Raw genomic sequence first — 112,472 nt, forward strand, 5'->3', positions numbered from 1 at the left:
TTCTGGGAAACCCCGCTCGCGTTCCGACCCGACCGGTTCGAGGGGGACGACGATCGGCCGGCGTTCGCGTACTTTCCCTTCGGGGGCGGACCCCGCCGGTGTATCGGTCAGCAGTTCGCACTCGTCGAAGGGAAACTGATTCTCGCGACGCTCGTCCGAAACTATCATCTCGAACTCGTCTCGGATCCGGACGTCGATCTCTCCGTGAGCATCACGACCCGACCCCTCGATCCGATCGAGATGCGGCCCGAACCCAGATCGATCGAGTAGTGACGTCGGTTCTCGAGACCCGCACTTGACGCGGGTCCGCTCACAGTCCGTACACACTGCAGCGATGGAAATGCCGACTTATCCGGCTTCCGCACTTGTCAGGTCGGTCTCGATGCCACGATCGTGCTCGATCGGGGGAAACCGATCGTGGAATCCGCTCTCGACGTGGCATTCGGTCGACGGTTCCTCGGGCCGTAGATCGGACGATTTGACACCTTGGACGCGCCGTGAGGAAGTAAAGACGACTCGAGACGCCGGCCCGGTCGCTGAGACAAGATTAACTGAGTGCGGCACGAGTCCCAACGTACGCTGATCGCTCGTCGGCGTACCCTCATAATGCTCACGGCAACAGTCATCACAGCGTTCGACAGACAGGCACCGGACGAGACAGAGACGGCGACGTTCGGACTCGGCTGTTTCTGGGGTCCCGATGCGACGTTCGGCGCGTTGGACGGCGTCGTGCGGACGCGAGTCGGTACGCTGGTGGGACCGAACCCGATCCGTCGTACGAGGTTCTGGGAGACCACACAGAAGTCGTCCAGTTCGAATACGACCCTACGCAGCTCTCGTTCAGTGAGTTACTCGCTCGAGCGTTCGACGAACACCGTCCGTACGAGCAGCCCGGGAAGCGCCAGTACCAGAATATCGTCTTCACTGAGACGGCTGAGCAACGCGAACAGCTGCGAACGTATCTAGATAAGAGTCAGTTCAGCCGAGAGGGAATCGACACGCGTCTCGAACGGCTCGATCGATTTCACGTGGCAGAAGACTACCACCAGAAGTTCAACCTCCGTGGGAAGAGATGGATCACCGACGCGTTCGCCGAAGCGGGCTACACTGCTGACGAGATCAGAGAGTCGCCGGCAGCGGCGAAACTAAACGCACGCGCCGCAGGCCGCGACGTCAGTGTTCCCTTCATCGAAAAATCGCACGACCCCGCTTCAAATTACTAGCGTAATCAGCCCCTTCTCAGAAGACGTGAGGAGGCCGCTATTCTAACGATGCCTGATCCGAGTCTCCCGATCACATCTCCTTAGGGATTGTACTGTCGACGGCGTGTGTGCTGTGTCGGCGCGTCGTTCCCGATGAGAAATCACGATCGCAGGTCGGTCAGGACCATCACTCGTGGCCGACAGAGCGAGCAGAGAGTCCTGTCGCGGTCGCTTGCGTTTCGCTCTCAGCTTATCATCAGAACGTCTGATACACGCACATTCGGGCGGTATTGGACAGCAGGACGTTTGGTACTTCGCCGCGATGGTGCCCAGGAAACGGATCGGCGACCGTCTCTCTAGTCGAAGAACTGGTCGGGCTTCAGCCGGGAGAGACGCATCGCATTGCCGGTCACACCGAGACTCATCCCCATGTCGCCCACGACGACGGCCATCGCGACGCTGACGAACCCCAGCGGGACACCGAGCGCGAGCAGGAGCTTCACGCCGAGGCTCGCCCAGATGCTCTGCCGGATGACGCCGTTGGCCGTGTTCGAGAGTGCGTAGAGATACGGGAGTTTCGCGATATCGTCACCCATCAGCGCGATGTCGGCGGTTTCCAGCGCCGTATCCGTTCCTGCAGCACCCATCGCGATGCCGACCTCCGCGGTGGCGAGCGCGGGCGCGTCGTTGATTCCGTCGCCGACCATCGCGACGTTACCGTACTTCGCCTGTAACGACTCGACGGCGTCGACCTTGTCGTCCGGCAGGAGCTCGGCGCGGTACTCGTCGACGCCGACCTCGTCCGCGATCGCGCGGGCGGTCCCCTCGTTGTCGCCGGTGAGCATCACGACTCGGTCGACGCCGAGCTCCCGGAGGCGTGCGACGGCTCGCTTCGAGGCGGGACGGACCTCGTCGGCGATCGCGATGGCACCCAGTAGCTCCGACGCCGTGCCGACGAGGACGACTGTCTTCCCCTCCCGCTCGAGCGCGGCCAGCGTCTCCTCGCTGAACGCGCCGTCGTCGGCCTCGGGAGTCTCTGCAGCGACGACGCCGCCGTCGGTCGCCCGGTGCGCTCGCGACAGGTCGAACCCGAGCTCCTCGAAGAGCGCGGGCTTACCGGCGTAGTACGTCTCGCCGTCGATCTCGCCGCGGATCCCCTTCCCGGTGAGACTCTCGAAGGACGACGGCTCGGGCGAGTCGTCCAGTCCCGACGCCGCGGCACGGGAGCGGATCGCGTCGGCGATCGGGTGTTCGCTGCGCCGCTCCAGTCCGGCGCCGTAGCGGAGGAGGTCGGCCTCGCTCGCATCGCCGAGCGGAACGATGTCGGTGACGGCGAGTTCCCCCTTCGTGAGCGTGCCGGTCTTGTCGACGGCGACGGCGTCGACCTCGCCCATCGCCTCGAGGTAGTTGCCGCCTTTGATCAGGACGCCGTTCTTCGCGGCGCTGGTGATCCCCGACACCACCGAGACGGGCGTCGAGATGACGAAGGCACACGGACAGGCGATCACCAGGAGCGTGAGCCCGCGAATGAACCACGTCTGCCAGTCGCCGGCGAAGGTGATCTCGTACCCGGCCGCGGCCGTCGAGACGGGATCGCTGATGACCAGCGGCGGGAGGACGGCGGTCAGAATCGCCAGCGCGACCACGGCCGGCGTGTAGTAGCCTGCGAACCGGTCGACGAACTGCTCGGTTTCGGTCTGTTTCGACTGTGCACCTTGGACTAGCTCGACGATCTGCGAGAGCGTCGAATCGCCCGCCGTCGACGTGACGTCGACCTCGAGGTAACCCTCCTCGTTGATCGCGCCGGCGTAGACCTCGTCGCCGGGCGTCTTGTCGACGGGCACGCTCTCGCCGGTGATCGGCGACTCGTCGACTGCGCTCTCGCCCTCGACGACGGTGCCGTCGAGCGGCACCTTCTCGCCCGGACGGACGATCACCGTTTCGCCGATATTCACGTCCTCGACGGGGACGGTCACTTCCTCGCTGTCGACGGCATCCCCGGACGAGGACGTCGCCGACGATCCGGTGGTGCGTCGAACCGTCGCCTCGTCGGGCGAGAGTTCCATCAGTTCTCGCAGGGAGTCCCGCGCCCTGTCCATCGCGTACTCCTCCAGGAGCTCGGCGATGCTGAAGAGGACGGCCAGCGTCGCCGCCTCGGTGAAGTAGCCGATGCCGGTGGCGGCGATGATCGCAGTCCCCATCAGGAGATCGATATCGAGGCTTCGGTTGCGCGCCGAGTAGTAGCCGCTCCGGACGACCGGAATCCCGCTGACGGCGACCGCGCCGAGGAGCAGGACGTCCGCGATCGAGAGCGGATACTCAAGGACGCTCGCTACGGCGACGTTCTGCGCAGCGAAGACGAACTTCAAGAGGAGGCCGACGACGACGAACGCCGCACCGATCCAGGTCTTTTTCGCACGCGGGCTCGTCCAGACCTCCGACGGCGGCGCGACGTCGACGCCGTCGTCCGCGTCGGCGTCTCCGTCGGTATCGGTTCCACCAGTGACCTCGTACCCCGCGCCTTCGATCGCCGCGACGACGTCGCTCTCACTAGTGCGATCGGGGTCGTACGTGACGGAAGCCGTTCCGGTCGTCGGGTTGAGGTCGGCGTCGACGACCCCGTCGACGCGCCTGACGCTCTTGTCGACCTTCCCCGCACAGGACGGACAGTCCATCTCCGGGACTGCGAGGCGAGCCGTCAGCGTTCGCTGTCGACCACCCCCGCTTCCCTCTCCCGCGTTTACGTCGTCTGTCATCACCTCGAGGTAGGGCCCTCATCTCGATAAGCGTTTGTTGGAATATTCCAACTGAGCGGCGACGATCGTTAGAGCGCAGACGAGGGGCGCTCCGGTAGTCGTTCGTCGGCGACGTACCGCTTCGCCAACTGTTGTTCGGCGCGTCGCAGTCGGTAGGTGAGCGTCGAACGGGGCACGTCGAGGTGGTCAGCGAGTTCACCGACGTCGACCGCTCGCGGCGACTCGTAGTAGCCGTGCTCGACGGCGGCCCGGAGCGCGGCGTCCTGTTCGGGCGACAGTTCGCTCCCGCCGTCTGACGGCTCGCCCCCCGGCGATTCGGTTTCGGCGGTCCGCAACATTTCCATCCGGGCGCATTCGCCGACAGCCGTCTCGAGGTCGTCGAAGAACGCACCGACGTCGCCCTCGCCGGAGTGGATGAGACGCCAGGTGTAATGACGCCCCTCGTGGCGCGTCTCGAACAGTACGCCGTCGCCGAGATGCTCGAGCGCGATGTGGGGCACGGACGCGCAGTCGGATGTCCGCTCCCAGTACGAGTAGAGGATCAGCGTGTCGTTCGTGTGGTCGAGAACGCGGGTGGTCTGGGTGGCACCGCAGTCGTCGGCCGCGAGACAGTCCGCGTAGTAGTCCGCGGTGAGAAAGGTGTCCTCGATATCGGCGAGGGCGGTCGCATCGCCGACGGCGTGGTCGACGCGCCAGAGGCTCTCCGCGGTGGCGTGCAGCGAGAGCGACCGGATTCGAGCGTCGGGATGGTCTGCGAGCGTATCCGCCACTCTGTTGCACCCGGGTTCGTACTCGAGGGCGAAGACGAGTTCGCGCATACCTGACGTAGGGAGCGCTACCGTAAAACGATGGGGCGCACGCTGCCGTTGCGATCAACGGGCAACGACGGCGTGCTCAGATCTCGTCGTCGGGATCGTGAATTTCGGTCGTTCGTTGCGCTTCGGCGACGTACTGGTCCCGCTTGCCGGGGTCGTCAATCGGACCGAGAACACTGGGCGCGACGTCGCGGTGATGACGTTCGGTTCACGGCCGTGCGATAGGGTCGGTGGGTCGGCAGCCATACCGACGAAAACGTGGCCATGATCCGGGTCGCGATCACCCTTCCGATGGCCGTCTGGGTCATCAGTTACTTCCTGACGCGGGCACTGTCGCGATACCGCGAGGACGCCGTCGACCCTGATGCGGCCCCGTTCACGTCTCCGATACGGACGGCTGTCATCGCCCGGCTGGTTGTCTCCCGTTCACCGACGGAGAAACGGCTCGACCGACTCCGTGAACTCGAGCGAGAAGAAGGCTTATATCTAACTAACCGGTTAGTCAGTGCATGGCCCAGTCGGTATCGCGGAAGCGACCGTGGCTCGCGGCAGTGCTCGCAGCAGTCGTCACTGGCCTCGGGCATCTGTACCTCCGGCGGTGGCGTCGCGCACTCGGATGGCTCGCCGTCTCACTCGGCGTAACCGCGTTGTTTACCGATCCAGCGGCGCTCGAGGAGTTCAGAACCGGTAGCTGGACCCTCGATGCACTGTTGTCGATCGCACCGATGGTCATCGTTATCGGGTTCAGCATCGTCGACGCGTATCTCCTCGCACAGATCCAGAACGCGGACGCTCGTTCGACCGAGTCCCCCGATAGAGATCCGGTTTCGTGTCCCCACTGTGGAAACGACTTCGATCCAGACCTCGAGTTCTGTCACTGGTGTACGAAATCGGTCGACGGAACCGATCGCGATCGGCGGGAGATCTGAGAACGCCTGCGATGGCGTCGTTTTGCGTCAGTGCCACCCTCTCGACAGAAGATAGTAACGACTGAAGGTCAGTGCCCACCCGGTCGCACGAGGGCCGTGCGATCGGCGTGCAAATCGGTTCGATGTTACGTCGGCTCGCTCGAGACCGGTTCGAACCGAGTGTCGGTCGCTCACTCGTCGCCCAACAGGACCGCAGTCACGTATTCGTCGGCAGTCCGTCTGGCCGTTGCGAGTGCGTCCGGATCGTCGAGGACGACCTCTCGAGTGCGGGCGCCATCAACGATCGTCATAAGTGCCCGCGAGACGTGTTCCGCATTGATATCGGTAAATACGTCCTCCGTAATTCCGTGATCGATCACCGTCGTGAGCATGTAGCGAACGTACTCATCGTTCTGCTGGAACCGTTCGCTGAACGTGTCCTTGTACGGCGCCTGGCTCCGCATTTCCAGCATCGCGATCAACAGGTCTCGGTGATCCTCCGGTTCGACCAACAACTTGTCGAGTAGCAGTTCCAGTCGGTGCTCCGGATCGGTCGTTTCCACCTCGTGTACCGTTTCCCGAAATCGGTCGAGGAGATAGTCCAGAAACGCTGCGAGAAGCTCGTCTTTCGTATCGTAGTGGTAATGGATCGCGGCGGTCGACTTGCCATACTCCTCGGCGATCCGTTTCATCGTGAGATCGGCGTACCCGTGCTCGCGAAGCGCCCGGTAGGTGGCACGCATGATCTGCTCGTTCGGATCCGAGGGAGACGGTTCCGGTGAATCGGCCATTACGTGGTACGTGTATTGTGAATGTGATAATAGTTTTGACCCGCCCGGAGCCTTTCGGAGATCATTATCGGTCGGTCAGTCGAATAGTAGTGAAAAATAGCCCGAGAGACAGCGAAATTACCCTTCTCATTTCCCAAATCCTTCTGACTGTCTAGCTAGTAAGTGATCGTATCGGCTGACATGAAAGACGGGTCCACGACTGAGATTTCGAAAGCAACGTATCGGGCCCGCTGCGAGCACGGCTTCGCTGCCGAATCCGAGACGAGTAAAACATCGCTTCACGACCACTACGATAGCACGAACGAGTTGCTCGTTTCGTTTCTCGATTTGCTCTACGACCGGTAGACGACCGAGAGAGACGCGACCGACAGTGACTCTCCGCGGGACCGCCCCCACTCACTGCTTGAGACGTTGCTTCCCGACGGCTCTCGTCCGTTGTTGACGGAGACACCGTACGAACGTTCGTTGCAGAGACCGTCTCGGAGTGTCCGGCGGACAGCGTCGTCGACTGATCGCGGTGGTCCATACGGTTGTCCGCGACGATGTTGCGTGACTCAGAGAGCGGCTGTCCGTGATATTCGTCGACAGCGGACGACTCCGTCCGCGTGACACCGCCTCTCTGGCTATCTCGGAAGCGTTGCCGGCGAAACACGACTGTCCTCGTCTCTCCCAGCGATAACTAATCGGTTAGTAAGCCTTATCCATCTCCTGACTAATTATACAATTAGCGGCGGTGCTCGACGCGATTACAAACATAGCGCTGTAAATATATTGTGCCGGACAGCTTCCCGCACTCGAGGGCCGCGTCTGGAAAATCGCTGTGCGTCTCACAAACCCTGCGCCGTTATAGTACAAAACCGGATCCGACCCGTTCCATCGACGGGACAGTCGGTTCGTCGGGCGAACTCACCGCTGCTCAGGGGGCGCCATAACGGGGGCTCGGTTCGCAGTATCGACGTATTCGACGAACTGCTCGTAGCGAGCGCGAATCGTGGATTCACTGACGCCCGTGATGGTCGCCAACTCCGTCGCGCTCGTCCGTATCTCGGCAGCGTTTGCGACGTACAACCATGCACCGCCGAGGATTCCCAAACTCCGCTTGTTCCGTGCCCACTCGGTCGTCCGCGCCTCGGCGAGCAGGTCATCGACAAGCGACACTGCCTCGGGAGGCGCAGTCGGAAACTGGATCTCGAACAGTTTGCTTCCCGTCGCCTCGAGGAGGTCGTCTCGTCGTTCGCGGAGGGTGGCAGTCGAAACGTCGAAGTGAGCCGCAATATCGGCCTGTGAGAGATCAACGTCGGTCGGTGAGCAGACGACGTAGAGCACTGCGGCGGTATAGGTGTACGGTGAAACGCCGCTCGTCACGCCAGCGTCATCACCGAACCGGGCGAGACGTACGGCCCGTTTCCGAACGTGGTCCGGCAACGCGAGCTCGTCACAGCGCTTCTCGAGAAGTGTCTCCGGATCAGTGAGCGGAACTCCGACCCCGAGTTCTCGGGAGAGACGCTGCATTTCACCGAGAATCTGCTCCTTCGAAACGTCCGTCTGATCGGCGATGACGGTCACTCGTACCGGCTCCTCGCGAAGCCGACACGCGGCGAGCAAACACGCACCGGCAGTCCGTTTCGATGCCGTGACCTGACCGTCTCGGTCCCGCAACTCGTCGGCGAGTATCGCTGCGTACTGCCCGATCGAATCGTCAACCTCGAGTTCCGTTGCTATCGCCGTTATCTCCGCCGTAAGTGATTCGCGTGTCATTGTATACAGATATTTCGGTAGCGAGTACGTCGCGGTCGTTCGTCCCGGTGGCCGTCTCGATGGACTCGGCCGTGATCTCCGTACGGCTATCCCATTATCGTCAATCCATATGAACTTTCCCTCGATTCCGCTTCCGCTATCGACAGCTTCTCGGCGCCCGTCGAGCGGGTCGATCACGTAGCGGCCGCTACCAGTGATCTAGCTTCTCCTTGGGGAATGTGACAGAATGCCTTCCTTTTTGCGCCATGTACTTGCTAGTATAAGAAGATTCCGCGTCGATCGGATCGTCGCGATTCGACCGCGATGGGACCTCATCGACCCGTTCTCCCGATGGGCCTCGTGATGGTGGTTCCCACCGCTTGGTCCGGTAGTTCGCTCGTCTCGATTCGTCCAGAGAACAGTTCAATAGCGGAGCGAACGGCGCCGCCGAGTCAGTTACTGGAGACTCGGGTTCGAGCTGCCGGCGGAGCCGACGGTGTTCTGGTCGAACGTCGTCCCCGTGATCGACCTGAGCCGATCGATCAGCGAGTCCTTCTTTGGTTCGCCTATCAGGGCGACGTCTAGGACCTCGCTGATGTTCGAGCAGGGGATGATCTCGATCATCTCTTCGTACTCGTCTTCGATCATCACGTCCTGTTCGTTCGCTTCGGGGATGATGACCTTCGTACAGCCGGCCTTCGCGGCGGCTTCGATCTTGTGGGTGACCCCGCCGACCGGAAGCACGTCGCCCCGTACGGAGAGGGAGCCGGTCATCGCGACCGACTGATCGACCGGGATGTTTTCCAGTGCGCTGATGACAGCGGTCGCCACGGTGATGGAGGCGGAGTCGCCGTCGACGCCGCCTTCGCCGGCCTGAACGAACTGGATGTGGATGTCCTTCTCCGAGAGGTCGACGTCGGAGAAGTTCTTGATGATCGCGGAGACGTTCTGGACCGACTCCTCGGCCATCTCCTGAAGCTTCCCGGTGGCGATCACTCGCCCACCGCCCTGTGTGGGGGCGATTTCAGCCATGACGGGGAGCATGATCCCGGAGTCCTCGCCCATGACGGCGAGGCCGTTGACGCGGCCCTCGACGCCGCCGTCGTTGACCTGCAGTTCGTAGTCCTTGCGGCGCTCGATGTAGTCGTCGGCGAGCTGTTGCTCGATCGACCGCGAGCGATCCTTCGCTCGGAGGACGTCGTCGCGGGTAGTGTACTCACGATCCTCGGCGCGAGCGATGTCGCCCGCGACGCGGACCAGGCCACCGAGGGTCCGGAAGTGCAGCGTGAGGTGGTTCTTCCGGCCCGACCGGCGCTTGGCCTCGAGGAGGACTTCCTCGACGGCGTCGTCAGTGAAGTGTGGCAGGCGGCCGTCGCGTTCGACCTCTTGGGCGATGAAGCGGGCGTACTTGCGCCGCATTTCGGGGGTGTCATCGATGGTGTCGTCCATGTAGACCTCGTACCCGTAGCCCTTGATCCGATTGCGGAGCGCGGGGTGCATGTTCTCCATGGCGTCGAGGTTCCCAGCGGCGACCATGATGAAGTCACAGGGGACGGGTTCGGTCTGGACCATCGCGCCCGAGGAGCGCTCGGACTGGCCCGTGATGGAGAACTCGCCCTCCTGAATGGCCGTCATCAGCTTCTGCTGAGTCTGAATATCGAGCGTGTTGATCTCGTCGAGGAACAACACGCCCTTGTTGGACTGGTGGATGGAGCCGGGTTCGACTCGTTCGTGACTCGGGGTCCCCATGCCGCCGGACTGGAAGGGGTCGTGACGGACGTCGCCCAGCAGTGCGCCGGCGTGGGCACCGGTCGCGTCCTCGAAGGGCGCGACGCGCTGTTCGCCGTTGTTGACGAGCAAGTTGGGCACCATCGCATCTGCCCCCTGACCGATGTTTCGAAAGATCAGCCAGATGACCCCCGCCGCGAGGAGGCCGAGCAGGAGGGGGCCCGCGATAACGGCGTACCCGATGACGACCGCGATGATGACCCACATCAGGATCGAGCGCCGTCGGTTGCGCTTGTCGGCTTCCTCCTTGTGCGCATCGACGATCTGGTCGCCCTTTCCGGCGGGAACGGTCCGTACTTTCGGCTCGTTGTCGTCGTCCGGATTGTGGTAGACTAAAACGTCCTGGAGATCCTCCTGGGGAAGTAGCTGACTCATCGCCTTGGCCAGCATCGACTTACCGGTCCCCGGCGAGCCGATCATCATGACGTGCCGGCGCTGCTTGGCCGCCTTGATGATGATATCTCGGGCTTCGTCCTGGCCGATGACCTGGTCGACGAGTCGGTCCGGGACTTCGATTTCCTCGGTCGAATCGATCTTTAGACCGCCCAGCAGATCGTCCTCGGCGATCTCCTCGTCGATTTCGACGCCCGGATCCACCTCGACTGTGCTGCCGAGATCGTTGACCGTCTCGATATCGTCGTCCTCGTTGTCGGACGACGGTTCGAAGTCGTCGATCGGATCGTCGACGTCGTTGCGACGGTCACCGACCTCCTCGAGCGACTGATCTCCCTGCCGCTCGGACTGCTCGGCGCGGTCGTCCCCGTCGGGGGCAGCGTCCGAGGCGTCTTCGGGAGAGTAGTCACCGTCTGTATTGTTACTCATAGAACTCGATTCAGTACCGGATCAGAAGGGATTGCGACAGATATACTTTCTCCATATGGCGAATCGTCGCAGTCGCTGTTACCGGGAGAGACAACGGTTGCTGCCGGAAGAGAGACCAGCAACGGCTGCTATTTGATCTGTAGCTGTGAACGTGCGTTCGCCGGGCGAGGCCAGTCGAACTGGCAAGCGCACCGCAGCCCGATAACTGTGGCAGAGATACGCATGATTTCTGCAAGAGTACTGCGGAGTGACGGATTCCGGTGAAAGCACAGACCTTCTGGTAACCGAACCGTTATCCTTCGTACTCTCCGAGACCGGATATGGAACTCTCTGCCGTTGACCTCTCTCCGGTTCCCGACGACGGCACCGCGACCGATGCCTACGCGAACACCGTCGAGGCCGCACAGCAGGCCGAGCGACTCGGCTACTCGCGATTCTGGGTAGCCGAACACCACGGAATGGCGAGTACCATCGCGGGCACGACGCCCGAAGTATTGCTCGGGCACCTCGCCGCCGAGACCGACTCGATCCGCCTCGGATCGGGTGCAGTGTTGCTCAACCACTACAGTCCGTTCAAGGTCGCCGAACAGTTCGGCGCGCTGGACGCGCTCGCTCCGGGCCGCATCGACGCGGGTCTCGGGCGTGCGAACGGATCACCGGCCGCCGACCGCGCCCTCGGGACGGACCGACGCGTTCAGAATCCCGACGACGACCACGCCGAGAAGATCGAGGCCGTGATCAATCACCTCTACGACGACTATCCAGACGGACACGCTTACAGCGACCTCGAGATTCCGCACTCCGGCGAAGCCGAACCCGTACCGTGGGTGCTCGGTTCGAGCCCTTCGAGCGCGGCTATCGCGGGCGAGTTGGGCCTGCGATACTGTTTCGCGGCGTTCATTCGGCCGCAACTCGCTACGCGTGCGTTCGAGGCGTATCGCGAGCACTTCCAGTCGTCGCGGTTGGGCGACGGTATCGACGACCCGCAGGGGTTGATTGCGGTGAACGCGGTCTGCGCCGAGACCAACGAAGCGGCGGCACGGCTCCGAGCAGTGGCTGAGGCGTCGTTCAAGCGGATGCAACGCGGGGAGGTCGGCACGTCACTGTCAGTCGAGGAAGCCATCGACGAACTCGGTGGCGTCCCGCAGCCGACGCCCGCGACGCTCGAGGCAGACGAGTGGCCGCGTGCGATCTCCGGGAGTCCGGAAACGCTCGCAGGCCTGTTGACGCAACTCTCCGAGCGCGTCGGTGTCGACGAGGTGATGATCCAGCACGTCGTCGCTGACCACGACGACGCGCTCCGCTCTCACGAGTTGCTGGCTGACGGCGTCGGCCTCACGTCACACTGAAGGCGGATACGATCGCTCGAGGGTACCGATTCGTTGGAATTCGTTCGTCCGATAGCGGTCGCTACGAGGGGGTGACTTCCCGGAGCGATATTCGGATTGCGCGTTTCCTCGGGCCTCGAGGCTGCGTTCACACCAGATCTCAACGCGGTCATCCAGTTGGACTGGGACGTGTGTTTCAGCGCGTACACCCTGTCAAGTCACGGGTATCAGTGAGTGAGAGGACTGTGATTTCAGTCGTCTACAGCAGAAATCACACGTCTCAGTGATCGTAGCGACTGGATCGATTCGGGTAGGATGGAGCCAGAGCGGACACGCGCCGGGTGATGGACGTGGAAATCCGACTCCAGCTCGAACTAGTACCATTTTCAAAAACTATTCGAGGACTCGAGAGGTTTGATATCGAACGCAGTCGAAAAGCGGTCCGCGATTGGGTCCACACATCCGAGGCCCAGCCGACGGTTGTCGTACCCCGAATCACGGTTCGTTCGACGAGACGGGCGTTCGAAGTGACGAACACCGCTACCGGCTCTCCGCTGTTGTTGAGAGGGAAAGAAACACAATTCACCGTAACAAGCTGCATTCGACGACAGAAACAGTCTGACAGAACGGATCCTTCGGGAACTCATCGAGAGAGATAATCTCGACGATGCCGTGTTTCTCTCGAGAGGGCAAACCAGCCACAGACTGCACCGTTGACGCAGTCCGGTTTCGAGACGAGAAGCGGAGAGACCGGAACGTTACTTCAAATATAATCTATTGGGTGAAATGAGGTACCCCTCTGACTTCAAACTATTTCAGAGGGGTCTCGTGTTCGGAGGATCCGGCATCACTGCAAACGAGATCCGTCTCTCTCGGAGAGAGTAGCGGTGAAGCTTAAACCGATACGAGTGGTATATCGACTCATGGCATACCAGCTGCGATGCGACAGCTGCGACCTCGAGAGCGAGCACACCGACTGGGCTGACGCGAACAGGGACGCCAGCGATCACGAGGCCGAGTACGCCGACCACTGGGTGAGCATCGTCGATCTGCGGGAGGCCTGACCGACGGTTTCGGCGGCTGGAGAGAGCCGTCTCCGAGGCCGCTCGTCGAGAACGAGTCGCGTCGCTTCGTCGACCGGCGATCGCTTATCGATTCTCGAGCCCGGTTTCGCTCTCGAGGTAGGCCGACAGGATCGCGGTGTGGACCGTTCGACTGTCCGTCTCCCGAATCGTGGCGGCGGCCTGGAAGCGTTCGCGAGCGCGCGTCACCGTCTGTGGCTCGGCGGCGAGGTGGGCGAGCACGAACGCGTCGGCGTCGACCGCTCGAGCGGCCTCGAAGTCCGCCTCGTCGTACAGGGTCGCGAAATCCGCGACGACGTCCGAGACGAGCCGATCGGTCGCGTCAGCACCGGGATCGCCGACGGGGACGCCGGATTCGGACGGATCGAAATAGTCCTCGTAGTCGACGACGCCGGCTTCCTCGTACAGGTACGTTTCGAGCGCGTCGGCGACCGACGCCGAGACGTAGACGCCGAACAGTTTGTATCGATCGTCGCTGGTCATCACGTGGAGTACTGCACCGTGTTCCCGTAAGCGATGCTCTCGAGGACAATAAATCTGTGAGGGGTCGCAGCGATAATCGATCTGGCACTACGTGTTCGTGCTCGCCCCGGAAACGAACCGAACAGCCCGTTTAAACGCTGAACGCGTCACGTATCGGCCTGCTCGATCCAGCTCGCCGCTCGCTTCTCGGTGACCTCGGCCGCGTCGGCGACCGTCTCGCTGTCGGCTCGTGCGAGGTCGTCGAGCGAGTCGATCCCCGCGTCGACGAGCCGCTGGCGGTACATCGAATCGAGTCCGTCGACGAGTTCGAGTCGCCGGTGCGTGGCGTCGGGATCGGCCGCTAACTGCCGGTGCAGTTCCTCGAGCCGTTCGACGTGTCGCTCGAGGAGGGCCGCCGTCCGGTCCCGAGCGACTCGCTCGTCGGGCCGATCCGGTCCCGCATGCGATTCCTCGAGCCGGCCCCGAGACGGGCTCTTTCTCGAACCCATCATCGCGGCGGCGAGTTCGAAGGGGGCGCTGGCGACCGTCTCGGCGAGTCGCAACTGCTGGCGCTGCAGTGCCACCCCTTCAGAGACGGCGTTTCGAGCGAGTCGCTGCTGGAGTTCGACGGCCTGTCTGCCCGGCTCCAGTGCCGCTCGTTGGGCGGCGAGCATGGCCGACAGCGGAGTGGCGGATCGGCTCCGATCGTCATTTGCGGGCTCGTCTGACGCCGTTCCTTCGGATTCGCTCTCTTCGGGTTCGCTCTCGAGGTCCTCGAGTGGCGCACGATCCTGCTCACCGGCCGTCTCGGCCGGCCGGTGATCGATATCGGAGTCGTCCTCGGTGACGATTCGCCGGTCGGCCGTCTCGACGCTGGCCTCAGTTCGAGTCTGCTCCCCACTGATGGTCTCGGGATCGATATCGGGACCCGTCTCGCGGTCGACATCGGCGACCGGCTCGATGTCCGGTCCCCGATCCAATTCGTCGACCAGATCCGTCTCTTCGGACGGCTTCGAGTCCGCAGTCGCCTCGAGTCCGGCACTGTCGTCGCTCTCCGCGACCGACTCGAGATCGGATCCCTGGTCGAGTTCCTCGGCGAGATCCCTCTCTCCGGCGGTCGTTTCTGGGGCGTCCGCGGACCCCCCGGAGTCGGCGGCCGCCTCGGTCGACTCGATATCGATTCCGGTGTCCAGTTCGTCCGCGAGATCCATCTCCTCTGTCGGCCGCTCGTCGGCGTCGTCCAACCCGTCGCTGACGTCTTCGAAGGAGTCGCTCTCGACGCTTCGATCGATCTTGTTCGCGTTCGCGTCCGTGTCCGCGGACTCTGTCGCCGGTGCCGACCCGCTCTCGTCCGCCGCCTCTCCCGAAGCAGCGTCGCTTTCGGTCGACCGGGCCCCGTCGGTCGCGCCCCGTTCGGCCGCCATATCCACGGTCGACGCGGCCTCGTCGGGGACTCCGTCCGCACCGGCGCTGTCCGAAGATGCGGCTCCCGTTCGCTCCGCTCGGCCGGTTTCTGACGGTTCCGAGGAGTCGTCAGCGTCGTTCGATCCGCCGATGACGGTGCTCTCACCGGCCGCGCTCGTTCCCACGGGTTCGTCCGTTTCCGTCGCGTCCGACTCGTCAGTCGATGCCGTCTCGTCAGTCGATGCCGTCTCGTCAGTCGATGCCGTCTCGTCAGTCGATGCCGTCTCGTCGGCCGATGCCGTCTCGTCGATCGCTCTGGTCTCCTCGAGCCCGTCCCGCGCGTCGGTATCGACGATCTCGTCGGCCGCGCTCGGTGCGTCGAACTCGCTTCGCTCCTCGGCCTCGAGCGGGTCGTCCGCGACCGGCACGTCGGATTCAGTGGCGGCGTCAGCGTCGCCGGTACTCGCCGCCGGATGGACGTCCGCCGCTCCCTCCCGTTCGTCGGCATCGTCGCTCTCGTCGGCCGGATGCAGTTCGTCAGCGCCGCCCATCTCTTCGACGGGATCAGCCGGTGCGGTTCGATCGTCCTCCGTAACCGGCTCCGAGGGTTCGGTCCCGTCCGCCTCGTCGGGGTCCGGACCTCGCTCTACGATGACGTCGGGTTCGGCCGTCTCGGTATCGTCGGATTCGACTTCGGTCCCGGGCGTCGGTTCATCGGTTCCCGTCGCGTTCGGTTTCCCACCCTCGGAGCCTCGGCTGTCGTCGTCGATATCGGTATGCGTCGTCTCCGGCTCCTCGGGCTTCGACTCGAGCCGAATCACGTCGTCCGAAATCGTTTCGACTGCGTCTTCACGAATTACGACGGTATCCCCGGCGGCCCGTTTCCAGCCGAGGGCGACCCTGATCGAATCCACGACGCCGGAACGTGGCTCGACGTGAGCGGTGTCGCCTTCGATTTCCGCGACGGTGCCGATCACCTCACCGTTCGCGTTCTCGACCGTTTTGTCGATATCGTCCGGCGAAAACGTTGCACACATACTGGCTGGTGAGCGAGTCCGAGATAAGGCAGTGCTGCCTGCATCCGCGTGGGCGTCTCCGCCGACAACGGGCCGGCCGGTCCGCTCCCGCTCGCCCGACTCTCTCGAGGCGTATCCACCGCCAGACGACGCCGCTCGATCGGTCGAACTCGCCTCGGGACCGCTCGTGCTCGAGCGGACGCGGCCGCAGGGACACGCACTATCTGGCCTACCGGCGGGTTCCGTTTCAGTCGCCGGTACTGTCCTCCGCTCGTATTGAATCACATATATGAGTGAGCCATTCGGTGCCATATACTATCGAAGCGGCCCCATACCGCGTGATCGACCATGACGTATCGCTGAGGTATAAAGCGTTTTAGCGCTGAGACCCGAACGATCGAGCGTGGCTTCTCGAGTGCCGAATCCGCTCCGCTGGCTCCTGCTCTCGATCGGGTCCCTGCTCGCGCGGTCGGGGATGGTCGACCAGCGGCGCGTCGAGCGGACGACCGATCTCGCCTGGCCGCGGATCGTCACCGGCATCGCCCGGATGTCGAAGTCCGCGGCGGACGTAGCGATGGTCGGGATCGCGTTGGGACCCGCGGCGATCGCCGGCGTCGGCTTCGCGACCCCGTTCTGGTCGATCGCGTTCGCCGTCGGGGGCGGAATCGCCGGCGCGACGATCAGTCTCGTCTCGCAGCGCTACGGCGCACGGGCGACCGAGAAGCTGTCGCTGGCGGTGACGACCAGCGCGCTCGTCGTCGTCGCGATCACCGTTCCCCTCGCGGTCCTCTACTGGACCGTTCCCGAGCGACTGATCGGACTCGTCGGAAACGACGCGGCGTCGATCGCCTACGGGGCGGACTATCTCCGCGTCCTCGCCCTCGGCGTGCCCTTCGCCGCCGTGAACTTGATCGCCAGCCGGACGCTCGTCGGTGCCGACGACGCGTGGACGCCGATGACGCTCCGGGCCGGCGGCGCAGTCGTCAACGTCGCCGTCAACGCCGTCCTCCTGTTCGTCCTCGAGTGGGGCGTCGTCGGCGCGGCGATCGGGACGGTCCTGGCGAACGTCCTCGTCCTGGCGGCGTTCGTCACCGGGTTCACCGTCGGTCGGCTCCCCCTGATCGGGGAGTTCCCCGTGACGATCGACCTCTCGCAGCCGTATACGACCCTCCAGGACGTCCGAAACGTGATCGACATCGGGACGCCGCTGGTGTTTACGAACGTCGCCCGACGAGGCGCGCAGTTCCCGATGCTCGCCATCGTCGCGCTGTTCGGGCCGAACGTGGTGGCCGCTTACGTCGTCGCGCGCCGCGTCCGAGATCTGATGGACACGCCGGGCTGGGGCTTCTCGCTGGCCTCGAGCAGTCTCGTCGGGCAGGAACTCGGGACCGGCGACGAGGGTGACGCCGACACGTACGGCCGGGAAGTCCTCCGGTTCGGAACCGTCGTGTATCTCTTCAGCGCGGTCGTCGTCCTCCTCTTCGCCGAACGGGTCGGGCGGCTCTTCGTCGACGATCCGTCGATCCTGCCGCTGGTGACCACCTTCATCGTCGTCGCCTGCGTGAGCGTCGTCTTCCGCGGCATCAGCGGCGGTGCGACCGGTCCGCTCCGCGCGAGCGGCGACACCCGCTGGCCGTTCTACGGACAGGTGCTCGGACTCTACGTCTTCGCGCTTCCCGTGGCCGCTCTCGGGGCCGTCTCGATCCCCGTCGGTCCCCTCGAGGCCGTCACGCCGCTGGGAATCGGCGCGCTCTACGCGGCGCTGATCCTCGAGACGCTCGTTCCCGCCGTCGTCACGTACTACCGGTTCGCCGCCGGCCACTGGAAGGTCATCAGTCGCGGCTATCGGCCCGAGTCCACACCGGGTGATTGAGCCGCTGTCTCGGAACCGAGTTCGATCAGAGCAGGTCGCCGCTCCCGCGTGCGGACGGATTCTCTTCTAAGGTCGGAATCTCGCCGGTCTCGGCGAGGCTCTTGAACCGATTGAGTACCTTCTCGGCGATCGTTTCGGGAACGATCCCCAGTCGCTCGAGCAGCGCGGTACCGATGGTGCCACCCGGCGGGTCGAACCGCCACCGAAGCGTTACCTGCGTGCCTCGATCGCCCGGTGCCGGCCGGAACCGGACGCTGCCCTCGTTGGCGATCATCGCTCCCTCGAGCGTCTCCCAACGTAGATCCGGTTCGGACTCGCCGTCCGTAAGCTCCGTCTCCCAGGTCAAATTGGGTCCGCGGGGCGTCTGAACCTCCCAGTGGTGGCGATCCTCGCCGGCACCGGTCACCTCGGCGACGGGGCCCATGATCCGCGTTAGTCGCTCGGGGTCGCGCCAGTACGCCGCGAGCTCGTCCGCGGGCGCACCGACCGTGACGGATCGTTCGACCGTCACCGGCCCACCGGCGGCTCCGGTCGCGGATTCGTCCGGTTCACCCGTCATCTCCGTCGCCCGGTCTCGGAGCGGGCGGCGTCCGCTGACGCCGCGAACGACGAGCCACCCGCCGCCGATCGCCATCGCCGCACCGCCGAGCGATCGCCGTCTGAGACCGGCGACGACGAGCATCCCTCCGACGGCCGCGGTGGCCAGCCGTCTGCCGCGACCGCTCGAGCGTCCCGACTCGGAGCGAGGTCGAGCGCTCTCGCCGCCCCGTGATTCGATCGGTATCGTCTCCGACGACCGGTCGCTCATCGGTACCTCGACGGACCGCGTCGGTCGAACGAGCGAGCGATCGGTCGCCGGCGGTCCGCTGACTCGACAGTCCCGGGCCGTCCCGTCTCGAGCGGCCGCGGCCGTGGTATCGTGGAACAGTTCACACGGGAAACACGACAGCGGCGATATTGTAGCTTACAACTGCACATGCAACGGTACGCTCGTCGACGGTCGGTGATGACGCCGCCGGCGGCGACTCGACTCGAGTTCCGTCGTCGCCGTCCCGAGACGCGGGACGCGTCCCATCGTCGCGCGTGAGCGAGCGGGACCCCCGAACCGATCTCGCTCGGATAGAGACCATCTACCTTCCTGTTCCGTGACTATCTCATGGATGCGGTATATTCGAAATACAGACTTTACAGATATTCGTCTCGTCTCCGCAGCCATCGTTCGATCACGCCGCGGCTCTCGACCGGATACGCGATGTTTCGGGCAGTCTCCGTATCGTCTGTCGTCCTCGAATCCGTAACTCCTCCGTCGGACGAGCCCGCCTGCTCGAGACGTTCGTCGGAATTCGATTCGGTGTCTTGTACGTCGTCTACCGTGCCCGCCTTGTCGGTATTCGTGCTCTCTCTGAGCGGCAGAACGGTTGAGGAGAGTCTTCAGCACTGCATACATAGATATTTAGACTAGAGCTTCGACCTATCTGATAGACAGACAAAGACGGAACCCGGTCGATCTCCTATACGCGACCGACTCACCACCACTCACCGAGGATCGCGAAGAGAGACTGCATCGAAGCGGAACCCGGTGGACGCCGGCTTAAATCTCCTCGACGTACGTGTACGAGTCCGCCAGCGGCTCGGCGTCCTCGCGAAGCAGGGCGACGACGAGACAGTCGACGTACTCCTCGAAGTACTCCACGAGGTCGGCGATCCGGTTCGAATCGATCGCCTCGAGCGAGTCGAGCAGCATGAACGGGACGGTCTCGTGGACGTCGTGGACCAGATACCCCGCGAGGGCGAAGACCAGCCCCGTGACTTCGCGTTCGCTCTCCGAGAGGTGGTCGACGGTGTCCTCGTAGGTCCGGCCGTCCTCGGTCGTCCGGACGATGTGGAGATCGAACGCGGTCCGCGTGACCTTCCGTCGCCCCTCTCGGACCGTCGTCTCGCGGCGTTCGATCCAGATGCGATCGATGTTTCGATACTCCAGGATCGAGAGGATCGACTCCATGTGGTCGTTGAACGCGTCGACGGCGTTCGCTTCGATCCGATCGACGCGCGTTCTGAGATCGGTCAACTCCTCCTCGACCGTCTCGCGGCGCTCCTCGAGGGCGCTGCGCTCGTCGATCTTCGCCTCGATCTCCTCGATTCGGGCCTCGACCTCGTCGCGTTCGTCTTCGAGGTCCTCGAGTTCGAGTTCGAGCCGGTTCAGTTCGCGGTGGGTCTCGATGACCTCGCCGTACTCGGCGTTTTCGAACGTCTCGGCGTCATCTTCGAGGTCGTCGACCCGCGCCTGCTGGTCCTCGAGGTCGGCCTCGAGCTCCTCGATGCGCTGGGAGCGCCGCTCGAGTTCGTCTTCGATCGCCTCGAGCCGCGTTTCGACCTCCCCGCGTTTCCGACGTCGGTCCCGAAGTTCCTTCTGTCGGTCGGAGAGGTCGTCGATCTGCTCCTGGAGGTCGCTCCGTTCGGAGAGCTTTCGCTGGCGGAGCGAGCGCAACCGATCGAGCGTCGATTCGATCCGGTCGCGGTCGACCTGAGAGCCACAGGTCCAACAGACGACCTCGTCCGAGTCCGCAAGCAGCTGTTCGGTGATATCGCCGTCGTCCGCCTCGGACGTCCCCTCGGACTCGTCGAGGTCGAGATCGAGCTCGAGCCCGTCGTCGGCGAGTCGCTCCTCGTTGAATCGGATCACGCTCTGCAGTTCGCTGACCGTCGTGTCGAGCGATCGCTTCCGATTGCGAAGCTCCTGGATTCGCCCCTCGAGTCGGTCCGGCGACTCATCCTCCTCGTCGAACGCCTCGAGTTCGCCCTCGAGTTCGTCGCGCTCCCGTTCGAGTTCGGCGTGGCTCTCCCGCTCGGTCTCGAGGTCGTACTCGACGGACTCGAGTTCGGTTCGCGCTTCCTGCAGGTCGGCGAACGCCGACTCGATCTCTTCCTTTCGCTCGCGGCTCGCCTCGACGTCGAGATCGAACGCGTCGAGTTCGGCCTCGAGCTCCTCGATCCGTTCGGTCGTGGTCTCGATCTCGTCCTCGAGCGCGACGCGGTCCGATTCGAGCTCCGGGAGTTCGCTATCGAGCCGGGAGAGCTCCTCGAGTCGGTCGTCGAGGTCGCGCTTTTCGGTCTCGAGCTGGCTGATCTCCGCTTCGATCTCGTCGGTATCGATCGGCTGCATGATGAGCTCGCGGAGATCGTCGCCCCGTCTGACGGCGCGGCGAGCCTCGTTGGACTCGAGCAGGAAGGCGAACAGATCGGCGAGTTCCGGATCGTCGAGGTACGGGTCGCCGTCGAAGACGACCTCGCCGTTGCGCCGCTCGAGATATCGCGTGTACTGTTCATCGTCGAACGCCAGTTCGACGTGCCCGGTGTCCGCGTCGCCTTTCAGCGACGATCGTCGACTGCCCAGCGCCGCCATGATCGTCTGGAGGAACGACGTCCGGTTCGTCGCGTTCCGACCGGTCAGGACGTTCACGCCGGGCTCGAGCAGTACCTCGGTACTGTCGATGCCCCCGATGTTCTCCGCCGCGACGGTGATCGATGAGGCGACTGACTCTGGAGATGACATAATCTGTTCTTCTCGCCGCTGGACTAAATGCTATTTGGTTGCGGTTGATTTCCCGAGGGGCGGTTTACTCGGCGTCGGCAGTCTCGCAATCACAGCCGCCCTGATCGAGCAGTTCGGCGATCGGATAGTCAGCGCCGCAGTTCCCGCAAATCGTTCGAACGTCGACGAACACTTCGTACTCCCGATCCGTGATCTCGCCGGCGTTCCCGAGTTCCTCGAGCGTCGATTCCGTGATAACCTGTGTGCGGCCGGCGAGGCGCTGGACGGTCTCTTTCTTCCGTTCGATGCGATCCTCGGGGTCTTCCTCCGGGAGGGAGGCGTCGCGGACGTTCGTGAGATACGTATAGATCGTCTGGTGCGTGACGAAGTCGGAGCGGACGTCGTCGATATCGACGCCCGAGCGCTCGAGTTCGCGCCGTTTCCGAACCGCGTCGGATCGCGACACGTCGTCGTCCGTCAGCGTGCGATAGAGCGAGTCGATGTCCGTATCGAGGACGGACGAGCCCGCCTCGCGTACGGCCGCCCGGAGCACGGCCTGATTGAACTCGGTCGCGAGATCGCGGAGACTCGTCCGCTCCGTCCCGTCACCGACCCACTCGGCCTCCAGACGTTCTCCCCACTCCTCGAGGTCGTACCGGTCCATCACTCGCTCGACCTTCGTTCGTCGGCCGCCGCTCGAATCGTCTGTCATACCGGATGTCAGTGATTCCTATCGTACAAGTGTTGTGATTGCTCCCGGGACGCTCGAGCGAGACCAGTGTCGGTTCGAGTACTCCGATCGACCGGAATACCGACTCGATAGTGTAAGTATATCGCCAGAAGTCGAGAGCCATCGACTGTCAGATCGTCTCGATATCGGTCTCGGTCAGATCCCTGTCGGAGACGGAAGAGAGCCGTTCAATACGACCGAACTGGGAACACCTCCGGTCGAACTAGCGACTCGAATGGGGACTCTCCGTTTGTACTCTCGTCGGGTTAGTGACGGAACGGTGCGGAACGCGACGAAGAGAGATCGATCCCTACGGTCGACGAGACGACCGGTTACAGAGCTATGTCTGTAAATCGAGAGCAGTCGCGTTCCGGTCACGTTCACTATTACTGAACCATCTGTCGGTCTCGTTCGAAGCATACTCTCGATCAGCGAGTCGCCCGATTCCGCGGAGGATGGGTAGTGGAGCCGACACGGACGTCGTCCTCGGCTCGCAGTGTCCGTCGACACAATCGTCGATCGAACACGCGCCGTTTCTCATTAGGTAACGGGCAGGGTTCTCAGCCACTGACGGGAGCCGCGACTACGGGGGAAGGTTTAAGACCGATTCCGTTAAAGGGGTGACAATGACGGCTCGCCAGCAGCTAGTCGTACGACCGTATCGGTGTCCAAATTGCGAAGGCGATCTCACTTTCGACGGGCGATCGTGGCAGTGTCTCGACTGTGACCACGTTCCACGCCACTCCGCGGACTAATCGGCTTTCCGTCGGACGTCTGTTCCGGTTAGTGCAGATGACCGCGTACAGCCGTACACTTTTGTCGGTCCGCCGGAGACACACGACTACACCAATGGACGAAGACGCGCTCGAGTATCACAGGACCGACCCGCCGGGAAAGATCGAAATCGCGACCACGAAGCCGACGAACACGCAACGGGACCTCTCGCTCGCGTACTCGCCGGGCGTCGCCGCGCCGTGTCGAGAGATCGACGCGGACGCGGGCGAGGCCTACCAGTACACGACGAAGGGGAACCTCGTCGGCGTCGTTTCGAACGGCTCGGCCGTGCTCGGCCTCGGCGACATCGGTGCACAGGCCTCCAAACCCGTTATGGAGGGGAAAGGCGTCCTGTTCAAGCGCTTCGCGGATATCGACGTCTTCGATATCGAACTCGACCTCGACGATCCGGACGCGTTCGTCGAGTCGATCGCCGCGATGGAGCCGACCTTCGGCGGGATCAACTTAGAGGACATTGCGGCTCCGGACTGTTTCGAGATCGAAGAACGACTTCGCGAGCGCCTGTCGATCCCGGTGTTCCACGACGACCAGCACGGTACCGCCATCATCAGCGGTGCCGCCCTGCTCAACGCCGTCGAGATCTCCGGCAAAGACCTCGCGGATCTCCAAGTCACGTTTGCCGGCGCGGGCGCGGCTGCGGTCGCGACGGCCAAGTTCTACGTCTCGCTAGGCGTCCGCCGGGAGAACATCACGATGGTCGATATCGACGGTATCCTGACGACCGAGCGGGCCGAATCCGGCGACTTAGACGAGTACAGCCGCCAGTTCGCTCGAGACCATCCCGGGGACGACCTCGCGGACGCGATGGCGGGTGCAGACGTCTTCGTCGGCCTCTCGGCCGGCGGCATCGTCAGCCAGGAAATGGTACAGTCTATGGCCGACGATCCGATTATCTTCGCGATGGCGAACCCCGATCCGGAGATCGGGTACGAGGAAGCCAAACAAGCCCGCGACGACACGGTCATCATGGCCACCGGCCGATCGGATTACCCCAATCAGGTCAACAACGTCCTCGGATTCCCGTTCATTTTCCGCGGCGCGCTCGACGTGCGCGCGACCGAGATTAACGAGGAGATGAAGGTCGCCGCCGCCCACGCGTTGGCCGATCTCGCCAAACAGGACGTGCCCGATTCCGTGGTCAAAGCCTACGGCGATCAACCGCTGCAGTTCGGGCCCGACTACATCATTCCGAAGCCCCTCGACGCCCGCGTCCTCTTCGAACTCGCACCGGCAGTCGCGCGGGCGGCAATCGAGTCGGGCGCGGCCCGCGTCGAGCCCGATATCGACGAGTACGTCGAACGGCTCGAGGCGCGTCTGGGCAAGTCCCGGGAGATGATGCGGGTCGTCCTCAACAAGGCAAAATCCGATCCCAAGCGGATCGCACTTGCCGAGGGAACCGACGAGACGATCGTGCGAGCGGCGTCCCAGATGGTCGAACGAGGAATCGCGAAGCCGATCCTGATCGGCGACGAAGACGAGATCCGCAGTACTGTCGCGAACCTCGGCCTGGAACTCGATCCGGCCGTCGTCGATCCCGAGAGCGGCGACTACGAGGGGTACGCCGAGCACCTCTACGAGCGCCGAAAGCGAAACGGCGTCACCCGCCGCGAGGCCGAATCGATGATCCGCGACGACACCAACTACTTCGGCAGCGTCATGGTCGACCGCGGCGACGCCGATGCGATGCTCACCGGGTTGACGAACCACTATCCGTCGGCGCTCCGGCCGCCCCTGCAGGTGATCGGCACGGCGGACGACGCCGACTACGCGGCCGGTGTCTACATGCTGACGTTCAAGAACCGCGTTATCTTCGTCGCCGACGCGACGGTCAATCAGGCCCCCGGCGAGGACGTCCTCGAGGAAGTGACTCGTCACACCGCCGACCTGGCTCGCCGGTTCGACGTCGAGCCCCGCGCCGCCCTGCTCTCGTACTCGGACTTCGGCAGCGTCGACAACGAGGGGACCCGAAAGCCTCGCGAGGCGGCCCGCCGCCTCCGCGGGGACCCCGACGTCGAGTTCCCCGTCGACGGCGAGATGCAGGCCGACACCGCCGTCCTCGAGGAGATGCTGACCGGTACCTACGAGTTCAGCGATCTGGAGAAGCCGGCGAACGTGCTCGTGTTCCCGAACCTCGAGGCCGGGAACATCGGCTACAAGCTGCTCCAGCGGCTGGGCGGTGCGGACGCCATCGGTCCGATGCTGGTCGGGATGGACGAGCCGGTCCACGTCCTCCAGCGAGGTGACGAGGTCAAGGATATCGTGAACCTCGCGGCCGTGGCGACGGTGGACGCACAGGACGACGAGGACTGAGCGGGACCGCGAACCGCTAGAGGTCGAGCGGCTCGCCCCGCTCGGCGGACTCGTGGAGGGTCTCGATGATGCGCATGTCCTGCAGGCCGTGTCGGCCGTCGGGATAGATCTCCTCGTCACCGAGGAGGCGGTCGGCGAAGTAGTCGAACTCCTCTTCCATCTCGCGTTCGGCGTCGAAGCTATCGTGCTCGATCGTGATCGAGAGATCACCGCGCGAGAGGTGGAGCGAACACTCCCCGTGGAACGCCGGTCGCAGTTCGATCTGCCCCGCCGTCCCCGTGATCTTGAGGTGCGTATCCTCGTGAGCGTTCTGGCTCGAGGTCGAGATCATCTGGACGTCGTCCTCGAAGACCAGCAGCGACGAGGCGCGCTCGTCGGGCATCTCCGCGAAGGCTTCGTGGCTCGAGGCCATCTCGGAGTGGACGCTGACCGGGTCGCGCCCGAGCAGGAATCGCGTCGTGTTGATCGAGTAGATCCCCAGATCCATCACCGAGGTCCCGTAGCCGCTCAGATCAGGATCGAGTCGCCACTGGTCCGGATCGGGGATCATCTCGAGGAGCGGCTGACTGTTGTGGCCGTAGACCGAGACCGGCTCGCCGAGGAACCCGTCCGCGATCAGCTCGCGGGCTCGCCGGACCGCGGGATCGGTCTGCATGCGGTAGGCGATCATCAGCGGGACGTCCGCGGCTTCGCAGGCCTCGACCATCGCTTCGGCGCGCTCGACGGTCGCTTCCATCGGCTTCTCACAGAGGACGGCCTTGTCCAGGTCGGCCGCGGTCTCGACATACTCGAGGTGGTAGGCGTTCGGCGTTCCGACGTAGACAGCGTCGTACTCGTCGCTCGCTTCGCCGTCGTGGAACTCGTCGTAACTGATCCCGCGCGCCACGTCGTTCTCGTCGGCGAGCCGCGTCGCTTTCTCCGTCGAACTGCTGACGAGCGTCGTCACCTCGCCCAGTTCCGACGATTCGATCGCCGGCAGCGCGACGTCGATCGTCCACCAGCCCAGGCCCAGTAGGGCGTATCTGACGGTGCCGCTCTCGGTCGTCTGCCAGGTTCGCTCCTCGTAGTTATCGATCCAATCGAGCATGCTCTCGTCTATTCCCCGATCTGATAAAAAACGACCGATGACAGTGGCTGACGATGGCAGGGGTCGACCGCCGCCCGGCCCCGGTGCGCCTACGAATCGACCCCTCATTCCGTCGTCCTCCTCGAGCGGACGGTCACGGTGACGGTGCGTCACGCTCGACCTCGTCACACCGATCCACCGTGACGGCCCGCTGAAACCGCGTTCCCCGCCGGCGAAGGAGCGATTTCCGCTGCGAATCAAGCGTTCATCTATGAAGAACGGAAGTTCACGACAGACGCCGGATGTGGTCTACACTGCGACGCTCGGAAGGAACGCCAGACGACAGTCGGTCGATTTCGAGATGATGACTCGTTTTCGCAGTCTCGTATCACCGATACGTCCGTGCGTGATTGCTGAACGATAGTGATTCGGTTCGCTCACAGCCGGCAGCTCGCCGCATACACGGTCCCGGGCAGAGAACTGCGAATTTCGATCGGAACGTACACGTGTTCTAGCGGGTTCGTTTCCGAGCTCCGGTTCGAGATTACACAGCTACGTCTGTAACACAATACGGGATACCGTGCTGTCATTCCACATTTTGTTCGGCATTAGATAACGAAGTCCCGCGCTCGCCGAACGCGGAGTGCGTCGGTCGACGGTATCGGCCGTCTGCAAGCCCCTCCGGCGGATCGTTCGCTCTCCCGGCGTGAATGCAGTCCGATTCCCTCGTCTCCCGTCGTCCGACACCCAGCGCCCGACGGCGAACGGACCATCGTCATCGAAAAATAGCATTGCTTCCACTCCCCATCGAGACGGGGACGACTTCGTCGTCAGTAGTTGTCGTAGACCGTCTTGCTGATGCTGTAGAAGTCCAGCCCGGCGTCGCCCTGCTCGCGGTAGGTCTCGCTCGAGGAGTCCTTCATGCCGCCGAAGGGGACGTGGAGTTCGAGACCGGTGGTCTTCTCGTTGATCTTCACGACGCCGGCTTCGATCTCGTCGACGAAGCGGTTCGCTTCGCTGTGATCGTCGGTGACGACGCTGGCGGAGAGTCCGTAGTCAACGTCGTTGGCGACGCGGAGCGCCTCGTCGTAGTCGCTGACGGGGATGATCGCGAGCACCGGTCCGAAGACTTCCTCCCGAGCGATGCGCATCTCGGGGTCGACGTCCGAGAAGACCGCGGGCTCGACGAAGTAGCCCTCGCGGTCGAGCGCCTCACCGCCGAACTCGAGGGTCGCACCCTCGTCCTGAGCGATGTCGACGTACTCGAGCGTGCTCTCGAGTTCCGACTCGCTGACGTGGGGCCCCATGCCGGGGTCGTCGAGTCCGTGACCGTGGTCGATCGAGGCGGCGCGGTCGACGACGGCGTCGACGAATTCGTCGTAGACGTCCTCGTGAACGATGGCGCGGGAGGCGGCCGTACACGCCTGCCCGGTCACGCCGAACGCGCCGTCGGCGACGATCTGGGCCGCCTCCTCGGCGTCCGCCGTGTCGCTGACGACCGTCGGGTTCTTTCCGCCCATCTCGAGCTGGACGCGCTTGCCGTCCTCGGTCGCGGTGTCGTAGACGGTGTTACCGACCGCCGTGCTGCCGGTGAAGGAGACGGCGTCGACGCCCTCGTGACTGGCGATCGTGCTGCCGACCTCGCTGCCGGGCCCGGTGACGACGTTGATGACGCCGTCCGGCAGACCGGCCTCCTCGAGCGCGCTCGCCATCTCGTGGACGACGCCGGGCGCGAGCGTGGCGGGCTTGATGACGACCGCGTTGCCCGCGGCGAGCGCGGGGGCGATCTTCCAGGCCGGGATAGCGATGGGGTAGTTCCACGGCGTGATCAGGCCCGCGACGCCGAGAGGTTCGTTTTTCGTGTAGAGGTTCGTGTCTCGAGCGCTCGAGCTCTTGACCGTGCCGCCGATGTCGCTGGCCTTCGAGCCGTAGTAATGGAAGATGTCGATGGCCCGCTGTACCTCGCCGCCGGCCTCGCTCCGGGTCTTGCCCTCTTCCCGGACGAGGAGTTCGGTCAGTTCGTCCTTGCGCTCGTCGAGGAGCGAGCCGGTCTTCGCGAGGATCCGGCCGCGCTCGGGACCGGGGGTCGATCCCCACTCGTCGCTCGCGTCGCGTGCTGCTTCGATCGCTCGCTCGGTGTCCTCGGCGTCGGACTCCGGATAGGTCGCGATGACCTCCTCGGGGCTCGCGGGATCGGTCGTCTCGAACGTTTCACCGGTGTGCGATTCGGTCCACTCGCCGCTCACGTAGTTCAGCCGCTGGTCTGCCATACACGTAGACGTCGTCGCGTCCGCTCATAATTCTTGCCGTTCCGACCTTTCCGGTCGGCAGAATGTCCGGGCCGAGATCTGTGTAACTGGTTCGGCTGTTCCCACCCCTCATGCGGTAGTTCGGACTCCTCGTGACGGCATGGTTGATCGCCGTGGGAGTCTTCGTCGCTCGAGAGTTGCGATCGTTACCACCGCAGGCATCACGGTCCCACTAGCGAGCGGTCTCGAGGTCACCGTCGCGTATCTCGTCATGGCCATCGGTGCGGGCGCGTCGTTCTGTTCGTGGTACACGACAGCGGGTTCTGGATCATCACGGAGATCGGCGGTCTCACGCAGGCCGAGACGCTCAAGACGTGGACGGTCGCGACCGTCCTCATCGGGCTCGTCGAACTGCTGAGTACCCTCCTGGTTTCGACGATCCTCCCGCTGGCCTGAGGACGGCCCCCGTTTCACCGTCTCTCGCTGAGCCGGAGGCTCCGGGAGTGAAATCGGCGTGACTCGCACAATCGAGTGACGGAATCGACACGGCACAGCGCGCTCGAGGCGATCGACGGTGAACCGTTCAGCGCCAGCAAATGTCAGAGGCGGCGGAAACGTCGACGCCGACGGAGGTCGTCGCATATCGCACACTCACCTCACTCCTCCACTTCCTCCGTCTCACCAGAGCGAAGCGTTGCGGACACGATGTTGCTATGGGACAGCGTGGTGCAACGCGCCGCGCGTTCGGCGTCGGCTTCCGCCTCGTCAAACGACCGCTGAGCAAGGCCCAGCGAACTCGATGGCGATACCGTTACGCCTCGTCAAACGACGCAAATCGGAGATTTGCGAGCACGACGAAGCTCACGCTTCGTCGAACATCTCGGCACCGTCGGCCAGGTGCTCCTCGACGGCGTCGAAGTCGAGCGTGAGGCCCAGCCCCGGTTTTTCCGGCACTTCCGCGTAGCCTTCGTGGATGATGTCCTCTTCGACGAGGTCCGACCACCAGCCCAGTTCGTAGGAGTGGTACTCCACCGCCAGCGAGTTCGGAATCGCCGCGCCGACGTGGATGCTGGCCATCGTGCCGATCGGCGAGGAGACGTTGTGCATCGCGACCGGCACGTAGTACATGTCCGCCAGATCCGCGATCTTCCGGGTCTGGCGCATCCCACCGACGCGGGGGACGTCCGGCGCGATGATGTCGGCGGCCTGGTTCTCGAGGAGGCGACGGTTGCCGTGGTTGCGGTAGACGTTCTCGCCGACGGTGATCGGCGTCGAGGTCCGCTTGGTGACCTCCTCCTGGACGTCGTGGTTCTCCGGCGGGATCGGGTCCTCGAGCCACCAGACGTCGTAGTCCTCTAAGCGCTCGGCGAGGCGGTGTGCGCTGCCGGAACTGAACGACCAGTGGCAGTCGAATGCGACGTCGGCGCGGTCGCCGATGCGCTCGGTGACTTTCTCGACGATTTCGGCCTTGTGTTCGATCTCGGGGCCCCGGAGGTGACGGTTCGCGCGGTCTTTCTCGTGGCCCGAGGGGACGTCGAGGTCGAACTTCAGCGCGTCGTAGCCCAGATCCTCGACGACGCGCTCGGCCTCGTCGGCGCAGGCGTCGGGGTCGGCCTCGTCCTCGGTGTGGCAGTCGCAGTACATCCGCATCTCGTCGCGGTACTTGCCACCGATGAGCTGGTAGGCCGGGACATCCAGAATCTTCCCGGCGACGTCGTGCAGTGCGAGCTCGATCCCGGAAATCGCCGAAATCGCCTTCCCGGCGATCGACCCCTCACCGGAGAGCTTCTGGACGAGATGCTCGTAGAGGCGATCGATATCGAGCGGGTTCTCTCCCTCGAGGAAGGGTGCCATCCGCTCGATGATCTCGCGGTCGCCGGCGCCCCAGTAGGACTCGCCGTTGCCGACGAGGCCCGCGTCGGTGTAGACGCGGACCAGCGTCCAGGGGTAGTTGCCGTCGACGATCGTGGTCTGGACGTCCGTGATCTCGACGTCGCGCGGCCCGCGGGAGTTCGAAACGCCCATCGTCTCCGCGGAGAGGTCGCGCATCGTATACTCTGCGTTCGGGTCGGACAGCTGTCTGTAATCCATCGACAGTGGTGAATTACGGCAGGTGCTACTAAAACTTCCGTCTCAAACGGTCGCTGCTGGCGAGAAAAAATCCCTGCGAGTCCGCAGTCCTCAGTCGCGCAGGACCGAGACGTCGAAGACCGGCTTACAGGTGCCGCCGCTGACGAACGTCTCGAAGGCTTCGTCGGCGTCCAACAGCGAGAACCGGTCGTCGATGAACGTCTCGGCGTCGACGTCGCCCGTGTCGATCAAGCGCAGCGCGTTCTCGAAGTCCTCGTACTTCGACGCGTAGGAACACTGCAGGTCGATCTCCGCGCGGACGAGCGGCGAGTAGGGCATCGTCGTCTCGCCGGTCTGTCCGATGAGGACGATCTGGCCGCCCTTCCGGACCTCGTCGACGGCTGACGGCAGCCCCGACGGGTGACCCGTCGTGTCGAAGACGACGTCGTAGCCGATGCCGTCGGTCAGTTCGTCGCGGACGGCGTCGAGATCGTCGTCGGCCACGTTGATCGTCTCGAACCCGAGCTCTTCGGCGAGCGGGAGGCGGTAGTCGGCGTCCGGGCCGACGCCGCTGACGACGACCTCGCCGCCCTGTGCGCGGGCGACCTGGGCGGTGAGGAGCCCGATCGGGCCGGGCCCCTCGACGAGGACTCGCGTGCCAGCGCGCACGCGAGAGTTCTGGATGACCGCTCGCGCGGCGATGCTGGTCGGTTCGACCATGGCCGCGTGTTGCTGTTCGACGCTGTCTGGGACGGGGTGAAGCGCATCCTCGGGGACGGCGATATAGGGCTCGTAGGCGCCGTCGTGGTCCACGCCCGTGATGACCGAGTTCTGGCAGACGTTCGATTCGCCGATTTCGCACTGGTAGCAGTCGCCACAGCCGCGGATCGGCCGCTCGACGACGCGGTCGCCGACCGAGAACTTCGTCACGGCGTCGCCGACCTCGACGACGCGACCCGAGTACTCGTGGCCGATGACGGTCGGAAGCTCCATCCGCTCGAACGCCGATTCGAACTCGTAGATACCCGCGTCGCTGCCACAGAGACCCGCGTAATCGACTTCGATCAGCGCCTCGTCCGGCCCCGGCTCCGGCCGGTCGCGATCGACGAGTTCCATGGCTCCCTGGCTTCGACTAGTCTTGGCTAATCCACGCATGCTACCGGATCGTTCGCCGTCAGTTATAATTCTGTGGGGTTTGATCTGGGACCGGTATCGACCCGACGGACGGCGCGATAGCTATCCCAGTCCCTCGACGGTCGTCCGGAGCGGAGAGTAAACGTAATGAGGACGGACGGTCTCGCTTGCCGTATGGTCGATTACCAACACAGTCCAGTGACCGTCAGTGGCAAACGAGCCGTCGTGATCGGCGGGACCAGCGGTATCGGACAGGCGATCGCCCTCGGCTTCGCCGAGGAGGGAGCCGACGTCATCGCGACGAGCCGAGACGAGACGAAAGTCGCCGAGACCGCAGCGGAGATCGAAGACCGAGGGGTCGAGACGGCGCGAGTCACCTGCGACGTGACCGAATCCGACTCGCTCGAGCGCGTCCGCGAGACGGCCGTCGACGAACTCGGCGGCGTCGATATCGTCGTCGCGTCGCAGGGAGCGATCTCACGGGAGTCAGTTCGGGACATCTCCGACGAGGACTGGGACTTCGTCACCGACGTCGCGTTGGACGGCGTCCGCCGCGTGACCCAAGCCTTCGCGCCGGCGATGGAGGAGGGCGGTTCGATCATCAACATCTCCTCGCTGACGGCGCGGCTCTCGATGGCGAACCTGCCGGCCTACACCGCGGCGAAAGGCGGCGTCGAGGCCTTCACCCGCGCGTCCGCGAAGGAACTCGCGCCCGATATCAGGGTCAACGCGATCGCGCCTGGCTTCGTCATCACGCCCCAGAACGCGGACACGTACGCCGAGGGAACCGAGAAGCGCGAGCGCATCGACGAACGAACCCCGCTCGGCCGCGTCGCCGAGCGCGAGGAGATCGTCGGCGCGGCGATCTACCTCGGCAGCGACGCTAGCTCGTTCGTGACCGGCGAGATCGTCACGATCGACGGCGGCTTCGCGGACAGCGCGTTCTGAGCGGACTAACGCTTTTGTAGTCGTATCGACGATAGTTCACTGAACGAATGAGAGAGACACAGACGCACACGATCGCGCCCGGAATCCATCGAATCGAGACCGTCATCGACGACAAACGCCACGGCTACCACGTCCTCGAGGGAGCAGACGGTCCGATCGTCGTCGACCCCGGCGTCGTCGACGCGCCGACGACGATCTATCGCCCGTTCCTCGAGGAGCGGGGCTGGTCGCTCGAGGACGTGTCCCTCGCCGTGATCACCCACGCGGACGCCGACCATCACGGCGGGGCTCACGAGCTCCGCGAGCACGCGCCCTCGGTCACGTTCGCCGCTCACGATGCGGACGCGCCCCTGATGGAGAGCGTCGACCGAATCATGGACGACCGGTACGGGATGTTCGCCGACGAGCACGGTCTTACGTACGACGAGGACACCCAAGCGTGGCTCGAGGGAATGATGGGACCCGACGAACGGATCGATCTGCGACTCCGCGGCGGCGAACGGCTGGCGCTCGCGGATCGCGAACTCCGGATCCTGCACACGCCCGGCCACACGCGCGGCCACCTCGCGCTCCACGATCCCGAATACGACGTCGTGATCGGCGGCGACGCGATCTTCGGTCGCGGCGTGTTCACGGTCGACGGCGACTACATCCAGCCGCCGCCGTACTACCGCTATCCGGAGTACAGAGAGACGATCGAACTGCTCCGCGCGCTCTCACCGGACGCGCTCTCGCTGACCCACTACGAGGTCTTCGAGGGCGACGCCGTCGAGCGCTTCGTCGACGAATCGCTGGCCTTCGCGTCGGAACTGGACGCGCTGGCGCTGGACCTCGTCGACGAGCACGGACCGATCACTCTCGAACGAGCCATCGACGCGGTCGTCGACCGACGCGGCAGCTACGGACTCGACGTTGACCTCGCGTACCCGCTGTCGGGGCACCTCGACGCGCACGTCGATCGCGGCACCGTAACGCGAACGACGACCGACGGCGTCGTCGCGTGGCAGCGGGCGTGAGACAGCAGTTCGTCATCAGTGAACAGCGGTTTGTGCGAGTCGGGGGCGAACGGCGTCCGACGGCGTTCAGGAGTAGGTGAGATTCAACTCGATAACGTTCGCCGCGCTCTCGAGAAGTTCGGGGAGTTCGGATTCGAACCGCTCCCCCTTCATGCGACTCGTCGGTCCGGCCACGCTGAGCGCACCGATCGGTCGATCGTCGAGGTCCAGAATCGGCACGGCGACACAGCAGAGGCCGCCGATCCGCTCCTCCCGATCGAACGCGACGCCGCGATCTCTGATCTCCGCGAGTTCGGCCTTGAGTTCGTCGCGATCAGTGATCGAGTGGTCGGTGTCGGCCGACATCCCGTGGTCGTCGACGATTTCGTTGACGCGGTCCTCGGGCAGATACGCGAGGATCGCCTTGCCGAGGCCCGTGTTGTGCAGCGGGACCCGGTGGCCGGTTCTCGCGGCGACGTTGACCGCTTGATCACCGCGTACTCGGCAGACGTAGACCCCCTGACCGTGTTCCTCGACGAGTAAATTGACGAGTTCGTCGGTCTCCTCGGCGATCGACTCCATCTCCGGACGGGCCGTCTCGTAGAGGTCATCGCGCTGGCGCACGTATCGCCCGAGATCGAGAAAGCGGAGTCCGATGTCGTACTGACCGTCCTCTTTGACCACGTACTCCTCTTGCTCGAGCGTGCTGAGGTAGTTGTAGACGCTACTCTTCGGGAGATCGAGTTCGTTCGACAGTTCGGTGACGCCGGCCCCGTCGAGCCGACGCAGCGTCTGGAGGATGTCGAACGTCGTGACCACCGACTTGACTGGATTGTTCGCTCGCTTGCCCATATCCCGGCTAGTCCGTGTTTCCTATAAATATCTATGTGTTCAGTATTTACGAACAGGTCGGACCGTCCGTACCCGGGTTTTCGACCGACCGTCGACGGTACGAACCGGGAATCAGTGGCTCTCTGTGTTTTCTCCCGCAGTTGTCGGCGTGTAGTGCGAGTATTGTTTACCATCGTTGGATGGTTGTTTTGTGTAATTAGCGGACGGGGTCGCGCGAAATCGGGCGAAAAGTCGCCGAATTCGTCTCATCGGAAGGTAAGTCGACTGTACGGGGGCGCATTCGATGCGACCGGGCTCGAGAATTCGGCTGTCCGATCAACACGCGGAAACGAACTCGTCGGACAACTGTTCTCTATTGCATAACTCGTGTTCTCTCTAGTGTGAACAGGTGTCTCCGCTTACTGCTCGGCGTCGATAGACCCGATCGGCGCGATCACGGCGGCGATTTCGATGACGGATACGACCGCGACTCCGACAGGATAGTTACAGACATATGTGTGTAATTGAATCTCGTCAACGGAGGCAGAAGTACTAGATATACTAGCAAATATAGTAGATGATATATAGAGCCATTCTTCGAACGGTACCGGTCGCTCTATTCTCAGGTATGCTTTCCATCTCTCTCCGTATTAGTTCCGCAGTTCCGCGCTCTCCCGACCGTCACGTCGATATCCAGCGGTCCGTGTGAGTAGTGTGTCCCCTCGAGGCAGTGGAGGTCTAGACCGGTCGGGAGCGATCCGAGTACGATCAGCGATGACGGCATCGAACCGAGCTATACGCCCAGCTATCGCGTGTCCCGCTGCTTTCGAGATGGGCTCTGTCACGCCTCGAGGAGCAGTGCGATTCTCCGAACGGAGCGATTCGTTCCCCGATCGAAAGAGCCGGAATCGGACCAGTAATAGATATGATGGTTACAGAATCATCTACGATATTCTATGTATAGTGGCGGTATCGGCGGTCCGCTACGGCTCGAGCGAGTTGCCGACTCTCGTGGGGTCGGTCACCGCCGTCTCGCTCGGATATCGGCCGGGTGCCGTTCGATTCCCCGCGAATCGGCGGTGTGTATTGGCGTCGCTCGCTCGTCGCCGTCCGACAGTTCCTCACTCGATCGATCTCAGAGCTGTAATCGGCGTCGTTTCGACCGGATCGATGTCTGATTCTCGACTCGGATGAGCTGCAACACGTGCGTACGTCGTCCGGACAGAGACGAAATCCCGCGACTCGACCGGATGGCGTTTTCGATAGTCTCGATGCGCGGGATACCAGATATGATAGTAAAGCAGTACACACGCAATCTGAAATATATCGACGACAATACGATTATTTCGCCGGGTCTGGACGAGTACAGCGACGGTTCCGTGCGGTCAGCGTGACGAACAGTCGAGCGGAGCTCACGGGTTCGGCCGTCGTTCAAGCGGTGGCGAGGCGACCGTCGAGAGGGAATCTCAGAGGACGAACCCGCCAACCATCGCGACGATGAAGAGGGCGGCGAGGACCGCGAGTGCCTCGAATCGGTACTCAGAGCGGCCTTCGAGGTCCGGTGTCGCGAAGACGACGCCGAGGAGGCCACCCACGGCCACGATCAGGATCGCGACGGCGTAGATCGAGTACAGCAGCTGTGCCATGCTATCACATACGCTTCGGAATTACGTAAATCCCGGCCGGAGCGGTCGGGAATCCGACGTGTCGTCGCGAAAATCCGGCGCGACTAGCCGCCGACGTCGTCGTCCGATCGCCCGTCGTTCGTTCCGTCGTCGGTCGTCGATCGGTCGTCGATCGGTCGCGTCCCACCGTCGGTTCCGGGTCGGCCCCCGCCCTCGAGATCGCCGCTGCGGTCGGCTTCTCGTTCTCCGCCGTCGGCTGCGGTCGTCCGCTCGGCCGTCTCCCGGCGCTGGCGCACGTACCGCGCCCGGAGGACGTTGCCGTACATCGAGAGCACCAGCCCGATGAGTAAGACGAGCATGCCGACGTTGACGCCGATCGTTCGCAGGACGCTCCCCTCGTTGAACTGGAGTCGATCCGGAACCGGGTAGCCGCCGTACGAGAGGCTGGCCATCATCACGCTGACGATGCCGACGACGACCAGGACGCCCATCACGTTGGTCGCCCATCGCCAGGAAGACCGGAGCCGGAGCCGCTCGATCCCGGTGGTCTCGTATTCGTCGGGATCGTCGTGGAAGTTCGGCGTTCGATCCTTCGGCAGGAACGCCTTCATCTCCACCGGGTAGAAGGCGGGATGGAAGCCGTGCTCGAAGGTGTGGAACATCACGCCCATCAGCATGATGACTCCGAGCAGGCCGTGGAAGGCGACGAAGGCCATGACGACCGACTGAGAGTTGTAGAAGTCGATCAGCCACGTCTTCCGCCAGATCAGGAGGCCCGAAATCATCAGCAACAGCAGTTCGACGGTGAAGATCCAGACGACGCCCTTGCCGATGTAGGAGATCAGCGGCACCTCGTCGGCCTTGTAGCCCGCGAACTGGCGGGCGGCCGGGTGGCGCTCGTCGGCCCGCCCGAGCGCGAACTTGATGTCCTGTACGAACGCCGAGATATCGGTTCGATTCGGCAAGACGCCGCGGAAATTCGAGCGACTCGTCGACCGCAGGAGCATGTAAGACACCCAGAACCCGGTCAGGAGGATCAGCGAGAACCCCGCGAACCGATGGACCAGGAGCACGCCCTCGTTACCGCCCATCAGCTCGACCATCCACCACAGCTCCGTGTTGAACGCGATGGCGTATCCCGTAAAGAACAGGAAGAACACCGTCAGCGCCAGCAGCGAGTGGAACGTGGTGGTCACTCGCGAGAACTTGCCGTGGTCGAGGTTCGTCATCGCGACTCACCTCCGTCGGACCGAGTCGAGTCGTCCCGTGGTGTCGATTCCGACTCCGGTTCCGCGGCGGCGCTCGAGTCCGCCGACGGCCGTCCCGTGGTACTCGGCGCACCGCCGTCAGTCGCCGCGGCCGATTCCTGCCCCCGAGCCGTCGCCGCCGGCGGCCGCATCCGCGCGGCTAGCCGCCGGAACGCCGCCCAGTGGACGAACACCATCAGAAGGATGAAAATTCCCATGACGACGTCCGCGAAGTGAACCACGGCGATCGCGATCTCGAGGGCCGGCGCGGTGTTTCCGAAGACCCAGTCGGCGGCGACGCCGCCGCCCTGGACGGTCGGCCGGACGCGGAGTAGGTTCTCGAAGAGCGGTGCGCGTCCGGAAACGAGCGCGACGGCACCGCCCGCCAGCGCGAGTCCGATGAGCGCGCTGATCGCGAAGGCGATCCGATCCCAGCGACCGCCGCCGTCGCCACCGGTTCCCGTCCCCGAACCCGGGTCGCGGTCGGGAGTCGATCCTGCTTCGTCGGTCGATACCCCGCCACTCTCGTCGCGTCCGGCGGCGGTCTCAGCGGTGTCGCGATCGTCCCGGTCGACCGCGTCCGTCGTCCGGTCCCGATTCCTCGCGGCTCGGACGTCGTCGCGCTCGCGGGACTCGTCGGGTGGTCGTTCGTCGCTCATTGGTCGCTGAATAGCTGGGCGTCGTCCGCCCCGAAGATGATCTCCATGGCCTCGTCGTTGAAGAAGGAGCCACTGTCTCGTTTCTCGAGTTCGTCGGCGATCTCGCCGGCGCTGCCGACCAGGATCGCGTCGGTGGCACACTCCTCGGCGCAGGCCGGTCCCTTCTGGACGTCCTGGCGCTCGCGACAGCCGGTACACTTGTCCATGATGCCGCCGGTGCCGAAGAGCTGGGCCGTTCCCTCGTTGCTGTCCGGGAACTGCGGCGCGCCGAACGGACAGCCCGACAGGCAGTACTGACAGCCCACACAGAGGTCCTCGCTCACCGAGACGAACCCGTCGTCTTCCTTCTGGAGCGCGTTGGTCGGACAGACGGAGACGCAGGGCGCGTTCTCGCAGTGATAACACTGCATCGGGAGGCTCGTCTCGCCCGGGCGCTCGCCAGCCGCCAGTCGGTCCGTCTTGTCGGCGTTCTCGCCCTGTGGCCCGGCGCGCCCTTCGGCCATCGTCGTGATGTCGATGCGCTGGTTGTGTATCTCGCGGTCCCAGGTGCGCTTACAGGCGACGACGCAGCCGCCGCAGTCGATACAGGCCTCGACGTCGGGGAAGATCCGCATCCCCTCGCCGGTGCTCATCACGCCCTGGCTCATCACCTGGCCGGACCGCTCGTCCTGTGTCATGGCGTGTCACCTCCCTCGATCATGTCCCATTCGCGGACGTCGTATCGCTTCTGTGTGCCGAGTCCGTGCTCGTCCTGCGGGTAGTCGATGAACTCCATCTCGAGGTCGTCGACCACGCTTTGCGTGGCCTTCTGAACGTGGACGACGCCCGATTTGGTCTCCTGCATCTGGGTCTCGGCGTCGAACCCGCTCGGCGTGATGATGTTCGCGCTCTCGCCGATGGCCAGTGGCGCGGTTCCCTCGGGCCAGTTGCCCGACCTGTCTTCCCCGTGGAAGACGCCGCCCCAGTGATAGGGGAGGAAGACCTCCTCCTCGTTGACCCGGTTCGTCACGTAGGCCTTCACCAGGATCGAGCCCTTGTCGACCGAGGTGACGACGACGTGGTCGTCGCCGCCGACGACGTCGAGCTCCTCGGCGAGCGAGGGGTTGATCTCGGCGTACATGTGGGGCTGACGGTCGGCGGTGTACTCGTTGTTCCGCGTCTCGGCACCGCCGCCCTGGTGTTCGACCTGCCGGCCCGAAGTCAGAATTACCGTTCGGCCGCTCTCGGCGTCGCTGCCGAGTTCGGTGTGGACCCGTTCGGTCGCGTCGGCCTGGACCGACGCGTTGTTCTGGTCGAGTCGCCAGAAGTTGACCTGTTCGCCGTTGGCGGGCCACTGCTCGACGAGGTCGGGCCGGGGGCTCTCGACCGGTTCCCGGTGGACGGGCACCGTGTCGAGGAAGTTCCAGACGACCGCGCGCGCCTTCCCGCGTCCCGTCGGCGGATCGGGCTGTGCGTAGTCGTACTCCTCGTAGGCCGCGGGGTCGACGTCGACCTCGTCCCCGTACTGCTCGTCGAGCGCCTGCGCAGCGGTGTACACCGACTCAGTTTCGTCGAGTGCGTACTCGACGGGCAGTGTCTGTGTCGACGCGTTCACCGGATCGTCGGGAAGCAGCGTCGCGTAGTTCGGATACGACGGCACACCGTTGATCTCCTGCCCGTTCCACCACGGTGCCTCGAAGGACTCGGCGATCAGATCCAGTCCGTCCATCCCCTCCCGATTGTAGGTCTGCCAGAGCGGATACTGCTTGTCGATGCCGAGCTGGTTCCACTCCTCCGGCGTCGGCGCCCTGACGCCCCAGTTCTCGCGGAAGTCGTGGCCGCCATCGCGAGGGTCGGCCTCCTTCGTCCAGATAATCGGCGACCCGGGGTGATCGTCGCCCCAGTACGGCCAGGGGAGCATCCAGTAGTCCCCGTCGACGGGCAGCCCGTTGGTGTCCGCCCGCAGGTTGTCCGTGTTGAACGCCCAGTCGTACTCCTGATGTTGCTGGAGCTTCTCGGGCGACTGCTGGTAGCCGATGGATCGCGTTCCGAGGTTGATCTCCCGGAGCGTGTCCTCGTAGGAGCTCTGACCGTTGTACACCTCGGGACCGCTCCCCCAGTCGAAGTGCTCGCCGAAGCCGAGGTGATGGGCTAACTCCTGCATAATTTGGAGGTCGGGCCTGGAGTTGTGTGCCGGCGGCGCGACCCGCTCGCTCCACTGGACCGAGCGGTGGGAGTTCGTCACCGTCCGGACGTGTTCGTACTGGCTCGAGGCCGGCAGCAGGATCACGTTCGCGTCGTCTGGCAGCGTCCCGGCGACGGCCGGGAAGACGTCGACGACGACCATCAGATCCAGCTCCTCCATCGCTCGCTTCATCTTGTCCATCTCGCTGATGGAGTTCGCCGAGTGGCCCCAGAAGAACGCCATCTTCAGCGGGTCGGACTGGTAGAGGTTCGACTCGAGCAGGCGTTGTTCCTGCTCTAAGGCCGCCTCGTACCAGCGGGCGACGGTCAGCCCGACCTGGAACATCATCGACCGGTCGCTGACGTCGGTCGATTCCTCCTCTTCTAGGCCCTCCGATTCGTCGTCGCCCGACTGATCCTCGCCCTGCTCTTCGTCTCCCTGTCCCCCTGCGCTCTCCTCTCCTTCGCCCCCTTCGCCCTCTTGTTCCTCCTCGACGTCGACGCCGGCGCCCCCCGCCTCGACCTCGGCCGGCGTTTCCATGCCGCTCCACATGTCCTCCGGCATCATCTCGAACTTGTCGTATAGGTCCTGGAAGGAGGTACTGCCGCTGGTCCAGGGGCTCTGATCCCAGACGTCCGCCCAGTGCTCCCACGAGCCCGGCGAGTCGACGCCGTAGTAGCCCGGGAGGATGCTCGCGTCGACGCCGAGGTCGGTCGCTCCCTGGACGTTGGCGTGGCCGCGCATGACCTGCAGGCCGCCGCCAGACCGAGCCGCGCTCCCGGTCGCGAGGCTGAACAGCGCGTACGAGCGGATGTTCTGGGTCCCGTTGTTGTGCTGGGTGCCGCCCATCGCCCACTCGACCTGGATCTGGGGTCTGTTCTCGATGATCAGGTCACCGATCTCCTCGAGGTCGCCCTGATCGATCCAGGTGACGTCCGAGACCGTCTCGAGGTCGTATTGTTCGAGTTCGGGTTCGACGTCGGGCCACCCCATCACGCGGTCCTCGAGGAAGGTGCTGTCGAGTCCGTCTTGGTCCCGAACGTAGTTGAGTAGGCCCATGACCAGCGCCACGTCCGTGCCGGGCCGCAGCCGGTAGAAGTAGTCGGCGTGGGCCGACGTCTTCGTGTACCGGGGGTCGATCGAGACGATCGTCCCGCCGCGAGCCTGCCCCTCGAGGATGTGCTGCATCGCGATCGGGTGAGACTCCGCGGGGTTCTGCCCGAGGATGATGAGCAGGTCGAAGTTGCGGTAGTCGTTGATCGTGTTCGTCATCGCGCCGAACCCCCAGGTGTTCGCCAGTCCGGTCACGGTCGGCGAGTGACAGATCCGCGCCTGGTGGTCGACGTTGTTCGTGCCCATGAAGGCCGCGAGCTTGCGGATGGCGTAGGCCTCCTCGTTAGCGTGGTGGGCACTACCTAGTAGCATGACACTCTCGCGGCTGTACTCGTCGATGGTCTCCTCCCAGGTCTCGGCGATCTCGGAGTAGGCCTCGTTCCAGGAGATCTTCTGCCACTCGCCGTCGACCTTCCGCATCGGGTGTTTGAGCCGCTTGACCGAGTGCTCGGTCTCGAGAATGCCGGCCCCCTTCGAGCAGAGCGAGCCGTTGTTGATCGGGTTCTCGAACCACGGCTCCATCGCGGTAAAGGAGTTGCCGTCCTTGACGGCCTTGAAGCCGCAGCCGACGGCGCAGTAGTTACAGATCACCTTCGACGTGTCGGCGTCGTCGACGACGCCGTCCTCGCCCTCTTCCTCTTGACTGAGGACGTTCCCGGTGACGCCGCCGCCGAGGACCAGTCCGCCCGCGAGAGCGCTGGCTTTCATGAACGACCGGCGATCGAGGTCGATCGTCACCGGCTCGCCGTCCGCGCTCATTGGACGCGGTACCCCACTACTCGGCGAACACTCGTTCGCGCTACCGTGTGTACAGTACCCATGCCCATGACCCGCACTTTGCGGGATGGCTCTATGAATATTTGCTCTGGACGTTCTTCGGTAATTTATATTCGAGCTAGGGTTCTTCCGCCGAAGAAACGAAATACCCGATTACTCTCGAGTAGTGTTCGAACTCTGCCGAACAGTCACGGTATTTTTACGGAATACTATTGTATTGTCACAGTATACCACGACGGGATGAGAGTCGGGAGTTTCGTCTGTTCGTGTGCGGACACCTGTGACGTCGATCTCGAGGGCGTCCGCGAGGGGATCGATCACGTCGACGTCGCGGCGAGTTCGAGCCTGCTCTGTGCGGACGGCCTCCCCGCGATGGAGCAGGTCATCGACGAGTACGACCTCGATCAGCTGATCGTCACCTGTCCCGAGTCGCGGTCCCAGCGGAAGATCGAGCGGGTCGCCGAACAGCGGGGACTCCATCCGGACGCGGTCTCGTTCGTCGACCAGCGCGAGCGCGCCGGGTGGGTCCACGACGAGGCCGGTGCCACGGCGAAGACCGCCCGGATGGTCAACGCCAGATACGCCGGCCTCGAGGCCGAATCGGTCTCCCGGACGGTCTCGCAAGACGCCGGCGAGCGCGTTGCGGTCGTCGCCGATCCGGAGACCGCGGCGGCCCTGTCCGATGACGCTAACATCACGTTGATCGCCGACGGCGAGGAGTACGTCGACAGTACGGCCGAGCTCGACGACGTGACGATCGAACGCGGCCGCGTGATCGACGTCGACGGCCGGTTCGGCGAGTTCACGGTTCGCATTCGGGCACAGGTCACCGAGGACTGCGTCTCGTGTATGAAGTGCGTCCGCGAGGGCCCCGACGGCGCGGTCACGCGCTATCCGGTCGATATCGATCCGGACGCGCCCGACGGAGCGTGGACGGACGTCTGTCCCACCGACGCGATCGAGCTGGACGGGACCGAACGGACCCTCGAGTTCGACCAGGTCGTTTACCCGGCGGCCACTCGCGCGACACGGGGCGGCCGGATCGGCTTCTACACCGCGCCGATCGACGCGGCGACGATCTCGGCCGTGCGAACACACCTCGGCGGGATCGAGAAACCCGACCACCTCGACCTCGAGATGGACGTCTGCGCCGCGGGCGACTCGAGCCAGCGGGGCTGCAACGAGTGCGTCGAGGCCTGCCCGCACGACGCGGTCGAACGGGCGCGGATCGACGAGGTCGAGTTCCACAAGGAGGCCTGCCAGAACTGCGGGGCCTGTACCAGCGCCTGTCCGACGGGGGCGACGATGCTCCGCGAGCCCTCGAACGAGCGACTCGCCCGGGAGGTCGAGGCGCTGCTCCGGCCGACGGACGACGAGGGCGGCTGGCTCCTGAACCGCTCCGGCTCGGACATCGACGCCGCGATCGTCGCGTTCGTCTGCTCGGAGGAGGCCGACGACGCGCTCGCCGAGTACGGCCGACTGGCCGCCGCGGGGAAAGCGGACGTCGAGTACCCGCCGATCCTCCCCGTTCGCGTGAACTGCACGGACACCGTCGGCGAGGCCCACGCGATGCACGCGCTGGCCTGCGGTGCGGACGGCGTCGCGGTCGTCGGCTGCGGCGGCGACTGCCGTCACTCCGGTCCGGAGTCGAAGGCCGACCTCGTCGATCGGCTCAACCGAGCCACTGCGGACCTCGCGCTCGGCGAGCGGATCGGGTTCTTCGCGCCCGATCCCGACGAGCCGGGCCAGTTCGTCGAGGAGATTTCGACCTTCGCCGTCGAACTCGAGGGCTCGCCGATTCCGGTGGGCGATCACGAGGCCACCGGAGGGATCGACGCCGACCGGGACAACCCCGCCTTCGACAGTCACGGTTGGACGCTCGAGAGCGTCCGCGCGATCCTCGAGCACGTCGATCCGGACCGCGAGGTGATTCGCGGGCTCAAAGATTTCGGTCGCATGGACGTCGCCGACGGCTGTACGCTCACGCCGACCTGTTCGAACCTCTGTCCCACCGACGCGATCCGCCGGAACGAGGACGAGGCCGTCCTCGAGTTCAACCACGAGAAGTGCGTCAACTGCGGGCTCTGTGAGGAGGGCTGCGTCGAGGACGTCATCGAGATGCGCGACGGCCTCGACCGGTCGCTGCTGCCGGAGAACCGCGACGACGAGGACCCCGCCTGGATCGAGGTCTTCGACGGCGAGATGCGAGAGTGTCGCCACTGTGGCAAGCCGTTCACCAGCGAGGGATCGGCACGGAAGATCCAGGCGGAAGTCGGTGACCTCGTCGCCGGCATCGCCCCGAGCGCGCAGGGGGACATCTTCGAGTACTGCGGCGACTGCCGCGCGCGACTGCTCTCCGACCGAGGTGACTGACGATGAGCGTAGACCAACAGGCACTCTACGACGCCCGACTCGAGCTGGTGAACTTCCTGATCGACGCGTTCGCAGACGTCCCGACCGAATCGTTCGTCGAGACGTTGCTGTCCGGGGACGTCTCGCTCCCGGAGGAGAGCGTCAGCGAGCGCCTCGACCGGGGATTCGCGGAGCTCGAAGCCTTCATCGAGGAGAACCGGGATCGCGACCCCGACGCCGTTCGGGACGATCTGGAGAGCGAGTTCACGCGGCTGTTCGTCGGCCCGCGGCCGCCGGTCCTCCCCCACGAGACCTACTACCGAGAGGACACCGACTTTCGCGGCAGCGGGTTAGCAGAAGTCGAAGCGAGTTACGCCGCAGCGGGCTGGTCGCCGCCCGAGGAATACCCCGAGGAGAACGATTACGTCGCGGTCGAACTGGCGTTCCTCCGATACCTGATTCGCCGGCAGCGCGGCGGCGACGAAGAGACGTTCGGCTACCAGCGGGTCTTCCACGAGGAACATCTCTCCGAGTGGATCAACGACCTCGCGGCGGACGTCCGCGAGCGGACCGACGAGCGGTTCTACGAGGCCGTCGCCGCGCTGCTCGAGGGCGACGTCGCGTTCGAGGAAGAGATCGCGATACAGATGGCCTGAGCGAAGCGACGGCTCGGGCCCGAGTCCGCGGCCCAGTTACTCCTCGCCGTCGGCTCCTTCGTCGTCGACGAACGGCTCGAGAACCTCGTCGCTGAACGAGATGTCGCCGTCGACCTCGCCGTCGTTGATATCGTGTGGCGCAGTGTGCGTCCAGACCTCCTTGTCGCGTTTCTTGTCGAGTCCCGGATCCGGTCGCCAGCTCGTGTGCGTCATAGTTTCATGTGTGCGATTGACAGCCTTAGGCTTTTGTTGCGATTCTCGGATACGTCTCGCCGTCGGTCGAGGGACGGCGACGAACCGACGGCGTGCGGTTCAGTAGGGCCGCGGATCGTCCGGGTCCGACGCCGACGCGGACTCGGTTTCGTCGTCGAGGAACGCGCGTGCGAACAGGTCGACGTGCAGTGCCAGCACTGCATCGGGCTCGAGGCCGAACGCCTCGCCCTGTCGCTCGAGATACGCCTCGAGAGCGTCGGTCGGCTCGTGATGGATCTCGCCGTCGGCGGCGTCGACCGCGAACTCGACCTCGTTCGCGCCCGAGACGAGGTGTTCGATCTCGAGGAGGGCCTGCTCGGCCTTCGTCTCCAACGCGTCTTCCTCGTCCATGAGTCGGTCGTCGCCCCACGCCGTCGCGGCCTCGCGAAACCGGTCGCTGACGGAAATCGTGAGGGTCACGGAGACATCCCCTCCCCGTCGAACGCCGGTTTCCAGCGCGTGTGCTCCTCGCAGCTAGCACAGGGACGATACGCCTCGTCGGGCTCGAGGTGGCCGAACCGATTCAGGCGGCCACACCGGGTGCACTCGTAGTACATCGTGTCTCGAAACGTGTCTCGGGTATCGAACGGAACGCCGGGCAGACGCGGGCCGTTACTCGGGGGGCCACTCCTCGGGCGCCGGTTCGGGTTCGCCGAGGGCCCCGAAGGCGGCGATCACGACGCCGAGGAAGATCGCCAGGACGATCAGTCCCATCAGCCCACCGAGACCGTGCCGTCCGACCCAGTCGCCGCCCGCGACGCTCCCCATCGCGTTGACGATCTGGAGGCCGACCAGGACGGTCCAGCCGGCGGCGATCAGGAAGCCGAACGCGAGCAGCGGGTTGTGGTCGATCGCAGTACGGATCCCCATGTGCGTGCCAACAACACGCAGTGTCAAATGACTTCCCGGACCGTTCTCCTGCGCTGACTCTCACGAACGCGGAGACGACGGGACCGACCACCCGACGGCTACGACTCCGCCTTAAGTTCCCACTCCGCTTTCTCGGCCGCCGTCTCGAGCGGCACGAACTCCCAGTCGGCCGCCTCGGCGATCGGTTCGTCCGCGCCCGCGATGCCGACGACGACCATCCGATCGGCGTGAAACATCGAATTCCGGTCGATTTCGGCGAGTCGCTCACCGGGACCCGTCCCCGACCCGTTGAAGAAGTCAGCGTCGATCCCGCGCTCTCGCTGGAACTTCTGGACGACGTGGGCGGGGACGTCGCCGACGATTCCGATCCAGTCGGCCCATCCTCCGGCGTCGCCGAAGACGCGCCGCGGGCGCTCGAGGCGGCGCACGGCCCCGTAGGTGAGCGCCATCGTCATGTCGTCGGTTCCGCCGCCGTGTGGGCCGGACGCCGCGGGCGACTCGGAATCCGATCGAGCGCCCATCGGCCGCGGCGTCTCCGGCGACCCGGTTCCGGCGGACGGCTCGCCGGCTGGGTCGCTGGCGGTTCCACCAGTATCGCCGCCTCGCGCCGGAATGCCGGCCGGGGTTTTCTCGCCCGTTTCGGGAACGTGCGGCGCGGGAGCGCGGGCGGGACTCGAGCCGTCGCCCGCCGCATCGGCGTCGTCGGCCGCGATCTCGGTCTCGGAACCGCCGTTTGCCCCCTCTCCCGTTCGGTCTCGGCCGCCGGCGGAGGCGAACCCCGACGGCGGCGACTCGGATCCCGTCTCGGAACCGCCGCGGGCGTCGTCGCGCCAGACTGGATCGCCGACGGTCCCCTCGTCCTCCTCGTCGGCGTCGGTCTTGAACTCGTCCAGATCGATTCGGTCCGTCATCGCGGGTCACCTCCGCGGTACTCTCGAGACGACCCGGATCGCGATCGGAGCGCCGGGCGGTCGCCCCGACGGAAGCGCGCCGGTTCCTCGCGTGCCATTGACAACCACGTACGGCGCGGGCGACCTTTAACGGTTTCCCGAAATCGTCTCTCTGCGGAAAATATCCCGGTTTGATACCAACAACAGCGGCAAACATGCCGGAAAAGACGTCGTTTCACCGTGCGCAGCGTCCGCTACCGACAAATTCACATAACAGAGCCAGAATAGCTCGATTTCCTGCAAAAATTGCTTCCCCTTCCGTGCGAATCCATCTCGTATGCGGATGGAACTCAGGGTCTGTAAACAGTGCTACGAGGGGACGCACGGAAACGACCGGAAGACGGCGATCACGAGGGACATGGTCGCGTGTGCGGAACGCGTCCGCGAGTACAAGGACCTGATCGGGCTCGACTCGCTGTACATCGCGAAAGTCGAGGAGGGCGACGTCGGCGGCGCGGAGGCGTTACCCGCGATCGTCGCGCGGATCGAGAACGAGCAGGTGACCCTCGCGGACACGCAACTCGTGATGGAAGACGGGGACGGAAACCTGCTCGTCTACCCCGAGCCCGAGGACGTGCTCGAGGTGCTGACGCGGAACATCGACCAGATCAGCGACCAGACGCGCCAGGACGTGACCGTCGAACTCTCGGCGGAAGGGACGGAACTGCTCACGTAACGGGTCGGCACCGAAACCGCTCCGGTCGCTGCTCGCGATCGGAGAGGACCGCCTATATTTTTGTACCTACCATTTAATCATCAACTATGCGAGCCGCCGTACTCGAAGAACATGGGGAACCGCTCTCAGTCGAAGACGTCGACTACCCGGAGCCGAAACCGGACCAGGTCATCGTCGAGACTGAAGCGTGTGGCATCTGTCGCAGCGACTGGCACGCCTGGCAGGGCGACTGGAGCTGGATCGGCGCGGGGGTCCCGGAAGGGCAGATTCTCGGCCACGAGCCCGCGGGCGTCGTTTCGGCGGTCGGCGACGACGTCGAGACGCTCGAGGAGGGCGACCGCGTGGCGGTGCCGTTCCATCTCGGTGACGGGAGCTGTTCTCACTGCCGCGAGGGGCGAGCGAACAACTGCGAGACGGTCATCCCGCTCGGCCTCTCGGAGTTCGCACCGGGCGCGTTCGCGGAGGCCTTCCCCGTCCGCGAGGCGGACTTCAACTGCGTGAAGCTCCCCGACGAAGTCGACTTCGCCGAGATGGCCGGGCTTGGCTGTCGGTTCATGACGGCCTACCACGCGCTGGCCGACCGCGCGAACCTCCGCCCCGGCGACTGGGTCGCCGTCCACGGCTGCGGCGGCGTCGGGCTCTCGGCGATCCACATCGCGGACGCGCTGGGTGCCCATCCGATCGCGATCGACCTCGTCGACGACAAACTCGAGCGCGCCGAGGAACTCGGTGCCCGCGAGACGGTCAACGTGACTGAGGTCGACAGTTCGGCTCAGGCGGTTCAAGAGATCACCGACGGCGGTGCCGACGTCTCCATCGATGCGTTGGGCGTCGCCGATACCTGCCAGAACTCGGTCAACAGCCTCGGCACGCGGGGCAGCCACGTCCAGGTCGGGCTGACGACCGGCGAGGAAGAGGGGCAGATCGAACTCCCCGTCGACGTCATGACGATGCAGGAGATCGACTTCCACGGCTCCTTCGGTATGCCGCTGGTCCGCTACGAGGAACTGTTCAACCTGATCGCACAGGGCACGCTCGAGCCGAGCAAGATCATCGGCGAGACCCTCTCGCTCGAGGAGGCACCGGAGACGCTCGCCTCGATGGACGACTACGAGACCGTCGGCATCCCGGTCATTACGGAGTTCTGAACTGAACCCGCGGCGACGACCGAACGACGGCGGTCGCTCGCCGAATCACCGCTGCGGACATCGAAACCCGCGAGCCACCGCAGACATCGAAACCCGCGGGCCGCCGCTGTTCGGTATCGGTGTCGTGAAACCCGGGCGGGGCGGGAGCCGCCCTGGGCGTGAGAGACATGAGCGTACTCGAGGCGGGGGCGAGTCCACGTCGAGCGATCCGGGCATGAACGCACGCAATCGGCTGGTCAGCGCATCGAGTGGGCCGAGCGCGTACCCGGCGGGGCCTTTCCTCCCCGCGGGTTGGCCAATGCAAGCCCCAAGTATTGTTATGCGGCCGTTTGGGCACCGGTAGCGACTCCGAACCGTCGACAGGGCCCGTCTACTCCGCCCGTAGCCCCGCGCTATGGCGGGTGATCGGTACGACTCGCGCCGAATCGGTTCTCAGGCGAGCGTCCGGTCGACGTACTCGAGAATGTTTTCGGACTCCGCCATCGTCACGCCGCGCTCGTCGTCGACGAGCACGGGGACGGCCCGCTGTCCCGATACTCGCTTGACCTCGTCCCGGCCCGAGTGGAGCGCCGGGACCTCCTCGCGTTCATACTCGATGTCTTCCGCGTCGAGGCGCTCGGTGACGGCCTCGCAGTACGGGCAGCCCTCGAGAACGTACATCGTGATGTCGGTCGCCATACCGTCACTTCCCGGTGCAGACGGAAAGCGCTAGCGGCGCTGGGGACGGCGCGCTGGACCCGATGGCGGGACGATCGACCGGGCGCCTTGCCTGCGACGCCGCCAGAGGGATGACGCTGGCGAGCGTTCGGGCCCGTATGAGCGACGGCGCTTCGCAACGCCCGATTCGGCTCGGTATCGTCGGCCTCGGTTACATCGGAACGACCGTCGGCGGCCAACTCCACCGCCACCCGGACGCGACCGTCCGGGCGGTCTGCGATCTCGACGCGGACCGACTCGCACAGGTCGGCCGGGAGTTCGACGTTCCCGACGACCGTCGGTACGCCGAGTACTCGGCGATGCTCGCGGACGGCTCTCTCGACGCGGTCCTGATCGGTACCCCCCACACGCTCCACTACGAGCAGGTCGTCGCCGCCCTCGAGCGGGACTGCCACGTCTACTGCGACAAGCCGCTGACGACCGACCTCGAGCGGGCGCGCGACCTCGCGGAGCGGGCCGAGCGGAGCGACCGGACCGTGATGGTCGGCTACCAGCGCCACCTCCAGTCGGCGTTTCGAACCGCCCGCGAGCGGTTCGTCGACCGCGAACCGACGTGGCTGACCGCCTCGATCACGCAGGACTGGATCGACGACTCGCGAGGGACCTGGCGGCTCGATCCCGACCTGTCGGGCGGCGGCTTCCTCTACGATACTGGGAGTCACGTCCTCGACGGCGTGCTCTGGACGACCGGCCTCGAGCCCGAGTCCGTCGCCGCGAGCATGGACTTCTACGACGACGAGCGGCGCGTCGATCGACGCGCCCACCTCGACATCGAGTTCGCGAACGGCGCGAGCGGGACGGTCTCCGTCCACGGCGACGCGCCGTCGGTTCGCGAGCATATCCACCTCTGGGACGACGAGGGGGCGGTCTACCTCGAGGGAACGCAGTGGGGGTCGCGAACCGTCCGCGAGATCGATGCCGACGCCGGGGAGTACGCCCCCTACGTCGACCCCCGCGGCGAACAGTCCCGCGCCGACGCCTTCCTCGAGAGCATCAGGGAGGGCAGCGAGCCGCCGGCGACGGTCCGAGACGCGCTCCGGGTAACGGCGCTGACCGAGGCGGCCTACGAGTCGGCGAGGACGGGAGACCGGATCGCCATCGATCTCTTGGAGGGCACCCTCGAGGGAGAGGATTGATAGCGAGGATCGGGCGCCGGTCGGGCGCCGGTTGGGCGCCAATTCATCGGTCACCGCCGAGTAGCGAGACCCCGGGAAACCCCGAGAAACGCCTCTCGGTAATCGTCTCATTTCATCGAGAAAGACGGTTTTTCGACGGGCGAATCGGTTCGCGAATCGCTGTCATCTATCCCGATCCTGTCCGGCGATTATGTGGTTATTACTCGCGTTCAGCCCGGCTCGAACGACGGCGAGCGTCGGGCGGGTCCGCCCGGGCCTGCGTCGCCGACTACTACCCGGGTAAGAACGTGATAGTCAGCCGGCCCTTTCGGTTACAAGCCGGATAACTACAACCGGTGACGGCTATCGAACGGGTATGATCACCTGCACTAACTGCGAGACCGCTCAGTTCCTGCAGATAACGCAGAGCCGCGTCTACTTCGAGGACGGGGAGATGATCAACGAGATCTCCGAGACCTACGAGTGTACCCTCTGCGGCGGGACCGGCCAGTACGTCTACGACGACGATAGCGACGAGGAGACCGTCACCGGCGACGTCGAACACACGACCGAACGCCCGAAGTACGCCTGATCGGCGGCCCCCGTATGGGGGCGCAGTCGATAGCGGTCGCTGTACAGCCTCGGTTCCCGGAGCGCGTCTCGTTTCTCGGCCTTGCTCTCTCCTCGAGCGCGAATCGCGCCGTCACTCCTCCGTTTCCTCCCGATCCGGTCGGTCCTCGTGCGAACTGCCGACGCCGATTTCGCTCAGTTCCGCGGGCTCCGAGTCCGGTTCGGAGTCGTGGTACAGGCGGCGTCCGGCGGCCGCCTTCCGGCGGTGGGCGTCCCACTCTTCGAAGAGGCCGTACTCGTTCATCGTTTCCATCCCGGCGATCGCCGCCGTGAGCTTGATACCCACCAACGGGATGTCCGCGACCGAGACGATCACGTCCGCGCGCAGGACCGCGCCGTCCCTGAGCAACACGTCGAGGACGTCGACGAGCCCCTCGTCGTCCTTTCGCGGCCTCATGGTCGTGGGTTCGCGTGATCGGTCGCTGATTCGTTTCCGTCGCCGTCACCGCCCAGCTCCGGCGCGAAGGTGTACGGCGGCCACGGGCCGGTGAACCTGACCTCGAGCCCCTCGTTCGCCGCCACGTCGTCGAGGATCGACCCGATCGCCTCCTCGTCGTCCTCGTGAGCCAACAGCGTGAGCCGGCAGAGGGTCTCGCCGTCGTCGGTCTCTGCGTCGTCGCTCGAGTCCGAACCGCCCGCCACGTCGTCGGAGAGTTTCGCGCTCGGCGATCGCTCGAGGGCGTGGACTTCCCGCGCTTCGGCGGCCAGTCGCTCCTCAAGGTCGGCGGTGAGCGACTCTCGGCGGGCGGCCCGGAGCTCCCGCAGTCGCTGGTCGAATCGCTTCTCGAGTAGGAAGGCCGTCCCCTCCCCGGAGTCGTCGATCTGCTCGTCGAGTTCGCGCAGCCGCTCGTCGCGCTCGATCAGCGCCTCGTCGCTGATCGGGTCGACCTCGACGACCTCGACGCGGTACTCCCAGTGGTCGGCGAGTCCGGAGAGGGCCCGCTCGAGGGTGTCGGATTCCTCGCGGAGCCACTCGCGGACGCCGTCGTCGTCGCCCCGGAGGATCGTGTCGAACTGGAACGGGATCGGCGTCCCGAAGGCCTGGCCCGCCTCGTCGACGACCGTCTGGTGGCGGACGAGCCAGCGCCTGATCTGGGCGAGATCCGCCGAGTCGTAGATGCCGTCGCAGGCGTGAACGACCGCACCGATGCCGTCCTCGACGACGACCGAGACGGGTTCGCCGTCGACGCCGGCTATCTCGAGGTCGGCGTCCTCGTCGGCCGGGACGATACAGTAGAGGTACCGCCCCTCGTCGATGTCCGGCGTCTCGCCCGCCTCACCGGTCGACTGCTCGTCGAGGTCCTCGAGGCGCTCGGCGGGAGCATCTGACTCGTTTTCGCTCACGCGTCCTCACCCCCGAACACGGAGTAGCCCGGCTCGTTCGTGGCCGTCGGCTCGCCGTGGAGCTGTTCGATCGCGTCGTTGACCAGCCCGTCCAGATCGCCCCGGAGATCGTCGACGCCGTCCTCGATCCCCTCGTCTCGTTTGAGCCGTTCGATCTCGGCCTCGATCGTCGCGAGCTGATTGCCCAGCCGTTCGATCTCCTCGTCCGAGAGGTTCCCCGACTCCATGCGGCGGACTGCCTCCCGCTCGAGGGCCTCGATCAGGATCTCGACGACGGCGATGACCAGCGTCATCAGCCCGTCGCGCGCGTCCTCGCCGTCGCCGACGTCGATCGCCGTCACGACTCGTCACCCTCCGAGTCCGCCGCTGGCTCTGCTTCCGGCGCGGCCTCGTCCGCCGCGGATTCCTCGTCGCTCGATTCCGTCTCGTCCTCGCTCGAGGCCGCGTCCGAGTCGCCGCTCGAATCCGCGCTCGACTCCGAGTCGTCGCTGAGCAGGTCGAACCCGCCGCTGGTCGGCCGTTCCGGGTTCGGTCTGGCACCGAGGCGTTCGCTCACCAGTTCCTCGTCGCCGACGGCCAGCTCGCTCTCGCTCGACTCGCCGCTATCGCCGTCGCTTTCGCCGTCGGTCCGTTCCCCGCCGTCCGCGTCCTCGTCCGCGGTGGCGTTGACGCCGCGCGTGGGATCGATCACCGGGTTCGGCCGGTCCATCTCCGCGAGTTCGGGCTCGCCGGCCGCCTCGGCGACGCGGCGCATGTCCGTCCCCTCGGGGAACTCGAGGCCGTACTTGGCCGCCGTCTCGAAGGAGGCAATTGCGGCTCGGACCTGGACGCCAAGCAGTTGGGTGTCGCCGATCGAGACGGCGATGTCGGCGTTGATGACGATCCCCTTGTCCAGCAGCATCTCGACGACCTCGGCGAGGTCGGCCTTCTGGCGGCTGGGCTGGAAGTCATCGGGCATCGCGATCACCTCCGACGAGGGGCGGCCGCGGGTCGGTCGTTCGCACCGCACAGCCGGTCGGTCGCTGCAGTGGTGGGTCAGTCATTGGTGTTCCTCCGGGTCTCGGTGTCGTCGGTTCGCCGCTGTCGCTCTTCCGCTGTCGCGTCGTCGTCGGTCCGCCGTTGACGCTGTTCCGTCGTCGTGTCGTCGTTCTGCCTCCGCTGTCGTTCGTTCCGCCGCTGTCGTTCTCGTTCGATCTCGAACCGCCGGCCGTAGATCCGCTTCCGCGTGGGTGCCGTCGAGAGCTTCACGCTCTGTGGCACCGTCGAGTAGCGGGCGCCGCCGCCGAGGTCGTTCCGCTCGGTGGGCATCGTCGCCGCCGCCGTCGGGTTCCGCGAGTTCGTACTCGTGTCCTGCCGACGCATCTTCTCGCGGTTGAACTCGTAGAGTCGCTCGAACTTCTCGTGGGTCTCGAGCAGCGCCGCCCGGAACGAATCGATCCCCCGCATCGCCTGCTGCTGGATGGCGGCCTGGTAGGCCTCGGGGTCCTCGGCGACGTCGATGTCGCCCAGCGCTTCCTTCGCCGCGGAGCCGGCGTCCATCCCGGTGTCGAGAACGCCGTCCTCGTCGTCTCCGAGCAGTCCGTCGCCGTCACCGTCGTCGCCGTTCGCGACGTCCGACACCGCGTCTTCGATCATCCCGGCGTCGTCGCCGTCCTCGAGGGCGTCCAGGGCGTCGTCCAGTTCGCGTTTGTTCTCCCAGAGGTCGGTCAGATCCGCGGCGTTCCAGGCGTTCAGCAGGTCGATCGCGTCGAACAGTTCCGTGAAGTCGACCAGTTCGGTGACGCCGTGGTCCTCGTCCGTCAGCACGTCTGGGATCTCGCCGAGTTCGATCGCGTCGAGGAGTTCGTCCCCGTCGATCGCGTCCGGCAGTTCGCTCAGATCCATCGCCTCGAGCAGTTCGCCGACCTCTTCGGCGACCCGCACGAGGTTGTCGAGGTCGCCGACGACCGTCTCGAGGGTGTCGTCGTTGAGGTCGTCGATCGCCTCGCTGTCGCCCAGCGTCTCCTCGAGCCGGCCGAGGCTCTCGGTCGCGTCCTCGAGCAGCGTTTCGAACGCGTCTTCGGACTCGGCGTCGCTCATTCGTTCTCCTCCGGCGCGTCGCTATCCCCACCCCCCGCGGGATCGGGGGAGAGCCGGACGGTGAGCACCCCGTTCTTGATCGTCGCTCTCGAGTCCGGCTCCTGCCAGGGGGCCTCGATGCGATCCAGTTCGGATCCCTCGACGGCGATGACGAGCATCGAGTCGTCGAAGCCGACCGTGACCTCGTCCGGATCGGCACCGGCGACGTCGACGGTGACGATCAGTTCGTCGTCGTAGGTTCGGGTCGCCACGTTGTGTTCGCTCGAGGGCCCCGACGATCGGACGCGGCGCTTCCGCGATCGATCGCCGTCCCTGCCCTGCGACCCGTCGCCGCCGAACCGCTCCCGATCGAGCGGCGAGTCGTCCGCGAGATCGTCGACCGATCGGATCGAGATGTCGTAATCGAAGACCGACCGATCGCTCCGTCGCCGTCCCGAGGTCGACGTCGGACCGCTCTCGAGCGATTCCAACGCGGACAGCAGGCTCGAGAGCCAGTGGTCGCTCTCGTCGGTGAACCGATCGTCGGTGCTGTGGTCATCGTCCGATTCGTCGCGGTCGTCGTGCGGGGCACTGTCGCTCATTATCGTTTCACCTCTACGCGGCCGCTCGAGAGCCGTTCGTGAACCTCGCGGGCGGTCTCGAGCTCCGCCTCGAGTTCTTCCTTGCGGCGCCGGTACTCCGACTCGGAGCGCTCGCCGAGTTCGTACAGCAGCTGGTTCTCTTTGAGTTCGTCCTCGATCGCCTCCACGTCGTACATCTCGTCGAGCGCGATCGAGTGAAGCGCGTCGACGATGCCGACGAACGGCCGAAACAGGAGGTCATCGAGGATGAACATGGTTACTGTTGGGCTCCGATTTTCACGTCGACGAAGCTGTAGGGGGCGAACGGCCCGGTGTACTGGACCATGAGGTCGTCGTGCTCGTCCTCGAAGTCGGCGACCGCCTCGTCGAACGCCTCGCGCTCGTCCTCGTCGACGAGATACGAGCGGTTGAGCACGAGTCGATCGCTGAACAGGTCGTTCTCGACGGACTGTGCGGCGATCGGGTCGAAGCGGTCCGCGACCTCGGCCTCGAGCGCCTCCCGGTCGATCTCGGCGTCTTCCTCGCGAACGAGTTTGAGGCCGAGTTCGATCTTCCCCTCGATGTCGTTCATCGCGCGTCGGAACGCCGGTCGCGCCCCGCGCAGGACGTTCTTCAGCTCTCGGTCGCCCTCGAAGGCCATGCCGAACTGCATGGGAACGATCGTCGTTCCGCCGTCGTACTCCATGATCTCCCGGAGGACCTCGTCGTGGATCTGGGCGTCCTCGTCGGTCTCCTCGGGGTCGGTCGTGTCGATATCGGAGACGACGGCACCGAGCCGCCGATGGGAGATCGTGTAGACGCGCTCGGCACCGGCGACGGCCTCGGTCTCGAACTCGACGGTGTCGGACTCGACGACGCCGTAGACGTACCGGTTACTCATCGGGAATCACCCGCTGGATAGTCATGACGTGGTCGTACCTCCCTCGCACTCATTAGTCGCCGCCCGTTACGAATCCGTAGCCGAGACCCACGGGTCGATAAACGCGTGCGTAATTCGTCGTCTCGAGCGATGATGGGGCGGCTGAATGACATGAGTGTCGATAACGGTGCTCTCAACGACCGACGCTGGCCGCCGGAGCGCACTCGAGTATCGTCACAGACGATTGGTCGCGCCGGCGGGTTATCGTAGTGCTTGCAGTCGCAGCCCGTCGTCTCGTTTGTGCCGTAACGCTCCCCTGACGGCAGTAACGACGGTCGCGGCCCGCTCTGCTTGCAATAGCAGCGCGAGCCGTGTTACGAGCAGACGCTCAAACAGGAGTGTCTATGGCACAACGAACACCGAATTCCTCGAGCCTGGCAGAAGTACTCGACCGCGTCCTCGACAAGGGCGTCGTCATCGACGTCTGGGCGCGAATCTCGGTCGTCGGAATCGAGTTGCTGACGATCGAAGCCCGCGTCGTCGTCGCCTCGGTCGACACCTTCCTGCACTACGCGGAGGAGATCGCGAAAATTGAGCAGGCCACGGCGGAGGGCGACCTCGACGAACTCGAGGAACTCGAGGTCGAGCCGCGTCCCGAATCGTCACCGAAGTCGACCTCGCAGTAACTCCCAATGGCCGACGAGACTTCGCGCAAGCGCAAGGTCCGTGGCAGGAAGATCACAGCCGATCGCGAGCAGAAGGAGGGTCGCAGAGCGAAGAAAAAGCTCGCGCGAAGGGCACCGAGCGACGGCGACCGAAACGGCGACAGTCCTCTCTCCGATCCGGCGGACATCGTCCCCGAGCCGTTCGTCGAGACGGACGCCGTCGAATCGCTTCGGGGCCGGATCAACGGCTGGCTCGAAGCGGATCAGCCGGTGCACCTGATCGGGCCGACGGGCTGTGGGAAGACGGCCCTCGCGCTGTCGGCCGCTGCCGAACGCGACCGGCCGGTCGTCTGGCTCAACGGTGACGAAGCGATCGACACCGCCGCGCTCGTCGGCTCCCACGCCGGCGGCGAACGCTACGAGGAGAACGACCAGTTCGTCAGCGGGGTCAGCAAGAAGACCGAGATCGTCCGCGAACGCTGGGTCGACAACCCGCTGTCGGTCGCAGTCCGAGAGGGCGCGACGCTCGTCTACAACGAGTTCTCGCGCAGCGATCCCGCCGCCCACAACGTGCTCCTCTCGGTCTTCGAGGAGGGCGTCCTCGAGCGACCGGGCAAGCGCGGCGAGGATCGGACGATCGACGTCCACCCCGAATTTCGGGCGATCTTCACGTCGAACGACGTGGAGTACGCCGGCGTCCACGAGCAACAGGACGCGCTGCTCGACCGGTTCATCGGCGTCCACGTCGACTACTACGACGCGGAGACCGAACGTGAAATCGTCGACGCACACGTCGACCTCTCCGCGGACGACATCGCGTCCGTCGTCGAGACGACGCGGGCGCTCCGCGACGAACTCGAGATCGTCGTCGGCACGCGCGCGGCGATCACCGCCGCGAAGGGACTGACAGTCTTCGACGGCCACGCCGACTCCGAGGAGGACGGCGAGTTCGACGACGAGATGGTGACGAACGTCTTCACGGACGTGCTCGCCCCGAAGATCGCCGGCGAAGACGGCGGCGACATCGACGATCTGCGATCGCAGATCAACGAAACGGTTTAACCACACGGAGGCGATCCCACCGGGACGACCCACGACCGAACCGAATCCAGACCAATGGCCGAAGCCGACACGCAATCACAGGAGCAGTGCAAGGCTCTCACCGCGGACGGCGAGCGCTGCTCACGGCCGGCCCGAGACGACGGCTTCTGCTACCAACACGACGAGAGTGATCCAACAGTGAGCGACAGTCAGACAGCCCAAGAGGAAGAACAGGCCGACGAACAGGCCGAGGACGAGGTCGACCAGCCGCAGTCGCGCGGGACGACGACCATGACCGCGGAGGAGGTGACCGATCCCGACGAGGTCGAGAAGGACGTCGACATCGAGCAGGACGAAATCGCGGGCATTCTAGCGATCCGACAGACCGTCCAGTCGACCGCCGGCCAACTCATCGGTCACGAGTTCGACGGCGTCAGCGAGATCTCGCCGACCGACGACGGCTGGCGCGCCGTCGTCGAGGTCGTCGAACGCCGCGCCGTCCCCGACACGCAAGACATCATCGGCCGCTACGAAATCGAACTCGACACCGAGGCGACCGTCCACGGCTACCGCCGACTCGACCGCTACCGCCGCGGCGACACCACCGAGTTCGAGTAACGAAGTCGCGCTCGAGCGCCGGTTCGAGCCGGGGCCGAGATGCCGCTCGCCCGAGGCTCGAGTGGTGACGCTGTCACCGCGTCGACACTGTCACCGCGTCGACACTGTCACCGCGTCGACACTGTCACCGCATCGCTCACTGCAACCGGTTCCGGTTCGGTTCTCCCCTCCTGATTCGCCGATCGCAACGTCGAAGGCATGACCGGTCGTGACGTCGATTCGAACGGCTATGTCGGAGCACCAAGTTCGCGGCGTCGACGTCGGTCCGGAAACCCGGTGTGCCCACTACGACACCGACCGCGACGTCGTCGCGTTCAAATTCGCCTGCTGCGAGGACTACTACCCCTGTTATCGCTGCCACGAGGAAACGGCGGACCACGAGGCCGTCCCGTGGCCTCGAGCCCGGTTCGACGAGCCGTCCGTGCTGTGCGGCGTCTGTGACACTGTACTCACCGTCCCCGACTACCTCGAGTGTGACTACCGCTGTCCGGCCTGCGACGCCCCGTTCAATCCCGGCTGTGCGAACCACGCGGCGCTGTACTTCGAGACGGCCGATTCGAACTCGGAGTGAAAACTGGCTCGAGACTGCACACGACGACCGACGGCGCTCAGTCGTCGGCCGGCACCGCTCGCGGGTCGGCGTCCGGTTCGGGGTCGTCGACCAGTGCCGCTTCGACTCGGGGCGGCAGTTCGTTGACGATCGAGCGGCCGTCCTTTTCGCGCACGACCAGCTCGTCGTCCTCGAGCGCGGAGAGGTGGTGCGAGACCGTACTGGGATCCCGATCGAGCGCCTCGGCCAGTCGGCCATTGGGTGCTCGCTCGAGGTCGGCCAGCGTCTCGAGCACCTCGCGTTTGGCCGGTTCCGCGAGAGCGGCCTGCAGTTCGGCGCCCTCGGTCTCGAGGAAGTACCGACGCTTCCCGTTGAGTTTGATCGGCGTCACCATATCCTCGTCTTCCAGGATCCGGACGTGGTATCGAACCGTCGAGAGGGGGATATCGGCCCGGTCGCTGACCTGCGAGAGGTAACAGCCGGGCTCGTCCGCGATCGTCTCGTAGATCGCCCGGCGGCGGTCGTGCTCGAGCGGGTCGGAATCGTCGTACTGGCTGTACCGGAAGAGGGGGAAGAGCTTCCAGAGGTCCGTTCCCGCCCGCCGGAGGGAGTCCGCGTTACGGAGTTGGCTCAGCCAGCCGGCCGTCGCGGTGCTCGCGCCCCCGGCGGTCCCGGACGCGCTGGCACCGCCCGCCGCCGCGCCGGAGGCGGTGACCGCTCCTAACAGTCCGACCAGCACGGCGTCGGTCGCCGTCTCGGCAGTTCCGGGCACCGCGGACGAGTCGGCTCCGTCGCCCTCGCTCTCGGCGCTCGCGTTGTCGGCCGTCGATTCGTCGTCGCTCACGCCGGTGTCGTCGGCGCTCGAGTCCTGTGTTTCCGTCCCGGCCTCGGCCTCGAGAGCGGCGTCGACCCCCGTCTCGTTGGCGGTCGTCTCGACGGCCGGTTCCGTCCCGTTGACCGCCGCGTCGACCGCATCTTCCGTTCGGTCGGCCGTCGCGTCGACCGCGTCTCCCGTTTCGTCGACCGTCGTATCGACGGCGTCGCCCGTTTCGCTGACGGTATCGTGGGCCGTTTCGGACGTCTCAGTGCCCGTCGCATCGATCACACCGTCGGAGCCGTCCGAATCGGACGTCTCGTTCTCGACGGTGTCGGTCGTGCTGTCGGCGGTGTTTCCGACCGTCTCGGTCGTGTTGGTCGTGTCGTCGACGGTCTCGGTCGTATTGTCGGAGGTGTCATCGTCGGAATCGGCCGTCTCCTCGACGCTATCCGCGGTGCTATCGGTGGTGTCGTCGACGGTATCGGTTGTGTCGTCCGTCGTGTCCTCGCCAGTGTCAGTCGTGTCCTCGCCGGTGTCGGTCGTGGTATCGGTGGTATTCTCGACAGTGTCGGTCGTACTGTCGGTCCCGTTCTCGAGCGTCGTCTCGTCGCTCTCGAGGTGGGAGTCGTTGGTCGAGAGCGTGGCCGAACTCGTCAGCGTCGAGTCGTCGCTCGAGACCGCGGCCGCGCCGCTCGCGACGACGCCGGCGAGCACCGCGGTGACGACGAGACACGCGAGCACACGCGTCACGATCGACGAATCCCGTTTCATACCGGTCGGACGATTATGTGCGGTCGATCGTAATACGTTTTCCCGTTCGTGACAGTACGAGAATCCGATAGACGGGGTCTCGAGCCGCCGGTGGGGCGGATCCAGCAAGGTATTTGAGCGTCGGGCGGCCGAATTCGGGTATGGATTCGGCGCTTGGCCCTCCGGAGGCGATGGCCGAGAAACGCGACGAGCTGACGCCCATGATGGCGCAGTATCACGACCTCTGTGCGCGCTACGACGACGCGATCGTGCTCTTTCAGGTGGGGGACTTCTACGAGACGTTCTGTGGCGCGGCCGAGCGCACCGCGCGGCTGCTCGAGATCGCGCTGACCAGCCGCGAGGACAGCACCGGCGAGTACCCGATGGCCGGCATCCCGATCGACAACGCCGAGTCGTACATCGAGGAACTGCTCGAGGCCGGCTACCGGGTCGCGGTGGCCGATCAGGTCGAGGAGCCCGGCGAGACGTCTGGGGTGGTCGAACGGGCGGTCACGCGCGTGATCACGCCCGGGACGCTCACCGAGGACGAACTGCTCGCGAGCGACGACAACAACTTCGTAGCGGCGGTCGCCCGCGGCGATGCGTCTCCCGGCGAGGACGCGCCGCTCGCGCTGGCCCTGCTCGACGTCTCCACGGGCGATTTCCTCGCGACGAGTTCGACCTCACGGGAGTCAATCGCCGACGAAGTGAGCCGGTTCGCGCCCGCGGAGGCCGTCGTCGGGCCGGCCGCGCCCGACGATCTCCTTCCGGCGGACTGCATGGTCACGCCGTACGACGAGGCGGTGTTCGACCGTGAGCGAGCCGGCGAGAAGCTCTCGAGGTACTTCCGAAACCCCGACGCCCTGCTGGCGAGCGACGCCGAGATTCGGGCCTGCGGCGCGCTGCTCTCCTACGCGGAGTACGTCCGCGGCGGGGCACACGAGGGCGAGCGCGGTGAGACGGACGCCGACGACGCCAGCGAAGACGAGGCCACGAGCGACGACGCTCACCTCGAGTATCTCACCCATCTCACGCGGTACGATCCCCGGGAGTACCTCCTGTTGGACGCCGTCGCCCTGCGGAGCCTCGAGCTGTTCGAGCCCCGGGCCGTCGACGGGCGGGACGACGCGACGCTCGTCGGCGTCCTCGACGAGACCGCCAGCGCGCTCGGCGGGCGGAAGCTCCGCGACTGGCTCCGGCGGCCGCTACTCGAGCCCGATCGCATCGAGGCGCGGCTGGACGCCGTCGAGGAACTCACGAGCGCGGTCCGGACGCGCGAACGACTGCACGAGCACCTGCGGGACGTCTACGACCTCGAGCGACTGATCGGGCGGATCTCCCGCGAGCGAGCGAACGCGCGGGACCTGCGGTCGCTGCGGGACACCCTCGCCGTGGTGCCCGACGTCCGCGAGGAACTCGCCGACGCCGACTGCGACCGGCTCGAGCGGCTGCACGACGATCTCGATCCGCTGGTAGACGTCCGCGAGCTGCTCGACGACGCGATCGTCTCGGACCCGCCGATCGAGATCACCGAGGGCGGGATCATCGCCGAGGACTACGACGAGGACCTCGATACCCTGCGTCGGACGGCTCGAGACGGCAAGCAGTGGATCGACGAGCTCGAAGAGCGAGAGCGCGAGCGGACCGGGATCGGTTCGCTCAAGGTCGGCTACAACTCGGTCCACGGCTACTACATCGAGGTGACGAACCCGAACCTCGAGTCGGTGCCCGAGGACTATCAGCGCCGCCAGACGCTGAAGAACTCCGAACGGTTCGTCACGCCGGAACTCAAGGAGCGCGAGGACGAGATCGTCGGCGCGGAAGAGCGCGCCGACGAGCGCGAGTACGAACTCTTCCGCGACGTGCGCCGCGAGATCGGCGACGAGGTCGAGCGCGTCCAGGGACTCGCCGAGGCGCTCGCGACGCTGGACGCGCTCGTCTCGCTGGCGACGGCCGCCGCCCAGTACGACTACTGTCGGCCCGAGATCCTCGAGCGAGACGGGAGTCAGACCCTCGAGATCGAGGGGGGACGCCACCCCGTCGTCGAGCGCACCCAGGAGTCGTTCGTCCCGAACGACGCCCGCTTCGCGAGCGATCGGCGGCTGGCGGTGATTACGGGACCGAATATGTCCGGTAAGTCGACCTACATGCGGCAGGTCGCCCAGATCGTTCTGTTAGCACAGGTCGGCAGCTTCGTTCCGGCCAGCGCCGCCCGAATCACGCCCGTCGACCGAATCTTCACCCGCGTCGGTGCCAGCGACGACATCGCTGGCGGGCGCTCGACGTTCATGGTCGAGATGGACGAACTCGCGACCATCCTGCAGGAGGCCGACGAGCACTCGCTGGTCTTGCTCGACGAAGTGGGCCGGGGCACCTCGACGGCCGACGGGATGGCCATCGCGCAGGCGATCACCGAACACCTCCACGATCGGGTCGGCGCAACGACTCTCTTCGCCACGCATCACCACCCGCTGACCGACCTCGCGGACGACCTCGCGGCCGCGTTCACGCTGCACTTCGAGGTCGACCAAGAAGACGACGAGGTGGTCTTCCACCACGAGATCGCCGCCGGCGCGGCGACGGGCTCCTACGGCGTCGAGGTGGCGACCGCCGCCGGCGTTCCCGAGTCCGTGGTCGAGCGGTCGCGGGAGCTGGTCGCGGACGCGGACGACGAGGGGCTCGAGTCGATCGACGAGGAAGCGACGAACGTCGACACCGACTCGAGTACCGCTCCGACCCACGAGACGGAGGCGACTGGGACCGCGACGGCGGACGGGGGCGATATTCCCGCTGACGTCGCCGCCGAACTCCGCGCGCTCGATCTCGCCCACCTCACGCCCGTCGAGGCGCTGACGGAACTCGATCGGCTGAAGCGCTCGCTCGAGGAGTGACGGCCGTCACGCGTCGCTGTCGGTCAGCGATTTCCGATAGATGACCAGTTCGAAGGGATCGTCGAACGCCTCGATCCGTTCGCGGTGCACCTCCTCGAACCCGACCGACTCGTACAGTCGACGCGCCGGGGTCTGTTTCGCCATCGTGTCGAGTACGATCTGGGTCGCGTCTCGCGACCGAGCGCGTCGCTCGAGTTCCTCGTACGTCCGTCGGCCGTATCCCCGTCGGTGATAGTCGGGGTCGACGCGCAGCCGCGTCAGCTCGACCGTCGACTCCGGCCGATCGGGAACGAACGTCGCGACGGAATCGGTCTCGTCGATCGGTCGAAACGCGCCCATCGCGACGATTTGATCGTCGACTTCGCCGACGAGAAATTCGCCGCCGGCCTCGAGAATCGTCTCGGTGACGGTCTCGAGGTCGCCGGGAACGTCTTCGACGTAGGCGTCGGCGTCTCGCATGGCCGTCTCGTGGAGTTCTCGGACGCGCGGACCGTCGTTCGGTCGGTATCGTCGGAGCGTCAGGGCACTCTCCATAGTCGACTAGCGGTTTCGACCGCCGAACCGTAAGAGTGGGCGGGCGGACGGTCGGGCTGCGAGGACCGGCACAACGTACAACTATCGCGCCCACCATATAGTGATATGACATATCGATCGACGATCGGCTGGTCGCTCATCACGTCGGGGATCGTTACGCTGTTGCTCGCCTTTCTCCCGGGCGATTCGCTGTGGTGGGGGATCGGGCTCTTGGTCCTCGGAATCGTCATCTTCGTGGGTCGTCGGTAGCCGACCGCTCCCCGTCTCGTCGACGCGGGGTCCGTACCGCCTGCAAGTTTATTCTATCTGGCGGGCGAAGTCCGATCCGCTGACCCGCGCGGAGGCGGTGATCGACATGGGAGACCTGACACTCGAGAGCCCCGAGTTCGACGACGGGGAACGGATCCCCGAGGAGTACGGCTACACGGAAACGAACGTCAATCCGCCCCTCGAGATCGACGGCGTTCCGGACGACGCCGAATCGCTCGCGCTGGTCGTCGACGACCCCGACGCGAGAGAGCCCGCCGGCAAGGTCTGGGACCACTGGATCGTCTGGAACGTTCCGCCGGGGACGACGACGATTCCGGAGGACTGGGACGCCGACGACGCGACCGAGGGAACGAACGACTACGGCGACCACGGCTACGGCGGTCCGAACCCGCCGGACAGGGAACATACCTACCGATTTAAACTGTTCGCCCTGGATACGACGCTCGACCTCGGACCCGACGCGAGCGCGGACGACCTCGAGTCGGCGGCGGAAGGACACGTCCTCGAGCGGACGCATCTCGAGGGAACGTACCCGACGGAATAGTCAGTTCGGCTATCGTTAGGAAAAACGCTTACTGATAGTCGGAGAATTCGTCGAACAGACGAGACACGATGACCGAGGGCCCGGCCCGTCCGCTCCTCGTTGGTGATAGTTCGACCCTCGAGACCGTCGTCTCCGGCCTTCCCGACGACGAACCGATCGACGTCAGGACGGCCGCGACGAGCGCCGCGGCGCTCGAGGCGCTCGACGAGAGTGAGCGACTCGACTGCGTCGTCAGCGCCTACGAACTGCCGGACACCGACGGGATTTCGTTGGTGTCGACCGTCCGCGAGCGACGGCCCGATATCCCCGTCCTCCTCTACGTGGACGACGGGAGCGAGGAGATCGCGAGCGAGGCGATCTCGGTCGGCGTCACGGAGTACGTTCCGACCGAACTGGCGGCCGAACGGCCCGACGTGCTGGCGAACCGAATCGAGAACGTCGTCACGCACCACCGAACCGAGACCGAACTCGAGGAGCGGGAACGGCAGCTGACGACGCTTATCGGTAATCTGCCGGGGATCGTCTACCGGTGTCGACCCAAATCCGACTGGGCGATGACGGTCCTTCGCGGCGACTGCGAGCCGTTGGTCGGCTACGATCCGGACCGGATCGTCGGCGGCGACGTCTCGTGGGGGGACGATATCGTCCATCCCGACGACCGCGTGGACGCCCTCGAGTCGATCCGCTGGCAGCTCGAACGGGACGATCGCTTCAGGGTGACCTACCGGATTCGAACGCAGAGCGGCAGCCGAAGATGGGTCGAAGAACGGGGATCGGCCGTCTACGCGACGGCCGACGGGGGCGATCGAGCCGTGGATTCGTCGGCCACATCGATGGACAGTGACCTCGGTAGTGTCGAAAGCGATCATCGAGCTGACGACGACCTGGTCGCTCTCGAGGGGTTCATCATGGACGTCACTGAGCGTGAGCAGCGCAAACAGGAACTCGAGCGCTACGAGACGGTCCTCGAGACGATCCCCGATGGCGCGTACGTCCTCGACGAGTCCTACTGCTTCCGGCTGGTCAACGATGCGCTGGTTTCGATGACGGGACGGAACCGCGAGGAACTGCTCGGAACGCACATCTCGGTGATCGATGACGAGGCGATGAGTAACGTCGAGCGACTCCGATCCGAACTGGCGGCCGGGAGTCGCGACGTCGCGACGATGGAAACGCGGATCCGGCAGTCCGACGGCGAGACGTTCCCTGCAGAGGTCAGGTTCACGACGCTACCGCCGGCCGACGGCGATTCCGGTGAAGAGACCGACGACCGCGACACCGACGGGTTCCGCGGAACTGCCGGCGTGGTCCGGGACACGACCGAGCGAAAGGCCCGAAAACGCCAACTCGAGTACCAGCGAGAGCAGCTCGCGGCCATCAACCAGCTCTATCGAGTGCAGGAAGACATCACCCAGTCGGTGATCGAGCTCTCCTCGCGCGAGGAGATGGAACAGCGGGTCTGCGAACGGCTCGCGGAGACGGACTCCTATCGGTTCGCCTGGATCGGCGGGATCGATCGGGGCTCGAAGACGGTTGAGCCGCGAGCGACCGCCGGCGTCGAGGACGGCTATCTCGAATCGGTTACCATCACGGTCGACGAGAGCGACACCGGCCAGGGGCCGACGGGCGAAGCGATCCGGACCGGTGAGTTACAGATTCAGACGGATATCCTGACGGATCCCGACTACGAACCGTGGCGCGAGCCGGCGATCGAACGGGGGTATCGATCCAGCGCCGCGATCCCGATCGAACACGGTGACTCCACCTACGGCGTCCTCAACGTCTACACCGAACGAGAGGACGCGTTCGACGGCTACGAACGGGAGATCCTCGCGGGACTCGGCGAGATCATCGGTCACGCGATCAGCGCTCGCCAGCGGGAAAAGACGCTCCTGAGCGACGTCGTCCGGGAACTGCAGTTCCGGACGACCGACGTCGAGTCACCGCTCGTCGACGCGTCCGCCGGTCGCGACTGTACGATCCGGATCGAACGAGTGGTACCCGCCGACGGGGACGCGTTCGTCCACTTCCTCTCGGTCGACGGGATCGATCCCGACGAGTTCGAAGACGACATCGCGACCGTCGACGGCGTCACCGACGTCTCCGCGATCACGCCGACCGACGACGCGTACCTGTTCGAGGTCACCATCCGCGATCCGCCGCTGACACGGCTGTTCGCGGACCGGGGCGGTCGGCTCCGATCGGTTCGGATCGACGACGGCGAACTCTATTGTACCGCCGAGTTCCCCCCCGACGTCGACGTCCGCGGGGCGATCGACGCGATCCAGAACGCGTATCCCGACCTCGAGGTACTCGCCCAGCGAACCCGCCGGGTCGAGGATCGGACCGTCGAGGAATTCCAGACCCGCGTGCTCGAGTCGCTGACCGAGAAACAGCGCCGGACGCTCGAGACGGCCTACAGCGCCGGCTTTTTCGACTGGCCGCGAGAACAGAGCGGCGAAGACGTCGCGGAGATGCTAGACATCTCGCCGGCGACCTTCTCCCAACACCTTCGAACGGCTCAGCGAAAGGTCATGGAGGCGCTGCTCGCCGAGGGGGAAGACGCAGATACCTGACCCCGATTTTCCTCGGAGGGTCTCGAGGCCGTTCACTCGGCCGGGGGCTCGAGCGAGACGAACTCGAGGCCGTGTTCGGTCAGGAGCCGGCCCGCGCGGTCGGTCACCGAGGGGGCGACTAGGATCCCGCGAACGGCAGCGTCAGCGTGGAGGTCGCGCTCGAGGGCGTCGACGTAGCGCCGGAGCTGACTCACCGCGTCGGGCCCGACCCGACGACGCTTTAGTTCGACTACGACCGCCCGGCCGGCCGAATCCTCGCCGTAGATGTCGACCGCACCCGCGGGCGTGTCGCGCTCGGTCGCCAGCGGCGTGAAGTCGGTCTCGAGCAGGGAAGGGTTCTCGAGGATCCGCTGGCGGAGGTCCTCCTCGGTGCCGACGAGGGCGAGTTCGTTCTCGTCGGACCCGGAGAACGCCGAGACCTGCAGCACCTCCCGGAACCTGACGCGGAGCCGCTCGTCCGGCGTCGATCGGACACTGTCGAGGACGAGCGCGCCGTCCTCGCAGGAGACGTCGTGGTCACAGCCCGGCGGCTGCCAGTTGACCGGCTGCTGGCCCTCGTCGGTGTGGACCAGCGCCGCGCCGTCGGGCTTGAGCATGACGTGGCGATCGCCCGCCTCGAGGCGGCTCGAGGCCCGACCCTCGTAGTCGACGGTGCAGCGACCGTAGACGGTCACGATCGCGCCGCGATCGATCCCGCGGGCGACGACGTCGCGAGCGGCCGGTAGCGTCGGCTCCTGGAGGGTTTCCGTTCGCGTCCCATCCTCTGAATCCGTCACTGGACCGTGGTAGTGGGGGAACGGATAAAAGGTGCCCGCTGTCGGGCGGATTTCGCGTCCGATCGGCCGACTGCGACCGGACGCTGGACCCAACGCAGAAGGTATATTTTCCCTCATCCCCGCGTGTCAGAGACAATGTCGAACCTTCTGACCCGTCGGAGCTTCCTCGCGCTTACCGGTGCCGGTGCGACCGCGTCGCTGGCCGGCTGCTCCCAGCTCGAATCGATCGGCCAATCGGACTCGTCGGGCGACGCGACTAACGCGGTCACGCTCCAAGTGAGACCGGCCGAGAAGGAGGTCTCGAGTCTCGGGGAGGAGATCCAAGCGGACGTCGAGAGCGGCAATCTCAGTCGGCAGGAGGCGCAACTGGAGTACCAGAGACGACAGCGCGAGTTAGTCGAAGCGGCTGCAACCGACTTCGAGGAATCGGTTTCCGCGAAGCTCACGATCGAAAAGTCGGAGACTGCGTACGGGCTCTTCCTCGTCTCCGGCTCCGACGAGGCGATCCTGCAATCGCTTCGCGAGGGTGCCGTCGGGGCGATCTATCCCGGCGAGGAGTACGATTCGCTCGTCCGACAGCAACAACAGCGGGCACAACAGCTCGAACAGCAACAGTCGCTACTCGAGCAACAGCAGCAAGCAGGGGCAGACGGCGAGACGAACGAGTCCGGTGCCGCGAACGAAACGGACGCCGGGAACGAATCGACTTCGGGGAACGAGACGGACAGCTGAGGCGAGAGTGACTGCCGTCTTCCGGCCGTCCCCATCGGTGACCGCTCACCGCTCGAGGGCGAACGGACTCTCTCGTTCGGTCCAGTTCCAGCCCGGCAGCCGCTCTTGGAAGCCGGCGGCGAGGGCCGCCTCGCAGTCGTCGACGCCGGCGTTTTCGTCTTCGTCGCCGTGGACGCGAAGGTCGGCGTAGTGAAAGGTCGCTTCGCCGAGCGTCCGCAGCGGCTGCGGGCCGGCAATCGTCGCGGCCAGTTCGCGCCCGAGGAGTTCGTCGACGACGAACCCCGGATAATCGCCCTCGACGTCGAGTTCTCTGAGGATCGCGACCATCGCGGCGACGTTGACCGCCAGATCGCCGTCGGCGAAGACGGTGTCGACTTCCTCGCGATACTGTGACTCGGTGATCGCGTCGACATCGGTGCCGAAGGCGTCGCCGAGATCGGCCCGAACGTCGTTGACGAGGGGAACGACCGTATTGGCTCGGTTCGCGATCCAATCGCGCTCCTCGCGGACTCGGGTAGGGGTAACGTACATACCGTACTGACAGGTATCACCCCCACGGCCCTGATTTTTGCGAAGGCTTTTATACCACGCAAAGAATAGCGTCGAGTAAGCGGGTTCTCCCTGGAATTGTCCCGCACGGACCAGGATAACCGATCCGGGAGCGTGTTCGTCAGGTACGGAGTAGGATACGATGAATCGGGAGACGAGACGGAAGACGAGCGACGTTGACCCGCGCGGGCGGCGACGCTCGCAGTCGGTTCCGACGCGACGGACGCCGTTCGGCACCCCTCGCGAAACCGAACTTCGTTCTCCGTTCCCGAGACTCTCTCCCCGACCCGATGCCGCGTTCGATCCCGGACGGCGAGTTCACGCAAGCCACATTGGCGACCTATGAGCACTGTAGAGCAGCAACTCGACGATCTCAAAGCACAGATCACGAGCGAGTTACCGAGCGATATCTCGGTCTCCTCGGTGAAATACGAAGGCCCCGAACTGGTGGTCTACACGCGCGATCCGAAGAAGTTCGCCCAGCAGGGCGATCTCATTCGGCAACTCGCGAGCAAGCTTCGCAAGCGAATCACCGTCCGGCCCGACCCCAGCGTCCTCTCGCGGCCCGAACAGGCCCGCGAGGAGATCATGAACGTCATCCCCGAGGACGCTGGCGTCACTGACCTCGACTTCCACGCCGACACCGGCGAGGTCGTCATCGAGGCCGAAAAACCCGGCATGGTCATCGGCCGTCACGGGTCCACGCTCCGCGAAATAACGAAGACCGTCGGCTGGACGCCCGAAGTCGTCCGCACGCCGCCGATCGAATCCTCGACCGTCTCGAACGTCCGGAGCTTCCTCAAGCAGGAACGCGACGAGCGCCGCGACATCTTAGAGAAGGTCGGCCGACAGATCCACCGCGAGGAGATGTCCGACGACGAGTACGTCCGCATCACCACGCTGGGCTGCTGTCGCGAGGTCGGGCGCGCGTCGTTCATCCTCTCGACCCCCGAGACGCGGATCCTCATCGACTGCGGCGACAAACCCGGCGCGGAGGGCGAAGTGCCGTACCTCCACGCGCCCGAGGCGCTCGGCGCGGGCCCGCAGACCATCGACGCGGTCGTCCTGACCCACGCCCACCTCGACCACTCCGCGCTGATCCCGCTGCTGTTCAAGTACGGCTACGACGGCCCGATCTACTGTACCGAGCCGACGCGGGATCTGATGGGCCTGCTGACGCTCGACTACCTCGACGTTGCGGCCAAGGAAGGCCGGAGTCCGCCCTACGAGAGCGAGCAGGTCCGCGAAGCGATCAAACACTGCATCCCGCTCGAGTACGGTGACGTCACCGACATCGCGCCGGACGTCAAACTCACCTTCCACAACGCCGGCCACATTCTCGGCTCGGCCGTCTCGCACTTCCACATCGGCGACGGCCTCTACAACGTGGCCTTCTCCGGTGACATCCACTACGACGACACCCGCCTGTTCAACGGCGCGGTCAACGACTTCCCGCGCGTCGAGACGCTCGTCCTCGAGTCGACCTACGGCGGTCGCAACGACTACCAGACCGATCAGGCCGACTCGGAGCGAAACCTCAAGGAGGTCATTCAGGAGACCTACGAGAGGGATGGGAAAGTCGTCATTCCGGCGTTCGCGGTCGGCCGGTCCCAGGAGATCATGCTCGTCTTGGAGGAGGCGATGCGCAGCGGCGACATCCCCACGATGCCGGTCCACTTGGACGGCATGATCTGGGAGGCGACGGCGATCCACACCACCTATCCCGAGTACCTCCGGGACGACCTGCGGGACCGCATCTTCCACGACGACGAGAACCCGTTCCTCGCCGAGCAGTTCAACCACATCGACGGCGGCGAGGAGGAGCGACAGGACGTCGCCGACGGCGAACCCTGTATCGTCCTCTCGACCTCCGGGATGGTCACCGGCGGGCCGATCATGTCCTGGCTCAGTCATCTCGGTCCCGATCCGGACTCGTCGCTCGTCTTCGTCGGCTATCAGGCCCAGGGAACCCTCGGTCGGCGCATCCAGAACGGCTGGGACGAGATCCCGACCAGCGAGGTCGGTGCCATGGGCGGCGGCGACGGCCGCGGCACCCTCTCGCTGAACATGAACGTCGAAACCGTCGACGGCTTCTCCGGCCACGCAGACCGCGCCGGCCTCGAGAACTTCGTCAAGACGATGAATCCCCGGCCCGAGAAGGTCCTCTGCGTTCACGGCGACGAGCGGTCCACGCAGGACCTCTCGAGCGCGCTCTACCACGACTTCGACATGCGCACCTTCGCGCCGAAGAACCTCGAGACCTTCCGCTTCTTATAAAGCCCTCGGCGTGCCCTGGCGGGCACGCCTCGCCCTTTCAGTCCGCCAGGAGATCCGGGGCGCGGCGCGCGGATCTGCGCGCCGCGCGGTCGGCCTGCCCTCCCCCGTGACTCGAGCGCTCGCCTCGACGATGAGGCGAGCGCTCGAGACGGCCACTGCACTGTTTCTGTCGGGTTTCGGGATCGCTGCGGTCACTTCATCGCAGCGACGAGTGCTCGAGTTACTGCTGAGCCGTGACGGCTGTCGATCGAAAAAAGAGCGGACCGCGACGGCCGATCAGGAGAGCTGTTTCGAGAGCCAATCCAGGTTCGTCGCGATCGTCGCGATCACGATGGCAATCACCGAGATGAGGATGAGGAACGTCGAGACGACGCTCACCATCGGATCCAGCGACTGACGCAGCGCTTCCCAGGCCACCACCGGGATGGTCTTCGTGCTGTGACTTGAGAGGAACAGCGCCATCACGAACTCTTGGAGGCTGACGATGAAGGCGAGCAGCGCGCCGACGAAGATCCCGTGTTTGACGTTCGGGAGGACGGCGTAGACGAACGACTGGATCGGTCCCGCACCGAGGTCTTTCGCGGCGTCGAGCAACTGCCAGTCGAACCGGCTGAACACCGACCGCATCACGAAGTAGACGAGCGGCGTCGCCCACAGCGTGTGTGCGAGGATGATACTCAGGTAGGAGGCGTCCATCCCGGCCCTGACGAAGTAGACGCGCATCGAGATCCCGAGGATAATCGGCGGGATCAGCAGCGGCACGAGGACGAGCGGCGCGAGCAGCTGTCCGGCTCGGCCGTCGTCGAGTTCGTGGCCGAAGGCGGCCGTGACGCCCAGCATCGTCGCGACGACGGTCGTCCCGACGCCGACGAGGAGGCTGTTGTCGAACGCCGAGAGCCAGCGCGTCTCCTCGAGGAACGCGCGATAGTGGACCAGCGAGTAGTTCTCGGGCGGGAAGACGAGATTCCCCGACTCCGCGAAGGAGGTCACGACGACCACGACGAGCGGCAACAGCATGAACGCCAGGATCGCCAGATAGCCCGCGCGAAACAGGGCGTTCTCGACGGTCTCTCTATGCATACTCGACCTCACCTCCGAAGCGGCCGAGCGCGAGGGTGAGAACGGCGACGCTCGCGAGCATCAACACCAGCATGACGACCGAGTACGCGGTCGCGATCTCCCACTGGAGATTCGACAGCAACCGCTTCTCGACCTCGATCGCGAACGCCTGGTCTCGAGCGCCGAGGAGCCCCGGCGCGGCGTACGCGCCGACGCTCCAGGCGAAGGAGATCACCGTCGCGACGATGATCCCGGGCATCGCCTGCGGGATGACGACCTCGAGGAACGAGCGCGGACGGCTCGCGCCGAGGTCGCGGGCGGCCTCGACGAGTCCCCAGTCCATCGTCGACAGAACGCTGTAGATCGCCAGCACGGCGTAGGGGAGGACGATGTAGATCTGACCGACGATCACGCCGACCGTTCCGGGGGCAAACTGGATCGGCTCCGAGACCAGATTCAACGCCAGGAGGACGTCGTTGAGCGTCCCGTTCGGCGAGAGGAGCGGCCGGAACGCGTACGTCTTGATGACGAGGGTCGTCAGGAGGGGCAGGATCACCGAGAACAGCAGGAGGGATTTGATCGGACCATCGGCTCGCCAGATCGCGTAGGCGTAAAACAGCGCGATCACGACCGTGATCCCCGTGGCGGCCACCCCCAGTTTGAACGAGTAGATGATGGGTTCGAGCAACACGCCGTTAGTGAACACCTCGACGTAGCCGTCCAGCGACCACGTTCCGTCGGCGTACCGGAGGTCCGGCGACCCTTCCATGAGGCTGATCCGGAGCAGGATCAGGAACGGGGCGACGAAGAGCAGTAACTCGAATACCAGCAGCGGGGCCATCAGCAACAGCGCCCGTTTCGAGCGCGATCGCTCTCGGAGCGGCTCCCAGAGCCGAGTGACCGGTGCCGGCAGCGACGATTGCGTGCCCGACATCATTACAGATCGACCCTCGAGCCGTCGTCCCGGAACACGAGGAGGTCCGCGCCGTCCCAGCTAATCCTGATCTCGTCGCCGGCGTCGAACTCACCGGAGTCCGAGACGGTGCGTTCGGCGAACACCGACGTGCCCTCGACGTCGACGGAGTACCGAACCGTCGAACCTCGGTAGAGCACGTTCTCGACCGTGCCGACGACGGAGTTCGTCGTACTCCCGTCGGCGCGAACGGCCTGGGCCGTCTCCTCGGCTTCGGATCCCGCCGACTCCGCCGGTTCGATCGAGAGGACCTCGGGACGAAGCGACAGCGTCACCGAGTCGCCGTCCGTGAGCGCGTCCGCGTCGCCGTTCGCTGTCGGGATGACGACCTCCCGACCCAGTTCCGTGTCGACGTGGACGGAGTCCGACGTCGTCCGCCTCACGGTGCCCTCGACGAAGTTCGTATCGCCGAGGAAGCCCTCGATGAACCGGTTCTTCGGGTTCCGGTAGACCTCGTTCGGTTCGCCGACCTGGACGAGGTTTCCGTCGGCCATGATGCCGATCCGATCGGCGAGGGTGAAAGCCTCGTCCTGATCGTGGGTCACGTGGACGAACGTCTCCTCGAGTTCCGCGTGGATCTCGCGGAGTTCGATCTGCATGTCCTCGCTGAGCCGCTTGTCGAGGTTCGACAGCGGCTCGTCGAGCAACAACACGTCAGGGTTGACGGCGAGCGACCGCGCGAGCGCGACCCGCTGTTTCTGACCGCCGCTCAGGTTCATCGGATCGTCGTCGGCGTACTCCGCCATTCGGACGCGCTCGAGCATCTCGCGGGCCCGCTCGCGGCGTTCGTCTTTCCCGACGCCCTGCATCTTCAGCCCGAAGGCGACGTTCTCGAGGACCGTCTTGTGGGGGAACAGCGCCCAGTCCTGAAACACCGTCGCGGTGGTGCGTTCGTAGGCCGGGCGATCGGTCACGTCCTCGTCGCCGATGCGTATTTCGCCATCGGTCGGCGTCTCGAGGCCGGCGAGCATCCGCAGCGTCGTGGACTTGCCGCTCCCGCTGGGCCCGAGCAGACAGAGCAGTTCGCCGTCGTCGATCGTCACCGAGACGTCCTCGACGGCGAGCTCGTCGCCGTACCGTTTCTCGAGTCCGGAAAGCGTGATTTCAGACATGAATATCGTATCGCGACCCGTTAGGAGCTCCGCTGTATCTCGGTGAACTCGTCGGAGAGGTCGCCCTGGTGATCCGCGAGGAACTCCCAGTCGGGGAAGGCGATGGTTTCGGCTTCCTCGCTGTTGCTCGGCAGATCCTCGGCCAGGTCGCCGGCGTACTCGGTGTTCTCGTTACAGAACAGCGTGGGCATCTCCTCGGACCAGGCCGTCTGGACCTCGGCGTCCATGAGGAAGTTGATGAACTCCTCGGCCCGGTCGCGCTTGTCGGTGCCCTTGACGACGCACCAGTGGTTCAGGTAGCCGGTCGTCTCGTCCGGCATCGTGTGGGTCAGGCCGTCGTAGCTGTCGATGTCGTACGCCGTCTGCTCGTAGTACCACTGTGCGACGTCGATGACGTCGTTCTGGAAGGCCTGCCAGACGTCCTCGCCGGAGCTCGCCCAGCTCTCGATCGGCCAGTCGCGGACCGTCTCAAGGACGTCGTCGTGGAGGTCGGCGTCGTGCATCTCCTCGCCGAGTTCCGCGTCGTCCATCCCGACTGCGGCGGCGTACATCGGATACCACCAGAAGCCGGTATCGACGCCGATACCGTTGCTCTCTTCGACGGCCGTCGAGGAGAGGTCGGCCCAGGAGTCCGGATCGAAGTCCATGTCCTCGCGGTGGACGATCGTACAGGGAGCGCCGTCGACCGGCATTCCGTACTCCGTGGTCCGGAACTCCGCGTAGTGATCGATGAGTTCGTCGGCGTTGGGGACGTTCTCCGTCCTGATTTCGTGGAAGAGGTCGTCTTGCCGACCGTAGTAGTAGAAGTTCCCCTCCGTGATCGTCACGTCGTACGGCGGATCGTCGTCCGGTGCCGTCTGAATGTTGCTGAGAATATCGTTCCAGCCGCGCTGGATCTCGATCTCCGCGTCGAACTCGTCTTCGTATCTGGGGACGACCGACTCTTCGAACCGGTCCGCGTAGTTCCCGCTCCAGACGCTGACGCGCAGCGGATCGCCGCCACCGCCGCTGGAGAGCAGTTCCGTACAGCCGGCGAGAGCGGTCACCGATCCGGCCGCCGTCGCCGACAACACCCGTCGACGCGAGGCTGACGTCTCCGCTCGCTCGCTCACCGACGGTGACTCCGACTCGCACTCGCTCGTCTCTGCAACCCGATCTGGGTCTGCAGGCATTGGTACCCCGGGTCTACCCCGACACCGACATAAAACCGTTGTGGAGTCGAAAGAAACCGTTACTAGACACTCATGTCGTCTCGAATACTCCGACGCGCTGAGTTTCGACTCTCCGCCGCATCGTCGACTCGTCGAAATCGGACTGCGAACGCCTCGATGTCGAGAGTCGACGGCCTCAGTCGTCCGCCGCGACCGCCTCCGGCGCGTCTGCGGGATCGACTACCTCGCCCGTTTCGGGGTAGACCCCGATCTGATCGCACAGGTCCGCCATCGGGCAGGCGTCGGGATCCTCGAGACAGGCGGGCTTGCGCGCCGTACAGTACTCGCGACCGAACTGAATCGTCGCCGTGTGGCCGAACCCGCACTTCGCGGCGGGCACGTCGCGCTCGAGGACCGCACGCACCGCCTCGTGGTCGGCGTCGGCCGGCGCGACCCCCATCCGACGGTAGATTCGGTGGACGTGCGTGTCGACGGGGAAGACGCCGCCGCGACCGCCCGCGAACAGCAGGACGCAGTCGGCGGTCTTCGGGCCGACGCCGCGGACCGAGAGCAGCGTCTCGCGGACCGTTTCGGGGTCCTCGCCCTTGACGAACGCGTCGAACGCCGCGGCGGAGCCGAACTCCTCGAGGACCCACTCGGCGGTGTCGATGATGGTCTCGGACTTCTGGTTGTAGAGTCCCGCCCCGCTGATCGTCTCGGCGAGCGTCGACCGTTCGGCGGCCGCGAGCGATTCCGCGAGGTCGGTATCGGGGCCGTCATACCGATCGATCAGCGCGTCATGAGCCGGCTGGCTGGCCTTGTCGCTGGTATTCTGGCTCAGGATCGTCCGGACGAGACAGGTGAAGGCGTCTCGGCCGCCGTACTCCTTCTGCCAGAACAACTCGCCCAGCCGATCGACGACCGTCTCCGCGCGAGTCGCCGCGGTCGCCGGATCGAACTCGGCCGCCGCACCGCCGCCCGTCGCGCCACCGCTGATGTTGACCGCAGGCTCCGGATCGTCGCTCATACGGTCGTCTTCGGGCTTGCAGGACAAAACCGCGACGGAATCCGCGGCGGCTCGAGGCCTCGCCGCGCGACACTGCCGCTGGCGATCACTCGACGCTAATCGTTACCGTTGCCTCGCTCCCCTCGGCCAGCGCGGCGACGAGGTCGCGATCGAACCCCTCGGCCGCGAATTCGGCGTCGTTCACGATCGTCCGGTCGTCTACGTAGTCGCTCGTCCGCCCTACGGCGCTGCGCTCGTTAGTAAACTCGAGGTCGGGGTCACCACGACCCTCGACGGTCTCCGTATAGCCGCCCGCTTCGATCGTGACCGTGATCGTCGCATCGGTGTCCCGGCAGGCCGCGACGAATTCGGGATCGAAGTCAGCGGGCGCACGGTCGGCCTCGATCGCGAGAATGCAGTCGCCCGCGGGGGTGAGATAGTCGTCGGTCGTCACCTCGAACGTACTCGCGTGCTCGGCAGTGACGTTTTCGTGTCCTCGAGCGCGAATGACTTCGTCCATGGACGGCGGTTCGTTGCCGGGCGGAAAACGGGATCGAATCGGATCGGGCGCGGCGGTGGGATTACGATCGTGACGACGACTGGTACCCCGCACGGAACTCGCGAACACCGGCACCGAGGACGGTTCCGAGAACGATGACGAACAGGATCGCGACGAGCCCGCCGCTCCACTCGGCGTTCGGGGATCCAGTCGCGACGCTCGCGATCACGACGAACGCCGCGGCGGCGGCCGCGAGACTCGCCAGGCCGAGTCGAAGCGTCGAGCCGTACCGACGCGCCAGGAGGAACTGTGGCAGCGCGACGCCGACGCTCAGGTAGATCGCGATGCCGACCGGCGTGACACCGAGTACGGCCGGGCTCTCGGTGACGACAGTAGCGAGACCGGCGAGCAGGAACGCGACGACGAGGCTACCGCCGACGAGTCGGGCGTCTCTCATATCAATCGATCGAACGCAGGCGAGAATATACCTACCGACGGTTCGGTCGGCGCTACTCAGACGCTGCTCAGATGAGGCTTGCGCCGTCGAAGTCGCCGCGGCTGTACTCGATGTCCATCAGATCGAGGATCGTCGGCGTGATGTCGAAGAGGTCGGCGTCGTCGATCGTCGCGTCGGGGTGGTCGATGTACAGCGACGTGTCGTCGAAGCTGTGCATCCCGTTACGCGGTCCGGTATCGAAGATTTCCGCGTCGCCCTTGAAGCCGGACTTCAGATCGAAGCCGTTGTTCGGGATCGCGACCAAATCCGGCGCGATGTCGTCGTGGTCGCCGCGGAAGGCTTCCTCCTTCTCGACGACGCGGTCGACGACCGCGTTGCCGTCCGGCCCCTCGAGCGCCTCGAGGTCGGCCTTGAGTTCGTCTCGGACCTGATCGTACTCGTCCTCGGGGACGGAACCGCGCGGTTCCCGCCCCTCGACGTTGATGTAGAACCGACCGGGAATGAACGAGTACGCCTTCGTGTCGTCGGAGATGTCGTTCAGTTCCTCGGGGTCGTCGGTCCGGAAGGAGAGCCAGCCCTCCTCTCGGAGCCACTCGTTGAAGTGGACCTCGTAGTCGAGGCTCGTGAAGCCGTGGTCGGAGGCGACGACCATGGTGACGTCGTCGGGCAGCGACTCCCGGAGGCGGCCGATGTAGTCGTCGACCTTCTTGTAGAACTCGATGAACGCCTCCCTGTTCTCGCCGTCGCGTTCGTAGTCTTTGAACAGGAAGTGGTTGACTCGATCGGTCGTCATGAAGACGCCGAAGAACAGGTCCCAGTCGTCCTCCTCGATGTAGTGCTGGAAGGCCTCGTACTGGGCGTCGATCGTCGCGTGGGCGTCCTCGATGAACTCCGACTTGTCCTCCTGGTGGCCGAGTTTCGGGTTGACGTCGATCCGGTAATCGAGCGTCTCGAGGTAGTCCCGGACGTCGTCGGGGTAGGCGGCCTTGTCGAGGCCGGGCGAGAGAAAGCCCGAGACCATCCGCTGGACGTCGCGCTGGGGCGGGAAGGTGACGGGGACGTTCATCACCGTCGCCTTGCGGCCGTTCTCCTGGACGCGATCCCAGACGCGGTCGGCCTGGACGTCACGGCCCATCGGGACGTAGGTGTCGTAAGTGCCGACTTCTCGGTCCTGGAAGCCGTAGACGCCCGTCTCGCCGGGGTTCATCCCGGTCGTCAGCGACGGCCAGCAGGCGCTGGATTCCGGCGGGACGATGCTCGAGATCTCCGCGGCAGTCCCGTCGGCAGCGATGGCGGCAAAGTTCGGGAACAGTTCCTCGTTGTCCGATAGGAGACTATACGGCACGCCGTCGACCCCGATAAATGCGACCCGGGGATCGCCGTCGCCCCGTAATCGGTCGAACAGACCCATGGGCGGACGTAGTTCGACCGCATACAAGAAGGTTCGTTTCGAGACAGTGTGTTGCGAATGGCTGACACTCCGTGCATCGGTTTGACAGACACCCGCCGCGAACCGCGGCGACGGGCGAGCGACCGATGCAGATGGCGACGGGCAAGTCCCCGGAGTCAGTCCAGTCGAGGACCATCGAGCGGACTCGAGGGCAGGCGGCTACGAGTCGCGGTCGCTCGAGTCCTCGGGATCGAAGTTGGTCGGGACGACCGTGGGGTGGGCCATGCCGGCGGCGGATTCGGCCGCGTCGTCGACCGACGATGCCGTTTCCGGACCGGAATCGGATGCTGCCATACGGGAACGACTACGGCGGGATCAGGGATAAAATTACCCATGCTCATAACGTATGTTCCGGTCGGGCGCGGATTACTCTCGGGAATCCGCTCGCGGCGACGGCGATAGAAGCGATGGCAACAGTAGTGACGGCGACGGGGGCGACGGCAATAGCGGCGATAAAAGCGATGATAACAGAAGCGACGGCGAGAACAGCACACCACAAACGTAGTGGAGTCGTCGGCAACCGCGCCGCCGTCGGTCGGCTCGAGAGTTCTCCGCGTCGCGTCGGCTCTAGAAGTTCTCGTCGTAGAGGTCCTGGGCGTGTTCGATCGCGTCGTAGGCGGCCTGCTTGTCCTCCCAGCCCTGCGTCTCGACTTCCTTGCCTTCCTCGAGGTTCTTGTAGGTCGCGAAGAACTCGTCGATCTCGTCGAGTTGCTGCTGTGGGATGTCGTCGAGATCCTCGATGTGATCGTAACGCGGGTCCTCCGAGGGGACCGCGATGACCTTATCGTCCTGCTCGCCGTCGTCGTCCATCTTCATCAGGGCGACGGGACGGGCCTCGATGATGCAGCCGGGGAACGTCTGGTCCTCGACGAGGACGAGCACGTCGAAGGGGTCCTCGTCGTCGTAATAGGACTGCGGGATGAAGCCGTAGTCGCTCGGATAGTGGACGTTGCTGTGGAGCACGCGGTCCAAAACGACGCCGGGCACGTCCTTGTCGTACTCGTACTTGTTTCGCTCGCCCTTGAGACACTCCACGACGGCGTAGATCTCTTCTGGCGGATTCGGTCCAGTTTCGAGGTCTTCCCAGAGGTTGACCATGTACCTGAGAATCCACGGTCGATCAAAAAGTACTTTCGTAATCGAGTGTCACTATCTACGTGACGGTTGCCAGATCTCAAACAGACTCGAATCGGACACGTACACCAGTGTCCGGCGGTGTTGCCGTCGGTAGCGGTTGTATTACCGACTGATACGAAGGAATAGTTGACAAGTCTTAAATAGTCTGGTGACATTTACACACGTATGTCAGAGGCACAATCAATCACCGGCGAACAGAGTATTGCACGCGAACTCACAGCCTTCCAGAACAACATCCTCGTCATCCTGGCCAAGGAACCGATGTACGGCCTGGCGATCAAGCGCGAACTCGAGGACTACTACGGCACGGAAGTCAACCACGGTCGACTCTACCCCAACCTCGACGAACTCGTCGATCTGGGTCTGGTCGAGAAGAGCGAACTCGACAAGCGAACCAACCAGTACTCGCTGACTGACGACGGCTACGACGCCGTCCTCGACGGCATCAAGTGGTCCCTCTCGAAGATCGTCACGGGCGACGACCGCGCCGACGAGATCCGCCAGATCGTCGACGAAAGCTACTAGAACTGGATCTCCGGGACCCGCTCGTCGGCCGTCTCGAAGACCAGTTTCACCGACTCCGCGATCATTTCCTGTTGTTTTTCCGACGGCCAGGCGTTCCGAACCACGTAGTCGGTTCCGAACTCCGCGAGTTCGTCGCTCGTCAGCGAGTCCATCGGCTTCGCGTAGTGGTTGCCGGCGAAGTCGGCGAGCAACGCCGCGTTGTCGCCGTGAACGTCGCCGTGAGCCTCCCTGACCGCCGCGACGAGGTCCCGGTTGTATTCGTCGACCGACTCCCAGTCGTCCGGATCCTCGGTCCCCTCGAGGGGGATCTCGACCGCCCGGTCGATGTCCTCGATGCGATCGGTCCGGATGACGCCGTCCTCGTGCCACTCCTCGGGATGGCACACGAGCACGTCGTCGCCGTCGTCGTCGCGGATGCGGGCGGTGAAGTCGTGGTCGTCGAGTAACTCGTCGCGCCGGTCTTCGTAGGCCTCGATCTCGTTTTCGTCGATCGCGGTGCGCTCGAGTCGCGTCAGCCGTTCGACTTCGTCGACGGTCTCCGTGGGGAGGTCCCCGCTTCTGTTCTCACGATCGGTGGCGGGGTCTGCGTCCCGCTCGTCGGCCACACCGTCGGCGTCGACTGCGTTCGAATCGGTCATACGAACACGTATGCACTCGAGCGGTTTTCCGCTTGCCGATCCGCTTTCCTCTTTCCCAGCGGGCTCGCTCGAGTCGGTCCGGCGATCAGTTAGGATCGTGAACTGGTAGATCAACGTAGAAGAACCGGACTATCGCGGAGCGTCCTGCCCATCCTGACGGCACGGAGGGCCTCGCCCTCCCCACCCGATTGCGGTCCTCGCTCCCGTGGGTCGCTGCGGTCCGCATCCCTCGCACGACATCATCAGCCGCCCTCGCTAGCGCTCGGGCGACTGATAGCGCGCGCCACCGCACGCCGGTTGATTGGTCCGAAGTGGGATATCGCTCTCTCCACTGAGCGAATTTAGCAGTAGTTAGTAGCGCTATTTCTTTATCCAGATATGCCCTTGAATTTAACCTGACGATTCAGTGAGTATGGGTGCGAATGTTTCGACAATGTTAGGAATTTCCCCACGAGGGATTATCGTCTCTGAAAAGAATATCCGTAACTTCCTCTTCACACGTCAGAGAGATATCGATACAATCACTGGGTTCGCTCTGCTGATCTTCATAATCTTCCGGCAGAGAGAACTGCTCTATCCGTTCCGTCCCCTGGGCGGCGAATAGAATCGTGTATTGAGCGGGATCAGACGGCCACGATTGCTCAATGAGTTCGTAAGCGCCACGGTTTGATCCGTCATCGCTGTACCCGTCTAATTCGATCGTGTTCTGATACACCGTCGTTCCGTCTCGGTCAAGTCGAAGTGTGAGTGCTACAGGGTCCCTCTGCCAATTCTCGATCTCGATGTTCCCCACTTGGATTCCTGTTTCAGAATTGAACGGAAGTTTCCCGGCACACCCAGCTACGCCGGAGATTCCCAGTGTTGCAAGAAGATGACGACGGGACGCAGAGGTATATCTCACATGAATAGTCCGTGAGATATACATATAAACGTACTGCTGAGATTATTACGTGCATAACCTGTACTTGCCGTAAGTTTCGTACTGAAATCTGAATAAAGAAACCGTATTACCAACTACTGTTAGGCTTGGTCCAGCGCCTCGTTCACGAGACCGTCCGCACGATCGTTGACCTCCCGCGGGACGTACTCGAGGGTCCACTCGTCGAACTCACGGAGCAGTTCGTGGACGGTCACGCGCTTCTCGCGGAGTTCGGGATCGTTGGTGTCGTACTCGCCGCGGACCTGTTTGACGATGAGTTCGGAGTCGCCGCGGACGTGGACCTCGTCGTAGCCGTAGTCGCGCGCGGCCTCGAGCGCGGTGATCAGGGCCTCGTACTCGGCCTGGTTGTTCGTCGCCGTCCCGATCGTCTCGCCGCCCTCGGCGACGATGCCGTCGCCGGTGACGATCACCCAGCCGATCGCGGCCGGGCCGGGATTACCCCGGGAGCCGCCGTCGAAATAGACGTGGGCGCGGCCGCCGCCCTCGCGGAGCAGCGCCTCGATGTCGCGCGGGTCCGATCCCTGGATGACGATCTTGTCGTCGTACGCGACGGCGGTCGCGTCGCCGCGACTCGCCCGCCAGCGCTCGTGGTCAGTGTTTCCCGAATCGACGGCGACGCCCGCCGCCTCGAGTCGTTCGCGAGCCGCCTCGACGTCGCACTCGATGACCGGCATTCGTCCGTCTGATCCGCTGGTCCCAGATAAAGGCTTTCCGGTTCTGAATCGTAAACTTCCACTTTCAACTCTCCTAATGGCCGTTTTCGGCAGATTAGATCCAGTGACCGAAACACCCTGCCAAATATTTATATAGCATGGTGATACTACTATAAAAGTGCGATGACACGGTCCACCCGCCAGCGGGAGCGAACGCGCGAGACGGACGAGACCGAGGATCAGGAGGGGGTACGTGCCTGCCCCGAGTGTGAATCGGATAATCTCGTTAAGGACTCCGACCGAGGGGAGCTCATCTGTGAAGACTGTGGGCTCGTCGTGGAGGAAGAACAAATCGATCCTGGCCCGGAGTGGCGGGCGTTCAACCACCAGGAACGACAGGAGAAGTCCCGCGTCGGCGCGCCGACGACCCAGACGATGCACGACAAGGGACTGACGACGACCATCGACTGGAAGGACAAGGACGCCTACGGCCGCTCGATTTCATCGAAGAAGCGCAGTCAGATGCACCGACTGCGCAAGTGGCAGGAACGCATCCGCACGAAAGACGCCGGCGAGCGCAATCTGCAGTTCGCACTCAGCGAAATCGACCGGATGGCCTCCGCACTGGGCGTCCCGCGCTCGGTTCGGGAGGTCGCCTCGGTGATCTACCGCCGCGCGCTCAAGGAAGACCTCATCCGCGGGCGCTCGATCGAAGGCGTCGCGACGTCCGCGCTGTACGCCGCCTGTCGAAAGGAAGGGATTCCCCGCTCGCTCGAGGAAATCTCGGAAGTCTCCCGCGTCGAACGCAAAGAGATCGGTCGCACGTATCGATACATCTCGCAGGAACTCGGCCTCGAGATGCGTCCCGTCGACCCGAAAAAGTACGTCCCGCGCTTCTGTTCTGAACTCGAACTGTCCGAAGAGGTCCAGACCAAGGCCAACGAGATCATCGAGAAGACGGCCGAGGAAGGGTTGCTATCGGGCAAGTCACCGACGGGGTACGCCGCGGCCGCGATCTACGCTGCGTCACTGCTGTGCAACGAGAAGAAGACCCAGCGCGAGGTCGCCGATGTCGCACAGGTGACCGAGGTGACGATCCGGAACCGATACCAGGAACAGATCGAAGCGATGGGCATTCACGGCTAAACGCCGCTCACCGACGCCGCTCGACTTTTTTTATCGCAGAGATCGTCTCCCGCAGCGCTCGCACTCGAGCGCGAGCGAGCGACGGCACTGACCGAGCACGGTACTCGGCCGCTGTCAGGCGAGCGTCCGCTCGAGGAACCGTTCGATCGCGTCCGGACCCGCCGGCGGGATACGTCCGAACAGATCGTCCGTCTCGCCGCCTTCCTCGAGGCGGGCGGTCGCGGTGACCGTTTGCGCGGGCCGCGGGTCCGCGGTGAGTCGCTCCATCGCCGTCCGTTCCGACTCCGCGTCGAACGCGTGGCCCAGCCCGTGTAGTTCGTACGTGGTCGTGTCGGTGCCGGACGCGTTCAGCGCATCGGCCAGCAGCCGGCTCTGCCGAATCGAGACGACCTGGTCCTCGCGGCCGTGCATGAGGAGAAACGGTGGCGTCTCGGGACCGACGTAAGTCGTCGGACTCGCACGCCTGGCCCTCTCCCGGTTCTCCGAGACGTCCCCGCCGAGGAGGAACGATTCGAGTCCCTCCGGTCGACTCGGGAGTTCGAGGAGGTCGTTGATGCCGTACCAGTCGACGACCGCCTGCACGGTACCCGACTGGTCGGGGGCGACGACTTTCGAAACGGCGTCGTCCGGATAGGCGTCGCCGGGGAGGGCGTCGATATCCTCGAGGGTGCCGGCGAGGGCCGCCAGGTGACCGCCGGCCGACGCGCCCCAGGCCGCGACGCGGTCGGCGTCGAAGCCGTACTCGTCGGCGTTCGCTCGGAGCCACCTGATCGCGGCCTTCACGTCGACGATCTGGTCCGGGAAGACGCCTCTCGGCGTCGGATTGTCCGCGATGTCCTCGGACGGGACGTCGGCGTCGTCCGGTATCGGCGCTAATCGGTAACTCACACTGGCCATCGCACACCCCCACTCCGCGGCGTACCGCGCCAGGTCCGGCGCGTTCTTTCGGGTTTCGAAGACCCACCCGCCGCCGTGAATATAGACGACGAGCGGCGGAGTTCCGTCCGTTTCCGGGACGTACAGGTCGAGTTTCATCTCGCCCGCGTCGCGCACTGCGTACGTGACGTCTTCGTGAACTGAAACCGACGCCGAACAGTCTGTATCGCTCATGAGAGGGTTCTCGAGCGATATTCTTTTCGACGGACTATATCAGTGCTGGAACGATTCGCCGGGACGGAGAGTTCCCTGTCGACGGTGACTGCGCGACTTCCATCGAGAACCGGCAGGCGACCGCCGCGCGAGCGATCAGTCGTCCTTGCCGACGCTGATGACCTGCAACAGCGAGTAGACCGGGACGCCCTCGATTTCCTCGAGACCCTGCTTGTCGGCGAGGACGACGCAGGCGAGGGGTTTCCCGCCCTCGGCGCGGATGGCCTCGATGGTCTCGCGCATGGTGGTGCCGCTGGTGATGGTGTCGTCGACGACGTAACACTCGCGGTCGCGGATGCCGGCGAAGTTCCGGCTGAACGTGCCGCCGAGCTCCTCGATGTCGCCCTCCTCCCACTGGTGTTTCGCGGGGGTGTAGGTTCCGAGATCGGTCTCGAGTTCGCGCGCGACGAGGGTGGCGATGGGGCCGCCAGCCTTCTCGATCCCGATCGTGAGGTCGATGTCGTCGCCGTGTTTGGCGAGCATGTCGGCCATCGCCGAGGCGATGGCGCTCATTCGCTTGCTGTCCCGGCCGATCGCGGACCAGTCGACGTGGATGTCCTGTGGCCCGCCGCCGCCGTTTTCCGGCGGGGCGGACGACTGATCGGTCGGCTGCGGAGTCGTACTGCTGCGCTCGACGAGCCAGCTCGCGGTCTCTCGGGAGACGTTCAGCTCGTCCGCGATTTCGCCCTTCGAGAGACCGCGGGCCGCGAGTTCGGCCGCGCTCTCGATGAGGTCGTCGACGTTTTTCATATGTCTTCGAATTCGACCGCCGTTTTTATAGTCGTGTCGTCATCCGAGCCGGCCGTCGAGCCGGGTCCGGGCGTCGCGACGGGGGCGGTCGCCTCCGGAAACGCCCGGTCGAGTTCCGAGAGGCCGTAGACGCCGGAGACGATCTCCGCGAGCGCCCAGTCGGGAAGCGCGGAGAGGGTGTCGATGGCGGCTTCGAAGTGCCGACGGTTGGAGTTGACGCTGCCGACGAGGGACTTGTTGTGGAGCACGAGTTCCCGGTGGAGACGACCGCCCTCGACCTCGAACTCCCAGTCGCCGGGGACGCCCAGCAGGGCGGCGACGCCGTTCGGCGCGAGAGCGTCGATCGATTCGAAGGCGTGCTTCGCGTAGCCGGTCGCCTCGTAGACGACGTCCATCGGCTCGTAGGCGGTCGCTATCTCGGAGACCAGCGTCTCTCGAGAGTCGATGTAGGTCGCGCCGAGTCGCTCGACGATATCGATCGTCGGATGCGGCCGATCCTTTCGGCCGAGACAGTAGACGCGGTCGTACTCGAGGGTCTCGGTGAACATCGCAGCGGTCAACAGTCCCAGTGAGCCGGTCCCGAGGACGAGCGCGGATTCGGGTCTCCAATCGAACGCCGAGCGGGTCGCGCGGGCGTGTTCGATCGCTTTCTCGGTGATGCTGATCGGTTCGACGAGAAAGCCCAACGGAGCCAGCTCGGTCGGGATCGGAACGAGGCAGTCGGCCGGGCTCGTGACGTACTCCGCCATGAATCCGTGGGCCCCGACGATCCCGCGTTCGACGTACTCGCCCTCGGGTGCCATATCGGGCTCACCGCGCTCGAAATACTCGTTGGTCTCGACGCCGGGTGGCGGTCGTCGCACCGTCGGGACGACGTACTGCCCTTCCTCGAGGGGCGTTCCGTTCGCATCCTCGACGATACCGACGGCCTCGTGACCGAGAACCAAACGGTCGTCGCCGTCGGGAACGCCGCCGTGGCTCCCCTCGATGACCTCGTAATCGGTCCCGTCGACGCCCACGCGGCAGATCCGAACGAGCGCCTCGCCGGGAGACGGCTCGGGAACGGGCCGCTCGACGACTTCCGGGACGCCCGCTCCGGGCGCAACTGCGATGGCTTTCATACGCCCCACTAGAGACCATGAGGATAAATATTTATTCCTATTCGAGTAAATGCCCGAAGTATCGAACGGGCGGACTATCGCCGAGACGAGAACGACTCGAGCTCGCGGACCGACGCGACCGTCACTGGAAACGATTATCCGCCTGCCCACGCCTGTAGTTCACATGGAACGGTACGACCTCGTCTATCAGCTCTACGACGAGTACGACACGAAGACGTTGCGGGAGTATCAGGAGTTCGTCGACGTCTTTCCCGCCGTCGACTCGCGGGTCGCCCTTGAGCACTGGCAGGGGGCGACCGAGGAACTCGAGGAGCGCAAAGACGAGATCCGGTCGTCGTTCGCGGCCGGGGAGACGTTCGCGGAGATCGCCGCGCGAGCGACCCGCGATCAGGCGTTTACGGCGCTCGATCTCGAGGCGAAGTACGGCCGCGCGGTCAACGTTCTCGTGTTGGACGTCGACGAGACGCTGCGTTCCGCGGGCGGGACCGACAACGAGATTCCGCGAGAGACGCTCCACCTCCTGACCGAGTTCTACGACGCCGGCGTCCCGATCGTCATCTGTACGGGCCAGACCCTGGAGAACGTCAAGGGGTTCGCGATTCAGGGACTGGGCAGCGAGATCGTCCACTCGGGGTCCCTCTCGATCGTCTACGAGGCGGGGACGGGCGTGTTCACGCCGGGCCACGGTGCGGAGACGAAGCAACTGCTCTACGAGGACCTAGAGGAGTCGATCCGGACCGTCTTCGACGACGTGCGCTCGCGGGTGCTGCCCGAAGCTCCCGAGGACCTCCGCCGGGGCTGTCACCTCCAGGGCAACGAGTTCAACGTCACGATGAAGCCCAACTACGAGACCGGTTCCGCGGACGCCCGCGAGATCATCGACGAGGCGCTGGTCTATCTCATCGACCTGCTCGCCGACGCCGTCGGCGCGACGCTCGCCGGAGACGAGAGCGACGCGGGTGATGCGGGCAGTGAGGCGACGGACGACGAGGCGGAGGGAGACAACGGCGAGACGAAACTGGCCGGCGAGACGGTCGTCAACTGGACCCGCGCCTTCTACGCCGCACAGGACCCCGAAATCAGGGGCGTGCTCGAGGGCGAGGGCGCGTATCCGGCCCTCGACGCCGCGGACGTGCCCGACTCGCTCGCTGCCGTCCTCGACCGCATCGACGTCGCCTACTACGAGGCCGACGCGGCCGAGATCGGCAGTCTCGAGTTGAACAAGGTCGTCGGCGTCGAGCGCGCGCTGGACGTCCTCGGGGTCGACGACCCGTTCGCGCTCGTGATGGGCGACTCCAAGAGCGATCTGCGGGTGATGGAGTGGGTCGCCGACAACGACGCCGGAATCGCGGCGGCCCCGGAACACGCCTCCCGAGACACCTTGGAACACGTCCTCGAGACTGACGAACTCGTCTTCGATCGCGGAAAGAGCGTCGACGTGCTCCAGACGGTGTACGCGCTCAATCGGCTGGCTCGGCTCGGATGAAGCGGGTCGTTCGACCGCCGATCCGTCGCTATTGCCGGTCTTCCACGCGATTCTGACCGTCACTGGGGACGACGGTCTCACTTAAACGGCCAGAACACAAAGGCCCGCTCATCAACCGTATTCGAGTCCTCCCTTCTATCAGCACGATCCGACCGAACGCGGTCTGACGACACCGAGCGGATCGGCTGGATACTTATGAGACGATTCGAGTCCACGCCCCTCCACGACAGCGGTATCGTTCGCCGACCGGACTCGAGTCAGCGCTCCGAGGTGACCTTCCAATGACGACGATCGCAGAACTCTCGCTTTCGACGGACGAGTTCGCACTCGCAGAGACCTTCCAGCAACTACCGGCCCTCGAGGTCCGCGTCGAGAGCGTCGTCGCGGAGGGGCCGGTCCGAACGGTGCCGCTCGTCTGGTTCTCGAACGTCGGCCGCGACGACCTCGAGACGGCCCTCGAGACGGATCCGACCGTCGAGGAATATCGCCAGTTACTCGGCGATACCGAGGACGGCGAACTGTTCTACCGACTCACGTACACGGAGGAGGTCGCCTCCGTCTGTTGTTGTGTCTACAGACACGGCGGCACAGTGCTCGACGCACAGGTATCGGACGGCCAGTGGACGCTCCGTCTCCTCTTCCCTCACCGCGAGGAACTCTCGAGCGCCGTCTCGGACGTCGAGGAACGCGGCGTCCGGATCGACGTCAAGCGCATGGTCGAGGCCGGCCAGGACGAGGACCTCGAGACGACGGCCGCGCTGACCGAGCCCCAGCAGGAAGCCATCGCCGAGGCCTATCGACAGGGCTACTACGACGTCCCCCGGGAAATCTCGCTCGAGGAACTCGCGAACGAACTCGACATCTCCCATCAGGCGCTCTCCGAGCGGCTCCGCCGGGCGAACCGCGTGCTCGCGGGTGAACAACTGGACGATCCGACGGGCGAGATGGCGACTCCGGACTGACGCGAGCGCGACGACGGTCCGTCGGTGACCGGTAGCGGCGCGAGGCCGACAACAGGCGTTTTTTCACCGTCCCCGGCGGAGGATCGTCCATGGCGAATCACGATCCCGGTAGTGCCGATCCCTTGTCGCTTCGCGGCGTCGTCCCGCCGACCGTCACCGCGTTTCACGAAGACGAGTCCGTCGACTACGAGACGACGGCGGACCACGCCCGGTTCGTCGTCGACCGCGGCGCCCACGGCGTCTTCCCGCTCGGGACCAACGGTGAGTTCCCGCTCCTTTCGGGCGCGGAGCGCGACCGAGTCGTCGAGGCCGTCGTCGACGAAGTCGGCGACGAGGTCCCGGTCATCGCCGGCGTCGGCGCGCCGAGTACCCACCAGACCGTCGCTCACGCCGAACACGCCGAATCGGTCGGTGCGGACGGCATCGTCGTCGTCACACCCTACTACTACCCGCTGGATCACGAGGGGGCCCTCGAGCACTACCGACGAGTCGCCGAGGCCGTCGACCGCCCGGTCTACGTCTACCACATCCCGAGCAAGACCGGGAACGAACTGTCCCTCGAGACCCTCGCCGATCTCGCGGCCATCGACAACGTCGCGGGCGTCAAGGACTCGAGCAAGGACGTCCCCTGGCTCGCACAGGCGATCGACGCCCATCCCGACCTGTCCTTCCTCGCGGGATCGGACTCGCTGCTCTTTACCGGGCTCGAGATCGGCTGCTCGGGGCTGGTCAGCGCGGTCGCGAACGCGTTCCCGGAACTCGTCGTCGACTGCTACGAGGCCTACGACGCGGGCGACGAGGACCGCGCACGCGAACTGCAGAGCGAGGTCTTCCAGGTTCGAAACGCGTTCAAGAGCGGCGGCGCGTACATGTCCGGCGTCAAGACCGCGCTCCGATTGCGCGACTTCGACGCCGGTCCGCTGCGCAGTCCGCTCAGACTGAAAGACGACGAGTCGGCGGAGGAGATGCGCGAGACGCTTCGAGCGCTCGATCTCGACGGGATTTAAATTCCCGCCGGTTGCGGCCGATTCCGACGTGGGGACTTTTGCCGCGGCCGTCGAATGGCCGCCATGGAACTCACCGCGGAACAGGAAGCGGTCCGCGACGTCGTCCGGGAGTTCGCCAGCGAGGAGATCAGGCCGACCGCACTTGAGGCCGACGAGGAGCAGGCGTTCCCCGAAGACGTCTGGGACGGGCTCGCCGACCTCGACCTGACTGGGTTGACGGTGCCCGAGGAGTACGGCGGCTACGACGCGGATCCGGTCACGGCGGCCGTGGTCAACGAGGAAGTCGCCTACGGGATGTTGGCCGTCGCGACGGCGCTGTCGGTCCACTCGCTGGCGACCTCCTGCATCGCGGAGTTCGGGAGCGAGGACCAGCGAGAGCGCTGGCTGCCCGAGATGGCCGAGGGACGGCCGGTCGGTGCCTTCGCGCTCTCGGAGCCCCACGCGGGATCGAATCCGGCGGAGATGAGCACGGAGGCTTCTCGAGACGGCGACGAGTACGTCATCAACGGCGAGAAGCAGTGGATCACGAACGGCGAGCGCGCCGGCGTTTACGTCCTCTTCGCGAAGACCGACCGCGACGACCCCTCGACGGTCACGCAGTTTCTCGTTCCGGGCGACGTCGACGGGCTGACCGTCGGCGAGACGGAGGACAAACTCGGCCTGCGCGCGAGCGACACCACGAGCCTGACCTTCGACGACGTTCGGATCCCGGCCGAGAATCGGCTCACCGAGGAAGGGAAGGGGCTCTCGGCCGCGTTTCACATCCTCACCGGTGGCCGGATCGCTATCGCGGCCCAGTCGGTCGGACTCGCACAGTGTGCGCTCGACGAAGCGATGGCGTACAGTCGGGAGCGCGAGCAGTTCGGCGGCCCCATTTCGGACATCCAGACGATTCGACACAAACTCGCCGAGATGGCCACCCGCGTCCGGGCCGCGCGGCTGCTGACCCGGGACGCCGCCCGGAAGCGAGCGGCGGGCGGTGCAGCGCTCGAGGCGAGCATGGCGAAGTACTTCGCGAGCGAGGCGGCGATGTTTACGACGAACGAGGCGGTCCAGATCCACGGCGGCTACGGCTACGTCACCGAAGGCGAGGTCGAGCGCCTCTATCGCGACGCCAAGATCACCGAGATCTACGAAGGGACGACGGAGATCCAGAAGACAGTGATCGCGCGGGAACTGCTCGACTGAGCGACGGCGGTCGGACGGCGATCACCCGGCTCGGCGGCTGCCGTGACCGAAGTCCCTATTCTGCTGCCGCTCGTATCAGCGGCCGTGACCGAGTACGACGCCGTCGTCTACGATCTGGATGGGACCCTCGTCGACCTCGACGTCGACTGGAACGCCGTCGCCGTCGACGTCCGCGAGGTGTACGACAGCGCGAACGTCGACCCGCCGAGCGACGGCCTCTGGGACATGCTCGAGGCCGCGGCGGACGTCGGACTGGCCGCCGAGGTGGAGTCGGCCATCGCGGCCCACGAACACGATGGCGCGCGAACCTCGAATCGACTGGCCCACGCCGACGAGTTGCTCGAGCGGTCGCTGCCGGCGGGCGTCTGTTCGCTGAACTGCGAGCGGGCCTGTCGGATCGCGCTCGAGGAGCACGCGCTGACGACGGCGGTCGACGCCGTCGTCGGCCGCGATACGGTCGCGACGTGGAAGCCGGATCCGGAACCGCTGCTCGCGACCGTCCGCGAACTGGGAGCCGAGCCCGAGCGGGCGCTGTTCATCGGTGACTCCGCGCGTGATCAGCGGACGGCAGAACGTGCGGGCGTGGACTTCGAGTACGTCGGCGAGGGACCGTCCGGTGTCTGAGTCCGAACTCCGGCTCGCGTAACCGAGTCGACTACGTCTGGTTTCGTTTGGCGTACGCGAAGACGACGACTGACGTGACCAGCCAGACGGGAGCGCCGACCCGGATCGCGAACTCGACGCGGTCGGCCCACGTGGGGAGGGTCGCGGTCGTCGACAGGACGGCGACCAGCGGCGCTCCGACGAGGATGGTGGCGACGAACGTCGTCTGCATTACCCAGCCGTAGTCGACCCCGTCGGGCGAGGTCGTTCCGACGCGTTCAGGCACGCGTGAGTATGGCGACCGATCCCTCTTAAGCGCGCCGGGTCCGCGCGAGAGACGCGGGAACGGTTGCCGAAGCACAATGAGGTTTAATCGTGGGGGGCCAACCTGTGCGTATGCCTAGCGTACGGGATCTCCGATCGAAGGCGGGCGAGGAATCGATCACGATGCTGACGGCCTACGACGCGCCCACGGCGTCGATCGTCGACGAGGCCGGCGTCGACGTCATTCTCGTCGGAGACAGCCTCGGAAACGCTAGCCTGGGCTACGAGAACACCCTCCCAGTGACCGTCGACGACATGGCTCGCCACACGGGCGCGGTCGCGAGAGCAACCGACGAGGCCCTCGTCGTCGCCGATATGCCGTTCCTCTCGGTCGGCGTCGACGAGTCGGCGAGCGTCGAGAACGCGGGCCGGATGCTCAAGGAGGAAGACGCCCACGCGGTCAAACTCGAGTGTGGCCCTCACACCGTCGATCTCACGGAAAAGCTCGTTCAGCTCGGGATTCCGGTGATGGCCCACCTCGGACTGACGCCACAGCACGTCAACCAGTACGGCGGCTATCCCCGACAGGGGACGGACCAGGTGGCCGCGGAACGCATCCTCGAGCTGGCCCGGTCCCACGAGGAGGCCGGCGCGTTCTCGCTGGTCTTGGAGCACGTCCCGTCGAACCTCGCCGCCGACGTGACGGCGGCGCTGGACATCCCGACGATCGGAATCGGTGCCGGGCCGGACTGCGACGGGCAGGTACTCGTGGTCGACGACGCGATCGGGTTGAGCGAGTGGTCTCCCTCGTTCTCGAAGCAGTTCGGGAACGTCCGCGCAGAGATGGAATCCGCTATCGACGGGTACGTCTCGGCGGTCGAGTCCGGCGAGTTCCCCGCCCCGGAACACAGCCACGAGGAGAGCGACCTCGAGGACATCTACTGATCGTCGACGCGGTGGAGTATCGCTACTCCGATTCGTTCGGTTCCCTCGAGCGCCGCGGAGGCCGCGGCGGTCGGATCACTGCCTCGTCGAAACGGTCGCGTTTCCCTCCGCTCAGTACCAGTCTCGATTCCTATCCCCAGCGATTCCCCCCAGGAACTCCTCGACGACGCCGTTGAACGCGGTCGGCCGCTCGGCCATCGCCAGGTGAGCGGCGTCCTCGATCTCGGCGAGGCCGGCCCCGTCGATTTCGTCTGCGAGATACTCATGGAACCACGGCGGTGTCAGTTGGTCGTACTCACCGTACACCGCGAGAGTCGGAGCGTCGATCTCGGCGACGCGATCGCGGACGTCGAACTCGTGGCAGGTCAGGAAGTCCCGGCGCGTGACCGCCTGTCCGGTGTCGTACATTCGTTCCATCGATCGCTCTCGGAGCTCGGGATCGGAGTCGTGAAAGAGCCGATCCTGCCCGTGGAGGAACTCGACCGCCCGCTCGAAGTCTGACCTGAGCCACGCCAGCAGATCCTCGAGCACGCCGAGTCGCGCGCCGGTCCCCGTCAGCACGGTGGCTTCGGGATCGAACTCGCGCTCGAGTAGGATCTGGAGGACGACGGCACCGCCCAGCGAGTTGCCGACGAGGATTTCCGAATCCGTCGCTTCAGCGACGGCCAGCACGTCGTCGGCGTAGGCCGACAGCGTCGAGTAGCCGGCGCTCGCATCGATATCGTCCGAGTCACCGTGGCCACTGAGGTCGATCGTGACGACCGGATGGTCCGTCGCCAGCGGCCGCTGACCCGCCCAGACGTCGCGCGATCCCCCGCTCCCGTGGACGAAACAGATCGGCGGACCGTCCCCGCCTCGGTCGACGACGTCGTACGCCGTCTCTCGACCGTGGTGTGGTACCGTTTCCATACGGAACGCCACATCGGGGACGGGCATAAAGACTCGACTCGACGACGACCGGAGAACGCCGGCAACGGGGCTATGATCAGTCCGGCCTAACTCTCGGTACCGTCTCCAGACGAATATTCGCGGTGATATCGCTGTGAACTGCGAACAATCACTTCATCTCTCACCCCTTCGCCCTCCTGCGGTTATCCGGCGAAAGTCTTAAATAGCAGGAGTGCTTACCTTGGGTTAGTTACAGCATGACTCTCGACCAATTCACCCCCGAAGAGGGACAGGTGGCCCGTCGGTACGAATACGACGACAGCACGGTGATGGCTGTCGACTTCGGTACCGAGGAGGCCGACGCGTCGGTCGACGTCGTCGACGACACGGTTATCGTCGTCCTCGCCGACGACCAGTACGAGATCGAACTCCCTGCAAACGCCGAGAACCCGCACACGTTTATCAAAAACGGCGTTCTCACTGTCGAACTGGAGGAGGAACGATGAAACTTACTGTCAAACCACTCAAACAAAAGGACGCCGGTCGCGGACTGGCCGCGATCGATCGCGTCTCCATGAACGAACTCGACCTCGAGAACGGGGACTACATCGTCATCGAGGGCAAGAGCGACAGTCAAGCCGTCGCTCGCGTTTGGCCCGGCTACCCCGAAGACGAGGGACGCGGTATCGTCCGAATCGACGGCCGCCTGCGCCAGGAGGCCGACGTCGGGATCGACGACAACGTCTCCATCGAACCCGCCGACGTCAAACCGGCCAAATCGGTCACCGTCGCACTGCCCCAGAACCTGCGGATCCGCGGTGACATCGGGCCGCTCGTCCGTGACAAGCTGTCCGGTCAGGCCGTCACCGAGGGCCAGACGGTACCGTTCTCGCTCTCGTTCGGCCCGATGGCCAGCTCCGGCCAATCGGTGCCGCTGAAGATCGCGAGCACCTCGCCGTCGGGCACCGTCGTCATCACGGACTCGACGAGCATCGAGATCTCCGAGACTCCCGCCGAACAGGTCCAGTCCGGCGGCGGCGCGTCCGCGGAGGGTGTCCCGAACGTCGCCTACGAGGACATCGGCGGCCTGGACGACGAACTCGACCAGGTCCGCGAGATGATCGAACTGCCGATGCGCCACCCCGAGCTGTTCCAGCAGCTGGGGATCGAACCGCCGAAGGGCGTCCTCCTGCACGGCCCGCCGGGCACGGGGAAGACCCTGATGGCCAAGGCCGTCGCCAACGAGATCGACGCCCACTTCGAGACGATCTCCGGCCCGGAGATCATGTCGAAGTACTACGGTGAGTCCGAAGAGCAGCTCCGCGAAGTCTTCGAGGAGGCCGAGGAGAACGCCCCCTCGATCATCTTCATCGACGAACTCGACTCCATCGCGGCCAAGCGCGAGGAGGCCGGCGGTGATGTCGAACGACGCGTCGTCGCCCAACTCCTCAGCCTGATGGACGGTCTCGAGGAGCGGGGCCGCGTCACGGTCATCGCCGCGACCAACCGCGTCGACGCGATCGATCCCGCGCTCCGGCGCGGCGGTCGCTTCGACCGCGAGATCGAGATCGGCGTCCCCGACAAGGGAGGCCGCAAGGAGATCCTGCAGGTCCACACCCGCGGGATGCCCCTCGACGAGGGAATCGACCTCGATCAGTACGCCGAGAGCACGCACGGCTTCGTCGGTGCCGACCTCGAGTCGCTGGCCCGCGAGAGCGCGATGAACGCGCTCCGTCGCATCCGCCCCGAACTCGACCTCGAGTCCGAGGAGATCGACGCCGACGTGCTCGACTCGCTGGAAGTGAGCGAGCGCGACTTCAAGGAGGCGCTCAAGGGCATCCAGCCCTCCGCGATGCGCGAGGTCTTCGTCGAGGTCCCCGACGTCACGTGGAACGACGTCGGCGGACTGGGCGATACCAAAGAGCAGCTCCGCGAGACGATTCAGTGGCCGCTCGACTACCCCGAGGTGTTCGAGCAGATGGACATGCAGGCCGCCAAGGGCGTCCTCATGTACGGCCCGCCGGGCACGGGGAAGACCCTGCTCGCCAAGGCCGTCGCCAACGAGGCCCAGTCGAACTTCATCTCGATCAAGGGCCCCGAACTGCTGAACAAGTACGTCGGCGAGTCCGAGAAGGGCGTCCGCGAGGTCTTCGAGAAGGCGCGGTCGAACGCACCGACCGTGATCTTCTTCGACGAGATCGACTCGATCGCGGGCGAACGCGGCCAGCGCCAGGGTGACTCCGGCGTCGGCGAACGCGTCGTCTCCCAGCTGCTGACCGAACTCGACGGCCTCGAGGAGCTCGAGGACGTCGTCGTCGTCGCCACGACCAACCGACCGGACCTGATCGACAGCGCCCTGCTCCGTCCGGGTCGCCTCGACCGCCACGTCCACGTGCCGGTCCCCGACGAGGACGCTCGCAAGGCGATCTTCGAGGTCCACACCCGCAACAAGCCCCTGGCCGAATCGGTCGACCTCGAGTGGCTCGCGGGCGAGACGGAGGGCTACGTCGGTGCCGACATCGAAGCGGTCTGCCGCGAGGCCTCCATGGCCGCCAGCCGCGAGTTCATCAACTCGGTCGATCCCGAGGAGATGGGTGACACTATCGGGAACGTTCGAATCAGTCGCGAGCACTTCGAACACGCGCTCGGCGAGGTCAACCCGAGCGTCTCCCCCGACACCCGCGAGCAGTACGAGGAGCTCGAAGACGAGTTCCAGCAGGCCGAGCCCGGACAGGACGAACAGCTCGGTCGCACCTTCCAGTAAGGTCGCCGACCGCGGCACGCGCGCTGATCGCTGACTCGTCGATCGCGACCGCACCGCTCATTCTTCGCACGCCGTCCACTCCGCGTTCGGATCGCACGGCTCAGTCGCGTCGCCGGTTTCGAACTCGAGCGCCGCCAGTCGTCCCTCGAGAGTGTACTGGAGCCAGACGACGAGTCCGTGCCCGCGCTCGCTGGACCAGACCCCCGTTTCGGTCGTTTCGCTCGGGACGAGTCCCTCCGTCAGCGCGCTCAGGACGACCGTTTTCCGATCGACTAACAGCAGTCGACCGAGCGTCCGGTCCGGTTCGCTGTACGAATCGAACTCGAAATCGGTGATCGCGACGTTCGCCGCCGGGAGCGTATCGTGGACCGTCCGTCGCACCGAGACGGTCGGCACCTCGACGAAGACCGAAACGTCGCGCTCGCGGGCCGCGGCGAGCCGCTCGAGCAGTGACCGTTCGAGCAGGTCCGCGTCCGCGACGAGCAGATAGATCTCGCTCGCGGCGTCCTCGATGGCTGCCTCCGCCCGGTTGCGGATATCTCGATCGCTGGCGATCTTCCAGACCCCGTCCTCGTCGGTCGTCCGTTGCTCGAGTTCCCGGAGGTTCGTCGTCGCCGTCTCGAGGTGGCCGCGGTACTCCTGTCGGAGCCGCTTTCGGGCGACGTCCACGGGGACGACGCTGTATCTGCGCGGCTCCGATTCTTGAACGTCGACGAGGCCGAGTCGGTGTAACTGCTCGACGACGTCGTAGACGCGCGATTGGGGGACGTCGGCGACCTGACTGATCTCCTTCGCTGTCCCGTCCGAGAGTTGTGTGAGCGCGACGAAACACTGCGCCTCGTACGTGCGAAGCCCCAGCTCCACCAGTGCATCGACGGCATCGGCTTCAGACATGATCGCTTCGACCCTTCGTTGCGGGAGCCATCGTGTGCGAGGAATGGTCACGAAATGTGGAAAAGCTGTCCCACTTCTTCACTCCGTAGGAACGAATCAGTAAGGACTGCATACTCGAGTCACGGGGCGGTTCACGTGAGTGCAACTACCATCGTGACGGGGCCGGTACGTCGATCGAACTCTCCTATTCAAGGCAAAGCTTCGTAGTGGATGCTCGGGAACCACTGGTAATGGTCGGATCACTGATCGACTGGGACGAGGAAATCGACGATCGACGATCGAGACGCAGGAGGGCGAGCGACTGATGCCCGGCTCCGATCGCGATCCCCCAGACGAACGACCCCTCCTCGCCGAACGGACGTACGACGAGACGACGCCGGCCAGTATCGCCGTCGTCTACGCGATTTCGGCCGCGCTCGAGACCGATCCGATCGACTGTTCGACCGAACACGGATTCACGCTGTACGACCACCTCGACCCGGAAGCCCTCGACGCGCTCGTGACCGACGATCGACGGGACGGAACGGTCACTGTCGAACTCTCGGTAAACGATCATCTGCTCCGAATTACGGACGGCGGTCGCGTCCGCGTGCTCGGCCCGTCCGAACCCGACTCGTAAGCGGACCCGGGCGAGTGAAACCCGCGTATCGATGGAACCCACCTGCGTCAGTGTGTAACGTCTGCCGGCTCGAGATCGGCGAGCACCTCGTCGGCGTGGCCGTCCGGCGAGACGCCCTCGTAGACCGCCTCGATCCGGCCGTCCGGGCCGACGACGTAGGTGTTCCGGAAGACGCCGTCGAAAGTATTTCCGAACATGTGCTTCTCACCGTAGGAGTCGTACAGTGTCGCGACCTCGCCGAACTCGTCCGACAGGAGGTCGAACTCAAGGTCGTAGTCCGCCGCGAAGTCGGCGATATCGTCGACGGGGTCGTCGCTAATGCCGACGACCGCAGCGTCGCGGTCCGCGAGTTGCGAGAGTGCGTCGTTGAACCCGCAGGCTTCGGTCGTACAGCCCTCCGTGTTCGCGCGCGGATAGAAGTAGACGACGAGCCGCTGCCCCTCGAAGTCGGACCGCTTGACAGTCTCGCCGTATTGGTTTTGCAGTTCGAACTCTGGTGCCTCGTCGCCGACATCGAGCATGCATGCGAGTTAGCGACCGGTGGTGTATACGTTACGGTTTCTCACGGCATCGGATCGGCGGTGAGAACGAGGCGAACCGATAGGAAAACGAGAGACCGGCGGGCGAGAACGCAGTGGACCACCGAGGCCGACTCACTCGAGCCGCTCAGCGGCCTCTCGCTCGACGAGCGGGGCGGCGTTTTGTTCCGGCAGCGTGACGACGTCGTCGCTCGTCAGGGTGTACTCCCGATCGTCGACGCCGAGAATGGAGCCGATGTCGCTGGTGATCCGAACGGTCGTGCGGTCGACGTCGGCGGCCGCGTCCCGAGCCTCGCCGGTCGCCGGGGCGGCGTCGCCGTCCGCGGCCGGTGAGTCGACGGCGCGGTCGGTACCGGAGTCGGACTCCGACGAAGTCGCGTTCCCGTCGCGAGCACCGGGGCTTTCGTTCGGCGGTTGGTCCGACGGCCCGTCCGATCGGCCGCTCGACGGTCCGCTGTCATCGGTTCGTTCGGCCGTATCCCCGCCGTCGGTCGCTCCGACCGACGGCTCGTCCCCGCCCATGACGTCCGCGGGGGAGACGCCGCTCGAGTCGTCCGTTCCCGCGGCCGCGTCGGCTGCAGGGTCGACGTTCGACGACGGTGCGTCGGGCGGTGCCGGCGGTACGTCGTCCGCGGCCGCGTCGCCGGACGGCGGATTCTCGGCTCGCGGCTCGATCTCACCGGGCTCACCGTTCGATGGGGAATCGGACGCAGCCGTCGAGCCAGCGCCCGCGCCCGAACCGGAGACCGGGTCCTCGACGCCCTCGAGGACGTCGAGGACGCGGGACTTGTTCGAGCCGATCCGCTCGATGAGATCGTCGAACAGGTCGGCTTCCTCGGCGGTCAGTCCCTCGTCGTCGGCCGGCATCCCGGCCGCGGCGAGGCTGGCCTGTTTGACGAGTTTGCCCATCCGGCGCTCGTAGATCGCTTCGACGACGTCCTTGGCGGTCTCGATCTCGTCAGTCAGGCGACCGACTTCGGGCGCGGAAAAGGGATCGTCCGCCTGATCGGCGACCCGGTCGCGTTCGTCCTCGAGATCGGCGATGTACTCGCCGACCTCCTGGTAGAACGAGGGGCGCAGGTTCTGGAGACTGTCCTTCTGGCGCTCCTTGCTCTGGACCGAACGCAACTCGTCTAGATTCATTGATCACTCACACTACCCACCCCGGCGGGACGGTCGTAGTGAACTCCTGACCCGAGTGAACAGTCTCAGGGGTTGTAAACATATCGTCGTGGACGCGACGGCGGGGCGCAATCGGCGACCGACGGCACAGGTCCAGAGATCACCGAGAGGACCGCTATCGGACGGTAAACGTGCCCTCGAGTCCGAGCGTCTGGTGGGGGGCACAGAAGTACTGGTACTCGCCGGGCTCGTCGAACGTGTGGCCGTGTTCGTACCCCTCGTCGTAGGTGTCCGATGCGGTCCCCGGCGTTCCCTCCCAATCCGATCCGGCGGGTTTCGATCGGACGCGGAGATTGTGTCCCGAATCCATCCAGATCCAGTGAACGGTGTCGCCCGCTTCGATTTCGAATGACTCAGGATCGAACTGGAACCCGTCCGGTGCGACCTCGACGATCTGTGACGGTTCCCGCTCGAGCGGCAGAGTCTCCGTTTCCTCGGTCTCCTCCGGATCCGTCGTCTCTTCGTCGTCGGTCGCGTTCTCGGACGAGTTGGACGGTGGATCCGTTTCGTCAGTGTCGCCGCCCGACGTTGTCTCGTCACCGTCGCTCGGTTCCGGTCCCCAGGGGTTAGTCAAACAGCCGGACGCACCAATCGCGAGTGCCATCGCCGTCGTCGATAGCAGTGATCGTCTGGTTCGGCCCGAATCGGTCGATCGGGTACGGTCCGGGAGGGGGTCACCGTCACTGTTCGATTCGGCGCTCGAGCGTCCGCCGTTGCCGCTGCTGTGTTTCGTGCGTTCGGTCATGGGTTCCTCGCTGGTTCGGCGGGTTGGTCGGGCGGTGACGGGTCGGCGGACGTGAGAGCAACGTCGGCGAGTACCGGCCCTGCGTGGACGACTCCGGTAAGCGCGAACATCCAAGTACGACTCTCGAGCGGAAACGCCGCCCACGATACGAAGGCGATCACCGCCAGCAGGCACCCGACGAAATACGCCAGTCGGGTGCGGTCGACGGCGACGATTCCCATCACCAGATAGCCCGCCGCGTATACCCCGATCCAGGGATGCCAGAGCCCGTATCTGACTACCGATTCCGGAACCAGCCCGGTGACGACGGCGGCGTTGCTCGTCATCGCGACGGCGACGAGAATCCCCCACAGCCAGAACGGCGGGCCGTACTTGACCGCCCGAGAACCGGCCCCGAGAATTACGGCTGCAGTCGCCATCGTCGCCAGCAGCCAGAATAGGAGCACGAGTACCGTTCCCTCCACGCCGACTGTCCCGAGTGTACTGCCGGGATTCCAGGCGACGTACTGGGTCAGGCCCCAGCCGAACAGGCCGACGATCGCGACGAGAGCGAGCACCTGATCGACGTTCAGTCCGTCGTGGAGCGTCGAATCGACCGTTCCCGGTTCGGCGTTCGTCATCGTTCCCCCGCGGTCGAGGCGCTCTTCGAGGTGCCGCCAGTTTCACTGCTGGTCCCGGGCTCGAGTTCGTATTCGAAGGTCCCGTCGTACTCCGCCTCCGTCACGGTAATCGGTTCCGGCGGTTCCTCGTCGACGTCGGTTCGGTCTTCGACGTGTTGGCCCCAGAGGCCGCCGTGTTTGGTCACCTCGAGGTCGCCGCGAACGCACGTTTGACAGGAGAGTCGAAGCCCGTCCGATTCCTCGTGCGGTGGCAGGCTGAGTCGCCGCTGCTCCCTCGAGCCCAGTTGGTCGGTCTCACCGTCGACCTCGACCGCACAGGTCCCACAGAGACCGTTCCCGCCGCAGTTCGCGACCTGGGTCATCTCGTTGTGCGGCGAGTACCCGTCGGCTCGCAGGAGGGCGTCTCGCAACGTCGCCCCCTCGTCGCACTTGAGTTCCCGATCGCCGACGGTGACCGTCGGCATGCGGCGAAACGAGGGGCTCACGCCGTTGTAGATCAGATCGATCGAGTCGGTCATCCAGCACTCCGCGTACTTCCCTGCGGATTGTTCGGTGAGAACGAACTCGTACGTTCGATCCCCCGCCGGATGGCGCGCGAGCACCGTCAGTGTAACGCGGCCATCCTCGTACTCGAGGGGGCCACGTTCGATCGACTCGGCGGCGAGCAAGCGGTCGTGCATCGGTCCCGAGAGCGTCGCTGCGAACGTCTCGAGCGAGCCGTGACGGGTTCGAAACTCGGGGCTCGCGAAATCGAACAGTGTTCGCAACGCCGGCGAAACCGATTCGTTCGAGCCACCACCAGCGTCCGTCTCGCTGGCTCCGAGGATCGACTCGACCTGTGCACGGACGACCTGCTCCGGCGTCAGAGACGGAGCCGGACCGGGACTGGTGACCGGCCAGTCCCCGTCTGTCGCGGACGCGGTGTCTGTAGCCTGATCGTCGGCCGTCATTGCGTCGCACCTCGGGGCGAGTCCCGCGAAACCGATGATTCACGGACCGTGAACCGCTCGAGACGGCTCTCGAGGTCAGTCGCGGTCGACGAGAGCCAGTCGAGTCTATCCTGAATCTCGTCGACCGTCGTCTGTTGTTCCGCAGCCGCTCTCGCGGCCGTCGATGCTTCGGTCGCGGTCTCCGCGCTGATCTCCCGAACCGCTTCGACCGACTCGAGGGCGTCAGCCGTTCGGGCCGCCTGCGTGTCGGTGGCCTCGTCGATCGCGTCGATCTCGTTCGACGTCGCCGTGACGACCGATTCGACGTCCTCGAGCGCGCCGAGCGCTCCCTCGATCGTTTCCGCACTGCGTTCGATCGCTGCCTCTGTCTCCGTGATCTCGGAGACCGCGGCGGCAGTCTGGGACTCGATTCCGTCCACGATGCGTTCGATATCCGTCGCTGCGCCGTCGGTGTCGGCTGCGAGTTTCTTGATCTGTCGAGTCAATCGCTTCGAGATCTCGCCGTCGCCGTCCCGCGAGGCTTCGATCTGCGTGTTATTCGCCAAGTGGTTCGTTCGCTTCGTCATCTCGGAGATGAGATCGGTAATCTCGCCGATCTCGCCGACGAGTTCTGCGAGCGTCCGTATCTCCTCGACCGATCGGTTCGTCTGGGCACGGATCTCCGCGAGCTGCTCGAGTGCATCTTCCGCCGCGGCCGCCCCTTCTCGAGTCGTGGTAGCGGCGCGCTCGGAGCGTCTCGCGACGGAAACCGTTTCGGCAGCGATCGAATCGACGCTGTCGGCGAGCGTCTCCATCGCCCCTGCCGTTTGCTCGAGGCGGGCGTACTGCTGGTCGACGCCGTCACTGATCGACGCCGTCGAGTCGGTCACTGCCATCGCGGACTGGTTGACGCGGCCGGCGTGGTCGGTCGTTTCGGCGGCGGCCGCCGTGACCCGCTGACTGTAGGTCCTGATCTCGGCGACCATCGTCTCCGTCTCGTCCATCATCGCGTTGAAATTCGTCGCGAGGGCCTCGAACTGCGGAATGTCGGTCTCCGTCTCCATTCGCCGAGTGAGGTCGCCGCGGCGACAGGCGGCGAGCGTCTGGGAGTGGCTCGTCGCAACCGTCGCGAGTTCCCTGTTCAGCGATTCGACGGTCTCGACCTGCGTCTCGAGTTCGTCTCGGAGCGCTGCGACCCGCCACGAGAGCTGTCCGATCTCGTCCTTCCGGGCGGTCGAAAATTCGGTTCCGTGGGTTCCCTTTTCGACGATGGCCCGCGTCCGCTCGTCGAGTTCTCGAAGACCGCCGACGAGCGATTGGCGGACGACTGCCAGTGCGACGAACTGCCCGGTAAGCAGGACCAGGAGTGTGAGAACGCCACCGCGGTAGACGACCTGCGCGCCCTCGAAAGTCGTGACGAACCGCGACGTTAGCTGCCAGACCGCGATGGCGACGGCGGCGGTAGTGAGAACGGCCATCGTGACTCCGATGGCTGCCAGCTTTCCGGTGATGCTTCGGCGCGGATCGAGTTGCCGGGCGAGCCTTCTCCCTCGCCGTTCGACCCACGACCGAACGAGTGACGTATCCATACGAACACTGGAGACATATCGGTAAAGAGGGTTGTCCGGATTGTCACCCAAATTCGACGGAATTTCGCCACAGATGTGCGCCTCCGGGCCGCAGTCGACTGATTCGAATTACTCCTTTTCCTTCTCGGCTCGGCCGCGTGCCATCAGGAACACGGCGACGTACTCAGGGAGCGTTTGTACGCCCGCCGAAACCGAGTGTGTCTCACCGGCCAGTTCGACCTCGCCACCGTCGGTGACGTCGACCGTGATCTCGTGGCCCTCGAACGTCTCCGGGACGGCGTCGACCAGCGGGTCGAAGTCCGCGATCTCGTCGCGCTCGAGTCGCACCGTTTTCAGCCCGCTCCCGCCGTGGAGACTGCCGGGGAGGCGGATGAGCCGGTTCGTGTCCGTCGTGACCGGTTCGTCGATGGGCGCGTTGTCCCGCTCGACGGCCGTGCTCGCGAACCGTTCGGCCAACTGCGCGACGGCGGTGTGGACGGTGACGTTGCCCGCCTCGAGCTGCTCGCGGTTGTTGCGGGCCGCGTTCAGCGTGGCCGTCGCCTTCCCCTCGCCGATGCCGTCGAAGGCCTGGAGCCGCTCGAGGGCGGCGTCTTCCTCGAGTTCGAGCAACTCGTCGACGAAGGCCATGAAGTGGTCGTGCGTCCGAGCGCCCCACCCGCCCTCGATCTGGAGCGTGCGCCGTTCAGTCGGGGTCTTCCGTCCCAGCCCGGCCACCGTCTCAGTCTCGATCAGGTCCTCGAACTCGAGGCCGATGCCGCGGACGTAGTCGACGATCTCGCGGCGGTGCTCCCGCTCCAACTGCAGGACGTTCTCGTCGCGGACGTGGACGTGATACCCCCGGCCGCCCGAGAAGACGATCTCGAGGTCCTCGAAGGCGAAGTCCTCTTCGAGAAACTCGAGTAGTCGGAGCAGTGCGGCCTTACACTTCGCGAGCATCTCACCGTAGCTGTCCTCGCCCAGCGTGACGCTGGGCAGGTGGTCGGCGTCGAGATCGAAGACGAGATCCGCGGACTGCCACTCCTTTTCGGCCATCGAACTCGCGCCGGGGTCGCGAAACCGGCCGGCGGAGAAGTAGACGTGTCGCGGGCGCTTTCGGACGAGGAACTCCGAGAGGTTGCCCAACTCGAGCAGCGAACGGTGGCGGACCATCGTCGTGTCCGGGCCCTCCGTCCAGGGGATAAAGCCCCACTCGCGTTCGTTGGCCGCGGGCGGCGGCGTGATCTCTGTGCGTCGATAGTGATCGCGGAATCGCCCCCGCAGATAGGCCCTCGTTCGCTCCTCCATACGACTCGAGTGGTCGGGGGTGGGTCCGTATAATCCTGCCGAAAGTTCGACTCCGCGGGAGAGGGTCTCGAACTGTGGTGCGTGCGGTCGGTTCGAACCGGTACAGAAATGGGGATTCCGATCTCCGAAGAACACGTGTCGCGCCGTTACCGCCGAATCAGGTCCGAAATCCGGTCGGCGATGCCGACGTCGGCACCGAGTTTCAGATAGTACGCGTCGCCGCCGTCCTCGTAGTAGTCGTCGATCCGGCGCTTGATCTCGAATCCGAGGTGTTCGTAGAACTGCAGGGCGTTCTCGTTGCTCGTGCGGGCGTGACACGTGATCGTGTCATGGTCGTCCGCCACGTGGGCGACGAGTCGTTTGCCGATTCCTTCGCCCCGAAATTCCGGACTCACTGCCAGAAAGAGAATATATCCGTCGCGTCGAACCGCGGCGAATCCGATGAGCTCGTCGTCTCGGACATAACAGTGGACTTTCGATCGTCGATACGCGTCAGTAAAGAAGTCGTACCGCTGCTTGAGCACATCCTCCTGACGATTGATCGTCTCCTTGAGCCGCCAGGCGTCGTCGACGAAATCGTCGCTCCCCGGCGCGACGACGCGGCTGTCGATGTTGACGCTCACTATCACAACGTACCAGCGTCGTCAATATAATTCCACCGGCAGCCAATCCTCGGGAACGTCAGGTACGACCGACATGTCGGACTGATTCATGTTCTGGCCGACGGAACGCTGGATCGGACTCGCGCGAAACGACGGGCATAGGTCCCTAGCCGGTGAAGGGGGATCCAAGATGAGGTTCGAACTGCGCGACCACACTGCCGACGTCGCAGTAGCGGCGACCGGTGACTCGCTCGAGACGGTCTTTGCGGCGGTGGCCGACGGTCTCGCGGCCGCGTCGTGCGACGAGATCCCGGCCGACACCGGCGATCGCTTTCCGCTCTCCGTGACGGCCGAGAGCCGCGAGGCACTGCTGTTCGACTACCTCGACGAACTGATCTACCTGCGGGACGTTCGAGCGGAGTTGCCGGTCGATCATCGCGTCGAATCGATCGAGACCCCCGCGGCGGACCGGAGACCGGACGCGACCGACGAATCGGACGAGTGGCACCTCGAGGCCAGCGCCCGCGGCGTCCCGCTTTCCGAGATCGACGCCCGCGAGGTGAAGGCGGTGACGTACTCGGAGATGCGCCTCGAGCGCGTCGACGGAAACGACGGCGACGAGGGCTGGGAAGCGTACGTCGTCTTCGACGTTTGAGATCGGATCGACCGCAGTCGCCCGGACGCGTGCGAGGATCGCTACGGGATAGTCGCCCGTCGGACGGGCGTATTTTCACTGCGCCGGTCGTACGTCGCAGTGATGGGGGGTGAATTTCGGCGGATCCGAGACCGTCGACTCGTCGGCGCGGTCGTGCTCGGGCTCGCAGTCCTGCTCGGGACGGTCGGAACGGCCCGCGCACACGAGGAGTACGTCGTCGACGAGGAGCGGGACGTCGCCGTCGGCGAGTTCCTCGCCGAGTCGCTGACCGATCCGCTCGTCGTTGGCCCGCTGCTAGCGGGTGGGATCGCCGTCGTCGCCGCGATCGCGATATATCTCGTCGTTCGTCCGCTGCAGCGGGACATCGCGTCGTTCCGGGCCGCCATGCGGGAGTACACCGAGTACGTTCCCTGGCTGCTCCGAATCTCCTTCGGCATCCCGCTGATCGGTGCCGGGTTCAGCGGCTACTTCATCAGCCCCGCCCTCCACGTCGAACTCCGGCTCCTGCAGGTCGCGCTCGGCTTCTTCCTCCTGTTCGGCCTGGCGACGCGCGTCGTCGCGTTGCTCACGCTCGCTGCCTACCTCGTCGGCCTTGCATTTCGGCCGGTTCTCGTGTTGCAACTCGAGTTCGTCGGCGGCATGCTCGCGCTCGCACTGATCGGCAGCGGGCGTCCGAGCGCTGACCACGTCCTCCAGCGCGTCGCCGGAGCGCCGGGGACGGTCTACGGCCGGTTCGATCCGGTGTACGACCGTTCCCAGGCGCTTCAGGCACGGATTCGACGGTACCGCTCGCTCATGCCGACGATCGTTCGCATCGGTCTCGGCTGCACGTTCGTCTCCCTCGGCCTCGGTCAGAAGCTCCTGCGACCCGGCATCGCGCTCGCGGTCGTCGACCGGTACGACCTGACGGCGGTCGTCCCCGCCAGCCCGGAGCTGTGGGCCCTCGGCGCGGGGCTGGCCGAGGTCGGTCTCGGTCTCGCGCTCGTCGTCGGGGTTTTCACGCGGGCGAGCGCAGCGACGGCGATCGGCGTGTTCACGCTCACCCTCTTCGCCCTGCCCGACGACCCCGTCCTCGCCCACGTTGGCCTCTTCGGGCTTGCGTCGGTGCTGCTCATCACCGGGAGCGGCCCGTATGCACTCGATCGTCGGCTCGAGACCGTCGAGGCCGACGAGCGCGCCGACGCGGTACCGGGTCCCGCGTGAGCGAGACGCGACCGCCGAAACCGCGATCCGACAGTGGTAGTGACTGTCGCAGACGCCGGAGAGACGAACACCTTTCATCGCTGCGGACCGATTTCCGACTATGACTACCTTCGACGCAAACGGCATCACGTTAGAGCGGGTGCGCGAGTACGTCTGGGAGATCCCACGCGAGGGCGACATGCGCGTCCCCGCGCGGGTACTGGCGAGCGAAGCGCTGCTCGAGGAGATCACGGAAGACAAGACCATCGAGCAGATCAAGAACACCACCCATCTGCCCGGCATTACCAACCATGCGATCTGTATGCCCGACGGCCATCAGGGGTACGGGTTCCCGGTCGGCGGCGTCGGGGCACTCGACGCCGAAAACGGCTGTATTTCCCCGGGAGCGGTCGGTTATGACATCAATTGCGGCGTTCGGATGATGCGGACGAACCTGACCTACGATGAGGTACAGGGCCACGAGGAGGAACTCGTCGACTCACTGTTCGCCAACGTTCCGTCGGGGCTCGGCGGCGGCGGCATCGTCGAGGCCGGCGTCGATACCATCGACGAAATCCTCGCCCGCGGCGTCGACTGGGCGCTCGAAAACGGCCACGCCGTCGAGGAGGACCTGCTGCACTGCGAGGACGAGGGGATGCGCGAGGGCGCGGACCCCGAGAAGGTGAGCCAGAAGGCCAAGGACCGCGGGAAGAACCAGATCGGCTCGCTGGGGTCGGGGAATCACTTCCTCGAGGTCCAGCGCGTCACCGACGTCTTCGATTCGGGCGTGGGCGAGGCCTACGGGCTCTCCGAAGACCAGATCGTCGTCCTGATCCACTGCGGCTCCCGCGGACTGGGCCACCAGACGTGTAACGACTACCTGCGGAAGATCGAGCAACAACACAAGGGACTGCTGGACCAACTGCCTGACAAGGAACTCGCGGCCGCGCCCGCGGGCTCACAGCTCGCCGAGGACTACTACGGCGCGATGAACGCGGCGATCAACTTCGCCTGGGTCAACCGGCAGCTGATCATGCACCGCACGCGGCAGGTCTTCGAGCGCGTCTTCGATCGGTCGTGGGAGTCGATGGAGATGGAGTTACTCTACGACGTGGCCCACAATATCGCGAAAAAGGAGACACACACGGTGAACGACGACGGCGACGAGCGCGAACTCTACGTCCACCGGAAGGGTGCGACGCGGGCGTTCCCCGCCGGCCACCCCGAGGTCCCGAAAGCCTACCGCGACGTCGGTCAGCCGGTGATCATCCCCGGCAGCATGGGCGCGGGCAGCTACGTCCTCCGGGGCGGCGAGAACTCGATGGACCTCACCTTCGGTTCGACCGCCCACGGCGCGGGCCGACTGATGAGCCGCACCCAGGCGAAGAACGAGTACTGGGGCGGGGACGTCCAGCAGGACCTCGAGGATCAGCAGGCGATCTACGTCAAGGCCCAGTCCGGCGCCACGATCGCCGAAGAAGCGCCGGGCGTCTACAAGGACGTCGACGAGGTCGTCCGCGTCTCGGACGAACTCGGGATCGGCGACAAGGTGGCGCGGACGTTCCCCGTGTGTAATATCAAGGGGTAATCGGATCGCGTCGTCCGCCCACGGGAACCCGTCCGTTCCGGTATCCGATACCGCGGGAGGTCGACGGTGACCCGACCGGGATCACGGTTCGACCGCCGGTCTGCTTCGAGATTGGACGGCGAGATACAGGACGAGTATAATCGCTTGCACGACTAACACGAGTAGAATCTCGCCCATCGCGACGGCCGCAACGATGCCGAAAACGAACGTGGCAATCGCCAGAATCGACGGTGACCGACGGTCGTGGCGTTCGGCTTCTCGGTACACGTAGCCCGAGAGGACCGCCTGAATCCCGGCGTAAATCGGGGTACCGATTCCAATTGCAACCATTTCGTTCCGATTACGACAGCAGGTATATAAGATTTGTTTTATGAAAACTCCCCTATCATTCCCGGCTACCTTATATGATCGAATCGTCATCGCTTCGTGGGCCGAAAGCGAGGTGACCACGCTTCGCAGCACACCCTTCGTCGCTACTTCAGCCGATACGGGCTCTCGTCGTCGCCGTCTCCGTCGTCCTTGCTCTCGTACGGTTTCCGCGCGGTGATCGTCACGGTCGCTTCGGGGTCGTCCTCGTCCGCCCACGGGCTGTCGTAGGCCGAGAGCTCGAGGTCGGTGACGTCCCAACCCTCGTCTTCGATGAGTTCCACGAGGCGACGCTGGTCCGCGAGCATGTCCTCGTCCATAGTCCCTCGTTCGAGCGTCGCCGGGGTAGGTCTTCCGCCGGCCGGTGTGGCGGCCGCTCCGTCCGTCACCCGCCCTCGTCCGATTCGCCGACGTCGACGACTTCCTCGACGAGCGTTCGATGCGCGCGCCGGAGTCGCTCGGAGAGCGCCTGATGGGAGATACCGAGTTCGTCCGACAGATGATCCATGTCCATCTCGCGGGGAATCTCGTAATAGCCGCGCTCGAGGGCCGTAACCAGCGTCTCGTACTGGGCGTCGGTGAGGCCGAACCGCCCGTGACGGTTCTCCTCGAGTCGGTGGATCTTCTGAATCTCGATGGAGAGCCCCCGCTCGGTCGCGAAGTCGTAGGTCCGAGAGAGCGCCTCTCGTTCGGGGAAGAGCACACGAAACCGCCACGTTTCGTTCTCGACGTGTGCGTCGAGGACTGTCGCCTTCTCCTCGGTCAGCAGGTGGAGCATCATAGTGACGTCGTCCACCCAGTTCATCCGGTAGAGACGCTCGTCGTCCAGATCCGTCAGCGATTCGCACTCGTCGACGCTGGGATCGTCCGCCAGCGCGTCGTCGGCGGTCGCGAGCGTCGATTCGTCGCCGGCGAACCAGACGTACGGCATGACGTGATCCGGATCGTACGCGACGACGCGTTCGATCTCCACGTCGAGGTCGTCCGTCGCCGCGAGTGTGTGTCGAAGCGCGAACTCCGTGGCGGGAACCGAGAGTTCCGCGATGGTACTCATGGGGAGAGCCACCACGCCGACGACCAAGATACCGCGCCCGGTCGGACGGCGGAGCGATCTCGATAGCGCGCTGACACCATTCGGAAACCGAAATCGGTTACGCGACGTCGAAATCCCCGGCGCGTTTAAGCGGATTCGACTGCAAACGAGTGGTATGCTCACCGACGAATTCGGGCGGGAGGTAACTGGGGTTCGGGTCTCCCTCACCGATCGGTGTAACTTCGACTGCGTCTACTGTCACAACGAGGGGCTCGGGGACACTCGGGGACCGATGGACCCGCAGGACGACGAGATGTCGACCGACGACGTCGTCCGGTTTCTCGAGGTCGCCGCCGAGTTCGACGTCGACGCGGTCAAGTTCACCGGTGGAGAACCGATGCTTCGACAGGATCTCGAGGAGATCATCGAGCGCACGCCGGAGCAGATGGAGGTCTCGCTGACGACCAACGGGACGTTCCTCCCCGGCCGCGCCGAGGACCTCGTCGACGCCGGCTTAGAGCGGGTCAACGTCTCTCAGGACGCGCTCGACCCGGAGGACTTCGCCGCCGTGACGAAGAGCGGGGCGTACGAGAAGGTGCTCGAGGGCGTCGAGGCCGCGCTGGACGCGGGGCTCGACCCGGTCAAACTCAACATGGTCGTCTTCGAACACACGGCGGGGTACGTGCCGGAGATGGTCGACCACGTCGCGGCAAACGACGGGCTC

At 65.0% G+C, this 112,472-nt stretch carries 108 protein-coding genes and 3 pseudogenes (2 of these 111 only partly in view); 42 read left to right on the forward strand and 69 right to left on the reverse strand.

Going from position 1 to position 112,472, the window contains the following annotated elements; translation table 11 throughout:
• Positions 1-270: the 3' portion of a cytochrome P450 gene (locus LDH66_RS01740; RefSeq protein WP_226479363.1), read on the forward strand. 1,107 nt of this gene lie to the left of the window's left edge; 270 of the gene's 1,377 nt are visible here — the last part of the coding sequence; the start codon falls outside the window, past its left edge; it ends in the stop codon at positions 268-270.
• 333 nt (positions 271-603) lie between these two features.
• Positions 604-1,223, forward strand: a pseudogene (locus tag LDH66_RS23205) (peptide-methionine (S)-S-oxide reductase).
• A gap of 335 nt (positions 1,224-1,558) precedes the next feature.
• Here the strand turns inward: LDH66_RS23205 and LDH66_RS01750 are convergent.
• From LDH66_RS01750 to LDH66_RS23375, 3 genes and pseudogenes are all read right to left on the reverse strand, one after another.
• Entirely contained in the window at positions 1,559-3,958 is a 2,400-nt protein-coding gene (locus LDH66_RS01750; protein WP_226479364.1) for a heavy metal translocating P-type ATPase, read from the reverse strand.
• Between the two features lie 68 nt (positions 3,959-4,026).
• On the reverse strand, positions 4,027-4,776 hold the full coding sequence (locus LDH66_RS01755; RefSeq protein ID WP_226479365.1) for a helix-turn-helix domain-containing protein: 750 nt from the start codon (positions 4,774-4,776) through the stop codon (positions 4,027-4,029).
• 76 nt (positions 4,777-4,852) lie between these two features.
• Positions 4,853-4,954: pseudogene (locus tag LDH66_RS23375) on the reverse strand (DUF7967 family protein); the annotation flags it as partial.
• 328 nt (positions 4,955-5,282) lie between these two features.
• On the opposite strand from LDH66_RS23375, the gene LDH66_RS01760 reads away from it, so the two are divergent.
• A complete protein-coding gene (locus LDH66_RS01760) occupies positions 5,283-5,702 on the forward strand; it encodes a DUF7575 domain-containing protein (protein WP_226479366.1) in 420 nt (139 codons plus the stop codon).
• A 170-nt stretch (positions 5,703-5,872) separates the two neighbouring features.
• Here LDH66_RS01760 and LDH66_RS01765 read toward each other — a convergent pair whose 3' ends face one another.
• On the reverse strand, positions 5,873-6,472 hold the full coding sequence (locus LDH66_RS01765) for a TetR/AcrR family transcriptional regulator (RefSeq protein WP_226479367.1): 600 nt from the start codon (positions 6,470-6,472) through the stop codon (positions 5,873-5,875).
• Between the two features lie 180 nt (positions 6,473-6,652).
• Here LDH66_RS01765 and LDH66_RS01770 point away from each other — a divergent pair, with 180 nt between their 5' ends.
• Entirely contained in the window at positions 6,653-6,817 is a 165-nt protein-coding gene (locus tag LDH66_RS01770) for a hypothetical protein (protein WP_226479368.1), read from the forward strand.
• Between the two features lie 561 nt (positions 6,818-7,378).
• Here LDH66_RS01770 and LDH66_RS01775 read toward each other — a convergent pair.
• Together LDH66_RS01775 and lonB are read right to left on the reverse strand one after the other, a co-directional pair.
• Positions 7,379-8,230 (reverse strand): transcription initiation factor IIB family protein, encoded by an 852-nt coding sequence (locus LDH66_RS01775; RefSeq protein WP_226479369.1) that lies wholly within the window; start codon positions 8,228-8,230, stop codon positions 7,379-7,381.
• A gap of 435 nt (positions 8,231-8,665) precedes the next feature.
• Positions 8,666-10,819 (reverse strand): ATP-dependent protease LonB, encoded by a 2,154-nt coding sequence (gene lonB, locus LDH66_RS01780; protein ID WP_226479370.1) that lies wholly within the window; start codon positions 10,817-10,819, stop codon positions 8,666-8,668.
• 320 nt (positions 10,820-11,139) lie between these two features.
• Between lonB and LDH66_RS01785 the strand changes: the two genes are divergently transcribed.
• Both LDH66_RS01785 and LDH66_RS01790 read left to right on the forward strand, forming a co-directional pair.
• On the forward strand, positions 11,140-12,168 hold the full coding sequence (locus LDH66_RS01785) for an LLM class flavin-dependent oxidoreductase (RefSeq protein ID WP_226479371.1): 1,029 nt from the start codon (positions 11,140-11,142) through the stop codon (positions 12,166-12,168).
• A 902-nt stretch (positions 12,169-13,070) separates the two neighbouring features.
• Entirely contained in the window at positions 13,071-13,211 is a 141-nt protein-coding gene (locus tag LDH66_RS01790) for a hypothetical protein (RefSeq protein WP_226479372.1), read from the forward strand.
• Between the two features lie 84 nt (positions 13,212-13,295).
• Here the strand turns inward: LDH66_RS01790 and LDH66_RS01795 are convergent, their stop codons facing one another.
• Both LDH66_RS01795 and LDH66_RS01800 read right to left on the reverse strand, forming a co-directional pair.
• A complete protein-coding gene (locus tag LDH66_RS01795) occupies positions 13,296-13,712 on the reverse strand; it encodes a hypothetical protein (RefSeq protein WP_226479373.1) in 417 nt (138 codons plus the stop codon).
• A gap of 146 nt (positions 13,713-13,858) precedes the next feature.
• Positions 13,859-16,132 (reverse strand): helix-hairpin-helix domain-containing protein, encoded by a 2,274-nt coding sequence (locus tag LDH66_RS01800; RefSeq protein WP_226479374.1) that lies wholly within the window; start codon positions 16,130-16,132, stop codon positions 13,859-13,861.
• A 394-nt stretch (positions 16,133-16,526) separates the two neighbouring features.
• Here LDH66_RS01800 and LDH66_RS01805 point away from each other — a divergent pair, with 394 nt between their 5' ends.
• Entirely contained in the window at positions 16,527-17,984 is a 1,458-nt protein-coding gene (locus LDH66_RS01805; RefSeq protein WP_226480933.1) for an MATE family efflux transporter, read from the forward strand.
• A 25-nt stretch (positions 17,985-18,009) separates the two neighbouring features.
• On the opposite strand, the gene LDH66_RS01810 is transcribed toward LDH66_RS01805, so the two are convergent.
• From LDH66_RS01810 to rdfA, 3 genes are all read right to left on the reverse strand, one after another.
• Entirely contained in the window at positions 18,010-18,792 is a 783-nt protein-coding gene (locus LDH66_RS01810) for an SRPBCC family protein (protein WP_226479375.1), read from the reverse strand.
• 783 nt (positions 18,793-19,575) lie between these two features.
• A complete protein-coding gene (locus LDH66_RS01815; protein WP_226479376.1) occupies positions 19,576-21,537 on the reverse strand; it encodes an archaea-specific SMC-related protein in 1,962 nt (653 codons plus the stop codon).
• A 64-nt stretch (positions 21,538-21,601) separates the two neighbouring features.
• Positions 21,602-22,228 carry a rod-determining factor RdfA gene (rdfA, locus tag LDH66_RS01820; protein WP_226479377.1) on the reverse strand — a complete coding sequence of 209 codons (627 nt, stop codon included), beginning with the start codon at positions 22,226-22,228 and terminating at the stop codon, positions 21,602-21,604.
• An 867-nt stretch (positions 22,229-23,095) separates the two neighbouring features.
• On the opposite strand from rdfA, the gene LDH66_RS01825 reads away from it, so the two are divergent.
• A complete protein-coding gene (locus tag LDH66_RS01825) occupies positions 23,096-25,351 on the forward strand; it encodes an NADP-dependent malic enzyme (protein ID WP_226479378.1) in 2,256 nt (751 codons plus the stop codon).
• Positions 25,352-25,367: 16 nt separating this feature from the next.
• Here the strand turns inward: LDH66_RS01825 and gfo6 are convergent, their stop codons facing one another.
• Both gfo6 and xacF read right to left on the reverse strand, forming a co-directional pair.
• Positions 25,368-26,438 carry a D-xylose 1-dehydrogenase Gfo6 gene (gene gfo6, locus LDH66_RS01830; protein ID WP_226479379.1) on the reverse strand — a complete coding sequence of 357 codons (1,071 nt, stop codon included), beginning with the start codon at positions 26,436-26,438 and terminating at the stop codon, positions 25,368-25,370.
• 809 nt (positions 26,439-27,247) lie between these two features.
• Entirely contained in the window at positions 27,248-28,687 is a 1,440-nt protein-coding gene (gene xacF, locus LDH66_RS01835) for a 2,5-dioxovalerate dehydrogenase (RefSeq protein WP_226479380.1), read from the reverse strand.
• A 122-nt stretch (positions 28,688-28,809) separates the two neighbouring features.
• Between xacF and LDH66_RS01840 the strand changes: the two are divergent.
• Positions 28,810-29,122: pseudogene (locus tag LDH66_RS01840) on the forward strand (GntT/GntP/DsdX family permease); the annotation flags it as partial.
• Between the two features lie 405 nt (positions 29,123-29,527).
• Here the strand turns inward: LDH66_RS01840 and LDH66_RS01845 are convergent.
• Both LDH66_RS01845 and LDH66_RS01850 read right to left on the reverse strand, forming a co-directional pair.
• Positions 29,528-30,763, reverse strand: coding sequence for a mandelate racemase/muconate lactonizing enzyme family protein (locus tag LDH66_RS01845; RefSeq protein ID WP_319004349.1), 1,236 nt, complete (start codon positions 30,761-30,763; stop codon positions 29,528-29,530).
• 84 nt (positions 30,764-30,847) lie between these two features.
• Positions 30,848-31,891, reverse strand: a complete 1,044-nt coding sequence (locus tag LDH66_RS01850; protein ID WP_226479382.1) for a zinc-dependent alcohol dehydrogenase — start codon at positions 31,889-31,891, stop codon at positions 30,848-30,850.
• A gap of 153 nt (positions 31,892-32,044) precedes the next feature.
• Here LDH66_RS01850 and LDH66_RS01855 point away from each other — a divergent pair, with 153 nt between their 5' ends.
• Together LDH66_RS01855 and LDH66_RS01860 are read left to right on the forward strand one after the other, a co-directional pair.
• A complete protein-coding gene (locus LDH66_RS01855; protein ID WP_226479383.1) occupies positions 32,045-32,818 on the forward strand; it encodes an SDR family NAD(P)-dependent oxidoreductase in 774 nt (257 codons plus the stop codon).
• 47 nt (positions 32,819-32,865) lie between these two features.
• Positions 32,866-33,834 (forward strand): MBL fold metallo-hydrolase, encoded by a 969-nt coding sequence (locus LDH66_RS01860; protein WP_226479384.1) that lies wholly within the window; start codon positions 32,866-32,868, stop codon positions 33,832-33,834.
• Positions 33,835-33,900: 66 nt separating this feature from the next.
• On the opposite strand, the gene LDH66_RS01865 is transcribed toward LDH66_RS01860, so the two are convergent.
• The 6 genes from LDH66_RS01865 to LDH66_RS01890 form a co-directional block, all read right to left on the reverse strand.
• Positions 33,901-34,665 carry an IclR family transcriptional regulator gene (locus LDH66_RS01865; RefSeq protein WP_226479385.1) on the reverse strand — a complete coding sequence of 255 codons (765 nt, stop codon included), beginning with the start codon at positions 34,663-34,665 and terminating at the stop codon, positions 33,901-33,903.
• Positions 34,666-36,110: 1,445 nt separating this feature from the next.
• Entirely contained in the window at positions 36,111-36,290 is a 180-nt protein-coding gene (locus LDH66_RS01870) for a hypothetical protein (protein ID WP_226479386.1), read from the reverse strand.
• Between the two features lie 83 nt (positions 36,291-36,373).
• Positions 36,374-37,498, reverse strand: coding sequence for a cytochrome b/b6 domain-containing protein (locus LDH66_RS01875; protein ID WP_226479387.1), 1,125 nt, complete (start codon positions 37,496-37,498; stop codon positions 36,374-36,376).
• Positions 37,495-38,175 carry a hypothetical protein gene (locus LDH66_RS01880; RefSeq protein ID WP_226479388.1) on the reverse strand — a complete coding sequence of 227 codons (681 nt, stop codon included), beginning with the start codon at positions 38,173-38,175 and terminating at the stop codon, positions 37,495-37,497. Before LDH66_RS01880 ends, LDH66_RS01875 begins: the two co-directional genes overlap by 4 nt.
• Positions 38,172-38,852, reverse strand: a complete 681-nt coding sequence (locus LDH66_RS01885; RefSeq protein ID WP_226479389.1) for a 4Fe-4S dicluster domain-containing protein — start codon at positions 38,850-38,852, stop codon at positions 38,172-38,174. Before LDH66_RS01885 ends, LDH66_RS01880 begins: the two co-directional genes overlap by 4 nt.
• Positions 38,849-42,211 (reverse strand): molybdopterin-dependent oxidoreductase, encoded by a 3,363-nt coding sequence (locus tag LDH66_RS01890; protein ID WP_226479390.1) that lies wholly within the window; start codon positions 42,209-42,211, stop codon positions 38,849-38,851. The genes LDH66_RS01885 and LDH66_RS01890 overlap by 4 nt, the downstream gene beginning before the upstream one ends.
• Before the next feature lie 258 nt (positions 42,212-42,469).
• Between LDH66_RS01890 and LDH66_RS01895 the strand changes: the two genes are divergently transcribed.
• Both LDH66_RS01895 and LDH66_RS01900 read left to right on the forward strand, forming a co-directional pair.
• Positions 42,470-44,602: a hydrogenase iron-sulfur subunit gene (locus tag LDH66_RS01895; RefSeq protein ID WP_226479391.1), complete on the forward strand. Its 2,133-nt coding sequence runs from the start codon at positions 42,470-42,472 to the stop codon at positions 44,600-44,602.
• A 2-nt stretch (positions 44,603-44,604) separates the two neighbouring features.
• Positions 44,605-45,237 (forward strand): TorD/DmsD family molecular chaperone, encoded by a 633-nt coding sequence (locus LDH66_RS01900; RefSeq protein WP_226479392.1) that lies wholly within the window; start codon positions 44,605-44,607, stop codon positions 45,235-45,237.
• 36 nt (positions 45,238-45,273) lie between these two features.
• Here LDH66_RS01900 and LDH66_RS01905 read toward each other — a convergent pair whose 3' ends face one another.
• From LDH66_RS01905 to LDH66_RS01925, 5 genes are all read right to left on the reverse strand, one after another.
• The gene (locus tag LDH66_RS01905) at positions 45,274-45,450 is read right to left on the reverse strand and encodes a hypothetical protein (protein ID WP_226479393.1); all 177 of its coding nucleotides are present in this window, start codon (positions 45,448-45,450) and stop codon (positions 45,274-45,276) included.
• A gap of 99 nt (positions 45,451-45,549) precedes the next feature.
• Positions 45,550-45,909, reverse strand: a complete 360-nt coding sequence (locus tag LDH66_RS01910; protein WP_226479394.1) for a hypothetical protein — start codon at positions 45,907-45,909, stop codon at positions 45,550-45,552.
• Positions 45,906-46,046 carry a hypothetical protein gene (locus tag LDH66_RS01915; RefSeq protein WP_226479395.1) on the reverse strand — a complete coding sequence of 47 codons (141 nt, stop codon included), beginning with the start codon at positions 46,044-46,046 and terminating at the stop codon, positions 45,906-45,908. The genes LDH66_RS01910 and LDH66_RS01915 overlap by 4 nt, the downstream gene beginning before the upstream one ends.
• Positions 46,047-46,101: 55 nt before the next feature.
• On the reverse strand, positions 46,102-46,359 hold the full coding sequence (locus LDH66_RS01920; RefSeq protein WP_226479396.1) for a hypothetical protein: 258 nt from the start codon (positions 46,357-46,359) through the stop codon (positions 46,102-46,104).
• Between the two features lie 98 nt (positions 46,360-46,457).
• Positions 46,458-47,270, reverse strand: coding sequence for a DUF7124 domain-containing protein (locus tag LDH66_RS01925; RefSeq protein WP_226479397.1), 813 nt, complete (start codon positions 47,268-47,270; stop codon positions 46,458-46,460).
• Between the two features lie 316 nt (positions 47,271-47,586).
• Here LDH66_RS01925 and LDH66_RS01930 point away from each other — a divergent pair, with 316 nt between their 5' ends.
• Positions 47,587-47,985, forward strand: coding sequence for a hypothetical protein (locus LDH66_RS01930; RefSeq protein WP_226479398.1), 399 nt, complete (start codon positions 47,587-47,589; stop codon positions 47,983-47,985).
• An 86-nt stretch (positions 47,986-48,071) separates the two neighbouring features.
• Positions 48,072-49,133, forward strand: a complete 1,062-nt coding sequence (locus LDH66_RS01935; protein WP_226479399.1) for a zinc-dependent alcohol dehydrogenase family protein — start codon at positions 48,072-48,074, stop codon at positions 49,131-49,133.
• A gap of 432 nt (positions 49,134-49,565) precedes the next feature.
• On the opposite strand, the gene LDH66_RS01940 is transcribed toward LDH66_RS01935, so the two are convergent.
• A complete protein-coding gene (locus LDH66_RS01940) occupies positions 49,566-49,811 on the reverse strand; it encodes a glutaredoxin family protein (RefSeq protein ID WP_226479400.1) in 246 nt (81 codons plus the stop codon).
• 137 nt (positions 49,812-49,948) lie between these two features.
• Here LDH66_RS01940 and LDH66_RS01945 point away from each other — a divergent pair, with 137 nt between their 5' ends.
• Complete coding sequence (locus tag LDH66_RS01945; RefSeq protein WP_226479401.1) at positions 49,949-50,986, forward strand: Gfo/Idh/MocA family protein; 1,038 nt, start codon at positions 49,949-49,951, stop codon at positions 50,984-50,986.
• 355 nt (positions 50,987-51,341) lie between these two features.
• The gene (locus tag LDH66_RS01950) at positions 51,342-51,557 is read left to right on the forward strand and encodes a hypothetical protein (RefSeq protein WP_006432768.1); all 216 of its coding nucleotides are present in this window, start codon (positions 51,342-51,344) and stop codon (positions 51,555-51,557) included.
• A 111-nt stretch (positions 51,558-51,668) separates the two neighbouring features.
• Here the strand turns inward: LDH66_RS01950 and gvpM are convergent, their stop codons facing one another.
• From gvpM to LDH66_RS01990, 8 genes are all read right to left on the reverse strand, one after another.
• Entirely contained in the window at positions 51,669-51,992 is a 324-nt protein-coding gene (gene gvpM, locus LDH66_RS01955) for a gas vesicle protein GvpM (protein ID WP_226479402.1), read from the reverse strand.
• Positions 51,989-52,939, reverse strand: coding sequence for a gas vesicle protein GvpL (gvpL, locus tag LDH66_RS01960; RefSeq protein WP_226479403.1), 951 nt, complete (start codon positions 52,937-52,939; stop codon positions 51,989-51,991). Before gvpL ends, gvpM begins: the two co-directional genes overlap by 4 nt.
• Positions 52,936-53,280 carry a gas vesicle protein K gene (locus LDH66_RS01965; RefSeq protein ID WP_226479404.1) on the reverse strand — a complete coding sequence of 115 codons (345 nt, stop codon included), beginning with the start codon at positions 53,278-53,280 and terminating at the stop codon, positions 52,936-52,938. The genes gvpL and LDH66_RS01965 overlap by 4 nt, the downstream gene beginning before the upstream one ends.
• Positions 53,277-53,897 carry a gas vesicle protein GvpJ gene (gene gvpJ, locus LDH66_RS01970; RefSeq protein ID WP_226479405.1) on the reverse strand — a complete coding sequence of 207 codons (621 nt, stop codon included), beginning with the start codon at positions 53,895-53,897 and terminating at the stop codon, positions 53,277-53,279. The genes LDH66_RS01965 and gvpJ overlap by 4 nt, the downstream gene beginning before the upstream one ends.
• Before the next feature lie 77 nt (positions 53,898-53,974).
• On the reverse strand, positions 53,975-55,018 hold the full coding sequence (locus tag LDH66_RS01975; RefSeq protein ID WP_226479406.1) for a hypothetical protein: 1,044 nt from the start codon (positions 55,016-55,018) through the stop codon (positions 53,975-53,977).
• Positions 55,015-55,599 carry an Hsp20/alpha crystallin family protein gene (locus LDH66_RS01980; protein WP_226479407.1) on the reverse strand — a complete coding sequence of 195 codons (585 nt, stop codon included), beginning with the start codon at positions 55,597-55,599 and terminating at the stop codon, positions 55,015-55,017. The genes LDH66_RS01975 and LDH66_RS01980 overlap by 4 nt, the downstream gene beginning before the upstream one ends.
• Entirely contained in the window at positions 55,599-55,853 is a 255-nt protein-coding gene (gene gvpF / locus LDH66_RS01985) for a gas vesicle protein GvpF (protein ID WP_226479408.1), read from the reverse strand. Before gvpF ends, LDH66_RS01980 begins: the two co-directional genes overlap by 1 nt.
• A 2-nt stretch (positions 55,854-55,855) precedes the next feature.
• Entirely contained in the window at positions 55,856-56,479 is a 624-nt protein-coding gene (locus LDH66_RS01990; protein WP_226479409.1) for a GvpL/GvpF family gas vesicle protein, read from the reverse strand.
• Between the two features lie 383 nt (positions 56,480-56,862).
• Between LDH66_RS01990 and gvpA the strand changes: the two genes are divergently transcribed.
• The 4 genes from gvpA to LDH66_RS02010 all read left to right on the forward strand — a co-directional run bounded on the left by gvpA (position 56,863) and on the right by LDH66_RS02010 (position 59,353).
• A complete protein-coding gene (gene gvpA, locus LDH66_RS01995; protein WP_264182115.1) occupies positions 56,863-57,144 on the forward strand; it encodes a gas vesicle protein GvpA in 282 nt (93 codons plus the stop codon).
• A 6-nt stretch (positions 57,145-57,150) separates the two neighbouring features.
• Positions 57,151-58,185 carry a gas vesicle protein GvpN gene (gene gvpN, locus LDH66_RS02000; RefSeq protein WP_226479411.1) on the forward strand — a complete coding sequence of 345 codons (1,035 nt, stop codon included), beginning with the start codon at positions 57,151-57,153 and terminating at the stop codon, positions 58,183-58,185.
• A 54-nt stretch (positions 58,186-58,239) separates the two neighbouring features.
• Positions 58,240-58,782 carry a gas vesicle protein GvpO, halophile-type gene (gene gvpO / locus LDH66_RS02005; protein WP_226479412.1) on the forward strand — a complete coding sequence of 181 codons (543 nt, stop codon included), beginning with the start codon at positions 58,240-58,242 and terminating at the stop codon, positions 58,780-58,782.
• 229 nt (positions 58,783-59,011) lie between these two features.
• Positions 59,012-59,353, forward strand: coding sequence for a CHY zinc finger protein (locus LDH66_RS02010; protein WP_226479413.1), 342 nt, complete (start codon positions 59,012-59,014; stop codon positions 59,351-59,353).
• A gap of 37 nt (positions 59,354-59,390) precedes the next feature.
• Here LDH66_RS02010 and LDH66_RS02015 read toward each other — a convergent pair whose 3' ends face one another.
• Positions 59,391-60,920: a helix-turn-helix domain-containing protein gene (locus LDH66_RS02015; protein ID WP_226479414.1), complete on the reverse strand. Its 1,530-nt coding sequence runs from the start codon at positions 60,918-60,920 to the stop codon at positions 59,391-59,393.
• Positions 60,921-61,060: 140 nt separating this feature from the next.
• On the opposite strand from LDH66_RS02015, the gene mutS reads away from it, so the two are divergent.
• Positions 61,061-63,790: a DNA mismatch repair protein MutS gene (mutS, locus tag LDH66_RS02020; RefSeq protein ID WP_226479415.1), complete on the forward strand. Its 2,730-nt coding sequence runs from the start codon at positions 61,061-61,063 to the stop codon at positions 63,788-63,790.
• A gap of 6 nt (positions 63,791-63,796) precedes the next feature.
• On the opposite strand, the gene LDH66_RS02025 is transcribed toward mutS, so the two are convergent.
• Complete coding sequence (locus tag LDH66_RS02025; RefSeq protein ID WP_226479416.1) at positions 63,797-64,324, reverse strand: GNAT family N-acetyltransferase; 528 nt, start codon at positions 64,322-64,324, stop codon at positions 63,797-63,799.
• A gap of 105 nt (positions 64,325-64,429) precedes the next feature.
• Here LDH66_RS02025 and LDH66_RS02030 point away from each other — a divergent pair, with 105 nt between their 5' ends.
• From LDH66_RS02030 to LDH66_RS02040, 3 genes are all read left to right on the forward strand, one after another.
• Positions 64,430-64,573, forward strand: coding sequence for a hypothetical protein (locus LDH66_RS02030; protein ID WP_226479417.1), 144 nt, complete (start codon positions 64,430-64,432; stop codon positions 64,571-64,573).
• Between the two features lie 106 nt (positions 64,574-64,679).
• Entirely contained in the window at positions 64,680-65,138 is a 459-nt protein-coding gene (locus LDH66_RS02035; protein ID WP_226479418.1) for a YbhB/YbcL family Raf kinase inhibitor-like protein, read from the forward strand.
• Positions 65,139-65,206: 68 nt separating this feature from the next.
• Positions 65,207-67,714, forward strand: a complete 2,508-nt coding sequence (locus LDH66_RS02040) for a bacterio-opsin activator domain-containing protein (RefSeq protein WP_226479419.1) — start codon at positions 65,207-65,209, stop codon at positions 67,712-67,714.
• Positions 67,715-67,746: 32 nt separating this feature from the next.
• Here LDH66_RS02040 and nucS read toward each other — a convergent pair whose 3' ends face one another.
• A complete protein-coding gene (nucS, locus tag LDH66_RS02045) occupies positions 67,747-68,490 on the reverse strand; it encodes an endonuclease NucS (protein ID WP_226479420.1) in 744 nt (247 codons plus the stop codon).
• 135 nt (positions 68,491-68,625) lie between these two features.
• On the opposite strand from nucS, the gene LDH66_RS02050 reads away from it, so the two are divergent.
• Positions 68,626-69,222, forward strand: a complete 597-nt coding sequence (locus LDH66_RS02050; protein ID WP_226479421.1) for a hypothetical protein — start codon at positions 68,626-68,628, stop codon at positions 69,220-69,222.
• 45 nt (positions 69,223-69,267) lie between these two features.
• On the opposite strand, the gene LDH66_RS02055 is transcribed toward LDH66_RS02050, so the two are convergent.
• The gene (locus tag LDH66_RS02055; protein WP_226479422.1) at positions 69,268-69,753 is read right to left on the reverse strand and encodes a DUF7984 family protein; all 486 of its coding nucleotides are present in this window, start codon (positions 69,751-69,753) and stop codon (positions 69,268-69,270) included.
• 360 nt (positions 69,754-70,113) lie between these two features.
• Between LDH66_RS02055 and LDH66_RS02060 the strand changes: the two genes are divergently transcribed.
• On the forward strand, positions 70,114-72,048 hold the full coding sequence (locus LDH66_RS02060; RefSeq protein WP_226479423.1) for a beta-CASP ribonuclease aCPSF1: 1,935 nt from the start codon (positions 70,114-70,116) through the stop codon (positions 72,046-72,048).
• A 276-nt stretch (positions 72,049-72,324) separates the two neighbouring features.
• Here LDH66_RS02060 and LDH66_RS02065 read toward each other — a convergent pair whose 3' ends face one another.
• The 10 genes from LDH66_RS02065 to LDH66_RS02105 form a co-directional block, all read right to left on the reverse strand.
• Positions 72,325-73,128, reverse strand: coding sequence for an ABC transporter permease (locus tag LDH66_RS02065; protein ID WP_226479424.1), 804 nt, complete (start codon positions 73,126-73,128; stop codon positions 72,325-72,327).
• Entirely contained in the window at positions 73,121-74,041 is a 921-nt protein-coding gene (locus tag LDH66_RS02070; RefSeq protein WP_226480934.1) for an ABC transporter permease, read from the reverse strand. Before LDH66_RS02070 ends, LDH66_RS02065 begins: the two co-directional genes overlap by 8 nt.
• 2 nt (positions 74,042-74,043) lie before the next feature.
• Positions 74,044-75,192: an ABC transporter ATP-binding protein gene (locus LDH66_RS02075; RefSeq protein WP_226479425.1), complete on the reverse strand. Its 1,149-nt coding sequence runs from the start codon at positions 75,190-75,192 to the stop codon at positions 74,044-74,046.
• 20 nt (positions 75,193-75,212) lie between these two features.
• On the reverse strand, positions 75,213-76,364 hold the full coding sequence (locus LDH66_RS02080) for an ABC transporter substrate-binding protein (RefSeq protein WP_226479426.1): 1,152 nt from the start codon (positions 76,362-76,364) through the stop codon (positions 75,213-75,215).
• Positions 76,365-76,539: 175 nt separating this feature from the next.
• Complete coding sequence (locus tag LDH66_RS02085; RefSeq protein ID WP_226479427.1) at positions 76,540-77,370, reverse strand: endonuclease III domain-containing protein; 831 nt, start codon at positions 77,368-77,370, stop codon at positions 76,540-76,542.
• Positions 77,371-77,455: 85 nt separating this feature from the next.
• Complete coding sequence (locus LDH66_RS02090) at positions 77,456-77,869, reverse strand: DUF371 domain-containing protein (protein WP_226479428.1); 414 nt, start codon at positions 77,867-77,869, stop codon at positions 77,456-77,458.
• A gap of 61 nt (positions 77,870-77,930) precedes the next feature.
• Positions 77,931-78,305 carry a hypothetical protein gene (locus LDH66_RS02095; RefSeq protein WP_226479429.1) on the reverse strand — a complete coding sequence of 125 codons (375 nt, stop codon included), beginning with the start codon at positions 78,303-78,305 and terminating at the stop codon, positions 77,931-77,933.
• Positions 78,306-78,372: 67 nt separating this feature from the next.
• Entirely contained in the window at positions 78,373-79,716 is a 1,344-nt protein-coding gene (locus LDH66_RS02100; RefSeq protein ID WP_226479430.1) for an alkaline phosphatase family protein, read from the reverse strand.
• Between the two features lie 198 nt (positions 79,717-79,914).
• Entirely contained in the window at positions 79,915-80,049 is a 135-nt protein-coding gene (locus tag LDH66_RS22850; RefSeq protein ID WP_264182116.1) for a hypothetical protein, read from the reverse strand.
• Positions 80,050-80,322: 273 nt separating this feature from the next.
• Positions 80,323-80,853, reverse strand: coding sequence for an inorganic diphosphatase (locus LDH66_RS02105; RefSeq protein ID WP_006650669.1), 531 nt, complete (start codon positions 80,851-80,853; stop codon positions 80,323-80,325).
• Positions 80,854-81,057: 204 nt separating this feature from the next.
• On the opposite strand from LDH66_RS02105, the gene LDH66_RS02110 reads away from it, so the two are divergent.
• Positions 81,058-81,417, forward strand: coding sequence for a PadR family transcriptional regulator (locus LDH66_RS02110; RefSeq protein ID WP_226479431.1), 360 nt, complete (start codon positions 81,058-81,060; stop codon positions 81,415-81,417).
• On the opposite strand, the gene LDH66_RS02115 is transcribed toward LDH66_RS02110, so the two are convergent.
• The 3 genes from LDH66_RS02115 to rnhA form a co-directional block, all read right to left on the reverse strand.
• The gene (locus LDH66_RS02115; protein ID WP_226479432.1) at positions 81,414-82,055 is read right to left on the reverse strand and encodes a DUF7108 family protein; all 642 of its coding nucleotides are present in this window, start codon (positions 82,053-82,055) and stop codon (positions 81,414-81,416) included. The genes LDH66_RS02110 and LDH66_RS02115 overlap by 4 nt on opposite strands.
• Positions 82,056-82,491: 436 nt before the next feature.
• Complete coding sequence (locus tag LDH66_RS02120; RefSeq protein ID WP_226479433.1) at positions 82,492-82,956, reverse strand: hypothetical protein; 465 nt, start codon at positions 82,954-82,956, stop codon at positions 82,492-82,494.
• Between the two features lie 119 nt (positions 82,957-83,075).
• Complete coding sequence (gene rnhA / locus LDH66_RS02125) at positions 83,076-83,669, reverse strand: ribonuclease HI (protein ID WP_226479434.1); 594 nt, start codon at positions 83,667-83,669, stop codon at positions 83,076-83,078.
• Between the two features lie 162 nt (positions 83,670-83,831).
• On the opposite strand from rnhA, the gene LDH66_RS02130 reads away from it, so the two are divergent.
• A complete protein-coding gene (locus tag LDH66_RS02130) occupies positions 83,832-84,794 on the forward strand; it encodes a transcription initiation factor IIB (protein ID WP_006184711.1) in 963 nt (320 codons plus the stop codon).
• A 114-nt stretch (positions 84,795-84,908) separates the two neighbouring features.
• Here the strand turns inward: LDH66_RS02130 and LDH66_RS02135 are convergent, their stop codons facing one another.
• From LDH66_RS02135 to LDH66_RS02145, 3 genes are all read right to left on the reverse strand, one after another.
• Positions 84,909-85,904 (reverse strand): alpha/beta hydrolase, encoded by a 996-nt coding sequence (locus LDH66_RS02135; protein WP_226479435.1) that lies wholly within the window; start codon positions 85,902-85,904, stop codon positions 84,909-84,911.
• Between the two features lie 135 nt (positions 85,905-86,039).
• Positions 86,040-86,693, reverse strand: coding sequence for a transcriptional regulator GfcR (gene gfcR / locus LDH66_RS02140; protein ID WP_226479436.1), 654 nt, complete (start codon positions 86,691-86,693; stop codon positions 86,040-86,042).
• Positions 86,690-87,814: a glucose 1-dehydrogenase gene (locus LDH66_RS02145; RefSeq protein ID WP_226479437.1), complete on the reverse strand. Its 1,125-nt coding sequence runs from the start codon at positions 87,812-87,814 to the stop codon at positions 86,690-86,692. Before LDH66_RS02145 ends, gfcR begins: the two co-directional genes overlap by 4 nt.
• A gap of 163 nt (positions 87,815-87,977) precedes the next feature.
• Between LDH66_RS02145 and LDH66_RS02150 the strand changes: the two genes are divergently transcribed.
• The 5 genes from LDH66_RS02150 (at position 87,978) to LDH66_RS02170 (ending at position 93,081) form a co-directional block, all read left to right on the forward strand.
• Positions 87,978-89,300 carry an HAD family hydrolase gene (locus LDH66_RS02150; RefSeq protein WP_226479438.1) on the forward strand — a complete coding sequence of 441 codons (1,323 nt, stop codon included), beginning with the start codon at positions 87,978-87,980 and terminating at the stop codon, positions 89,298-89,300.
• Between the two features lie 281 nt (positions 89,301-89,581).
• Positions 89,582-90,262, forward strand: a complete 681-nt coding sequence (locus LDH66_RS02155; protein ID WP_226479439.1) for a helix-turn-helix domain-containing protein — start codon at positions 89,582-89,584, stop codon at positions 90,260-90,262.
• Between the two features lie 89 nt (positions 90,263-90,351).
• Positions 90,352-91,269: a dihydrodipicolinate synthase family protein gene (locus LDH66_RS02160; protein ID WP_226479440.1), complete on the forward strand. Its 918-nt coding sequence runs from the start codon at positions 90,352-90,354 to the stop codon at positions 91,267-91,269.
• 63 nt (positions 91,270-91,332) lie between these two features.
• Positions 91,333-92,457 carry an acyl-CoA dehydrogenase family protein gene (locus tag LDH66_RS02165; protein ID WP_226479441.1) on the forward strand — a complete coding sequence of 375 codons (1,125 nt, stop codon included), beginning with the start codon at positions 91,333-91,335 and terminating at the stop codon, positions 92,455-92,457.
• Positions 92,458-92,541: 84 nt separating this feature from the next.
• Positions 92,542-93,081 (forward strand): HAD family hydrolase, encoded by a 540-nt coding sequence (locus LDH66_RS02170; protein WP_226479442.1) that lies wholly within the window; start codon positions 92,542-92,544, stop codon positions 93,079-93,081.
• Between the two features lie 31 nt (positions 93,082-93,112).
• Here LDH66_RS02170 and LDH66_RS02175 read toward each other — a convergent pair whose 3' ends face one another.
• A complete protein-coding gene (locus LDH66_RS02175; protein WP_226479443.1) occupies positions 93,113-93,346 on the reverse strand; it encodes a DUF5822 domain-containing protein in 234 nt (77 codons plus the stop codon).
• A 110-nt stretch (positions 93,347-93,456) separates the two neighbouring features.
• Here LDH66_RS02175 and panB point away from each other — a divergent pair, with 110 nt between their 5' ends.
• Positions 93,457-94,269, forward strand: a complete 813-nt coding sequence (gene panB, locus LDH66_RS02180; protein WP_226479444.1) for a 3-methyl-2-oxobutanoate hydroxymethyltransferase — start codon at positions 93,457-93,459, stop codon at positions 94,267-94,269.
• A 111-nt stretch (positions 94,270-94,380) separates the two neighbouring features.
• Here the strand turns inward: panB and LDH66_RS02185 are convergent, their stop codons facing one another.
• A complete protein-coding gene (locus tag LDH66_RS02185) occupies positions 94,381-95,178 on the reverse strand; it encodes an alpha/beta fold hydrolase (RefSeq protein WP_226479445.1) in 798 nt (265 codons plus the stop codon).
• Positions 95,179-95,414: 236 nt separating this feature from the next.
• Between LDH66_RS02185 and LDH66_RS02190 the strand changes: the two genes are divergently transcribed.
• On the forward strand, positions 95,415-95,663 hold the full coding sequence (locus LDH66_RS02190; protein WP_226479446.1) for a DUF7127 family protein: 249 nt from the start codon (positions 95,415-95,417) through the stop codon (positions 95,661-95,663).
• Positions 95,660-97,921 (forward strand): CDC48 family AAA ATPase, encoded by a 2,262-nt coding sequence (locus tag LDH66_RS02195; protein ID WP_226479447.1) that lies wholly within the window; start codon positions 95,660-95,662, stop codon positions 97,919-97,921. Before LDH66_RS02190 ends, LDH66_RS02195 begins: the two co-directional genes overlap by 4 nt.
• 57 nt (positions 97,922-97,978) lie before the next feature.
• On the opposite strand, the gene LDH66_RS02200 is transcribed toward LDH66_RS02195, so the two are convergent.
• On the reverse strand, positions 97,979-98,815 hold the full coding sequence (locus tag LDH66_RS02200) for a TrmB family transcriptional regulator (RefSeq protein WP_226479448.1): 837 nt from the start codon (positions 98,813-98,815) through the stop codon (positions 97,979-97,981).
• 304 nt (positions 98,816-99,119) lie between these two features.
• On the opposite strand from LDH66_RS02200, the gene LDH66_RS02205 reads away from it, so the two are divergent.
• A complete protein-coding gene (locus LDH66_RS02205) occupies positions 99,120-99,434 on the forward strand; it encodes a HalOD1 output domain-containing protein (protein ID WP_226479449.1) in 315 nt (104 codons plus the stop codon).
• Positions 99,435-99,481: 47 nt separating this feature from the next.
• Here LDH66_RS02205 and bcp read toward each other — a convergent pair whose 3' ends face one another.
• The 8 genes from bcp to LDH66_RS02245 all read right to left on the reverse strand — a co-directional run bounded on the left by bcp (position 99,482) and on the right by LDH66_RS02245 (position 106,945).
• Positions 99,482-99,955: a thioredoxin-dependent thiol peroxidase gene (bcp, locus tag LDH66_RS02210; protein WP_226479450.1), complete on the reverse strand. Its 474-nt coding sequence runs from the start codon at positions 99,953-99,955 to the stop codon at positions 99,482-99,484.
• A gap of 132 nt (positions 99,956-100,087) precedes the next feature.
• Positions 100,088-101,116: a DNA replication complex subunit Gins51 gene (locus LDH66_RS02215; protein WP_226479451.1), complete on the reverse strand. Its 1,029-nt coding sequence runs from the start codon at positions 101,114-101,116 to the stop codon at positions 100,088-100,090.
• A gap of 154 nt (positions 101,117-101,270) precedes the next feature.
• Positions 101,271-101,900 (reverse strand): plastocyanin/azurin family copper-binding protein, encoded by a 630-nt coding sequence (locus tag LDH66_RS02220; protein WP_226479452.1) that lies wholly within the window; start codon positions 101,898-101,900, stop codon positions 101,271-101,273.
• The gene (locus LDH66_RS02225) at positions 101,897-102,520 is read right to left on the reverse strand and encodes a hypothetical protein (protein WP_226479453.1); all 624 of its coding nucleotides are present in this window, start codon (positions 102,518-102,520) and stop codon (positions 101,897-101,899) included. Before LDH66_RS02225 ends, LDH66_RS02220 begins: the two co-directional genes overlap by 4 nt.
• Positions 102,517-103,470 carry a 2Fe-2S iron-sulfur cluster-binding protein gene (locus tag LDH66_RS23080; protein WP_319004334.1) on the reverse strand — a complete coding sequence of 318 codons (954 nt, stop codon included), beginning with the start codon at positions 103,468-103,470 and terminating at the stop codon, positions 102,517-102,519. The genes LDH66_RS02225 and LDH66_RS23080 overlap by 4 nt, the downstream gene beginning before the upstream one ends.
• A complete protein-coding gene (locus tag LDH66_RS02235) occupies positions 103,467-104,927 on the reverse strand; it encodes a methyl-accepting chemotaxis protein (RefSeq protein WP_226479454.1) in 1,461 nt (486 codons plus the stop codon). The genes LDH66_RS23080 and LDH66_RS02235 overlap by 4 nt, the downstream gene beginning before the upstream one ends.
• Positions 104,928-105,146: 219 nt before the next feature.
• Positions 105,147-106,322 carry a DNA primase small subunit PriS gene (gene priS / locus LDH66_RS02240; protein WP_226479455.1) on the reverse strand — a complete coding sequence of 392 codons (1,176 nt, stop codon included), beginning with the start codon at positions 106,320-106,322 and terminating at the stop codon, positions 105,147-105,149.
• Between the two features lie 146 nt (positions 106,323-106,468).
• Entirely contained in the window at positions 106,469-106,945 is a 477-nt protein-coding gene (locus LDH66_RS02245; protein ID WP_226479456.1) for a GNAT family N-acetyltransferase, read from the reverse strand.
• 169 nt (positions 106,946-107,114) lie between these two features.
• Here LDH66_RS02245 and LDH66_RS02250 point away from each other — a divergent pair, with 169 nt between their 5' ends.
• The 3 genes from LDH66_RS02250 (at position 107,115) to LDH66_RS02260 (ending at position 110,349) form a co-directional block, all read left to right on the forward strand.
• On the forward strand, positions 107,115-107,579 hold the full coding sequence (locus tag LDH66_RS02250) for an archease (RefSeq protein ID WP_226479457.1): 465 nt from the start codon (positions 107,115-107,117) through the stop codon (positions 107,577-107,579).
• A gap of 102 nt (positions 107,580-107,681) precedes the next feature.
• On the forward strand, positions 107,682-108,782 hold the full coding sequence (locus LDH66_RS02255; protein WP_226479458.1) for a DoxX family protein: 1,101 nt from the start codon (positions 107,682-107,684) through the stop codon (positions 108,780-108,782).
• 100 nt (positions 108,783-108,882) lie between these two features.
• Positions 108,883-110,349 (forward strand): RtcB family protein, encoded by a 1,467-nt coding sequence (locus LDH66_RS02260; RefSeq protein ID WP_226479459.1) that lies wholly within the window; start codon positions 108,883-108,885, stop codon positions 110,347-110,349.
• An 81-nt stretch (positions 110,350-110,430) separates the two neighbouring features.
• On the opposite strand, the gene LDH66_RS02265 is transcribed toward LDH66_RS02260, so the two are convergent.
• The 3 genes from LDH66_RS02265 to LDH66_RS02275 form a co-directional block, all read right to left on the reverse strand.
• On the reverse strand, positions 110,431-110,679 hold the full coding sequence (locus LDH66_RS02265; protein WP_226479460.1) for a sporulation control protein: 249 nt from the start codon (positions 110,677-110,679) through the stop codon (positions 110,431-110,433).
• A 143-nt stretch (positions 110,680-110,822) separates the two neighbouring features.
• Entirely contained in the window at positions 110,823-111,035 is a 213-nt protein-coding gene (locus LDH66_RS02270) for a hypothetical protein (RefSeq protein ID WP_226479461.1), read from the reverse strand.
• 65 nt (positions 111,036-111,100) lie between these two features.
• Positions 111,101-111,769 carry a helix-turn-helix domain-containing protein gene (locus LDH66_RS02275; protein ID WP_226479462.1) on the reverse strand — a complete coding sequence of 223 codons (669 nt, stop codon included), beginning with the start codon at positions 111,767-111,769 and terminating at the stop codon, positions 111,101-111,103.
• A 154-nt stretch (positions 111,770-111,923) separates the two neighbouring features.
• Here LDH66_RS02275 and moaA point away from each other — a divergent pair, with 154 nt between their 5' ends.
• Positions 111,924-112,472: the 5' portion of a GTP 3',8-cyclase MoaA gene (moaA, locus tag LDH66_RS02280; protein ID WP_226479463.1), read on the forward strand. Its footprint extends 444 nt past the window's final position; only the first 549 of its 993 coding nucleotides appear in the window; its start codon is at positions 111,924-111,926; the stop codon falls past the right edge of the window.

The sequence above is a fragment of the Natrinema amylolyticum genome (assembly GCF_020515625.1).
In the GTDB taxonomy this organism is placed as follows: Archaea; Halobacteriota; Halobacteria; order Halobacteriales; family Natrialbaceae; genus Natrinema; species Natrinema amylolyticum.

Bases quoted from the DNA above. Each gene is read 5' to 3' on its own strand.
- LDH66_RS01750 (WP_226479364.1), bottom strand. From the start codon at position 3,958: ATGACAGACGACGTAAACGCGGGAGAGGGAAGCGGGGGTGGTCGACAG.
- LDH66_RS01755 (WP_226479365.1), bottom strand. From the start codon at position 4,776: ATGCGCGAACTCGTCTTCGCCCTCGAGTACGAACCCGGGTGCAACAGA.
- LDH66_RS01760 (WP_226479366.1), top strand. From the start codon at position 5,283: ATGGCCCAGTCGGTATCGCGGAAGCGACCGTGGCTCGCGGCAGTGCTC.
- LDH66_RS01765 (WP_226479367.1), bottom strand. From the start codon at position 6,472: ATGGCCGATTCACCGGAACCGTCTCCCTCGGATCCGAACGAGCAGATC.
- LDH66_RS01770 (WP_226479368.1), top strand. From the start codon at position 6,653: ATGAAAGACGGGTCCACGACTGAGATTTCGAAAGCAACGTATCGGGCC.
- LDH66_RS01775 (WP_226479369.1), bottom strand. From the start codon at position 8,230: ATGACACGCGAATCACTTACGGCGGAGATAACGGCGATAGCAACGGAA.
- lonB (WP_226479370.1), bottom strand. From the start codon at position 10,819: ATGAGTAACAATACAGACGGTGACTACTCTCCCGAAGACGCCTCGGAC.
- LDH66_RS01785 (WP_226479371.1), top strand. From the start codon at position 11,140: ATGGAACTCTCTGCCGTTGACCTCTCTCCGGTTCCCGACGACGGCACC.
- LDH66_RS01790 (WP_226479372.1), top strand. From the start codon at position 13,071: ATGGCATACCAGCTGCGATGCGACAGCTGCGACCTCGAGAGCGAGCAC.
- LDH66_RS01795 (WP_226479373.1), bottom strand. From the start codon at position 13,712: ATGACCAGCGACGATCGATACAAACTGTTCGGCGTCTACGTCTCGGCG.
- LDH66_RS01800 (WP_226479374.1), bottom strand. From the start codon at position 16,132: ATGTGTGCAACGTTTTCGCCGGACGATATCGACAAAACGGTCGAGAAC.
- LDH66_RS01810 (WP_226479375.1), bottom strand. From the start codon at position 18,792: ATGAGCGACCGGTCGTCGGAGACGATACCGATCGAATCACGGGGCGGC.
- LDH66_RS01815 (WP_226479376.1), bottom strand. From the start codon at position 21,537: ATGTCATCTCCAGAGTCAGTCGCCTCATCGATCACCGTCGCGGCGGAG.
- rdfA (WP_226479377.1), bottom strand. From the start codon at position 22,228: ATGACAGACGATTCGAGCGGCGGCCGACGAACGAAGGTCGAGCGAGTG.
- LDH66_RS01825 (WP_226479378.1), top strand. From the start codon at position 23,096: ATGGACGAAGACGCGCTCGAGTATCACAGGACCGACCCGCCGGGAAAG.
- gfo6 (WP_226479379.1), bottom strand. From the start codon at position 26,438: ATGCTCGATTGGATCGATAACTACGAGGAGCGAACCTGGCAGACGACC.
- xacF (WP_226479380.1), bottom strand. From the start codon at position 28,687: ATGGCAGACCAGCGGCTGAACTACGTGAGCGGCGAGTGGACCGAATCG.
- LDH66_RS01850 (WP_226479382.1), bottom strand. From the start codon at position 31,891: ATGCGTGGATTAGCCAAGACTAGTCGAAGCCAGGGAGCCATGGAACTC.
- LDH66_RS01855 (WP_226479383.1), top strand. From the start codon at position 32,045: ATGGTCGATTACCAACACAGTCCAGTGACCGTCAGTGGCAAACGAGCC.
- LDH66_RS01860 (WP_226479384.1), top strand. From the start codon at position 32,866: ATGAGAGAGACACAGACGCACACGATCGCGCCCGGAATCCATCGAATC.
- LDH66_RS01865 (WP_226479385.1), bottom strand. From the start codon at position 34,665: ATGGGCAAGCGAGCGAACAATCCAGTCAAGTCGGTGGTCACGACGTTC.
- LDH66_RS01870 (WP_226479386.1), bottom strand. From the start codon at position 36,290: ATGGCACAGCTGCTGTACTCGATCTACGCCGTCGCGATCCTGATCGTG.
- LDH66_RS01875 (WP_226479387.1), bottom strand. From the start codon at position 37,498: ATGACGAACCTCGACCACGGCAAGTTCTCGCGAGTGACCACCACGTTC.
- LDH66_RS01880 (WP_226479388.1), bottom strand. From the start codon at position 38,175: ATGAGCGACGAACGACCACCCGACGAGTCCCGCGAGCGCGACGACGTC.
- LDH66_RS01885 (WP_226479389.1), bottom strand. From the start codon at position 38,852: ATGACACAGGACGAGCGGTCCGGCCAGGTGATGAGCCAGGGCGTGATG.
- LDH66_RS01890 (WP_226479390.1), bottom strand. From the start codon at position 42,211: ATGAGCGCGGACGGCGAGCCGGTGACGATCGACCTCGATCGCCGGTCG.
- LDH66_RS01895 (WP_226479391.1), top strand. From the start codon at position 42,470: ATGAGAGTCGGGAGTTTCGTCTGTTCGTGTGCGGACACCTGTGACGTC.
- LDH66_RS01900 (WP_226479392.1), top strand. From the start codon at position 44,605: ATGAGCGTAGACCAACAGGCACTCTACGACGCCCGACTCGAGCTGGTG.
- LDH66_RS01905 (WP_226479393.1), bottom strand. From the start codon at position 45,450: ATGACGCACACGAGCTGGCGACCGGATCCGGGACTCGACAAGAAACGC.
- LDH66_RS01915 (WP_226479395.1), bottom strand. From the start codon at position 46,046: ATGTACTACGAGTGCACCCGGTGTGGCCGCCTGAATCGGTTCGGCCAC.
- LDH66_RS01920 (WP_226479396.1), bottom strand. From the start codon at position 46,359: ATGGGGATCCGTACTGCGATCGACCACAACCCGCTGCTCGCGTTCGGC.
- LDH66_RS01925 (WP_226479397.1), bottom strand. From the start codon at position 47,270: ATGACGGACCGAATCGATCTGGACGAGTTCAAGACCGACGCCGACGAG.
- LDH66_RS01930 (WP_226479398.1), top strand. From the start codon at position 47,587: ATGCGGATGGAACTCAGGGTCTGTAAACAGTGCTACGAGGGGACGCAC.
- LDH66_RS01935 (WP_226479399.1), top strand. From the start codon at position 48,072: ATGCGAGCCGCCGTACTCGAAGAACATGGGGAACCGCTCTCAGTCGAA.
- LDH66_RS01940 (WP_226479400.1), bottom strand. From the start codon at position 49,811: ATGGCGACCGACATCACGATGTACGTTCTCGAGGGCTGCCCGTACTGC.
- LDH66_RS01945 (WP_226479401.1), top strand. From the start codon at position 49,949: ATGAGCGACGGCGCTTCGCAACGCCCGATTCGGCTCGGTATCGTCGGC.
- LDH66_RS01950 (WP_006432768.1), top strand. From the start codon at position 51,342: ATGATCACCTGCACTAACTGCGAGACCGCTCAGTTCCTGCAGATAACG.
- gvpM (WP_226479402.1), bottom strand. From the start codon at position 51,992: ATGAGGCCGCGAAAGGACGACGAGGGGCTCGTCGACGTCCTCGACGTG.
- gvpJ (WP_226479405.1), bottom strand. From the start codon at position 53,897: ATGCCCGATGACTTCCAGCCCAGCCGCCAGAAGGCCGACCTCGCCGAG.
- LDH66_RS01975 (WP_226479406.1), bottom strand. From the start codon at position 55,018: ATGAGCGACGCCGAGTCCGAAGACGCGTTCGAAACGCTGCTCGAGGAC.
- LDH66_RS01980 (WP_226479407.1), bottom strand. From the start codon at position 55,599: ATGAGCGACAGTGCCCCGCACGACGACCGCGACGAATCGGACGATGAC.
- gvpF (WP_226479408.1), bottom strand. From the start codon at position 55,853: ATGTTCATCCTCGATGACCTCCTGTTTCGGCCGTTCGTCGGCATCGTC.
- LDH66_RS01990 (WP_226479409.1), bottom strand. From the start codon at position 56,479: ATGAGTAACCGGTACGTCTACGGCGTCGTCGAGTCCGACACCGTCGAG.
- gvpA (WP_264182115.1), top strand. From the start codon at position 56,863: ATGGCACAACGAACACCGAATTCCTCGAGCCTGGCAGAAGTACTCGAC.
- gvpN (WP_226479411.1), top strand. From the start codon at position 57,151: ATGGCCGACGAGACTTCGCGCAAGCGCAAGGTCCGTGGCAGGAAGATC.
- gvpO (WP_226479412.1), top strand. From the start codon at position 58,240: ATGGCCGAAGCCGACACGCAATCACAGGAGCAGTGCAAGGCTCTCACC.
- LDH66_RS02010 (WP_226479413.1), top strand. From the start codon at position 59,012: ATGTCGGAGCACCAAGTTCGCGGCGTCGACGTCGGTCCGGAAACCCGG.
- LDH66_RS02015 (WP_226479414.1), bottom strand. From the start codon at position 60,920: ATGAAACGGGATTCGTCGATCGTGACGCGTGTGCTCGCGTGTCTCGTC.
- mutS (WP_226479415.1), top strand. From the start codon at position 61,061: ATGGATTCGGCGCTTGGCCCTCCGGAGGCGATGGCCGAGAAACGCGAC.
- LDH66_RS02025 (WP_226479416.1), bottom strand. From the start codon at position 64,324: ATGGAGAGTGCCCTGACGCTCCGACGATACCGACCGAACGACGGTCCG.
- LDH66_RS02030 (WP_226479417.1), top strand. From the start codon at position 64,430: ATGACATATCGATCGACGATCGGCTGGTCGCTCATCACGTCGGGGATC.
- LDH66_RS02035 (WP_226479418.1), top strand. From the start codon at position 64,680: ATGGGAGACCTGACACTCGAGAGCCCCGAGTTCGACGACGGGGAACGG.
- LDH66_RS02040 (WP_226479419.1), top strand. From the start codon at position 65,207: ATGACCGAGGGCCCGGCCCGTCCGCTCCTCGTTGGTGATAGTTCGACC.
- LDH66_RS02050 (WP_226479421.1), top strand. From the start codon at position 68,626: ATGTCGAACCTTCTGACCCGTCGGAGCTTCCTCGCGCTTACCGGTGCC.
- LDH66_RS02055 (WP_226479422.1), bottom strand. From the start codon at position 69,753: ATGTACGTTACCCCTACCCGAGTCCGCGAGGAGCGCGATTGGATCGCG.
- LDH66_RS02060 (WP_226479423.1), top strand. From the start codon at position 70,114: ATGAGCACTGTAGAGCAGCAACTCGACGATCTCAAAGCACAGATCACG.
- LDH66_RS02065 (WP_226479424.1), bottom strand. From the start codon at position 73,128: ATGCATAGAGAGACCGTCGAGAACGCCCTGTTTCGCGCGGGCTATCTG.
- LDH66_RS02070 (WP_226480934.1), bottom strand. From the start codon at position 74,041: ATGTCGGGCACGCAATCGTCGCTGCCGGCACCGGTCACTCGGCTCTGG.
- LDH66_RS02075 (WP_226479425.1), bottom strand. From the start codon at position 75,192: ATGTCTGAAATCACGCTTTCCGGACTCGAGAAACGGTACGGCGACGAG.
- LDH66_RS02080 (WP_226479426.1), bottom strand. From the start codon at position 76,364: ATGCCTGCAGACCCAGATCGGGTTGCAGAGACGAGCGAGTGCGAGTCG.
- LDH66_RS02085 (WP_226479427.1), bottom strand. From the start codon at position 77,370: ATGAGCGACGATCCGGAGCCTGCGGTCAACATCAGCGGTGGCGCGACG.
- LDH66_RS02090 (WP_226479428.1), bottom strand. From the start codon at position 77,869: ATGGACGAAGTCATTCGCGCTCGAGGACACGAAAACGTCACTGCCGAG.
- LDH66_RS02095 (WP_226479429.1), bottom strand. From the start codon at position 78,305: ATGAGAGACGCCCGACTCGTCGGCGGTAGCCTCGTCGTCGCGTTCCTG.
- LDH66_RS02100 (WP_226479430.1), bottom strand. From the start codon at position 79,716: ATGGGTCTGTTCGACCGATTACGGGGCGACGGCGATCCCCGGGTCGCA.
- LDH66_RS22850 (WP_264182116.1), bottom strand. From the start codon at position 80,049: ATGGCAGCATCCGATTCCGGTCCGGAAACGGCATCGTCGGTCGACGAC.
- LDH66_RS02105 (WP_006650669.1), bottom strand. From the start codon at position 80,853: ATGGTCAACCTCTGGGAAGACCTCGAAACTGGACCGAATCCGCCAGAA.
- LDH66_RS02110 (WP_226479431.1), top strand. From the start codon at position 81,058: ATGTCAGAGGCACAATCAATCACCGGCGAACAGAGTATTGCACGCGAA.
- LDH66_RS02115 (WP_226479432.1), bottom strand. From the start codon at position 82,055: ATGACCGATTCGAACGCAGTCGACGCCGACGGTGTGGCCGACGAGCGG.
- rnhA (WP_226479434.1), bottom strand. From the start codon at position 83,669: ATGCCGGTCATCGAGTGCGACGTCGAGGCGGCTCGCGAACGACTCGAG.
- LDH66_RS02130 (WP_006184711.1), top strand. From the start codon at position 83,832: ATGACACGGTCCACCCGCCAGCGGGAGCGAACGCGCGAGACGGACGAG.
- LDH66_RS02135 (WP_226479435.1), bottom strand. From the start codon at position 85,904: ATGAGCGATACAGACTGTTCGGCGTCGGTTTCAGTTCACGAAGACGTC.
- gfcR (WP_226479436.1), bottom strand. From the start codon at position 86,693: ATGAAAAACGTCGACGACCTCATCGAGAGCGCGGCCGAACTCGCGGCC.
- LDH66_RS02145 (WP_226479437.1), bottom strand. From the start codon at position 87,814: ATGAAAGCCATCGCAGTTGCGCCCGGAGCGGGCGTCCCGGAAGTCGTC.
- LDH66_RS02150 (WP_226479438.1), top strand. From the start codon at position 87,978: ATGGAACGGTACGACCTCGTCTATCAGCTCTACGACGAGTACGACACG.
- LDH66_RS02155 (WP_226479439.1), top strand. From the start codon at position 89,582: ATGACGACGATCGCAGAACTCTCGCTTTCGACGGACGAGTTCGCACTC.
- LDH66_RS02160 (WP_226479440.1), top strand. From the start codon at position 90,352: ATGGCGAATCACGATCCCGGTAGTGCCGATCCCTTGTCGCTTCGCGGC.
- LDH66_RS02165 (WP_226479441.1), top strand. From the start codon at position 91,333: ATGGAACTCACCGCGGAACAGGAAGCGGTCCGCGACGTCGTCCGGGAG.
- panB (WP_226479444.1), top strand. From the start codon at position 93,457: ATGCCTAGCGTACGGGATCTCCGATCGAAGGCGGGCGAGGAATCGATC.
- LDH66_RS02185 (WP_226479445.1), bottom strand. From the start codon at position 95,178: ATGGAAACGGTACCACACCACGGTCGAGAGACGGCGTACGACGTCGTC.
- LDH66_RS02190 (WP_226479446.1), top strand. From the start codon at position 95,415: ATGACTCTCGACCAATTCACCCCCGAAGAGGGACAGGTGGCCCGTCGG.
- LDH66_RS02195 (WP_226479447.1), top strand. From the start codon at position 95,660: ATGAAACTTACTGTCAAACCACTCAAACAAAAGGACGCCGGTCGCGGA.
- LDH66_RS02200 (WP_226479448.1), bottom strand. From the start codon at position 98,815: ATGTCTGAAGCCGATGCCGTCGATGCACTGGTGGAGCTGGGGCTTCGC.
- LDH66_RS02205 (WP_226479449.1), top strand. From the start codon at position 99,120: ATGCCCGGCTCCGATCGCGATCCCCCAGACGAACGACCCCTCCTCGCC.
- bcp (WP_226479450.1), bottom strand. From the start codon at position 99,955: ATGCTCGATGTCGGCGACGAGGCACCAGAGTTCGAACTGCAAAACCAA.
- LDH66_RS02215 (WP_226479451.1), bottom strand. From the start codon at position 101,116: ATGAATCTAGACGAGTTGCGTTCGGTCCAGAGCAAGGAGCGCCAGAAG.
- LDH66_RS02220 (WP_226479452.1), bottom strand. From the start codon at position 101,900: ATGACCGAACGCACGAAACACAGCAGCGGCAACGGCGGACGCTCGAGC.
- LDH66_RS02225 (WP_226479453.1), bottom strand. From the start codon at position 102,520: ATGACGAACGCCGAACCGGGAACGGTCGATTCGACGCTCCACGACGGA.
- LDH66_RS23080 (WP_319004334.1), bottom strand. From the start codon at position 103,470: ATGACGGCCGACGATCAGGCTACAGACACCGCGTCCGCGACAGACGGG.
- LDH66_RS02235 (WP_226479454.1), bottom strand. From the start codon at position 104,927: ATGGCCGTTCTCACTACCGCCGCCGTCGCCATCGCGGTCTGGCAGCTA.
- priS (WP_226479455.1), bottom strand. From the start codon at position 106,322: ATGGAGGAGCGAACGAGGGCCTATCTGCGGGGGCGATTCCGCGATCAC.
- LDH66_RS02250 (WP_226479457.1), top strand. From the start codon at position 107,115: ATGAGGTTCGAACTGCGCGACCACACTGCCGACGTCGCAGTAGCGGCG.
- LDH66_RS02255 (WP_226479458.1), top strand. From the start codon at position 107,682: ATGGGGGGTGAATTTCGGCGGATCCGAGACCGTCGACTCGTCGGCGCG.
- LDH66_RS02260 (WP_226479459.1), top strand. From the start codon at position 108,883: ATGACTACCTTCGACGCAAACGGCATCACGTTAGAGCGGGTGCGCGAG.
- LDH66_RS02265 (WP_226479460.1), bottom strand. From the start codon at position 110,679: ATGGTTGCAATTGGAATCGGTACCCCGATTTACGCCGGGATTCAGGCG.
- LDH66_RS02270 (WP_226479461.1), bottom strand. From the start codon at position 111,035: ATGGACGAGGACATGCTCGCGGACCAGCGTCGCCTCGTGGAACTCATC.
- LDH66_RS02275 (WP_226479462.1), bottom strand. From the start codon at position 111,769: ATGAGTACCATCGCGGAACTCTCGGTTCCCGCCACGGAGTTCGCGCTT.